At 37.6% G+C, this 115,343-nt stretch carries 111 protein-coding genes, 2 pseudogenes and 3 riboswitches (1 of these 116 cut by a window edge); of the genes and pseudogenes, 34 read left to right on the forward strand and 79 right to left on the reverse strand.

From position 1 onward, the window contains the following. A protein-coding gene (locus tag CZ490_RS12685; RefSeq protein WP_077619223.1) for a hypothetical protein crosses the window boundary here: on the reverse strand, positions 1-223 show its 5' portion. Its footprint begins 5 nt before the window's first position; 223 of the gene's 228 nt are visible here — the first part of the coding sequence; its start codon is at positions 221-223; its stop codon lies beyond the left edge, outside the window. A gap of 144 nt (positions 224-367) precedes the next feature. On the opposite strand from CZ490_RS12685, the gene CZ490_RS12690 reads away from it, so the two are divergent. Continuing rightward, on the forward strand, positions 368-979 hold the full coding sequence (locus tag CZ490_RS12690) for a biotin transporter BioY (RefSeq protein ID WP_077619224.1): 612 nt from the start codon (positions 368-370) through the stop codon (positions 977-979). Between the two features lie 73 nt (positions 980-1,052). Here CZ490_RS12690 and CZ490_RS12695 read toward each other — a convergent pair whose 3' ends face one another. The 4 genes from CZ490_RS12695 to CZ490_RS12710 form a co-directional block, all read right to left on the reverse strand. Continuing rightward, a complete protein-coding gene (locus CZ490_RS12695) occupies positions 1,053-2,783 on the reverse strand; it encodes a glycine betaine ABC transporter substrate-binding protein (protein WP_077619225.1) in 1,731 nt (576 codons plus the stop codon). Positions 2,784-2,788: 5 nt separating this feature from the next. Continuing rightward, on the reverse strand, positions 2,789-3,994 hold the full coding sequence (locus CZ490_RS12700; RefSeq protein WP_077619226.1) for a quaternary amine ABC transporter ATP-binding protein: 1,206 nt from the start codon (positions 3,992-3,994) through the stop codon (positions 2,789-2,791). Positions 3,995-4,217: 223 nt separating this feature from the next. Further along, a complete protein-coding gene (locus tag CZ490_RS12705; RefSeq protein ID WP_077619227.1) occupies positions 4,218-5,555 on the reverse strand; it encodes a Na+/H+ antiporter family protein in 1,338 nt (445 codons plus the stop codon). Between the two features lie 557 nt (positions 5,556-6,112). Continuing rightward, positions 6,113-7,621, reverse strand: coding sequence for a leucyl aminopeptidase (locus CZ490_RS12710; RefSeq protein ID WP_077619228.1), 1,509 nt, complete (start codon positions 7,619-7,621; stop codon positions 6,113-6,115). Positions 7,622-7,857: 236 nt separating this feature from the next. Here CZ490_RS12710 and CZ490_RS12715 point away from each other — a divergent pair, with 236 nt between their 5' ends. Then, a complete protein-coding gene (locus CZ490_RS12715; RefSeq protein WP_077619229.1) occupies positions 7,858-8,328 on the forward strand; it encodes a divergent PAP2 family protein in 471 nt (156 codons plus the stop codon). Between the two features lie 28 nt (positions 8,329-8,356). On the opposite strand, the gene CZ490_RS12720 is transcribed toward CZ490_RS12715, so the two are convergent. The 5 genes from CZ490_RS12720 to CZ490_RS12740 form a co-directional block, all read right to left on the reverse strand. Continuing rightward, a complete protein-coding gene (locus tag CZ490_RS12720) occupies positions 8,357-9,040 on the reverse strand; it encodes a 3D domain-containing protein (RefSeq protein ID WP_077619230.1) in 684 nt (227 codons plus the stop codon). 137 nt (positions 9,041-9,177) lie between these two features. Then, positions 9,178-9,504 carry a YuiB family protein gene (locus CZ490_RS12725; protein ID WP_077619231.1) on the reverse strand — a complete coding sequence of 109 codons (327 nt, stop codon included), beginning with the start codon at positions 9,502-9,504 and terminating at the stop codon, positions 9,178-9,180. A 297-nt stretch (positions 9,505-9,801) separates the two neighbouring features. Continuing rightward, positions 9,802-11,028, reverse strand: a complete 1,227-nt coding sequence (locus CZ490_RS12730) for an NAD(P)/FAD-dependent oxidoreductase (protein ID WP_077619232.1) — start codon at positions 11,026-11,028, stop codon at positions 9,802-9,804. A 310-nt stretch (positions 11,029-11,338) separates the two neighbouring features. Continuing rightward, positions 11,339-11,704, reverse strand: coding sequence for a HesB/IscA family protein (locus CZ490_RS12735; protein WP_077619233.1), 366 nt, complete (start codon positions 11,702-11,704; stop codon positions 11,339-11,341). Positions 11,705-11,953: 249 nt separating this feature from the next. After that, positions 11,954-12,190, reverse strand: coding sequence for a YuzB family protein (locus CZ490_RS12740; protein WP_077619234.1), 237 nt, complete (start codon positions 12,188-12,190; stop codon positions 11,954-11,956). A gap of 202 nt (positions 12,191-12,392) precedes the next feature. On the opposite strand from CZ490_RS12740, the gene CZ490_RS12745 reads away from it, so the two are divergent. After that, positions 12,393-13,460, forward strand: a complete 1,068-nt coding sequence (locus CZ490_RS12745; protein WP_077619235.1) for an NAD(P)/FAD-dependent oxidoreductase — start codon at positions 12,393-12,395, stop codon at positions 13,458-13,460. 39 nt (positions 13,461-13,499) lie between these two features. Here CZ490_RS12745 and CZ490_RS12750 read toward each other — a convergent pair whose 3' ends face one another. Then, entirely contained in the window at positions 13,500-13,823 is a 324-nt protein-coding gene (locus tag CZ490_RS12750; RefSeq protein ID WP_077621053.1) for a YuzD family protein, read from the reverse strand. A 160-nt stretch (positions 13,824-13,983) separates the two neighbouring features. Between CZ490_RS12750 and CZ490_RS12755 the strand changes: the two are divergent. After that, a pseudogene (locus CZ490_RS12755) lies at positions 13,984-14,242 on the forward strand (NifU family protein). Between the two features lie 153 nt (positions 14,243-14,395). On the opposite strand, the gene thrB reads toward CZ490_RS12755, so the two are convergent. The 5 genes from thrB to yutH all read right to left on the reverse strand — a co-directional run bounded on the left by thrB (position 14,396) and on the right by yutH (position 19,936). Further along, on the reverse strand, positions 14,396-15,313 hold the full coding sequence (thrB, locus tag CZ490_RS12760; protein ID WP_077619237.1) for a homoserine kinase: 918 nt from the start codon (positions 15,311-15,313) through the stop codon (positions 14,396-14,398). Further along, positions 15,303-16,370: a threonine synthase gene (gene thrC / locus CZ490_RS12765; RefSeq protein ID WP_077619238.1), complete on the reverse strand. Its 1,068-nt coding sequence runs from the start codon at positions 16,368-16,370 to the stop codon at positions 15,303-15,305. Before thrC ends, thrB begins: the two co-directional genes overlap by 11 nt. Further along, positions 16,367-17,665, reverse strand: coding sequence for a homoserine dehydrogenase (locus tag CZ490_RS12770; protein WP_200801578.1), 1,299 nt, complete (start codon positions 17,663-17,665; stop codon positions 16,367-16,369). The genes thrC and CZ490_RS12770 overlap by 4 nt, the downstream gene beginning before the upstream one ends. Before the next feature lie 217 nt (positions 17,666-17,882). Further along, complete coding sequence (locus CZ490_RS12775) at positions 17,883-18,872, reverse strand: 2-hydroxyacid dehydrogenase (protein WP_077619240.1); 990 nt, start codon at positions 18,870-18,872, stop codon at positions 17,883-17,885. Between the two features lie 59 nt (positions 18,873-18,931). Beyond that, the gene (yutH, locus tag CZ490_RS12780; protein ID WP_077619241.1) at positions 18,932-19,936 is read right to left on the reverse strand and encodes a spore coat putative kinase YutH; all 1,005 of its coding nucleotides are present in this window, start codon (positions 19,934-19,936) and stop codon (positions 18,932-18,934) included. A gap of 141 nt (positions 19,937-20,077) precedes the next feature. Here yutH and CZ490_RS12785 point away from each other — a divergent pair, with 141 nt between their 5' ends. Beyond that, on the forward strand, positions 20,078-20,578 hold the full coding sequence (locus CZ490_RS12785) for a phosphatidylglycerophosphatase A family protein (protein WP_200801579.1): 501 nt from the start codon (positions 20,078-20,080) through the stop codon (positions 20,576-20,578). Positions 20,579-20,716: 138 nt separating this feature from the next. Here CZ490_RS12785 and CZ490_RS12790 read toward each other — a convergent pair whose 3' ends face one another. Both CZ490_RS12790 and hepT read right to left on the reverse strand, forming a co-directional pair. After that, on the reverse strand, positions 20,717-21,487 hold the full coding sequence (locus CZ490_RS12790; RefSeq protein ID WP_077619242.1) for a TIGR01457 family HAD-type hydrolase: 771 nt from the start codon (positions 21,485-21,487) through the stop codon (positions 20,717-20,719). A gap of 18 nt (positions 21,488-21,505) precedes the next feature. Then, positions 21,506-21,943, reverse strand: a complete 438-nt coding sequence (hepT, locus tag CZ490_RS12795; protein WP_077619243.1) for a type VII toxin-antitoxin system HepT family RNase toxin — start codon at positions 21,941-21,943, stop codon at positions 21,506-21,508. Between the two features lie 176 nt (positions 21,944-22,119). Between hepT and CZ490_RS12800 the strand changes: the two genes are divergently transcribed. Beyond that, on the forward strand, positions 22,120-22,386 hold the full coding sequence (locus CZ490_RS12800) for a DUF3055 domain-containing protein (RefSeq protein WP_077619244.1): 267 nt from the start codon (positions 22,120-22,122) through the stop codon (positions 22,384-22,386). Positions 22,387-22,503: 117 nt separating this feature from the next. Continuing rightward, positions 22,504-22,734: a cytosolic protein gene (locus CZ490_RS12805; RefSeq protein ID WP_077621055.1), complete on the forward strand. Its 231-nt coding sequence runs from the start codon at positions 22,504-22,506 to the stop codon at positions 22,732-22,734. Between the two features lie 270 nt (positions 22,735-23,004). On the opposite strand, the gene CZ490_RS12810 is transcribed toward CZ490_RS12805, so the two are convergent. Then, complete coding sequence (locus CZ490_RS12810; protein WP_077619245.1) at positions 23,005-23,283, reverse strand: YutD family protein; 279 nt, start codon at positions 23,281-23,283, stop codon at positions 23,005-23,007. A 132-nt stretch (positions 23,284-23,415) separates the two neighbouring features. Between CZ490_RS12810 and CZ490_RS12815 the strand changes: the two are divergent. After that, positions 23,416-24,063: pseudogene (locus CZ490_RS12815) on the forward strand (YhcN/YlaJ family sporulation lipoprotein); the annotation flags it as partial. 205 nt (positions 24,064-24,268) lie between these two features. On the opposite strand, the gene lipA reads toward CZ490_RS12815, so the two are convergent. Further along, the gene (gene lipA / locus CZ490_RS12820) at positions 24,269-25,168 is read right to left on the reverse strand and encodes a lipoyl synthase (protein ID WP_077619247.1); all 900 of its coding nucleotides are present in this window, start codon (positions 25,166-25,168) and stop codon (positions 24,269-24,271) included. A gap of 246 nt (positions 25,169-25,414) precedes the next feature. On the opposite strand from lipA, the gene CZ490_RS12825 reads away from it, so the two are divergent. Next, positions 25,415-26,407, forward strand: coding sequence for a M23 family metallopeptidase (locus tag CZ490_RS12825; protein ID WP_234987231.1), 993 nt, complete (start codon positions 25,415-25,417; stop codon positions 26,405-26,407). Positions 26,408-26,491: 84 nt separating this feature from the next. Here CZ490_RS12825 and CZ490_RS12830 read toward each other — a convergent pair whose 3' ends face one another. The 26 genes from CZ490_RS12830 to CZ490_RS12950 form a co-directional block, all read right to left on the reverse strand. Then, positions 26,492-26,599, reverse strand: coding sequence for a methionine/alanine import family NSS transporter small subunit (locus CZ490_RS12830; RefSeq protein WP_077619248.1), 108 nt, complete (start codon positions 26,597-26,599; stop codon positions 26,492-26,494). After that, a complete protein-coding gene (locus CZ490_RS12835) occupies positions 26,599-28,122 on the reverse strand; it encodes a sodium-dependent transporter (protein WP_077619249.1) in 1,524 nt (507 codons plus the stop codon). Before CZ490_RS12835 ends, CZ490_RS12830 begins: the two co-directional genes overlap by 1 nt. 249 nt (positions 28,123-28,371) lie before the next feature. Beyond that, complete coding sequence (locus tag CZ490_RS12840) at positions 28,372-29,955, reverse strand: Na+/H+ antiporter NhaC family protein (RefSeq protein WP_077619250.1); 1,584 nt, start codon at positions 29,953-29,955, stop codon at positions 28,372-28,374. Positions 29,956-30,096: 141 nt separating this feature from the next. Next, a riboswitch (Lysine riboswitch) is annotated at positions 30,097-30,279 on the reverse strand. 92 nt (positions 30,280-30,371) lie between these two features. Beyond that, positions 30,372-31,085 (reverse strand): sporulation protein YunB, encoded by a 714-nt coding sequence (gene yunB, locus CZ490_RS12845; RefSeq protein ID WP_159439951.1) that lies wholly within the window; start codon positions 31,083-31,085, stop codon positions 30,372-30,374. A gap of 161 nt (positions 31,086-31,246) precedes the next feature. Further along, entirely contained in the window at positions 31,247-31,549 is a 303-nt protein-coding gene (locus CZ490_RS12850; protein ID WP_077619252.1) for a YunC family protein, read from the reverse strand. A gap of 108 nt (positions 31,550-31,657) precedes the next feature. Beyond that, a complete protein-coding gene (locus CZ490_RS12855; RefSeq protein WP_077619253.1) occupies positions 31,658-33,061 on the reverse strand; it encodes a bifunctional metallophosphatase/5'-nucleotidase in 1,404 nt (467 codons plus the stop codon). A gap of 37 nt (positions 33,062-33,098) precedes the next feature. Further along, positions 33,099-33,947, reverse strand: coding sequence for a DUF72 domain-containing protein (locus CZ490_RS12860; RefSeq protein WP_077619254.1), 849 nt, complete (start codon positions 33,945-33,947; stop codon positions 33,099-33,101). 308 nt (positions 33,948-34,255) lie between these two features. Next, positions 34,256-35,653, reverse strand: a complete 1,398-nt coding sequence (gene sufB / locus CZ490_RS12865; protein WP_077619255.1) for a Fe-S cluster assembly protein SufB — start codon at positions 35,651-35,653, stop codon at positions 34,256-34,258. Positions 35,654-35,711: 58 nt separating this feature from the next. Further along, complete coding sequence (gene sufU / locus CZ490_RS12870) at positions 35,712-36,158, reverse strand: Fe-S cluster assembly sulfur transfer protein SufU (RefSeq protein WP_077619256.1); 447 nt, start codon at positions 36,156-36,158, stop codon at positions 35,712-35,714. Then, positions 36,148-37,368 carry a cysteine desulfurase gene (locus CZ490_RS12875; protein ID WP_077619257.1) on the reverse strand — a complete coding sequence of 407 codons (1,221 nt, stop codon included), beginning with the start codon at positions 37,366-37,368 and terminating at the stop codon, positions 36,148-36,150. Before CZ490_RS12875 ends, sufU begins: the two co-directional genes overlap by 11 nt. Then, positions 37,368-38,675, reverse strand: coding sequence for a Fe-S cluster assembly protein SufD (sufD, locus tag CZ490_RS12880; RefSeq protein WP_077619258.1), 1,308 nt, complete (start codon positions 38,673-38,675; stop codon positions 37,368-37,370). Before sufD ends, CZ490_RS12875 begins: the two co-directional genes overlap by 1 nt. A gap of 17 nt (positions 38,676-38,692) precedes the next feature. Further along, entirely contained in the window at positions 38,693-39,478 is a 786-nt protein-coding gene (sufC, locus tag CZ490_RS12885; RefSeq protein WP_077619259.1) for a Fe-S cluster assembly ATPase SufC, read from the reverse strand. Between the two features lie 396 nt (positions 39,479-39,874). Continuing rightward, a complete protein-coding gene (locus tag CZ490_RS22510) occupies positions 39,875-40,045 on the reverse strand; it encodes a YuzK family famiily protein (RefSeq protein ID WP_200801581.1) in 171 nt (56 codons plus the stop codon). A 293-nt stretch (positions 40,046-40,338) separates the two neighbouring features. Beyond that, positions 40,339-41,181: a MetQ/NlpA family ABC transporter substrate-binding protein gene (locus CZ490_RS12890; RefSeq protein WP_077619260.1), complete on the reverse strand. Its 843-nt coding sequence runs from the start codon at positions 41,179-41,181 to the stop codon at positions 40,339-40,341. Positions 41,182-41,198: 17 nt separating this feature from the next. Continuing rightward, a complete protein-coding gene (locus CZ490_RS12895; RefSeq protein WP_407639788.1) occupies positions 41,199-41,903 on the reverse strand; it encodes a methionine ABC transporter permease in 705 nt (234 codons plus the stop codon). Next, entirely contained in the window at positions 41,896-42,921 is a 1,026-nt protein-coding gene (locus CZ490_RS12900) for a methionine ABC transporter ATP-binding protein (RefSeq protein WP_077619261.1), read from the reverse strand. Before CZ490_RS12900 ends, CZ490_RS12895 begins: the two co-directional genes overlap by 8 nt. 199 nt (positions 42,922-43,120) lie before the next feature. After that, positions 43,121-43,228: riboswitch (SAM riboswitch) on the reverse strand. 105 nt (positions 43,229-43,333) lie between these two features. Then, positions 43,334-44,656, reverse strand: a complete 1,323-nt coding sequence (locus CZ490_RS12905; RefSeq protein ID WP_077619262.1) for an O-acetylhomoserine aminocarboxypropyltransferase/cysteine synthase family protein — start codon at positions 44,654-44,656, stop codon at positions 43,334-43,336. Positions 44,657-44,729: 73 nt separating this feature from the next. Further along, positions 44,730-44,831, reverse strand: a riboswitch (SAM riboswitch). Between the two features lie 180 nt (positions 44,832-45,011). Continuing rightward, positions 45,012-46,286, reverse strand: a complete 1,275-nt coding sequence (locus CZ490_RS12910; RefSeq protein ID WP_077619263.1) for an MFS transporter — start codon at positions 46,284-46,286, stop codon at positions 45,012-45,014. Positions 46,287-46,407: 121 nt separating this feature from the next. Beyond that, a complete protein-coding gene (locus CZ490_RS12915; RefSeq protein ID WP_077619264.1) occupies positions 46,408-46,713 on the reverse strand; it encodes a thioredoxin family protein in 306 nt (101 codons plus the stop codon). Between the two features lie 81 nt (positions 46,714-46,794). Further along, positions 46,795-47,148: a toprim domain-containing protein gene (locus CZ490_RS12920; protein WP_077619265.1), complete on the reverse strand. Its 354-nt coding sequence runs from the start codon at positions 47,146-47,148 to the stop codon at positions 46,795-46,797. Between the two features lie 152 nt (positions 47,149-47,300). After that, the gene (locus tag CZ490_RS12925; RefSeq protein WP_077619266.1) at positions 47,301-47,603 is read right to left on the reverse strand and encodes a YusG family protein; all 303 of its coding nucleotides are present in this window, start codon (positions 47,601-47,603) and stop codon (positions 47,301-47,303) included. Positions 47,604-47,633: 30 nt separating this feature from the next. After that, positions 47,634-48,032, reverse strand: coding sequence for a glycine cleavage system protein GcvH (gene gcvH / locus CZ490_RS12930; RefSeq protein WP_077619267.1), 399 nt, complete (start codon positions 48,030-48,032; stop codon positions 47,634-47,636). A 101-nt stretch (positions 48,033-48,133) separates the two neighbouring features. Next, the gene (locus CZ490_RS12935; RefSeq protein WP_077619268.1) at positions 48,134-48,490 is read right to left on the reverse strand and encodes an arsenate reductase family protein; all 357 of its coding nucleotides are present in this window, start codon (positions 48,488-48,490) and stop codon (positions 48,134-48,136) included. Between the two features lie 187 nt (positions 48,491-48,677). Beyond that, positions 48,678-50,462 (reverse strand): acyl-CoA dehydrogenase family protein, encoded by a 1,785-nt coding sequence (locus CZ490_RS12940; protein ID WP_077619269.1) that lies wholly within the window; start codon positions 50,460-50,462, stop codon positions 48,678-48,680. 83 nt (positions 50,463-50,545) lie between these two features. After that, the gene (locus CZ490_RS12945; RefSeq protein ID WP_077619270.1) at positions 50,546-51,724 is read right to left on the reverse strand and encodes an acetyl-CoA C-acetyltransferase; all 1,179 of its coding nucleotides are present in this window, start codon (positions 51,722-51,724) and stop codon (positions 50,546-50,548) included. A 69-nt stretch (positions 51,725-51,793) separates the two neighbouring features. Beyond that, positions 51,794-54,175 carry a 3-hydroxyacyl-CoA dehydrogenase NAD-binding domain-containing protein gene (locus CZ490_RS12950; protein ID WP_407639809.1) on the reverse strand — a complete coding sequence of 794 codons (2,382 nt, stop codon included), beginning with the start codon at positions 54,173-54,175 and terminating at the stop codon, positions 51,794-51,796. A gap of 430 nt (positions 54,176-54,605) precedes the next feature. On the opposite strand from CZ490_RS12950, the gene CZ490_RS12955 reads away from it, so the two are divergent. Continuing rightward, on the forward strand, positions 54,606-54,755 hold the full coding sequence (locus CZ490_RS12955) for a YuzL family protein (RefSeq protein ID WP_077619272.1): 150 nt from the start codon (positions 54,606-54,608) through the stop codon (positions 54,753-54,755). Between the two features lie 1,197 nt (positions 54,756-55,952). Here CZ490_RS12955 and CZ490_RS12960 read toward each other — a convergent pair. After that, the gene (locus CZ490_RS12960; RefSeq protein ID WP_077619273.1) at positions 55,953-56,870 is read right to left on the reverse strand and encodes a proline dehydrogenase family protein; all 918 of its coding nucleotides are present in this window, start codon (positions 56,868-56,870) and stop codon (positions 55,953-55,955) included. A gap of 213 nt (positions 56,871-57,083) precedes the next feature. Between CZ490_RS12960 and CZ490_RS12965 the strand changes: the two genes are divergently transcribed. Continuing rightward, positions 57,084-57,404 (forward strand): hypothetical protein, encoded by a 321-nt coding sequence (locus CZ490_RS12965; protein WP_077619274.1) that lies wholly within the window; start codon positions 57,084-57,086, stop codon positions 57,402-57,404. A gap of 18 nt (positions 57,405-57,422) precedes the next feature. After that, on the forward strand, positions 57,423-57,776 hold the full coding sequence (locus tag CZ490_RS12970) for a spore coat protein (RefSeq protein WP_200801582.1): 354 nt from the start codon (positions 57,423-57,425) through the stop codon (positions 57,774-57,776). 36 nt (positions 57,777-57,812) lie between these two features. On the opposite strand, the gene CZ490_RS12975 is transcribed toward CZ490_RS12970, so the two are convergent. Genes CZ490_RS12975 through CZ490_RS12995 form a run of 5 tightly spaced genes read right to left on the reverse strand, consistent with a single transcriptional unit; the run spans position 57,813 to position 61,752 of the window. Next, positions 57,813-58,061, reverse strand: coding sequence for a YusU family protein (locus CZ490_RS12975; RefSeq protein ID WP_077619275.1), 249 nt, complete (start codon positions 58,059-58,061; stop codon positions 57,813-57,815). Next, positions 58,033-58,839 (reverse strand): IucA/IucC family C-terminal-domain containing protein, encoded by an 807-nt coding sequence (locus CZ490_RS12980; protein WP_077619276.1) that lies wholly within the window; start codon positions 58,837-58,839, stop codon positions 58,033-58,035. The genes CZ490_RS12975 and CZ490_RS12980 overlap by 29 nt, the downstream gene beginning before the upstream one ends. Positions 58,840-58,842: 3 nt before the next feature. Continuing rightward, positions 58,843-59,652 carry an ABC transporter ATP-binding protein gene (locus CZ490_RS12985; protein WP_077619277.1) on the reverse strand — a complete coding sequence of 270 codons (810 nt, stop codon included), beginning with the start codon at positions 59,650-59,652 and terminating at the stop codon, positions 58,843-58,845. Positions 59,653-59,692: 40 nt separating this feature from the next. After that, entirely contained in the window at positions 59,693-60,751 is a 1,059-nt protein-coding gene (locus CZ490_RS12990) for a FecCD family ABC transporter permease (RefSeq protein ID WP_077619278.1), read from the reverse strand. Continuing rightward, complete coding sequence (locus CZ490_RS12995) at positions 60,748-61,752, reverse strand: FecCD family ABC transporter permease (protein WP_077619279.1); 1,005 nt, start codon at positions 61,750-61,752, stop codon at positions 60,748-60,750. The genes CZ490_RS12990 and CZ490_RS12995 overlap by 4 nt, the downstream gene beginning before the upstream one ends. Before the next feature lie 388 nt (positions 61,753-62,140). On the opposite strand from CZ490_RS12995, the gene CZ490_RS13000 reads away from it, so the two are divergent. Continuing rightward, positions 62,141-63,121, forward strand: a complete 981-nt coding sequence (locus CZ490_RS13000) for an ABC transporter substrate-binding protein (RefSeq protein ID WP_077619280.1) — start codon at positions 62,141-62,143, stop codon at positions 63,119-63,121. A 260-nt stretch (positions 63,122-63,381) separates the two neighbouring features. Here the strand turns inward: CZ490_RS13000 and CZ490_RS13005 are convergent, their stop codons facing one another. From CZ490_RS13005 to CZ490_RS13025, 5 genes are all read right to left on the reverse strand, one after another. Beyond that, on the reverse strand, positions 63,382-64,326 hold the full coding sequence (locus CZ490_RS13005; RefSeq protein WP_077619281.1) for a Gfo/Idh/MocA family protein: 945 nt from the start codon (positions 64,324-64,326) through the stop codon (positions 63,382-63,384). A gap of 106 nt (positions 64,327-64,432) precedes the next feature. Then, positions 64,433-65,188: a (S)-benzoin forming benzil reductase gene (locus CZ490_RS13010; protein WP_077619282.1), complete on the reverse strand. Its 756-nt coding sequence runs from the start codon at positions 65,186-65,188 to the stop codon at positions 64,433-64,435. 94 nt (positions 65,189-65,282) lie between these two features. After that, positions 65,283-66,368, reverse strand: a complete 1,086-nt coding sequence (locus CZ490_RS13015; RefSeq protein WP_077619283.1) for a Ger(x)C family spore germination protein — start codon at positions 66,366-66,368, stop codon at positions 65,283-65,285. Then, positions 66,365-67,453: a spore germination protein gene (locus CZ490_RS13020; protein ID WP_077619284.1), complete on the reverse strand. Its 1,089-nt coding sequence runs from the start codon at positions 67,451-67,453 to the stop codon at positions 66,365-66,367. Before CZ490_RS13020 ends, CZ490_RS13015 begins: the two co-directional genes overlap by 4 nt. Before the next feature lie 41 nt (positions 67,454-67,494). After that, a complete protein-coding gene (locus CZ490_RS13025) occupies positions 67,495-68,979 on the reverse strand; it encodes a spore germination protein (RefSeq protein ID WP_077619285.1) in 1,485 nt (494 codons plus the stop codon). Between the two features lie 203 nt (positions 68,980-69,182). Between CZ490_RS13025 and CZ490_RS13030 the strand changes: the two genes are divergently transcribed. The 7 genes from CZ490_RS13030 (at position 69,183) to CZ490_RS13060 (ending at position 76,753) form a co-directional block, all read left to right on the forward strand. Further along, complete coding sequence (locus CZ490_RS13030) at positions 69,183-70,547, forward strand: S8 family peptidase (RefSeq protein ID WP_077619286.1); 1,365 nt, start codon at positions 69,183-69,185, stop codon at positions 70,545-70,547. Between the two features lie 110 nt (positions 70,548-70,657). Beyond that, positions 70,658-72,352 (forward strand): DUF6044 family protein, encoded by a 1,695-nt coding sequence (locus tag CZ490_RS13035; protein WP_077619287.1) that lies wholly within the window; start codon positions 70,658-70,660, stop codon positions 72,350-72,352. An 82-nt stretch (positions 72,353-72,434) separates the two neighbouring features. Further along, complete coding sequence (locus CZ490_RS13040) at positions 72,435-73,463, forward strand: glycosyltransferase family 2 protein (RefSeq protein WP_077619288.1); 1,029 nt, start codon at positions 72,435-72,437, stop codon at positions 73,461-73,463. 19 nt (positions 73,464-73,482) lie between these two features. Continuing rightward, on the forward strand, positions 73,483-73,833 hold the full coding sequence (locus tag CZ490_RS13045; RefSeq protein ID WP_234987308.1) for a GtrA family protein: 351 nt from the start codon (positions 73,483-73,485) through the stop codon (positions 73,831-73,833). Positions 73,834-74,133: 300 nt separating this feature from the next. Further along, positions 74,134-75,390: a hypothetical protein gene (locus CZ490_RS13050; RefSeq protein WP_077619290.1), complete on the forward strand. Its 1,257-nt coding sequence runs from the start codon at positions 74,134-74,136 to the stop codon at positions 75,388-75,390. A gap of 2 nt (positions 75,391-75,392) precedes the next feature. Next, positions 75,393-76,166: a hypothetical protein gene (locus tag CZ490_RS13055; RefSeq protein ID WP_077619291.1), complete on the forward strand. Its 774-nt coding sequence runs from the start codon at positions 75,393-75,395 to the stop codon at positions 76,164-76,166. A 53-nt stretch (positions 76,167-76,219) separates the two neighbouring features. Continuing rightward, entirely contained in the window at positions 76,220-76,753 is a 534-nt protein-coding gene (locus CZ490_RS13060; RefSeq protein WP_077619292.1) for a DUF5381 family protein, read from the forward strand. Positions 76,754-76,791: 38 nt separating this feature from the next. On the opposite strand, the gene CZ490_RS13065 is transcribed toward CZ490_RS13060, so the two are convergent. Next, positions 76,792-77,967 (reverse strand): D-alanyl-D-alanine carboxypeptidase family protein, encoded by a 1,176-nt coding sequence (locus CZ490_RS13065; protein WP_077619293.1) that lies wholly within the window; start codon positions 77,965-77,967, stop codon positions 76,792-76,794. Between the two features lie 162 nt (positions 77,968-78,129). Next, complete coding sequence (locus CZ490_RS13070) at positions 78,130-78,843, reverse strand: ASCH domain-containing protein (protein WP_077619294.1); 714 nt, start codon at positions 78,841-78,843, stop codon at positions 78,130-78,132. A 276-nt stretch (positions 78,844-79,119) separates the two neighbouring features. On the opposite strand from CZ490_RS13070, the gene CZ490_RS22680 reads away from it, so the two are divergent. The 3 genes from CZ490_RS22680 to CZ490_RS13080 all read left to right on the forward strand — a co-directional run bounded on the left by CZ490_RS22680 (position 79,120) and on the right by CZ490_RS13080 (position 81,157). Further along, positions 79,120-79,464 carry a hypothetical protein gene (locus tag CZ490_RS22680; RefSeq protein ID WP_077619295.1) on the forward strand — a complete coding sequence of 115 codons (345 nt, stop codon included), beginning with the start codon at positions 79,120-79,122 and terminating at the stop codon, positions 79,462-79,464. A 466-nt stretch (positions 79,465-79,930) separates the two neighbouring features. After that, positions 79,931-80,080 (forward strand): hypothetical protein, encoded by a 150-nt coding sequence (locus CZ490_RS22515; protein ID WP_165439141.1) that lies wholly within the window; start codon positions 79,931-79,933, stop codon positions 80,078-80,080. 111 nt (positions 80,081-80,191) lie between these two features. Next, positions 80,192-81,157, forward strand: coding sequence for a ring-cleaving dioxygenase (locus CZ490_RS13080; protein ID WP_077619296.1), 966 nt, complete (start codon positions 80,192-80,194; stop codon positions 81,155-81,157). Between the two features lie 97 nt (positions 81,158-81,254). Here CZ490_RS13080 and CZ490_RS13085 read toward each other — a convergent pair whose 3' ends face one another. Beyond that, the gene (locus tag CZ490_RS13085) at positions 81,255-81,860 is read right to left on the reverse strand and encodes an alpha/beta hydrolase (RefSeq protein WP_077619297.1); all 606 of its coding nucleotides are present in this window, start codon (positions 81,858-81,860) and stop codon (positions 81,255-81,257) included. 178 nt (positions 81,861-82,038) lie between these two features. Between CZ490_RS13085 and CZ490_RS13090 the strand changes: the two genes are divergently transcribed. Together CZ490_RS13090 and CZ490_RS13095 are read left to right on the forward strand one after the other, a co-directional pair. Next, the gene (locus CZ490_RS13090) at positions 82,039-82,530 is read left to right on the forward strand and encodes a hypothetical protein (RefSeq protein WP_077619298.1); all 492 of its coding nucleotides are present in this window, start codon (positions 82,039-82,041) and stop codon (positions 82,528-82,530) included. A 74-nt stretch (positions 82,531-82,604) separates the two neighbouring features. Continuing rightward, entirely contained in the window at positions 82,605-83,609 is a 1,005-nt protein-coding gene (locus CZ490_RS13095) for a DUF3231 family protein (RefSeq protein ID WP_077619299.1), read from the forward strand. Positions 83,610-83,676: 67 nt separating this feature from the next. On the opposite strand, the gene CZ490_RS13100 is transcribed toward CZ490_RS13095, so the two are convergent. Together CZ490_RS13100 and CZ490_RS13105 are read right to left on the reverse strand one after the other, a co-directional pair. Then, positions 83,677-85,683 carry a TRAP transporter permease gene (locus CZ490_RS13100; RefSeq protein WP_077619300.1) on the reverse strand — a complete coding sequence of 669 codons (2,007 nt, stop codon included), beginning with the start codon at positions 85,681-85,683 and terminating at the stop codon, positions 83,677-83,679. Between the two features lie 104 nt (positions 85,684-85,787). Continuing rightward, a complete protein-coding gene (locus CZ490_RS13105; RefSeq protein ID WP_077619301.1) occupies positions 85,788-86,795 on the reverse strand; it encodes a TAXI family TRAP transporter solute-binding subunit in 1,008 nt (335 codons plus the stop codon). A gap of 478 nt (positions 86,796-87,273) precedes the next feature. Between CZ490_RS13105 and CZ490_RS13110 the strand changes: the two genes are divergently transcribed. Next, positions 87,274-87,702: a DUF4064 domain-containing protein gene (locus tag CZ490_RS13110; RefSeq protein ID WP_077619302.1), complete on the forward strand. Its 429-nt coding sequence runs from the start codon at positions 87,274-87,276 to the stop codon at positions 87,700-87,702. Positions 87,703-87,825: 123 nt separating this feature from the next. Next, positions 87,826-88,991 (forward strand): IS3 family transposase gene (locus CZ490_RS13120; RefSeq protein WP_142255379.1). Its coding sequence is split into 2 segments (ribosomal slippage): positions 87,826-88,141 and positions 88,141-88,991, totalling 1,167 coding nucleotides; the frame shifts between segments, so codons are not numbered across the junction. Between the two features lie 44 nt (positions 88,992-89,035). Here CZ490_RS13120 and CZ490_RS13125 read toward each other — a convergent pair. The 4 genes from CZ490_RS13125 to CZ490_RS13140 all read right to left on the reverse strand — a co-directional run bounded on the left by CZ490_RS13125 (position 89,036) and on the right by CZ490_RS13140 (position 93,240). After that, positions 89,036-90,547, reverse strand: a complete 1,512-nt coding sequence (locus CZ490_RS13125) for a BCCT family transporter (protein ID WP_077619305.1) — start codon at positions 90,545-90,547, stop codon at positions 89,036-89,038. 104 nt (positions 90,548-90,651) lie between these two features. Beyond that, positions 90,652-91,824: a MalY/PatB family protein gene (locus tag CZ490_RS13130; protein ID WP_077619306.1), complete on the reverse strand. Its 1,173-nt coding sequence runs from the start codon at positions 91,822-91,824 to the stop codon at positions 90,652-90,654. Between the two features lie 19 nt (positions 91,825-91,843). Beyond that, positions 91,844-92,425 (reverse strand): peptide deformylase, encoded by a 582-nt coding sequence (def, locus tag CZ490_RS13135; RefSeq protein WP_077619307.1) that lies wholly within the window; start codon positions 92,423-92,425, stop codon positions 91,844-91,846. 137 nt (positions 92,426-92,562) lie between these two features. After that, the gene (locus CZ490_RS13140) at positions 92,563-93,240 is read right to left on the reverse strand and encodes an SGNH/GDSL hydrolase family protein (protein WP_077619308.1); all 678 of its coding nucleotides are present in this window, start codon (positions 93,238-93,240) and stop codon (positions 92,563-92,565) included. 216 nt (positions 93,241-93,456) lie between these two features. Between CZ490_RS13140 and CZ490_RS13145 the strand changes: the two genes are divergently transcribed. Beyond that, a complete protein-coding gene (locus CZ490_RS13145) occupies positions 93,457-93,963 on the forward strand; it encodes a DUF1836 domain-containing protein (RefSeq protein ID WP_407639810.1) in 507 nt (168 codons plus the stop codon). Between the two features lie 224 nt (positions 93,964-94,187). Here the strand turns inward: CZ490_RS13145 and CZ490_RS22685 are convergent, their stop codons facing one another. Further along, complete coding sequence (locus CZ490_RS22685) at positions 94,188-95,246, reverse strand: peroxiredoxin family protein (RefSeq protein ID WP_234987232.1); 1,059 nt, start codon at positions 95,244-95,246, stop codon at positions 94,188-94,190. Positions 95,247-95,400: 154 nt separating this feature from the next. On the opposite strand from CZ490_RS22685, the gene CZ490_RS13155 reads away from it, so the two are divergent. Then, the gene (locus tag CZ490_RS13155; RefSeq protein WP_077619310.1) at positions 95,401-95,736 is read left to right on the forward strand and encodes a thioredoxin family protein; all 336 of its coding nucleotides are present in this window, start codon (positions 95,401-95,403) and stop codon (positions 95,734-95,736) included. A gap of 141 nt (positions 95,737-95,877) precedes the next feature. Here the strand turns inward: CZ490_RS13155 and CZ490_RS13160 are convergent, their stop codons facing one another. The 5 genes from CZ490_RS13160 to CZ490_RS13180 form a co-directional block, all read right to left on the reverse strand. Beyond that, positions 95,878-99,009 (reverse strand): efflux RND transporter permease subunit, encoded by a 3,132-nt coding sequence (locus CZ490_RS13160; protein ID WP_077619311.1) that lies wholly within the window; start codon positions 99,007-99,009, stop codon positions 95,878-95,880. Between the two features lie 2 nt (positions 99,010-99,011). Beyond that, a complete protein-coding gene (locus CZ490_RS13165) occupies positions 99,012-99,473 on the reverse strand; it encodes a MarR family winged helix-turn-helix transcriptional regulator (protein ID WP_077619312.1) in 462 nt (153 codons plus the stop codon). Positions 99,474-99,619: 146 nt separating this feature from the next. Further along, on the reverse strand, positions 99,620-100,360 hold the full coding sequence (locus CZ490_RS13170) for a YfjL-like protein (RefSeq protein ID WP_077619313.1): 741 nt from the start codon (positions 100,358-100,360) through the stop codon (positions 99,620-99,622). After that, positions 100,357-100,938 carry an SNARE domain-containing protein gene (locus CZ490_RS13175; protein WP_077619314.1) on the reverse strand — a complete coding sequence of 194 codons (582 nt, stop codon included), beginning with the start codon at positions 100,936-100,938 and terminating at the stop codon, positions 100,357-100,359. Before CZ490_RS13175 ends, CZ490_RS13170 begins: the two co-directional genes overlap by 4 nt. Further along, on the reverse strand, positions 100,922-101,422 hold the full coding sequence (locus CZ490_RS13180) for an RNA polymerase sigma factor (protein WP_077619315.1): 501 nt from the start codon (positions 101,420-101,422) through the stop codon (positions 100,922-100,924). Before CZ490_RS13180 ends, CZ490_RS13175 begins: the two co-directional genes overlap by 17 nt. 230 nt (positions 101,423-101,652) lie before the next feature. Here CZ490_RS13180 and CZ490_RS13185 point away from each other — a divergent pair, with 230 nt between their 5' ends. Beyond that, the gene (locus CZ490_RS13185; RefSeq protein ID WP_077619316.1) at positions 101,653-102,669 is read left to right on the forward strand and encodes a DUF1646 family protein; all 1,017 of its coding nucleotides are present in this window, start codon (positions 101,653-101,655) and stop codon (positions 102,667-102,669) included. 69 nt (positions 102,670-102,738) lie between these two features. Here the strand turns inward: CZ490_RS13185 and CZ490_RS13190 are convergent, their stop codons facing one another. Together CZ490_RS13190 and CZ490_RS13195 are read right to left on the reverse strand one after the other, a co-directional pair. Beyond that, positions 102,739-103,155 carry a DUF1284 domain-containing protein gene (locus CZ490_RS13190; RefSeq protein ID WP_077619317.1) on the reverse strand — a complete coding sequence of 139 codons (417 nt, stop codon included), beginning with the start codon at positions 103,153-103,155 and terminating at the stop codon, positions 102,739-102,741. A 283-nt stretch (positions 103,156-103,438) separates the two neighbouring features. After that, complete coding sequence (locus CZ490_RS13195) at positions 103,439-104,395, reverse strand: calcium/sodium antiporter (RefSeq protein ID WP_077619318.1); 957 nt, start codon at positions 104,393-104,395, stop codon at positions 103,439-103,441. Positions 104,396-104,611: 216 nt separating this feature from the next. On the opposite strand from CZ490_RS13195, the gene CZ490_RS13200 reads away from it, so the two are divergent. Next, entirely contained in the window at positions 104,612-105,634 is a 1,023-nt protein-coding gene (locus CZ490_RS13200; protein WP_077619319.1) for a serine hydrolase domain-containing protein, read from the forward strand. A gap of 45 nt (positions 105,635-105,679) precedes the next feature. Here the strand turns inward: CZ490_RS13200 and CZ490_RS13205 are convergent, their stop codons facing one another. The 4 genes from CZ490_RS13205 to CZ490_RS13220 all read right to left on the reverse strand — a co-directional run bounded on the left by CZ490_RS13205 (position 105,680) and on the right by CZ490_RS13220 (position 109,242). Beyond that, positions 105,680-106,210: a PepSY domain-containing protein gene (locus CZ490_RS13205; protein ID WP_077619320.1), complete on the reverse strand. Its 531-nt coding sequence runs from the start codon at positions 106,208-106,210 to the stop codon at positions 105,680-105,682. 170 nt (positions 106,211-106,380) lie between these two features. Continuing rightward, positions 106,381-107,127: a PepSY domain-containing protein gene (locus tag CZ490_RS13210; RefSeq protein ID WP_077619321.1), complete on the reverse strand. Its 747-nt coding sequence runs from the start codon at positions 107,125-107,127 to the stop codon at positions 106,381-106,383. 52 nt (positions 107,128-107,179) lie between these two features. Beyond that, positions 107,180-108,538: a sensor histidine kinase gene (locus tag CZ490_RS13215; RefSeq protein ID WP_077619322.1), complete on the reverse strand. Its 1,359-nt coding sequence runs from the start codon at positions 108,536-108,538 to the stop codon at positions 107,180-107,182. After that, positions 108,535-109,242 (reverse strand): response regulator transcription factor, encoded by a 708-nt coding sequence (locus CZ490_RS13220; protein ID WP_077619323.1) that lies wholly within the window; start codon positions 109,240-109,242, stop codon positions 108,535-108,537. Before CZ490_RS13220 ends, CZ490_RS13215 begins: the two co-directional genes overlap by 4 nt. Positions 109,243-109,645: 403 nt before the next feature. Here CZ490_RS13220 and CZ490_RS13225 point away from each other — a divergent pair, with 403 nt between their 5' ends. From CZ490_RS13225 to CZ490_RS13235, 3 genes are all read left to right on the forward strand, one after another. Next, positions 109,646-109,849, forward strand: a complete 204-nt coding sequence (locus CZ490_RS13225) for a hypothetical protein (protein ID WP_077619324.1) — start codon at positions 109,646-109,648, stop codon at positions 109,847-109,849. 326 nt (positions 109,850-110,175) lie between these two features. Continuing rightward, positions 110,176-110,643: a DUF2243 domain-containing protein gene (locus tag CZ490_RS13230; protein WP_077619325.1), complete on the forward strand. Its 468-nt coding sequence runs from the start codon at positions 110,176-110,178 to the stop codon at positions 110,641-110,643. A gap of 14 nt (positions 110,644-110,657) precedes the next feature. Continuing rightward, complete coding sequence (locus CZ490_RS13235) at positions 110,658-111,107, forward strand: hypothetical protein (RefSeq protein WP_077619326.1); 450 nt, start codon at positions 110,658-110,660, stop codon at positions 111,105-111,107. Positions 111,108-111,233: 126 nt separating this feature from the next. Here CZ490_RS13235 and CZ490_RS13240 read toward each other — a convergent pair whose 3' ends face one another. Then, a complete protein-coding gene (locus CZ490_RS13240) occupies positions 111,234-115,037 on the reverse strand; it encodes an FIVAR domain-containing protein (RefSeq protein ID WP_077619327.1) in 3,804 nt (1,267 codons plus the stop codon). Positions 115,038-115,343 lie beyond the last annotated feature (306 nt).

The following is a 115,343-nucleotide window of genomic DNA, read 5'->3' on the forward strand; positions in this document are numbered from 1 at the left end:
TCAGATTTTCAAATGCTTTCTTAAAGGTTCGGTATTGAAATAGGAAATCATCTACAAATATTTTATCAACATTTTCAAAATCGTATGACTCAAAAAATGCTTCAAGTACTTCGAATTCTTCATGGTCCATTGCACCAGTTATCCAAAGTGGATATTGTAAAGTTTCATATAGATGATGCAGCCCAAATACTTCAAAGGTTTCTTTTACTTGATACGGTGTCATATGCATCACCTCCTCGTAAAAGTATCGGTGATGGAATTCAATTTTAAACTTTAATTTATGTTAACTTTTTATTTTTTTTGTTGACATATAATCGTTCTTGTTTTACGATTTTGTTAACCATTAATTAACGGAGGTTAACATAAGATGACAACAATATCCAAACCACGCATTCGAGCAATTGAAATTACATATGTAGGAATGTTCGCAGCACTAATGGCGATTGGTGCAAACATTACCTCAATGGTCCCCTTCTTACAGGTAGCGGGAGTTCCATTAACCATGCAAACCTTTTTTGCAGTATTAGCAGGGCTATTACTTGGTAGTCGATTAGGAGCTATTTCTATGTCCATATATATGCTGATTGGAATTGCAGGAGCACCTGTCTTTTCTGGCTTTGAAGCTGGTATTGCTCCAATCATAGGGAGTACAGGTGGATTTATATTATCATTCATCCCGACAGCGTATTTTGCAGGAAAAATCGTAGAGTATGCCAAGGGGAATCCAACTCTATCAACGTTTATGCTTGCTGCATTTGTCGGCTTGTTTATGAACTATTTTATTGGCACAAATTATATGTACTTCGCATTAAACTTTTGGCTAGAAGTTAAAATGAGCTACGGTGCTGCATGGGCCGTTATGGCTTGGTTTATTGTAAAGGATCTTGCTTTTACTGTTTTCGCAGCATGTATTTCACCAAGAATATATCGCGCGGTAACAAAAGGTTCTGTGATTCATGTATCTACAAAGGCATCTTAAAAAACAAGGTATTTCAGTTTTTGAGTACAACGCAAAATAGAGAGAGTATCCAAAAGGATGCTCTCTCTAAGTTTTATTTCAAGTCTTCAATCGAATCAATTTCAACGTATTCTGGTACTACCAGTCCATTCTTCGTTCCATAAAGATTTTTCCCTAGGTCAACGAAATCGTTCTTATAGGTATTATAATATTCAACATGAGTAGTTGGTAGCCAAGCCCCTACCATTCCATCTGCACTTCCATTGGCCACTCCCGCAAACATTGGCCCAACTTCAACCTGACTCAATGTCACATCATAACCACTTTGCTCGAGAACCCTGCCAATTACATAGGTACTGGCTATTTCTGAATCCCAAGCAACAAACACAAGATTAACCCCTTCCCCGCGTCCTGTTTGGGCACCGTTTGTCCATTCAGAAACCTTATCTGGGTTTGCTGCAATCCACTTATTAGCAGCTTCAGTTGCATCCATGCCATTTGTAATATCAACCATGACAGCTTCCATATCACTAGGTTCCCACAAAAATTGATCAAGGATTTTATAAGCACCAGGTACATCCTGTTCCAGTCCTTTTCTTACAATGGTATGGATACTTTCAGCTCCTCCAAAGGATTCTTTCGGGTCATCTAGATATTTCAATTCGAATGATGAGAACATCCAATGTGGTGTCCATCCAGTGATTATAATAGGTCTTTGCTGAGCATATGCCTTCTGTAGTTCAGCAACCATTGCAGCAGACGAGCCCTCGAGTAACGTCCACTCATCTAGTTCGTATTCTTCTAAAGCAGTATGGGTCAATCCCATCAATCCTGCCCCAGGTTCTATTCCTACAATTTCGAAATCGGTTTGTGCACCAATTCCATTTGCATTCTTATTTGTAGTGTCCTTGTTGGCTGGTATTGAGACAACTATGGCTGTACCTACTATAAGTAAAGCTAAAATTGAAAATACAATCTTAGGCTTAACGACATTTCTATATGCCGGATTACGCAAATTTTGTGTTATTCGGTCAAGAATAATTGCAATGAAAACAATTGACAAGCCAGCTTCAAAGCCTTGCCCTACATCAATTTGACTCACTGCTCGGTAAACATCTGCTCCAAGTCCAGGTGCTCCAACTAATGAAGCAGTAACAACCATTGATAATGCTAGCATTATACTTTGGTTAACCCCAGCCATTATAGTCGGAGTAGCAAGAGGTAGTTGAACTTTGAACAATTTTTGACTAGTAGTTGTACCGAAGGCATTTGCTGCTTCAATTAAATCTGATGGCACCTTCTGAATACCTAGATTCGTCATTCGAATCGTAGGTGCAATTGCAAAAATAAATGAAGCTATAATTCCTGGGACCACTCCAATCCCAAAAAACAAAATGGCCGGAATTAAATACACAAATGCAGGCATCGTTTGCATAAAGTCTAAGATAGGAGTAACGATGTTTTGTACAGATTTTCTTTGCGCACACCAGATTCCAAGTGGAATCCCGATAACGATTGTTAGTAATCCTGATAGTAAAACAATCGCAATTGTTTGGATGCTTGAATCCCAGTATCCAAGGTTTTCAATCAATAGGAGACTTAATAATGTAAAGATACCTAATGGCCATCTACTTGTATAGGTCACCAAGAGAGTTAAAACAAGAATTAAGATGATAGATGGCCCTATGCTTAATATGTCTACAATCAATTCCAAGAGCCCATCGATTACATTTGTTATAAAGGCAAATAGCCCAGACATTGCGATGGTTAGCCATGCGACAAAGGAATCTACCCATTCACCTAGAGGAATTTTAGGAATACCCATGTTGATTAATCACTCTCCAATTCATTCAAAGAGTCTTTATTTCCACTTAATGCACCAATGACAGCACCGCGTATTACAATTCCTTTGAAGCGATTATCTTCATCTACTACTGATATCGGTAAACTAGATGTTGCAATTTCATCCATCAAATCTGTCAGTAGTGTATCTTCTAAAACCTTTGGTATCTTTGTTGTCATGGTTTCAGCAATGGTTTTATTTTGTTCGATTGCCTGACGTGCCTGTTCAGCAGTCAGTGCTCCCAATAACTTATTTTTACGGTCTACGATAAATATGCTCGAATATCCTTGATTGCGCATTATTTCTAATGCAACTCTTGGACCTCGATCTACACTGATTTTTTCTCCACGCTTCATTACGTGTGAAGCGGTCAGAACCTTTGATAAATCAACATCTTCAACAAACTTCTCCACAAATTCATTTGCTGGATTAATCATAATTTCTTCAGGTGTGCCTAGTTGAATTACACTACCATCCTTCATCAGTGCAATTCGATCACCTATTCGCAATGCTTCGTCTAAATCATGAGTAATAAAGATAATTGTTTTCTTATACTCTTCTTGAATGCCAATTAATTCATCCTGCATATCTTTGCGAATTAACGGATCTAGAGCACTGAATGCTTCGTCCATTAAGATAATATCTGTATCACTTGCTAGCGCTCTAGCAAGCCCTACCCTTTGTTGCATACCACCACTCAATTGGGATGGGAATTGATGTTCATATCCTTTTAATCCAACAGCCTCTAATGCCTGCATTGCCTTTTCACGACGCTTAGACAATGGAACCTTCTTAACTTCAAGGCCAAATTCGGCATTTTCTAATATCGTTTTATGTGGAAAAAGGGCAAAGTTTTGAAAGACCATACTAATTCTTTTTTGTCTTGTTTCCCGCAATCTTGCAGCATTCATCTTAACTATGTCTTCATTTTTTATAAGAATTTCTCCAATTGTAGGATCAATCAGCCTGTTAAACATTCGAATTAAAGTTGATTTTCCACTTCCTGATAGTCCCATGATGACAAATATTTCACTAGGATAAATTTTAAAACTTACATTATTAACACCAACTGTTAGTCCTGTTTCTTTTAAGATTTCCTTTTTGGATTTGCCTTGTTTCAATAAATCTATGGCAGCTTTAGGGGATTTACCAAAAATCTTTGAGACGTTCCTGACTTCTACGTATGGATCCATCAAATCACCTCATTTTTATTGATTGCCTAATCCAAATTAGTTTTCCCTATTTTAAAGCACAAATATAGGCCCTAAGAAGAAGGAAATAAATAGTATGTAAAGATTGATTATCACTTCGAAAGGCGTTAACAATTGTATTAGTTTTACTGTTTAATGTAAAAAAAAGGGATATGAAATCTTCTTTTGTAAGAAAGATTTCATATCCCTTTTATCCTTGGGTCTCCTATAAGATTACTGCTGCAATCCAGCCAAAGATAATAAGTGGTATATTATAGTGTAAAAATGTTGGTACACACGTATCCCAAATATGATTATGTTGACCATCCACATTAAGTCCAGCGGTCGGGCCTAGTGTACTATCAGATGCTGGTGAGCCTGCATCACCTAGAGCTGCTGCAGTACCTACAATGGCAATTGTAGCCATTGGACTAAAGCCCAACTCTATACATAAAGGAACAAAAATTGTTGCAATGATTGGAATCGTTGAGAAGGATGAACCAATACCTAACGTAATGAGAAGTCCGACAATCAACATCATTAACGCCGCAAGAACTTGATTTCCATTCATTAACGCAGCTGAACTTGTAACAAGTTCTTCAACATCTCCTGTTGCACTTATCACTGCTGCAAATCCTGAAGCTGTAATCATCACGAACCCGATAAAAGCCATCATTTTCATACCATTGGTGATAACTTCATCAGCTTGACTAACTTTCATTGACCCGCTGAAATAAAGAACCGCAATCCCAGCAAGTGCTCCGAATATCATACCATCAACATCAAATACTTGAGAGAGTGTCAACTGTACACTCAAGGTTACAATTACTGCTAGAAGTGCAAATGCAATACTCTTTTTTGTATAACTTGATTTAGTATTTGACTGGTTTGCAATTTCTATGTTTTTATACTGTCTTGGTTTACGATAGGTAAAAAAGATGGCAAAAAGTAGGCCAAAAACCATACCTGCAGTAGGAATCAACATGGCGATTGGAATTTCTCGCTTTGCTACATCTAACCCACTATCTAACATATACTGCTGAAGAAGACCGTGAAAGATTTCTCCGAACCCAACAGGAAGTGCTATATAGGGTGCTGTTAAACCAAATGTAATGACCGTAGCAATTAGTCGACGATCGATTTCAAGTTCATTAAAAACCTTTAATAAAGGTGGGATTAGGATTGGAATAAATGCAATATGAACTGGTACTAGGTTTTGTGATGAAATTGAAATTGCTAAAATAATAAAGATAATTAGAACTTTAGAATATGTTTTTCGTTTACTATCCCCTTGTTGACCAACCATTTTGATGGCAAGGTCTACCATCGCATCTGGTAGTCCTGTTTTGGAAATAGCTACCGCAAAACTACCTAATAGGGCGTAGCTTAATGCAACTGTGGCATTTCCACCTAGACCTTCAGTGAAGGTTGATACCGTGGTAGAAACGTCAAGACCACCAGTAAGTCCGCCGACAATTGCTCCAACTGCAAGAGCTACCACCACATTTATCCGACATAAACTTAATATGAGCATAACAAGAACTGCTATAACAACTGCATTCATGATGAAAACTCCTTCTCGTAATTGTTAGTTTTTTTATAAAACGCTTTAGTTTGGTAAATTGGTAGAGAACTAAATTACTAAATTACAATATCATAGGATAGGAGATGTCGTCAATGGTATATTTTTTTACAGCTGAGAGGTGTATGAAATTCTTTATTGAAAGGAAAAAAGCTTATCCATAAGGTTACAGTTCCGTTTTGAGTTTCTCATACAATTGATCTCTTATCTCACCAATGAGGTCAAAGCCAAAAAGCGCCTGAGAAATATAATCGGAAATCTACAGACAAGCGGATGTAAAATAGTTACGAGTGTGTCTGAAGTTTAGGTGTCTTCGGACAGCCGGAAGCCATTTTTACGGGCTGGTGTCTGAAGGTGAGGTGTCTTCATACTAGTGTAGACCATATCTGCTAGCTTATGTCTAAAGTCAGGTAATTCCTTTAATAATCCTCATTAATCGTTAATTTATCAAAAAAAAAAGCAAAGCGTGAATTCGTATGAATTCACGCTAAAATGCAATGTGTTTAACTGAGTTGCAGCTTAAGCCGGAACCCTTAATGTTACTCTTCGCTTTCTTCTCCAAATCTCTCTACAAGAGTTGCAAGGGTACGGACCATAGCTCCGGTTGCACCTGCAGGGCCAAGATTGTGAGCAGATGTTGTCGTTGCTGTTCCGGCGATGTCTAGGTGTACCCATGGCGTATTTTCTGCGAATTCCCCTAGAAAAGTCCCTGCAAATATTGCATGACCATCTCGCCCTGGTGAGTTATTTAAGTCTGCAACCTGGCTTTTGCGAACACGTTTCTTATGGTTCTCAGTAATTGGTAGGCGCCATATTGGCTCACCAGCTTCTAACGACGCTTCTAATACTTTTTCAAAAAAAGCCTCATTGTTTGTCATTGCACCGGTTATATCATTTCCTAGAGCCACAATTACGCCACCTGTTAATGTAGCAACATCGACTAGGTAGGACGCACCATGGAACTTTGCATATGTAATGCCGTCTGCTAGAGCCAGCCTTCCTTCTGCATCTGTATTTAAGATTTCAATTGTTTTACCATTCATGGAAGTGACAACATCGTCAGGCTTAAATGCATCCCCACTTATCATATTATCCGTTGAAGGTATGACTGCCACAACATTTTTTTCTGGTCTTAGTTCGCCTATGATCTCCATTGCCCCTAATACTGCAGCAGCACCACCCATATCTGACTTCATACCCACAATGCCATCCTTTGGCTTAATCGAGTAGCCTCCTGTATCGAAGGTAATACCTTTTCCAACCAAGCCAATAACATCTTCCCAGTTATCTTTCCCCTGGTATTTGAGTACAATCATTTTTGGAGGCTCTACAGATCCCTTATTCACTGCTAATAGAGCTCCCATTCCTAGCTTCTCCATTTCTTCTTTTTCAAGGATTTCTACTTCAAATCCATATTTAGTTCCAAGCTCGGCTGCGTAATTGGCTAAATCTGTTGCAGTAAGCATGTTTCCTGGTAGATTTACTAGAGTTCGTGCAGAATTGGTTCCTTGACCGTATGCATAACCTACAGTTAGACTAGCCTCAACTTCATTCTCATTTCCATCCGTGTAAACAATCACTTTTTCGATGTTCTTTTCTGGCTCATTTGACTTTTGCTTATAGTCAGCAAACTTATATGTAGACAATGCTAAGGCTTCTCCAAATGCATGGGCAACATCGTGTGCGTCTAATCCGGTTGTTACAAATGAATCTAGTCCAAGTGCAAAACTTCCCACCTTTGATTCCGATATCGTTTTAACAGCCTTTCCTAACGCTTCTCTTAATGATTCGAAGCTTAGGTTTTCTTCCTTACCAAGTCCAACAAAATAAACTCGTTTTATAGGAGCCCTTCCTAATGTATGTACCTTCGAAACTGTATTATGTTTTGTAGAAATGTCTCCTTCTTTTAACAATTCTGTTATTTGTCCGTCTAATAATGAGTCTAGTTCTTGTGTAAGACCAGTTATCTTCTGATTTCTAGCGAAAAGACCTATCAGTAATGCTTCACTAGATTCTTGTAATTGAACTTCATTTTTAACAGTAAACATTAAAACACCTCCAACTTTATTCACTCTTTTATTATATACTTTTTATATACTTCGAGACACTAAATTACTTCTAACAAACATTGGAGCAGATTCATTTTGCAAAGGAGCTATAGTTTCTTTTATAATACTAGTAAATGTAACTTGTATTTTTTTGTTTTGTTTTACATGGAAAAGTCTACAAGTACAGAAATAACTAGATGATACTAGTATGTTTTTTGCGAGAGGAAGAAGTCTACATGGAGCTATTTACGAATTTTCCCCTTTGGGCTGCACTTGCCGCAATTGGATTTGCCCAATTTGTGAAGGTCCCACTGCATTTTATTGTAACAAGAAAAGTGGATTGGTCATTGATTACGAGTACAGGCGGTATGCCCAGCTCACATTCTGCTGCTGTTACAGCATTAACTACAGCTATTGCCCTTGAACAAGGTGTTGGCTCTCCATTTTTTGCTATTTCTACAGTATTTGCTGTGATTGTTATGTTCGACGCTTCCGGTGTGCGCAGACATGCAGGTGAACAGGCAACTGTTTTAAATAGACTCGTTGCAGATTTCCAAAAGTTTGCAGAGGATGCAAAGCTATGGCCAAAACTTGACGAGGCTCAAAAGCGTAGTGAATTAAAGGAATTATTAGGTCATAAGCCTATTGAGGTATTCTTTGGTGGATTGACTGGTATTTTGTTAACCTTAGTACTTCAAATAATCTAATAGAAAAGGGCTAATCACATGATTAGCCCTAACTCTTTTCACCTAGTATTTGTTGACGGAATACCTGCATTGATTTATCCTCATTCATTGCAGCAATCTCTTCTTCTGATACTTTACCGTCACCCATTTTTATCACATACACATCGAGGGTTTTCTTCCCCCATTTTTCATAAACATCATCTACTGTTTCATAATAAAGATCGATTTTGTTTCCTTTGATAGCTCCACCTTTATCCGCAACTACTCCATACCCATAGTCGGGGATAAATAGAATGGTACCTATTGGAAATACATCTAAGTCTGCAGCAATTGTTGAATACAGGTCACGTTTTACTTTTACACCTGAATAGGTAATTCCATACGAAGGATGATTAGTATCCTTACCTGTCGATTCGACTCCTGCAGTATATCCAGTTGCAACAACTGTTTTTGTCGGAAACTTTGAAAAATCAATGGCCTCTTCAATTGGTAATGTACTTTCTATAGCAGAAGCCACTACCGTCTTATCTCCATTCACAACATATAATAATTGAGAAACCAGTCCTACACCTTTAATGGCCACTGTTTGAGTTTTCTCCATGATTTGATTATCTAGCCAATTTATCAAATCCTTCGTCTGCACTCCTGAAAAAGATTGGAATGTCGTTAATAGTGCAAGTGCAAGTAAAAAAGTCATTGCACCTCTTCTAATAATTGTGTTTAATTGCAACACATTTTTCCACTCCTCTCACGACTCTATTTCTTTCCAATTCAAATAGAAATTATTCGTTTAAGGGTGGAAAATAATACATATAAAAAAAACGTAAGATAATATCCTTACGTTTTTCTGCACAATATTTAGAGTTATTTCTAAAACATTCTGTATCCTTTTTTTCGTAGTAGTTTAATCACGACTCCTGATAAAATCGCACCAGCTAAGCCACTAAGCAAAATCGTAATATCTAGTGGTGCTAAGGTTGTAATACTTTCACCTAAGGAACGAAATGCACTACCGGGTGAAGTAAAATAGTCAATAAAGGAAACTTCCTGAATAATTGCTATCGCAATGATTGGGTAAATTATCGTCATGATCCATGACATCCGCAAGAGCATGTTCAGTATAAATCCAATTCCAAAAAATAAAACGAAAAACAGTAGCATCGATATTAATAAAATCGGTAAAAAACTGAGTGACATGACACTCACCTCCTATGAGAAAAGCATAAGGCATTCGTCTATCGGCAAAAAGCGTAAAGATGAGTGCTGACAAAAATGTCTTTTACCTTCAAAGTCAGGTTGCTTAAACCTTCGAGTTGACGGCGCCTTGAGCTAGACAACAAAATCACAAAAAATGTTAAAGTATAATCTTTTATGTACAAATCCCTTCCTAGTTTACTAAAGGGATACGACTTGAGTCAATTGATTTCGCTTGCAATTCATGGCAATAAAGTGAAAAAGGAATGCGCTATTTAGCTGCATTCCCTTTTTTCTATCTTAGAAGAACTTTAATTTACCTTTTTTAAGTACCAATGACGGTCCGCCCACAATCAGTAGTGCACGATTATCAATTACTTTCTTCATGAATGCAGCTTTTGAACCCCAAATCTTTCGGCCAAAAACAACTCCGATACCATCATGCTCACCTAGTGAACATACAGTTCCTTTATTATCAAAAGTGAATTCACCTAGTTCTCCTTGTCCACGAACTAGAACAGCAATGTTTTTCGCAACTATTGCTCCTTGCTGCATTGCAATTTGTGCAGTTGGAGGATATGGACGATTTATCTCTTCATTAATAACTAATGAGCTATCTCCAACAAAGAAGATTTCATCATGACCTGGTGCACGTAGGTGTTTGTCAACTTTCACACGACCACGCATAGCCTCGAAACCAGAAGCTTCGATTACACTATTTCCACGTATACCTGCTGCCCATACAACTGTAGCTGCTTTTATTTCTTCGGTTACATCATCTTTACCAACGATAATTCCTTCTGGTGTAGCCTCTTTAATTGCAGTACCAATTTTGAATTCTACACCTTTCCGCTCTAAATGGTTAACTGCATATTCAACTAACTCAGGATCAAAACCTGGTAATGCAGTAGGCGCAGCCTCAACACAAATGATTTTAACTTTATTTTGGTCAACGTCATATTCACGGCAAAGTTCTGGCACTCTGTTTACAAGTTCTCCTAAGAACTCGATTCCAGTAAATCCTGCTCCACCAACAACGATGGTTAGGCGAGTATCGTCTTTCTCTTCTTCTGTATTATATGTTGCAAATTGATACTCAATATGTTCTTTAATTTGACGCGCAGTGTTCACATTTGAAATGGAGAATGCATATTCTTTTAATCCTTTGATTCCAAATGTCTCTGACTCTCCGCCTAATGCAACAACTAAATAATCATATTCTAATTGTGTATCATCTTCAAGGATTACTCGTTTACCTTCGCGATTTACCTTTGCAACAGATCCTTTAATAAACTTAACCTTATGTCCACTAATAACATCTTCAATTTGATAACGTACTTTATCAGCATGTAAAGTCCCAGCAGATGCTTCGTGTAACCATGTTGTTTCGTAGTGGTAATCATTTTTATTAACAAGTGTAATATCAGCTTCATTAACACCTAAAGTTTTTTGTAAATTTACAACAGTGGTCAATCCGCCGTAACCTGCTCCTAAAACAACTATTTTTGGCTTTTTCAATGTAATCACGCCCACCTTTTCTTTTTACAGTTAAAATGATGTATTACTATTTTCAACTGTAACCTCTATTTTTATTGATAAAATAGTTTGTGATATCCTTCACGTAAGATAGCATAATTGGACAAAAAAAATTACGTAATTTGTCAAAGAATATTACTATTTATTATCTACAATTCATGATATGACTTTTATATTGATTTTTCAAGTGTTTGAGGATCTTTTTGAAACTTGAGAAAATTAAAAAAACAACACCTTTTAACGAAAGTTAGAAAAGTGTTGTTTTTTTAATTAAAGTTGCCACATTTTGCAAACATTTGGTTTAGCAATTTTCAGGTGTGCCAGCTGCTGTTGCTGTGCGGAAAGATGAACCACAACCACAAGAAGCGATTGCGTTTGGATTATCGATGGTAAATCCTCCACCCATTAGAGATTGTTTGAAGTCTATTTTTACACCAGATAAAATCGGAGCGTCTTCTTTATTAATAATTATCTTAATCCCATGTTGTTCATCATGAAGGTCATCAGCACTTTCTTCCTGTTCAAAGCCCATTCCGTAGGAAAGTCCACTACAACCGCCACCTTTAACAGCAACCCGAAGGAATGATCCTTCTTCCTCATTTTGTTTCATCATATCTTTAATCTGAAAAGCAGCTGCTTCAGATATGTTGACTACATGATTTGTCACGTTTGTAACCTCCTTTTTTTCACAGCTCTCATAAATATCTTATTACTATTAGTATAATGGTTAACTGATTTTGTTACAAATAATCCGTTTAAAACATTTTTTCTTAAAACTAGTATAAAATGGAAATTCTTTGAGCACAATGGGAATATCCCCCGTTTTTTTAGAAACTCTTCATTAACTATAATGGAGGGTTTTTTTGTTAAAAGAAAAAAAGCAGTCCACTGACTGCTTTTTTTAATGTATATATAGTTAGAACATTGGGTTCTCTTCTAAATAGGAATAGATGTTTTCAACAAGCTCTTCGGCTGTTTCACCAGTTACTACATCCCCATTTACAAGTGCATACAGTGACTCAAAACATTGCCCACAATAGCTCAGACATCCGTATTCAATCACATCAAGGTTTGGATCCTGTTCTAGGATTTCCTTCGCTTTTTCTGAGCCACTAGCCAAGTTACTAACACAGAATTCTATGATAGGATTCACTGGTTTATTCACCTCACTACAACTACTTATCGTACTCCCTTTTTATCTGCACGTCAAATTTCGGGAATTAAGTTGTTATTTTGCCATATTTTCGCTATACTTTTAGTGTCTTTGAAAAGGATTACAGTATAGATAAAATGTTGTTAGAACAACGAACTGAACGTTTCAACCAAAGAGAGGAACTTTAAAGGGGATAATCAACATGAAAAAACTAGTCATATTAGGTGGTGGGTATGGTGGAATGCGAATTTTACATCGTCTTTTGCCAAATCAATTACCGGAGGATATCCAAATCACCTTGATTGATCGAGTGCCTTATCATAGTTTAAAAACGGAATTTTACGCACTTGCCGCAGGAACTATTTCTGACTCCCATGTTCGTGTAACATTTCCAGAACATGATCGCTTACTCGTACATTATGGGGAAATTACGGGCATCGATATGAATTCAAAACTTGTCCATTTAAAGGACCAGGAATCTATTGAGTATGATGATTTAGTAATTGGTTTAGGATGTGAGGACAAATTCCACAATGTCCCTGGAGCGAAAGAATTCTCTTATAGCATTCAATCCATTGACAGTTCACGACAAACCTATCAGAAACTAAATAACCTTCCCGCTGGAGCTACAGTATCCATTGTTGGTGCAGGACTAAGTGGGGTTGAATTAGCTAGTGAATTACATGAAAGTAGACCAGACTTAAAAATCAAACTCTTCGACAGAGGAAAGCATATTCTATCCGCATTCCCAGAAAAACTGAGCATGTATGTCGAAAACTGGTTTGATAAAAATGATGTTGAAATCATTAATAACTCAAACATTACAAAAGTTGAAGAAAACGTACTTTATAACAATGATCAACCTGTTCAAAGTGATGTTGTTGTTTGGACAGCTGGTATCCAGCCAAATAAAATTGTCAGGGACTTAGATGTCGAAAAAGACAAAAGTGGTCGTGTGGTTCTAACTACGCAGCATAATTTACCGAACGATGAGCATGTCTATGTTGTCGGTGACTGCGCAAGCTTACCACATGCGCCAAGTGCCCAACTTGCAGAAGGTCAGGCCGAACAGATTGTACAGGTACTTTTAAAACGCTGGAAAGGTGAAGAACCACCAACCGAATTTCCTAAGATCAAATTAAAAGGTGTACTTGGATCCCTTGGAAAAAAAGAAGGCTTTGGTCTAGTAGCTGAACGTCCACTTACTGGTCGCGTGCCTAGGATGTTAAAATCTGGAGTGTTATGGATGTATAAGTATCATAATGGATGATTGAAAAACCGCGGTTGTTTGCCGCGGTTTTAGTTTGCTTTATTCAGCTGCCTTATATCCGAATTTCTCCATTTCTGCGTAAATAGTTTTTAGCTTCGGGCTTCCTTCACCGACAATAGCCCCTTCTAACACAACAACCGGGTAAAACATATCTTCCTCAATCACACGTTGAGCGAATGTCTTTTTCTCCTCTTCATTAGGTGGATCAAAAATATCAATATGTGTAATTTCAAAGGGTTGGTTTGGGAACTTTCTACTTAGTGCTGCTTCCAACCATTCATACGTTTCTTTTGAAGAAGGAAGATTCACACAGCTAGGACATAATATTTCTGCTCCATATACACAAATTTCAACCTTTTGCATTTCCAATTCGATTTCTCCCCCATCCAATCATTTCTTTTTTCATTGTACTAAAAATCTGATACAATAGACACCGAAAGATACTTATGTGCAGCTTAGATTCATCTACGAAATAAAGTTAATAGATTTTTTACAGGAAACAGATTATAATAATTATAAAGGTATGAGGAAAGGAGTCAATCGTTATGGCTGAATTAGATATTAGAGAACAAGTACAAGAAGTATTAGATAAACTTCGTCCATTCTTACTTCGCGACGGCGGAGACTGTGATCTAGTCGATGTTGAAGATGGTGTTGTAAAGCTTCGTTTATTAGGTGCTTGTGGTACCTGCCCGAGCTCCACAATCACATTAAAAGCTGGAATTGAACGTGCACTACTAGAAGAAGTTCCAGGTGTAGTCGAAGTTGAACAAGTATTCTAATTAATATAATTACAAGAGTGCCTCAAGTTCTGAGGCACTTTTTTTGACCTAAAAATCAGTAGTGGCAGTATTTCATAAAAACGGCAGATAAAGCACTTGAAAGTGACAGTAGCTGTATAAAAAATAGCGAAACCAGCACGGTTTCGCTTTTATTCATGTATAGAAAGTGTAGTTAGTTAACCTACTTCCGTTTGTTTCGATTGATAGTTCTTCGACCTGGTAACCCTCGAACACAAGAGATAGATCCGTTTTTAACTGATTTCCTCTTCCGCTTTCGGTAAAGCAAATTACTGTAGGGCCAGCTCCACTTATGGTAACTCCAAAAGCTCCAGCCCTCTTCGCTACACGACGAATGCTATCAAACTCAGGTATGAGTTTTGCTCGATACTGCTGATGAAATAGATCGAGTTCCATCATTTTCCCCATTAATTCAAGGTTTTTAGTTAAAAGTGCAGCCACCATGACATTGCTTATAGAACTAGCCTTCACTGCCTCTTGATAGGAAAGCTCTGTTGGTAGGACATTACGTGCATCCTTTGTTTTTAACTCGTAAGGAGGAATAACAACTACCATGTCAAAGGATAAATCCTTTACGTGAATAAGGTCCGTGTCTTCACTTCCACGATGACTCCCTATCACTAGACCACCGAATAACGATGCTCCAACATTATCTGGGTGCCCTTCAAATTCACATGCTAGATTTAGCTTCTGCTGATGTGTTAACTGTAAGCCACAAAGCTCATTTACAAGCTCTATTGCGGCGATAATAGCTGCTGCACTGCTCCCTAATCCTCTTGCTAATGGAATATCACTATGAACAAAAATTTTGCAGGGAGGTAACACACAAGAGTACTTATCAGCTATCCCTGCTGCAATTTGATAGATAAAATTTTCCTTACCACTTGGAGTATCAGCGATTTCCTCAGATTGTGGAATAAACTCCCACTCGTTACTCTTTTCGACCTGAAGGGTTAGAAATCGATTGACTGCCAACCCCAACGAATCAAAACCAGGTCCAAGATTAGCCGAGCTCGCTGGTACTTTTATTTGAAAAGCTTGATCAGACTTCATGTAAAACGGCTCCTCTAATGTGTTCATAGACAAGCTGTTCATCATTTGGTAGGACAACAGGTTTGATTGTTGTTGCCTCAATTGCAATATTTGGATCTTTTAATCCATTCCCAGTTAATACTGCAACCACTTTGCTGCCTTTTTTAATTTCTCCGCTACGTACTTGCTTAATGACTCCAGCAATGGATGCACAAGAACCTGGTTCAGCAAATACACCTTCTTTTTTCGCTAGTAATCGATAGGCCTCAAGAATTTCTTCATCTGTTACTTCATCAATCTTCCCCTTCGATTCATTAGCCGCTGCAACAGCGCTATCCCAGCTCGCTGGATTTCCGATACGAATGGCAGTTGCAACTGTTTCTGGATTTTCAATTACTTGATTCTTGGCAATAGCAGCTGCCCCTTCCGCTTCAAACCCACGCATCTCAGGTAGCCCCGTATTATGACGTTCATGGTATTCCTTGAAACCTTTCCAGTAGGCTGTGATATTCCCTGCGTTTCCTACTGGAATTGCTAATACGTCAGGAGCACCATCTAGCTGCACACAGACTTCAAACGCAGCCGTCTTTTGTCCTTCAATACGATATGGGTTTACGGAGTTTACGAGAGTAATAGGAGCTGTTTCGCTAATGTTACGCACCATTTTTAGTGCATGGTCGAAATTACCCTCAATTGAGATAATTTCAGCTCCATACATCACAGCTTGAGCTAATTTGCCCATTGCTATTTTCCCTTCAGGAATAACGACGATACAGCGTAATCCAGCACGTGCAGCATATGCCGCTGCTGCAGCTGAGGTATTTCCAGTAGATGCACAAATAATTGTATCACTACCTTCTTCAACTGCTTTAGCTACCGCCATTACCATCCCACGATCTTTAAAGGAGCCAGTAGGATTTGCACCTTCCACTTTTACATATAATTCAACACCAAGTTCCTCAGAAATAGTGTGTAGAGGAAGTAGAGGTGTATTTCCTTCATTTAAGGATAGCATTGGAGTACTTTCATTTACCGGTAAATATTCACGAAATTGTTGTATAAGTCCTTGCCATCTCATGCTAGGTTTCCTCCTTCAACTCGATACGAGCTTTTCACTTCTTGGATTATTTGTAGATCTCGTAGTTGAACTAAAATTTCTTCATAATCTTGTAGGGATGCTTGATGAGTAACTAGAACAATCTCTGCTACATCCTTATTTTTTAATGGTAGTTGAAGAATCTTTTCGAAGCTTACACCACGCTCAGAGAATAGTGACGTAATCTTTGCAAATGCCCCAACTTGGTCCTTTACGTGAATACGTAAAAAGTATTTTGAAAACTTCTCAGAGTCTTCTTTTAACTTTTTCTCATATTGAGGGGATACGCTACTTTTACCATTTACCCCAAGTCTCATATTTTTCATAACACCAACTAAATCTGAAACGATTGATGTTGCAGTTGGTAAACTACCTGCTCCTGGTCCATAGAACATTGTTTCCCCTACTGCTTCTCCATACACATATACCGCATTAAATTCGTCGTTTACCCCAGCAAGTGGATGCGTTTCTGGAAGTAGGGTTGGTTGAACACTTACCTCAACCTTTTCACCCTCACGATGTGCAGTACCGATTAACTTAATCACATAACCTAAACGTTTACTATATTCGATATCATCGCTAGTAACGGAAGAAATTCCTTGAACACGAACGTCTTTAAGGTCAATATTCATTGAGTACCCTAGTGTAGCTAGAATGGCCATCTTTCTTGCTGCATCTAGACCTTCTACATCTGCTGTAGGGTCACTTTCTGCGTAGCCGAGATCTTGCGCTTCTTTTAGAACCTCTTCATAAGCACTACCAAATTTACTCATTTTAGTTAAGATAAAATTTGTTGTGCCATTTACAATTCCCATCATTTTAATGATTCGATCTGATGCAAAGCCATCTGCTAAACCACGGAGAATCGGAATCCCGCCGGCCACACTTGCTTCATAAAATAAGTCACAACCATTTTCACTCGCAACTGCTAATAACTCCGTACCATATAAAGCCATTAAGTCTTTATTTGCTGTTACAACGTGTTTTTTGTTACGTAGAGATTGAAGAACAAGCTGCCTTGTATCCTCAACCCCACCCATTACTTCAATTACAACATCAATTTCCGGATCATCAATTACATCGTTTGCATTCGTTGTCAGGTATGCAGGATCTATATCCACTGATCGATGCTTATTTACGTCTTGAACTAATACCTTTTTAACCTCTATTGGGCACCCTACTTGATGCATTAATTTATCTTGATGGTTCTTTAATATCGTAACGACGCCACTACCAACCGTACCTAATCCTAATAATCCAACTGAAATACTTTTCATAATTCTGCCGCCTCCCTATGTATTCCTCAGAAATACATTTGTCTTTCTATAATGGACATTATAGTAGTAATATGGTGTTATTACAAGAGTTTTTTTAAATGTTCTTTTGTGAAAACGCTTAACACCTTGATTTAATCACTAATTTTTTATAAAAATTTTTATTATAAAAAAATTCTTTCTATAAAAGAACACCTTCTTTACGAAGGTGCCATCGAAGTTATTTAACTGATAGTCCCCAATCTTTGTTTACGAGTGTCTTAGGTTGTTGTCCACAAAGAACTAGCTCAATATTCTTGCAACAAAGTTCCATCATATTTTTTCTCGTTTCTTTGCTTGAGCTTCCAATGTGAGGTAATGCCACAACATTTGGTAATGTTAATAATGGATGTTTCTCATCCACAGGCTCTTGAACAAATACGTCTAATCCTGCTGCAGCGATTTCACCGTCAACAAGCGCATGATATAAAGCCTCTTCATCCACAACAGGTCCTCTTGATACATTAACGAAGACGGCAGATTTTTTCATTTTTTTAAAGCTTTCACGCGTGAACATTCCTAATGTTTCCGCTGTTAATGGAGTCAGGCATACAATAAAGTCTGATGTTTCAATCAATTCATCAAACGATGTATAGGAAGCACCTGTATGTTCCTCTGCTTCCATATTGCGAGATCGGTTATGGTAAAGAATATTCATTTCAAATCCTCTTGCACGTTTTGCCACCGCTTCCCCAATTTTGCCCATCCCGACGATTCCAATCGTTTTATGGTGAACATCGTATCCAGCTAGTAATAAGGGACTCCAGCTTTTCCACTGTCCCTTTTTTACAAATTCAGCTGCTTCAACAATTCTTCGAGCAGTTGCTAACAACAACGCAAAAGTTAAATCAGCGGTAGTGTCTGTAAGAACATCGGGTGTATTGCAAATAGCAATTCCTTTCTGATTTGCATATTTTACATCTATATTGTCAAAGCCAACCGCTAAATTGGCGATTACCTTCAACTTCGGTGCTGCATCTAGCAGTTCTTTATCAACTTTTTCAGACAGCATCGTTAAAAGAGCATCCGCTTTTTCCGCCTCTTTAAGAAGTACTTCTCTCGGGACAGCATTTTCCTCTTCATTCCACATATGTACATCCGCTACTTCCATCAGTGGTTGAATCGTTTCTTTGGAAAGTTTTCTGGTAATAAAAACATATGGCTTTGTCATGTTCCACCTCTAAGAAATAGTTGGTATTGTTTCGATGTTTTTATAGTACCATATTCTCTTTATTTTTGGAGCCAATCAATACTAGGAATATTGACTCTTTTCTTATCAACACCTACATTCGATAAAAAGGTGGCTAAAAAATGTTCATTCTCACTCGAATGTGTCAGGATAGATTCTAATCTGTGAAGCTGCTTTTCCCTCTGTATATCTGAATCGGTCATGTAATATCCTTCAATACATTCGAAGTAGTGTAGCGGAAATAAGAGGCGTGCATAGAGTAGCCTCCAGGAAAAAGGAGACAGAGGATTAACCCGTTCATATTCCCTTAAGAAATGTACAATTTGGGCGTTCTGCTTTGACTGTCCACTTACATATTGACCACGTATAAATTCTGCTAAATCCCTAGTATAATGATCAAACACCCAATCTGTTGGAAGCTTTGTAAATGAATCTTTATTCCAAGTGTTCTCCGTAAATCGGTGATGGCAAATAGTTGCAGAATCAATTGGAGTAGGTGGTTCATCTATCTCTGTATCCACAAGGTATTGGATGGCATTTTCCGCTAAACCGATATAATATGGAAAGGACTCAACAAATAATGTTTCAAAATGATTATCTGGATGTTGATTCACCTTTTCCTTCCAAAATAATTCCATTTGGTCTACTCTTTTTTCCCAGAGGTATTTCCATTGACCAATTCGATTGACCTTGCTTACCTGATATGGAAAGGTTCTGCCTCTTTTATGGAAACGGGCTAATTCATAACCCAATGAATTAGTAATTCTGTGATTTAATACAGGACATCTGATAACGACAACCTCTTCATTATTAAGAATAGTGCTTAACTCTCCATCTGTTGTGAGTAAGAGTGAGCCTACCCTGATATCTCCTTTTTGAATCATAAAATCACTAAGATATTTAATTTCATACAGTTCTTCCTGTTCCAAATTTCCTATTGGAACAATACAATATACTATACTTCGGTAGATGAAAGCTTCATAACCAAATGCATTCACCATTCGTTCCGCTTTTAAGTTGTATTTTTCTTTAAGTGTTTCTTTCATAAATTATCGCCCCTCGCACATACTATATAACTACGCCTTTATCTGTATATTCCATCTATATGAAACAAAACCCGATTACTTGTGGTAAACTAGAAAATAGTAGAAAAATTATTCTGAAATCAGAAGAAATTAGGTGACATGATGAGTGAAGAAAATAAAATGAATGATATTGAACGAACTGCTAGAAAATGGCTAGAAGAAAGAGGCGTTACCATTCAAGATATTGCGGAACTAGTACACTTTCTACAAAGCAAATATCACCCAGATTTAAAAATGGAGGATTGTATTCATAACGTAGATCGTGTTCTAACAAAGCGTGAAATTCAAAATGCAGTGTTAACCGGGATTCAATTAGATAAACTTGCTGAAAAAGGCTTACTCGAGGAACCACTTCTTTCAACAATAAAGGTAGATGAAGGCCTTTATGGAGTTGATGAGATTCTTGCATTTTCCATTGTAAATGTTTATGGGTCAATCGGCTTTACAAACTATGGCTATATCGATAAGAAAAAACCTGGTATCTTAGCTCGTTTAAACGATAAATCAACTGGGGAATGTCATACCTTTTTAGATGATATTGTTGGTGCAATTGCGGCAGCAGCTTCTAGCCGTTTAGCCCATAGAGCAGCAAATGTTGAATAAGAAAAAAGTGGACCAGATCCTATGATTTGGTCCATTTTTATTGGATATTAATGGTATGCTGGTATACAAATTATTTCACCAGAAGTGGAATTATTGGAGTACTTTTATCCATATAAAAAACGCTCAATTGAGCGTTTTTTATATTCGATCCATCCATTCTTTTAAACTGTTAATCGCATATGTTGGCTTTCGGTCATATCCTTTTAAAAGGGCTGGTGTTGTAACACCTGTATGAACGAGTAATGTATCAATACCGGCGTTCATACCTGCCATGATGTCAGTATCATAATAATCCCCTATCATCAATGTATCCTCTTTTGCAATGCCTAGTTTCTTTTGTGCCTGCTCCATGATTACCTTTTCAGGCTTTCCGATGAAAATGGGTTGCACTGTTGTTGAAACAGTAACAACTGAAGTTAAAGATCCATTCCCCGGCAAAAATCCTCTTTCAGTTGGAATTGAAATATCACCATTTGTTGAAATAAATGTCGCACCGTTGCGAACAGCTAGACAAGCAAGCGCGAACTTTTCATATGTAACTGAGCGATCAATTCCAACAACAACGAAATCAGGGTTCTCTTCTTTGATTGTGAAACCCTTATCTTCTAATGCTTTACGAATTCCTTCTTCACCAATTACGTAAACAGTGTCACCTTGTTTTAAATCGTACATATAATTTGCCGTAGCTTGGCTTGTTGTAAACACCTGGTCTTCTGTACAAGCAATATCAAAATCACGAAGCTTTGCTGCAACTTGTGCCGGTGTCCTAGAGGAATTATTTGTTACAAATAAATATGGGATTTTTTTCTCGTTTAAGGCATTAACGAAATCACATGCTTCATTAATGCGCTCTGTTCCGAGATACATCGTTCCGTCTAAATCAATTAAGTATCCTTTATATCTTTTCACTACTTCAATCACCTTTTATTAGTTTTTAAATGCTGAGACTGGTCCTAGTTCGTTTTCTAAGTAGGTTCGAACTGCTTGTGGAAATGTCACAAGGCTATCTTTATTTTTTTGTAAGCTTGAAATTAATTCGTTATGATTAATTTCAAGGTAATCTTGAACAATCACTTTTCGGAATCGAATGATCTCTTTTAGATCATTAGCTGCTTTCGTAGTAACCACCTTTTCATCCTCTAGTATATCAATTATATCTTCGTAGCTTCCAGGGTCACGCATAATAAAGCCGTCAATCATCGAATTACCGATATCTAAAATCGCTTCAATTACAAGATGGGAAACCCGCTCCAATGCTTTTTTTTCGAGAGGACTTGTCCAATTTTTTTCCGCTTCTAACAATTCTAAGTTCTCTTTGTAAAAAAGAAGGGTTCTTTCAATTTTTTCTCGGTCAACAAAATACATGGTATCACCTTCTATTTATAGTTCACATATTTACTTATGATTACCACTCTATTCTATCATAAAGTTAATCTTCATTCATGGTATCCCATTTTGTTTAGATGAATTCGTTTTCTATTTTGGAAACGTTTGATATGATTATTGTAAATAACTGATTTTAAAAAGGGGACTCTTACGTTATGACTGAGCGTTTTTTCTTATATGATGATACGATTGATACACAAACACGCTTTGTAAGTTTTATGGGAGAACACCAGCGGTACGATTTGGCCATTATTAGATCTGATCGCTATTATGGTAAGCAAATTGTATTAAATATTCTAAGCAACAGATTTGCGATTATTGGAAGAGACGACCTTGACGAGCCAGGTTATATTGAACATGCCTACCAACTAACAGAGGAAGAAGCTGAGGAACTGCGCTCATTCCTGTATGAAATTGTCTAACATATTTTGATAAACGCGTGAAGACACTATAACCAAGAAGTGAGGTGTTTTCAGGTGGCAGATAAGAACAGAGACAAAGAAGAAGTTACGTATACGGATTTTTCAAATGTGGAAACCATGAGAAATTTCCTAACGTTTGAGGAATATCCAGAGGGGCCATATGGCACACCACGAGGAAAAGACACACCGGTAGAGAACAAGAGCACGCCATGGGAAGAAGGGCAACGAACCTATAGCAACTTTAATTATGAATTCAAATCACTTCATCAAGACCTCCCTAGACAATTCCCTGGTGCGCATCCTACGCATGATGACAAGGATGAAAATGCCGAACCACCTTATGATTGATATAAAAACGCAAGGCGCCCCCGTTCATAAGGAACATCGACTAACGACCGCCACGTCCTGTGGCGAACGTTGATGTCAGCACTTCCTCGAAAATGCTTTGCATTTTCTTCGTGCGATGATTATGCTGTCGAAGCGTTCCTTGTCCTGTGCAAGTCAAGCTTAAGACGAGCACAACCATCCGAAGCGATTGGCTTAAGAACTCAAGCCGGTGGCGCCTAGAGCTGGACGTAATTCTGCATAAGAAAAGTACAGGCCCTCATTAGCCTGTACTTATTTATTTTTTACCTTTTTTAGAACAAAATAAGCACAACCAAAATTACAGTATTCGTATAAATACTCAGAAAGCGTACTAATTTTGGTATCAAAAGATGCTTTTTGATTCTTATCGTCAAAAAAGCCCTTTAACCTGAGTTGTTCATATCCCCAATCACCGACAATATAATCATATTTCGAAAGGATATCACTATATCTTGCACGAAAGGCCTCTTCATTAAATCCATCTTTTAGCTCATCAACAAGCTCATATGTACTATTATTTATGCTAATCACTAATTTCACCTCTTACCCCTTTTAGAGGATGTTCAACACATTACTATATTTCCATTATAGCCAATCAACCCATCAATTACTATGCGAAATTTTTGATAAAATGGCCACCCTACAAATGAGGGGGTGTCAAGATTGAAAAAATACACAATCATTTCAGGTTTAGTAGCCTTGACCGCTTTATCAGGATGTGGGGCTACAGATGACAACAATGCTGGAGTCTACCATGAGAGTGGAAACTCAATATATCGCGTAGACCAAAACGAGCTATACAATGAAAATGGAGTCAAAAACAAGGGTAAAGAAATGACGAACTTTGGCTATGTTCGTCACCAAAAAAGCCCTGTACCAGGCGATGCGAATGTATATAATAAGTTGCCTTCAATGGATCGGGAAGCAGTTGCAGATTTAATTAGTAAAATCTGTACGACTATACCAAATGTTAATGATGTAGGTACTCTGGTCACTGATGAAGAAGTCTTAGTTGCATATGATACCGATTCCAAAGATCGTGTCGTAATTGCAGACCAAGTAAAACGCGCCGCACTCTCTGTGGTCCCAAGATTTTATCATGTGTATGTTTCTGATGACCCAAGCATGATGGAGCAAATAGAACGTTTCGGCAGACTTGATTCAGACAGTCGTAATGTTGACCAAATCATTACTTCCACAATCAAACAAATGATAAAGTCTCCACAAGGCTATAAATTAAGTGATGGAGAAAATGAAAATGGGGAAATCAATGGTGGACTGAACCCTGAATATGAGCGTAGAGCAAGGGAAGACCAAGAATTCCTCAAGAACCCAAGTATTGGTACTGAGGGTGGAGATGAACACGATACTGGAATAGGTGGAACAGTTGGGAATAGAGAGCAAAACGAGGATGAAAAAAGAGGTGTTGGGAAAGAACTGCTGCAAAAGGGAAATCAATAGCAGTATGAGTAGAACACTTCTCAATTAGAAAAAGGGGGATTATTATCCCCCTTTTTTATGCTTGCTTAAGTTGTTTATTTGATTTAGCCGCATTCACTTGCTCGTCGGCATGATAAGAAGATCGTACAAGTGGTCCTGCTTCACAATGACTGAAGCCCTTACTTAATGCAATCTCTTTTAATTCTGCAAACTCATCTGGATGGTAGTATTTTTCTACCTTCAGGTGTTTTTTCGTCGGTTGTAAGTACTGACCGATTGTCATAATATCAACATTGTTTGCACGAAGGTCGTCCATTGTTTCAATAATATCTTCCTTGGTTTCACCAAGACCAATCATAATACTTGATTTTGTTGGAATATCGGGATTCATTTCTTTCGCACGTCTTAAAAACTCAAGTGAACGATCATATTTTGCTCGGGCACGTACACGATCTGATAAACGGCGAACCGTTTCGATATTATGATTCATGATATCAGGCTTAGCGTCCATTAATGTTTTGAGGTTTTCGTAGACTCCACCCATATCAGACGGTAACACTTCAATTGATGTAAATGGGTTCTTTTTACGAATTGCACGAACTGTTTCTGCAAATACTGCAGCTCCCCCATCCTTTAAATCATCGCGAGCAACAGCGGTAACAACAACATGCTTTAATCCCATCATTGCGACAGAATCTGCTACACGCTCAGGTTCCTTCCAATCTAACTCATTAGGAAGTCCGGTTTTAACTGCACAGAAGCGACAGGCACGAGTACATGTATCACCAAGAATCATGAAAGTTGCTGTCTTACGAACAGCCCAGCATTCATGAATATTAGGACATTTTGCTTCTTCACAAACGGTATGTAATTGTTTTTCTCGCATCATTTTCTTTAAGCCAGTATAATTTTCATTCGTATTCAGTTTTATTTTGAGCCATTCAGGCTTTCGAAGATATTCTTGTTTTTTTGACATACTTCATCACTCCATTGCAAAGGCTAACCCTATTATACTCCTAACGAACTAAAGAATCCAAGTATTCGCATTTATTGTTTTTATTTGCCTTCCAACAATTAGCGATTATGAAAATCTGATGGATAAAACAAACTATCAAGGAAGAGCCAATTATATCAGATATATTTTCCAGTAAAAATAGGAGTTTTCGACTCAGATAAATGTCCTTTTAAGAACTTATTAGCAATGGAAAGGAGATTTTCGTGCGTGAATAAAAAACTTGGTATCGTAGTTGTAATTTGTTTGCTACTAACTGGAATACCTATTAACGCTAGCGCAAATGAAGAACAACAGAAAATCTTACAGGAAAGAATGAATCTCTATACGAAGATGGAAACTGTTACTCAAATTCCTTGGTACTATTATGCTGCTATTGATCAATATGAAAGGAGTATTCGTCGTGCGCGTAAAGATATTCCAAAGGAAACTGGATTAATTGGGATCTACATTAAACCTGAGATTTGGGCTGGAGCTTTAAATCCAAATCCGAATGACTCTAATCCATATAGCATTCATCTATTCGGAGGTATTGGACTCGACGGTAACGGTGATGGTGTCGCCGATCAAACAAATGATGAAGATATTTTACTTACGATTTCAGATCAAATTCTGTCGTATGGAACAGATCCCGATAATTTAAAAATTGGCTTATGGGACTATTACAAACGAGATAAGTCCGTTTCACTCATTATGGGGATTGCTAAGATTTATTCAACATACGGCACCTTAGACCTAGATAAACACGCCTTTCCTGTGCCTCTTGGTTATAATCATAGTTATAAAAATACATGGGGGGATGCTCGTGGTTGGGGTGGCCGAAGAATGCATGAGGGCACTGACATTTTTGCAAGTTATGGAACTCCCGTAAGAGCAACATCCTATGGAGTTATTGAAATGAAGGGATGGAATCGTTACGGTGGATGGCGTATTGGAGTTCGTGATGTGAATAATACATATCACTATTATGCTCATTTAAACGGCTTTGCAAAGGATATTGCAATCGGTCAGGTTGTTGAGCCAGGTACAGTCATTGGCTCTGTTGGTAGCTCTGGTTACGGTCCACCAGGTACAGCAGGGAAATTCCCTCCTCATTTACACTATGGTATGTACAAAGATAATGGGTATACAGAATGGTCCTTTGATCCGTACCCACACCTACGAGCATGGGAAAGAGAAGAACGTAAATCGAGAAAACGATAATTTATTAAAGGCTGTGGTAGGATTACCACAGCCTTTTTACCGTTCAAATTTTTGACCCTCTTTTTATAATCTATTTTGTTAACCTTATTTAGCTTGTTTTGATTTTTTAACAGCATGCGTTATACTTGCTGCCAGACCTCCCCAAATGATTATAATACCGATAATCATCATCACAATTGCACTAGTACCCATTAATGTGATACCTCCTTGCTAGATTTCACCTCAACCTTGGCAGTGTTCCACTTTTTAATTGCGAACAATGCACCAATGAGAATTGCACCGATTGCGACGGTCCAGCCCCAATTGAATATAAATTCCCTCGGATATCCTTCATATTCGGAAGTAAGGTTTTGGCGTAGATTATCAAACATCATATAACCTAGAACGACAGGTGTAATGACACCTAAGCTTAATCTCCACCACATACCTAGCTTAATGTCTGAAATGCCATCAGCATGGCTTTGAAGATTCTTAAGTTCTTTTGCGAACCAAGCAATTGCAACAACTTCAATTAATCCCGCTAAAGCAACACCGAAGTTATTGATAAAGTAATCCGCAGTATCTAGGAAGAATAGTCCACCTTGCGTTGCGAAAACTAAAGAGATTAAAGCTGCTAAACCACCGCCTAATGCAACTGATTTTGTACGAGAGATATTAAATTTCTCCTGAACACCAGCAACAAAAGTTTCAACAATGGAAATCAATGATGTTAATCCAGCTAAAACTAGCGATCCAAAGAATAAGAATCCAAAGAATCCATTAAATGCCGGCAGTTCGTTAATAATCTGCGGGAATACAACGAAAGCCAATCCGACACCTGCCGAAACAACCTCATCTACACCCATTCCTTGTGAGACGGCCATGAATCCTAAAATACTAAATACGCCGATACCTGCTAACAATTCAAAGCTTGAATTTGCAAATCCAGTAATAAATGCATTATTTGTTACATCCGATTTCTTAGGTAAATAACTTGAATAAGTAATCATAATGGCAAAGGCAATTGATAAACTAAAGAAAATTTGTCCATACGCTGCTACCCAAACCTTACCATCAGTAATTTTTGACCAGTCCGGAGTAAAGAATGCATTTAAGCCTTCAGCAGCACCGTCTAATGTAATTGCACGTACAACAATAATTAAAAATAAGACCAATAATGTAGGAATCATAATTCGATTCGCCATTTCGATTCCTCTTTTAACTCCCGCAAATAAAACACCTAATGCAACAACCCAAACAATTACTAATGGAATGAATACTCCGGGTACAATGCTACCAAACTGGCCAATTTCTCCACCAGCTAAATCAATACGGTTTAGGTACTCACCCATTAAGAAACCACCGGTGTCATCTCCCCATTTTTGGCCAAAAGAAAACACTGAATAAGACATAGCCCAAGCAACAATGACGGCATAGTAAGTCGCAATTACGAATGAGATTGCTACTTGCCACCAACCAATCCATTCTTTTCCTTTGCTTACTCTCGATAACGATAGTGGTGCTGATCCGCGATATTTGTGACCAATTGTAAATTCCATTATTAACAATGGAATACCTGCAGTAAGTAAGGCAAATAGATATGGAAGGAAGAAAGCGCCGCCACCATTTTCATACGCAACCGCTGGGAATCGCCAAATGTTACCCAATCCGACTGCTGACCCTACTGCAGCTAATATGAAGCCTAATCGCGTCCCCCATTGTGGACGATTATCCATAAATAAACCTCCCCTTTTCCACTTTAGCCCGTTACCGTATTAGTCGTTTAGTACTAGGCTTATGTTGGAAATTTTAATATTTTCAGATTATTTTCTATAATCTATTTATTAGTATAGCCAGTCTTTCTCTCTATGTCAAAAGTTATTTTAAAATTCAAATTACATTTCACAAAAAGAAGACAAGGGTTCTTTTCCCCTTGTCTTTAGCATACTATTTAGGATTCTCTCTTAAATTTTGAATAATAATTTTTACGCTTTTTGTTTGTTTTTCATGGTGAAAACAAAAACAACAACTAATACTAAAGCAGTAAGCAATCCTAATAAACTACTGTCAGTTAGTCCTAGTACTATATATCCTATTCCTGCAATCACTGCAGAAGTAATCGCATAAGGAAGTTGGGTCATCACGTGATCTATATGATGACTTCCCGCTCCTGTAGAGGATAGGATTGTTGTATCTGAAATCGGTGAGCAATGGTCTCCAAAGACAGCGCCTGCTAAAACAGCAGCTAAAGCTGGAAGCATTAAGTTAATATCTGAAGATGCTGCAATATCCCCTGCAATTGGAAGCATCATACCAAAAGTACCCCAAGACGTTCCAGTAGCAAAAGCCATAAAGCCTGCTACGATAAAAAGAATGACCGGTAAAAATGCAAGATTCAAATTAGACTGTTCAACTAGACCAGCTAGATATTTTCCAGTTTCAAGTTGACCAATTAAGTCTACAATAACCCATGCAAAAACGAGAATGTAAACGGCTGGTAACATTGATTTTACGCCTTCAAGTGCTCCCTTAGGAAGAAGTCCGACACCTAAAGCCTTCTTTCCATAAACCTGAACAAAGAACAAGATAAGTGTCACAATGATACCTAGAATTCCACCATTTAATAGTGACCCTGTTACATCTGTATTTTCGAAAATCGTAAAAATCGTAATAGCTCCTTCAGAAGCCTTATAGCCTGTCCAAAGTAAAGATCCAACTGTCCCGACTACTAAAGCAATAATCGGCCATACTAAATCACCAACAGAACCTTTCTCACTTTGAGGTAATTCTTGTTTTAACTCCCCCAAAACTGGCTTATCTGGATCTGTAACCTCACCAGTTGTTATCGCTCGATCTTCGTGTGTTTTCATACTACCAATATTTATATTAAAAACTGCTACTGCTATTACCATTAGTATTGAAACTACTACATATAGATTCAATGGAATCATATGAATAAATGCAGATAAAGGTGAATACTCAGCTACACCGTGTGTTGCTAGAATCGGGGCTAAGATAGCGATTATATAAGCCCCCCAACTTGAGATTGGAGATACGACACAAATAGGTGCAGATGTTGAATCAATGATATAAGCAAGTTTTGCACGTGATACACGATTACGGTCTGTAATCGGTCTGCTCACTTGTCCAACTGCCAAGGCATTGAAATAATCGTCAATAAAAATAAGAATGCCTAGAACTGCAGCCAATAATTGTGAACCAGTTCTTGACTTTACTTTTGTTTGTGCCCATTCTCCAAAGGCACGGCTACCACCAGAAATTGAAATAAAAGCTGTTATAATACCTAATAGAAAAAGGAATAAAATAATATAGACATTCCAAGTGTTAAGTGCGCCATCCGATACAAAAACTGCTTTTATACTGTTCCAGATGGTCAGCACAATTTCTTTGAGCCAAGCACCGACACCGTCATTTTTCAGAATATTTCCATGTAGGACAAATGCAGCCGATACAATTCCGACTCCAAGTGACAGTAAAACTCTTCGGGTTAAGATAACCATAAGAAGGGCAATAATAGGTGGGATAATTGAATAAATCGTTCCAGACATGATGAGTTCCTCCAAGTATAATAGTTAATGGAGGGCGTAAGTGGTGAAAGAAGATACTCTATTTTTTTGCAAATAAAAAAAGAGTAAATGATAGAAAATAACTATCATTACTCTTACGGTAATGTTATGTTATCCTCCATCACGATCAGTAGCCCTCCATTATAGAAAGTTTCTATAATGACAGTGTTACCCTTTTTCAAGGCAACCCCAACAAAAATAACATTGACGAGTCTATTTTTGCTTCGGCGAAAAATCCTTTCCACTATGATCACAGTTGTCATCCTCACATAGTATACTCATATTTCCCGCACCTCTACCCCATCGATCCGATAAGGTGGTTTATTAAATTTTAGATTCATCTAGTAGTATAATGTATTTCAACCTACTATTCAACTATTCTAGTATAGTATTTTTTACTAATTTCCCGGGAACTCTATAGAAGGTGAAGATTCACCGCCATTATTATAAAATTCCGGAACTTCATGCAATATGTTTTGGTTAATAACTGGGATTACTGTTTCAATTTCAACCTCACCCGTCGTAAATGGTAAAATAACCTGCATGGTCACTGTTGCCAAAACATTATATTGGAACCAGCCATTATTAATACCCCATTCGTCGATTCTTCCTTGTGGCGTTGTCTCACCAAACCCAATCATATGAAAGCGAATCGGAATTTCTGGACCTAGATTACCCAATATAGCATTGTTTGTCGCTTCTCCGAGAGGGACTTTAAAAACAAAACCCGTTTGCCCGGTCACTTCATTTGTTTCAATTTCTAAATCAGGGTGATCTAGTTTACTCATATCCCCCTCATTTACGTATTTCAAATACCTCTCTATATTTCCGAGGGTATTTGTCGCCATTTTATTAACAACTTGTGTATTGTAGCTAATCACCTTTCCATTCTCATCCGTCTGTACAATACTTAAATCCTCTTGGACTAGTTCTTGCTCATTTAATTGTTGGTTAATTGCATTCTTAATGACACTTGCTGCCATTTTTTTTGTTTCGTTTTCCGCATAAGCGATTAGTGCAGGTTCAATCGCTTTGTTAACTATATATACTCCTATTACAGTGGAGGCAATAAAAAAGACAATCGTTAATAAAAAGACGTATCGAAAAGGCAAGGGCCCTTTCCTTCTAAGATGCAGGTGACCTCTGTATTTAGCCAAAACGAATATCCCCCCTTACAAGCTATATGTATGCAAGTAAGGGGGGATGTACGATAACTTTTTTATGCAAATGTTACAGATGAGTCTATATGGAATACCCTCTCAGGTGTTGTCGTTTAAATCATTTTTAATAAGGCATCTTTGCCTTTCATACCAACTGTAATACCTCGGTTTTCGGCTTCTATGGTAATTGATTCAAGAGGGGCATCAAGTAATTGCTCGATTGTACGAACACCAACAGCCCTACCAGCAATTATGCCTCGTTCTTTAAGTTTTTCATTCAACAGTGCAACATCAAGAGCTCCACACATGATATAGCCATTTTCGTTTGTGACTGCCATAAAATTCGTCTTAGGAAGTTTAACGGTAATGGCTGTAAATTGATGATTATCAATTATGATTGGTGTCATTGAGACCATTCCTAGCACACTCCTTTCCATATTAATTTATGTATAAGGAACAGAATTGTGTTAGAAATGGGTGCTTGTCATAGTCTTATCTTTTGCTACTTCTTTTGGCTGTTTGCATTAGACCATTTGACCGATTTCTTTTATTTTTTCAGCTAAAAGATCCCGTAGGAGTTCTGGCATGAAATATTTTTTATCTTTTGCATCTCGTATACCTGGAAAAAGTAAGCCAAACGTAAACATGTCCACAGTAGCGATTGAATATGTTCTGTCCGGTTCAAGCTCATGACCGTTAATTTTTATATCGGTAATATGGTTTAAACCATCCGAGAGCTTTGTTGTTTCAATTTCCACTCCATCATACACCATTTTCCCCATCACCTCGCCACGAAAGCCTAGACCCTTTATTTTAAGGTTTACCATTTCCTCAGTATTTGCCTGTAAAATGATTTCCTTCAATTCATCGCCTTTTAGCCAAACCTTACAAGGGTTGATAGGATGTGGACAGATTCGATGCAGATCCTCTCTTGTGACATACCCAATTGGAAGTGAATCAAGTAACAACCCGGCGTTCACCATTGATATGTCTCCTTCGCACCACTCACGGAGCACCTGAGCTAAAAGCCTCGAAAATGAAGTCTCCGAGAACCAGTCACTTTTTAATGGTTGTTTTATTTTCGCTATAACGTCATTTTGTAGAACTTGTGTACTTTCTTCTAAATACTGTGAAAGGATTTCATTCGTTTCGGTACTTTCTGGAAGTGATTTTGTTGAGATAACAGCAGCAGTACTCTCGAAAAGCTTTTTTTGCTCCGTATCAATTTTAAGGGTGACATGTCCTATGTAGTTCCCGTACTTTTGAGCACAGCATAGCAGTGTGTTATTGATTCGTTTGCCTTCTTCAAAGAGGTGATGCGTATGAGCTCCGAGAAGAACGTCCACCTCAGGGAATTCTCTTGCGATTTGTTCATCATCATTGATCCCTAAATGTGACATCAATAGTATCATGTCTGTTTTATCTTTGAGCTCGTCAAGCGTTTCTTGTAATACGACTAAAGGATTTTTGATGTTCCAGCCTAGTAACTTATATAATGCTATGTAATGTACTGTTAAACCGATTATTCCGATTCTAAAGCCACTTGGTAAGACATGAATATCATAAGGCTTTGCCCAGTTTGGTAGATTTCCATTCCTATCAAATAGGTTTGCGAGTAACACCTTAAATTCAGCATTATCATATAGGGTATCGAGATGTTCATAAGACATCGTAATCCCCTCATTGTTTCCGATTGTTGCGTAATCGTATTGTAGCTGGTTTAATAACTCTACATTTATTTTCCCATGAGAAGCTTCTGATATTGGATGAAAGCGGTCAATATGATCCCCAATATCCAGCAAAAGCATTTCTTCATGATTTTGTTTGTGGAGCTGACGCATTTCTGTTATATACTTTGTTATTTTAGGCCAGCGATCAAAATGACTATGAAGATCGTTGGTGTGATAGATATGTAGTGTTTCAATCAATCCTTTCACCTCCTCCTTGTTACTAGCATGTAGAGTATCAACTAAAAAAGTCTAGTTGTCGTGGAGCTAGATCGAGATATTCAATGCCAAGCATATCGATAAACTGCTTTGCATTATCTGCTGCATCTCCGCCTGAGTTATTATTAAATAACACATACATCGCTTCAGTTGATTTGGATAAGTTTTGAATGTGTTCAGTCCATTGCTCTAGTTCTTCTTTATTATATCTGTATAGATAACGTACTTCACGCCAATTGCCTTCTTTCGGCTTTGTCCAACCGTGGATATTACGACCGTGAAATCGCACGAGTGTTTTCTGTTGATTTGTTGGATGGAGAACAGTTGGAATTGAACCAGACCCTGCCTGTGGTTCATCGCAAATGCTATGAATCCACCCTTCTTGTTGCATAAATTTTAAAGTTTGATCATAAAGTTGCGGCGAAAACCATGATTGATGACGAAATTCAAGAGCCACTGGAATGTCTCCCATTTCCTGTTTACACCATCTGAGGTAATCAACATTTTCACGTTTACAATCATACCATGGTGGAAATTGAAATAAAACCATGGCGAGTTTATTTACTCTCTGATAAGGTTCAAGTGACAAACGAAAGGCATCAAACATATCTTTTTTTGATTCAAATGGAATTTCTCCACGCTGATGACCAGTCATCCCTTGATAGGCTTTTACTATGAATTGAAAGGATCCCGGAGTGTCTTTCACCCACTTCTCCACATTGCGTTTTGGTTGAATCGCATAGAAAGATGCATCCACCTCCACAATCGGAAAATGACCTGCATATTCCTTTAGTTTGTCACCTGGTGGGGTTCCAGCAGCATACAGACTGTCATGATCACCCCAGCCGGTTACACCGATATAAATCATCGTCTCACCTCCGTTTAAATTTTAGTTTCTGCCTGCTTTGAATAACGTTTGGTTTGTAGGTTGATGGAGTGGGCAGGTGTGCATGCAATTTGCACTTGCGTTACCCTCTTATTTGCGAAAGCTTGTAAAAGGCAAGCATTAGGGGTCTTACCTTGCGAAATCTTGTAAAAGGCACGCATCAGAGACTTAAGTATTGCTATCACCTTACATTTTAACCTATGGCAATCCTACTACATACAATGAAATCAATTTATGTACAAAAATAACTCGCTTGAGAGCTTTCCAAGCGAGTTATTACATGTATCTTATTAACCAATAGAACCTTCCATTTCGAACTTGATTAAGCGGTTCATTTCAACCGCGTATTCCATTGGAAGCTCTTTTGTAAATGGTTCAATGAAGCCCATTACAATCATTTCTGTTGCTTCTTGCTCAGAAACACCACGGCTCATTAGATAGAATAATTGTTCTTCAGATACCTTTGAAACCTTAGCTTCGTGCTCTAATGAAATATTATCATTTAAGATTTCGTTATAAGGGATTGTATCAGAAGTTGATTGATTATCCATAATTAACGTATCACATTCGATATTTGAACGAGCACCATCAGCTTTGCGACCAAAGTGTACAATTCCACGGTACGTTACTTTACCACCATGTTTTGAAATAGATTTCGAAACAATGGATGAAGTCGTATTTGGCGCGAGGTGCATCATTTTCGCACCAGCATCTTGGTGTTGACCTTTACCAGCGATAGCGATAGAAAGTGTCATACCACGAGCTCCTTCACCACGAAGGATAACCGCAGGGTATTTCATTGTTAATTTCGAACCAATGTTACCATCGACCCATTCCATTGTTGCGTTAGCATCACAAACTGCACGCTTTGTAACTAGGTTAAACACGTTGTTTGCCCAGTTTTGGATAGTCGTATAACGGCAATAAGCGTCTTTTTTAATAATGATTTCAACAACTGCACTGTGTAGTGAGTTTGTTGTATAAACAGGTGCTGTACATCCCTCAACATAATGTACACTCGCGCCTTCATCAACAATAATTAGGGTACGCTCGAATTGCCCCATGTTTTCAGAGTTGATACGGAAATATGCTTGAAGCGGTGTATCAACTTTTATACCTGGTGGTACGTAGATGAATGATCCACCAGACCAAACAGCTGAGTTCAATGCTGCGAATTTATTGTCAGTTGGAGGAATAACCTTAGCCCAGTGCTCACGGAAAATATCTTCATTTTCTTTAAGAGCTGAATCTGTATCCTTAAATACAATTCCTAGATCTTCAAGGTCTTCTTTCATATTATGGTAAACAACCTCTGATTCGTACTGAGCAGATACACCAGCAAGGTATTTTTGTTCAGCTTCTGGAATCCCTAGTTTATCAAATGTTGCTTTGATTTCTTCAGGAACTTCATCCCAAGACTTTTCGGATTTCTCAGAAGGCTTTACATAATACGTAATCTCATCAAAGTTTAAACTATTTAGGTCTCCACCCCATTGTGGCATAGGCATGTTGTAAAAATGCTCTAAGGATTTAAGTCTGAAATCTAACATCCATTGAGGTTCTTCCTTCATGCGAGAGATTTCTTCAACAATTTCCTTAGTTAAACCACGTTCTGAACGGAAGATGGAAACGTCTTTATCTGCAAAGCCATATTTATAATCGCCAATTTCAGGCATTTTCTTTGCCATTCTACTTCACTCCATTCTATGTGAGGCTTCCTCTTAACAAGATATTAAGAAAGATTGCTCACGATTCATTTCTTTCGCTCTTAAATCCCTTTTCCATCGCTTTCCATGCTAATGTCGCACATTTGATGCGTGCTGGGAATTTCGAAACGCCCTGAAGTGCTTCAATGTCGCCTAAATCAATGTTATCATCATATTCGTTTCCTAACATCATGTCCGAGAAGATTTGTGACATTTTAAGTGCATCTTCAATTTTTTTACCTTTAATCGCCTGGGTCATCATTGAAGCTGACGACATTGAGATTGAACATCCCTCACCATCGTATTTTGCATCTTGAACAATGCCATCATCTACTTTTAACGTAAGATGAATGCGGTCGCCACAGGTAGGATTATTCATATCAATTGTTAACGCGCCATCTTGAATAACTCCACGATTTCTAGGCTTTTTATAATGATCCATTATCACCTGTCGGTACAAGGTATCAAGATTTATTTTAGAATCCATTGCTGAAATACTCCTTCGTTTTTATGAGTCCTTCAACTAGTTTATCAATTTCTTCTTCTGTATTATAGAGGTAAAAACTTGCACGAGCGGTAGCAGATACCTTTAACCATTTCATTAATGGTTGAGCACAGTGATGACCCGCTCTAACAGCAATACCATCAGCATCCAATACTGTTGCAACATCATGTGGATGAACATCTTCAATATTGAAGGTCACTAGTCCTGCACGATGTTTGGGTCCGTAGATTGTTAATCCCTCAATCTGAGACAGTCTTTCAACTGCATAATCTGCTAATTTGTGCTCATACTCGAGAATATTATCAAGACCAATATCCTCTAGAAAGTCAATTGCAGCCCCTAATCCAATGGCTCCAGCGATAATTGGTGTTCCTGCTTCGAATTTCCACGGAAGCTCTTTCCATGTAGACTCGTAAAGGTCAACGAAATCAATCATTTCTCCGCCAGTTTCAACTGGCACCATTTTTTCAAGTAATGCTTTCTTACCATATAACACACCGATGCCAGTTGGTCCACACATTTTATGACCTGAAAAAGCAAGGAAGTCGCAATTTAGGTCTTTAACGTCGATTTTCAAATGTGGAGCAGCTTGAGCACCATCGACAACCATGATTGCCCCGTTACGGTGTGCAATTTCGGTAATTTCTTTAATCGGATTGATTGTTCCAAGAACGTTAGAAACCATCATTACTGAAACAATCTTTGTTTGATTTGTTACAGTTGCTTCAACATCCTTAATGTCAATTGATCCATCCTCTTGTAGAGGAATATATTTCAATTTCGCACCAGTGCGTTTCGCAATTTGTTGCCAAGGAATAATGTTGGCATGGTGCTCCATATACGTAATAACTATTTCATCGCCTTCTTGAAGATTATCTCGCCCATAGCTCTCTGCAATTGTATTAATTGCAGTAGTTGTTCCCCGGGTGAAAATAATCTCTTGCATTGAAGATGCGTTGATAAATTTACGAACCTTTTCACGGGAATTTTCATATGCATCAGTTGCCTTAGTACCAAGAGTATGAACTCCGCGATGTACATTAGAGTTATATTCTCGATAGTAGCGATCAAGTGCTTCAATTACCGTAACAGGTTTTTGAGATGTAGCAGCACTGTCTAGATAGACAAGTGGGTTACCATTGACCTCTTGATCTAAGATTGGGAACATTGAACGAATATCTTGGATATTCATTATTTTACTTTCCTTTCAATTATCTCAACAAGTTGCTTCTTAACTCCTTCAATCGGAAGTTGGTTTACAACTGGAGCAAGGAATCCATGGATAACTAAGCGCTCTGCTTCCTCCTGAGGAATACCGCGGCTCATTAAATAATATAATTGAAGTGGGTCAACCCTACCTACAGATGCAGCGTGACCTGCTGTTACATCATCTTCATCGATAAGTAGAATTGGGTTCGCATCTCCACGAGCTTTTTCACTAAGCATTAATACTCTTGATTCTTGTTCAGCATTTGACTTAGATGCACCGTGTTCAATATGTCCAATACCATTGAAGATAGAGCTTGCACTATCTTTCATAACACCATGTTTTAGAATATAGCCTTCAGAATTCTTACCTTGGTGAGTAATTCTTGTAGTAAAGTTTTGCTTTTGTTCGCCTCGCCCTACAACAACTGTCTTTGTATCAGCGTATGAGCCATCTCCAACTAATAGGGTAATATTTTCAGAAATGGTATCACCATCATTCATAAGTCCAAGCGCCCATTCCACTTTACTATCACGACCAATTACACCGCGACGAGTTACATAGGTAGTGTTTCCAGTTGCTAAGGAATCAACAGCACCATATGTAACTTTGGCATTGTTTCCTGTAATAACTTCTGAAACAATGTTTACAACTGTGTTTACAGAATCAGTTGTAGAAATATAGTTTTCAACGTAAGTAACTGAGCTATTATCTTCCGCCACAACAATTACGTGATTAAATAGTGCAGCTTCATTATTCTCTTGAATAAATACCGCATGCAAAGGTACTGTTACTTCTACGTTTTTAGGAACATAAACGAAAGCCCCGCCATTTACTAACGCTGCATGTAAGGCAGTTAGACGATTTTCATCAACTTTAACTGCTTCTGTCATGAAGTACTTTTGTAGAAGATCGCTATGTTCACGTGCAGCTGTATGGATATCCGTAAAAATAACACCACTCTTTTTTACTTCCTCTGTAAGAGAAATGAAGGCTGGAGTGTTATTTCGTTGGATATATATGTTTTTTTCTTCTTCAACATGAATTAATGATTTGATTTCTTCAGGTAGTTCGTCAATTGAGTTGTAAGGAGCACTTTCCACAACATGATTAGCAAATTGCGTAAAGTTCCATTTATCAATTTTTGTTTTATCTGGTCTTGGCATTGGTAGGTCTTCTGCTTTTTCAAGAGCTTGTAAGCGAAGTTCCTGTAGCCAACTTGGTTCACCAAGAGTAGACGAAAAACCTCTGACATAGTCCTTATCAAATGGTAATTTCGTATCGATTGTCATAATAATCCTCCTAACGCTTACGCTTCTTGACCTACAGTTTCATCTTCAATTCCTAGTTCTTGCTTAATCCAGTCGTATCCTTCTGCTTCTAGACGTTGTGCCAGTTCTGGACCACCAGATTTAACAACACGACCTTGCATCATAACATGCACTTTATCTGGTGTAATATAGTTAAGTAAGCGTTGGTAGTGAGTGATGATTAAGCAACCAAACTCTTCTCCGCGCATATCATTAATTCCTTTAGAAACGACTTTCAATGCATCAATGTCAAGTCCTGAGTCAATTTCATCAAGGATTGCAATCTTAGGCTCGAGCATAGTTAATTGTAAGATTTCATTACGTTTCTTTTCTCCACCTGAGAAGCCTTCGTTTAGGTAACGTTGAGCCATATCAGGATCCATTTCAAGCTTTTCCATGTTTTTGTCCATCGTACGGATGAATTTCATTAATGAAATTTCATCACCTTCTTCACGACGTGCATTAATTGCAGAACGAAGGAAGTCAGCGTTTGTAACGCCACTAATTTCACTTGGATATTGCATAGCTAAAAATAGACCAGCACGAGCACGCTCATCTACTTCCATTTCTAATACATCTTCACCATCTAGTGTAATGCTTCCTTTAGTAACCTCATATTTAGGGTGACCCATGATTGCAGATGATAATGTGGATTTACCTGTACCATTTGGTCCCATAATAGCGTGAATTTCTCCACCGTTTATTTCAAGGTTAACTCCTTTTAATATCTCCTTGCCTTCAATCTCGACATGAAGATCCTTAATAACTAAAGTTGATCCTGCCATAACTACTACCTCCATTAGACAAAAAATATTTTGTATAGTATTGACAAATTAAGTCAAAACTTCATTCTCATTTTATTCTCATTACAATCTTATAACAAATTCAAAGTGATATCAACCTTTACACATTAGCAACATTTATACAGATTTGATACCGAGCTTTTTGTTGTCGTAGTTCATTTTTTGAGAACTTAAATAAGGCCAAAATGAAATTTTTTCACCTAAAATCTTGTCCAACACTAAGATAACATAAATTATAAAGATATGTAAGGAAGGAAGGTACCCTATTAGAATTTTCAGACTGACTTACACGATTATATTTTTCACAGATATAAATAATTCATTCTATATTATAAAAACCCAGTGGACAATACACTGGGTTCCTTAGCTACCTTCTATTTAGATATTTACTCTATGATCTATTCTGGCAACAATCATTAGGCCTTGTTTATACTCCTGTTCACGACTCTTCTCTACGCGCATTCGTTCTTTGAACTTTCGACAATAATCTTTATAGCCAATCCCATGTGCCTGATGCATTGCCTTTTCCATTTCGCCCGTATAATTCAAACGGATTTGATTGATATTGAACCAATCCCTTCATTTTTTTGTGCCCTAACCAATACGTCTAAGGTTTTTGGTAGAGCAAATTGAACATAGTCTTATGGTAGCACCTTCAAATATCTTCCTCAATGCCGAGATACCCCAAGAATCGAGGATCCCTTTTCTTATTGAGTGTTAATTGATACCCTAGGAGCACTGAATATAGAATTAGTGCCTTATACTTCGTTTTCCTTTGTAATATTCAAAATACGAAAAGAAGCTACCGATTAAGATAGCTTCTTCTCTTCTTCTCATAATTATTATTGTACGGAAATTACCGCACCTGCATATTCTTCTTCGATAAACTTCTGAATTTCTTCAGATTTTAACACTTCAACCAATGCTTTAATTTCTTCGCGGTCTTCATCACCTTTGTTAACAACAATAAGATTTGCTGGTACTACGTCATCGCCTTCAAAAGCGATTCCATCCTCGGCAATATTTACGCCACCTTCAAGTGCGTAGTTAGTGTTGATAACAACCGCATCACCTTCTCCGTTTTCAAAAGAAGTAGCAAGTAGTTTTGCTTCAATTAGTGTTGAGAAATCTAAATTCTTTGGATTGTCTACAATATCTTCTACTCTTGCTTGATCACCAACACCTTCTTTAAGAGTGATGATTCCTTCTCTTTCAAATATCGGTAGTATACGTCCATGATCACTGAATGAATTGCTCATGATGATTTTTGCGCCATCAGGAAGTTCATTAAGATTGCGGTACTCTTTAGAATAAATACCAATTGGCTCTTTGTGAATTTCAGCTACACTTACAAAATCAAAATTAGGGTTATCCTTTAATTGTAAGTCCAAATATCCTGGTGTTTGGAAGTAGTTAGCATCAATTTCTTTTTCATGCAAAGCAACATTCGGTAAAATATAGTCTGTAAACTCTTTTATTTCAAGGTCAATTCCTTTTTCCTTTAATAAAGGTTTCGCTTGTTCGAGTACTTCAGCATGCGGAACTAATGTTGCACCCACAACAAGCTTCTTGTTTCCTTCAGCCTCTTTTGAATCTCCGTCATTACCTGCATCATCATTTCCCCCACAGGCAACAAGTGCGATTGATAATAATCCAATAAATAGTGTGAAAAGTAGTTTTTTCATTGTTGCAATTCCTCCTGTTATCTCTTGTCTGTTTGTTTTGTAAAATAATCACCCACAAATTGGATGATAAATACCAATATTAATATCGCAACAGTTGCAATAAATGTAATTACAGGTTTGTTGCTTTGGAACCCATATAAATAGGCAAAGTGTCCTAATCCACCAGCACCGATAACACCCGCCATGGCTGTAAAGCTTACTAATGAAATTGCGGTTACAGTAATCCCGGAAACTAATGCTGGCAAGGATTCAGGAATTAATACTTTAAAGATAATCGTCGAGTTTGTTGCCCCCATTGAATGAGAGGCCTCAATAACTCCTTTATCTATTTCACGCAATGCGATTTCAACCATTCTTGCATAAAATGGGGCTGAACCAATAATTAGAGATGGTAATGCGGCATTTGGCCCCAACATCGAACCCATTACTATTTTTGTAAATGGTATTAGTAATACAATAAGGATAATAAATGGTATCGATCGGAAAATATTTACTAGTGCTGAAACAATCCGATTTACCAGTGGATTCTCCCACGCATTTCCTCGATCTGTTAAAAAGAGAACTAAACCTAAAAATAAACCGATTATAAAAGTAGCTAGCACTGAGATTCCTGTCATATATAAGGTCTCTTCAGTTGCATCCCAAAGGTTACCCCAATTAAGGGCCTGATAATCATTGACCATCTTTTCCCAATTTAGGAGTTGTTGGAATTGCTCAAGCATTTTCAATCACCTCAGCTTCTATCTGTTGTTCACGGATAAACTCGATGGCTGAAGTGACTTCATGTGCATCACCATCTAAATGAATGAACAATGTCCCATAAGAACCATTTTGGGTTTGTGAGATCTTTCCTTGAAGAATATTTATTTCAACCTTAAAGTCCCTAATTAATCGTGTGATTAACGGCTTCTCAGTATCCTCTCCAACGAAGGTAAGCTGAACCACTTTACCATCCGGATATCGATCAAGTAAGTTTTCGATTGTTTCTTTTGTTTCCTCAGGCTCTGTTACTTGCTGAACGAAGCGTTTTGTTATATTGGCTTGAGGCTTTTTGAATACATCAAGTACCTGTCCTTGCTCAACAAATTTACCATTTTCCATCACAGCAACACGGTGACAGATTTTTCGTATTACATGCATTTCGTGTGTAATCAATACAATTGTTAAGCCTAAACGTTCATTTATATCAACAAGCAAGTCCAATATCGAATCAGTCGTTTGCGGATCCAGCGCAGATGTTGCTTCATCACAGAGTAGGACCTTCGGATTGTTAGCAAGTGCTCTTGCGATTCCAACTCTTTGCTTTTGACCACCACTCAACTGTGATGGATAGGCATCTTCTCTTCCTTCAAGACCTACAAGCTTAATTAACTCCGCAACACGCTTATCACGTTGAGCTTTTGCAACTTTTGCAATTTCAAGCGGAAATGCTATGTTTTCCTTAACAGTTCGTGACCATAGTAAATTAAAATGTTGAAATATCATGCTTATTTCTTTACGAGCGTCTCGCAGAGCTTTTCCTTTAATCGCTGTAATGTCATGGCCCGCAACAGTAACGGTTCCATCTGTTGGTTTTTCAAGCCCATTTAATAGACGAATGAGTGAGCTTTTACCTGCGCCACTGTACCCGATGATACCGAATATTTCACCTTCATTAATATTCAAGTCAATATCGTTAACAGCAGTAACAGGATTTGTTTTGGATTGATAAATCTTTTTAACTTTTTTTAGTGTTATCACGTTGTCACACCTTCTATTCAGAGAGACTATGCTTAGTTTATACGATTAAGTAAAAATTTATATTGTTAAGCATTGGGATATAAATATCAACAATATCAACATCGGAAACCCTATATTCTATAAGTCGGATATTTCCAACAGATATAATAAAAGCCTTTCTGCAAAAAGGAGCAGAAAGGCACAATTTAGTGATTCCTTCCTCTCATCTTCCAAAGCATCATACTTTGTGTGAATTGGCACCTTTTCAACAAATGTTGACGGTTGCTGGGTTTCATCGGGCACATCCCTCCACCTCTCTTAATAAGAGTCATCATATATATTAAATTTTTATTATCGTACTTTAACAACACGAAAGTTATATTATCATCTACTAGGTAAGGTGTCAATGAAAAAGATGTGACTTAAGTACTTATTAAACTGTCTGTATAGATGATACAGAACTTGTTCCATTTGCTGCTTTAATCGCTTGTTCCAAATCCTCTAAAATATCATCTATATTCTCAATCCCTACAGATAAACGAACTAGATCTTCTGTCACACCAGACGCCTTCAAATCTTCAGGACCTAATTGTTGGTGTGTAGTACTTGCTGGGTGAATTATTAAACTCTTAGCATCACCAACGTTTGCAACATGTGACCACAATTCAACGTTGTTGATTAGCGCTTCACCAGCTTCTCTGCCACCTTTAATACCAAAGACAATAACTGACCCAGCACCTTTTGGTAAATATTTATCAGCTAATTTCTTGTTAGGGTGATCCTCATCACCAGGATAAAGTACCCATTCTACACCCGGATGGTCTTTAAGATAAGAAACAACTTTTTTCGTGTTAGCAATATGTTCTTTCATTCGCACATGTAAGGTTTCAAGCCCAAGGTTAAATTGAAATGCATTATATGGGCTAATCGCTGGTCCTAAATCGCGAAGAAGTTGAACTCTTGCTTTAATAATGAATGCAACAGGTCCAAGTGCCTCAGCAAATACTAAATCATGGTAGCTTGGGTCTGGTGTTGTAAAGCCAGGGAATTTTGGAGAATTCCAATCAAATTTACCGCCATCAACAATGATTCCACCCATTGTTGTTCCATTACCTAATAACCATTTTGTTGCAGAGTGGATTACAATGTCTGCACCATACTCAATTGGTTTACAAAGATATGGTGTAGCAAATGTATTATCAATTATTAGTGGTATTCCCGCTTCGTGTGCAATATTTGCAATAGCTTCAATATCAAGGATATCTAAGCTTGGATTACCAATTGTTTCTGCAAAGATTGCCTTTGTATTTGGTGTAATAGCATGGCGGAAATCTTCTGGATTTGTCGGCTTTACAAAATGCGTCTTAATTCCATATTTAGGAAGAGTATTAGCGAATAGATTATACGTTCCACCATAGAGCGTAGAAGCAGAAACAATTTCATCTCCAGCACCAGCAATATTTAGAATTGCAGTCGTAATTGCCGCCATTCCACTAGAAACAGCTAACGCTCCCACGCCACCTTCTAATTGTGCAACTCTTTCTTCAAAAACGGTTGTTGTCGGGTTATGGATACGGGTATAGATATACCCATTTTCTTTTAAACCAAATAAATTGGCTGCATGCTCAGTTGTATTAAATTTAAATGCATTTGATTGATAGATAGGAACCGCTCTTGCTCCCGTGACAGGATCCGCCTCAAGTCCACCATGTACCGCAATTGTCTCTGGTCTATAGTTCTTTTGTTTTTCACTCATTTGAATCTCTCCCTTTGTTTTTTAATATAAAAAAACCTCTTCGATAAGAAGAGGTCGTATGTATAAGTTACTCTTCTTATCTTTCAGACATATAATGTCTGTTGGATTTAGCACCGTGTAAATTACCGGTTGCCGGGCTTCATAGGGCCATTCCCTCCGCCTCTCTTGATAAGATCAAATATGAAGTTTTATACTTTAATGGATTAATATGATGGTAACCTTTTTTCTTTTACAAGTCAACATGAATATTTAGAAAAAATAAGGAATTCTAAATTTCGTGTTTTTTTCATTTAATTCGACACCCAAAAGTATCTTTCGCAAATTTTACTCCTTTTTTCCCGGGAAATATGACATATTATGATATCTTCGCAAGAGGCTTTTCCGCTTGTTGAAACGATTTTCTACTAAACACGATTAAGAAGTAAAGTGAACCTATTAAATAGAGTACAGAGGTAATTGTAAAGACATATGCATATCCCCAATAAGCACCGTGTAGCATTACGATTGTTGTAGACACTGGTCCCATCAACGCCCAACCTAGTGAGAATACCATTTGGTTAACCGAGTTGGCGAGTCCCTTCATTGAATCATTTACTCGCCCCATAACAAGTGAGGCTTGTATAGGATTTCCTGCGTTCATTAGTGCCTGCCTAAATAAGAATGCAATTGCAGCAATATAGATATTTTCAGTAAATCCAGTGAGTAACAGGAATGGTAATGAAGATAGTTGAAGATAGACAACCGCACGAACTTCCCCAACTTTATTAACAATAGCAGGGCCTATAATCATCGCTACCGCTGTCGCCGCTTGTCCTAATGATAATATGAGTCCAATGACGGTATTTGAAGCTAAAAATCGATCAGCAAAATATAAATTTAAGTAGGGAATAACTAAACCAGATCCAAATCCAATAATCATTTGTGCAAAAGCGAACAATGCGATGAGTTTGATTTGCGATTTATTTGCTCTTAGTTTTTGTCCGATTGATTCTACCTTTTGTATTTCTGGTTTTTTCCTTTGTTGTTCGTTCATCTTTAGTATTGGTAGTATTCCAACAAGATAGATAACTGTTGCTATTAATAGAGTTATGCGCACACTCGCTAGCCCACTGAGCTGAAACACATATTGAAACGCATCTGAAAATACACCACCGGCAATGTTACCAACAACCTGCGCAACCATCATGATGGCAGAATGAAAACTAAAGAGATGAACCCTCTGGGAAGGTGTTGAGTTTTCTGCCAACCAAGGGACTCCCGATACTTGAATAAATGCCGTTGATAATCCTGTTAAGAATGCTGTTCCTACAAGTAATTGTTGAACGTCTAAGATACTTCTAGCAAAAAACGCGAGAGTGGAAATTGCAACTCCAACAACCATTACTTTTTTTCTGCCAAATTTATCACTCATCAGACCTGCCGGGACAAGAATAATTGCAGAGGCTAATGCCGTCATTGCAATGATAGTTCCATTTGTTTGCTCGGAATACCCAAGCTCTCGGACATAAAAATTATACATGATGGTAAACATACCCATGCCCAGTTGTGTAAATATAGTCGCGAAAATAAATAGTTTGATATTTTGATTGTATGATTTGTATTGCGTTTTCCAGCTGTTAATTATGCCCATAAGTGCTCCTAGTTGATCAGTTTTCAATAAACAACTTTTAATAGTTAATTACTTCGATTCCCTAAATATCATACAACTTTTTTAAAAAATTGCAATAAAAAAACGCCATTTATGGCGTTTCCTAGTCATTGGTAAGTAAATTTAATAAATAAGGAACTGAATGAAAGGCGTAGTATTTTTTCACTACATGCCCTTTCTTTACATGCATCAAACAAGGCACACTTTCAATTTGCCAATCAATTGCCTTTTGAGGTAAATAATTAAGATCACTTTTCCCAATTGTGACATCAGGAAGAAGTTCATCTACCACTGTAATCATTTTTGAGGCAACCTGACAAGTTCCGCACATTGGTGTATATAAATATAACCAAAACTCATCTAGACTGATGAGTTGACTATCGATTTCTTTTTCATTCCATTCTTTCATCTCAACTACAACCTTTATAGTGTTTATGCTGCCTATTGTAACATGATTATTAAATAAGAGGGCATTTTATGCCCTATCAAATTACAACAAAAACTCGGCGTGAACATCAATATTTGCTGATAAAAGAACAGTTGCGATATGATGTTCAGGGGCTGTTGCTACTTCTCGATATGTTTTATCGATAAACAAATGCTGCGCTTCCGGAAATTCGCGTTTAAATTGCTTTCGAAGCTTTTCTCCTGCACGATCCGCATCTACTAAAATATAGACATCTTTATTAAATAAGTGTTCGATTAATTCGTCTAGCCTGGATATACTAATCGTTCCATTTGTACAAATAATTTCTACTGGTTCATTCACAACTGTTTCAACCTTCTTTTTATCGGTTCTCCCCTCAACAATGATTACTTTCTCAAAGTCGTCAAAAGCCACCATTTCATCACCTGTTTCAAGTGTACATTTATTCAGTCTATTTCATTCTATTCGATGTTTATTACTGCTTTTCCTTCATTTTATAGCAAAGTTTCTCATTTGGTGAATGGTTGGGGAACTATTATGGAAAAAAAAGACAGTGGAACTCCACTGTCTTAACACCATCCATTTTCATCATCACAATCGACATATTTCATATCTGGGGTAGAAGGTATATCTGCATAAGTATATATTTTACTCGATTCTTGCTCATACCCTTGTTTTAACTCATATTGAGCCCCATCATTAGTAAAACGTATTTTACCAATTGGTTCCTTTTCAACATATAGGTTCATTTCGTTATTTCCAAGTTTTCCAACCACTCGGTCAGTCACTTCAATACGTGTATGCTTCAATACCATCATGAACACCCTTCCATCGGTATTTAATGTTAGATTGTCCATTCCGGTCATCTTCATTCCAACTCCCTATACGCTAAGATTTGGATATTAAAAAAAGAGCTGATTTTCTTCTTTTACCATTTCTTCGTATTGCTCAGCTGTCATAAGGTTCTCTATATCTCCAGCATTTGCAGGTTCAATCACGATCATCCATGCTTTTTCATACGGAGATTCGTTTACAAATTCTGGGCTATCATCTAGGTCCTCGTTAATCTCAACAACTGTACCGCTAAGTGGTGCATATAGTTCAGAAACCGTCTTAACGGATTCAACACTTCCAAATGGCTCATCTGCTTTAATTTCGTCACCAACTTCTGGTAACTCAACAAATACAATATCTCCTAATTCAGATTGTGCGAAATCAGTAATACCGATGCGTACTTTATCCCCTTCTACCTTTACCCATTCATGTTCTTCAGAATAACGTAAGTCTTTAGGCGCGTTCATTTTGTACCCTCCATTAATTCGATTTTAAGAAATAGTTTAATTGTTGAGAGGTTCCTCAACAAAATATATGTAAAAGTCCTATTTAAGGTCTTTCATCCGATTTAAGCCCACGTTTCTTCAAATTGAGTTTCTTTAAATCCAACCGTTACCTTCTTACCATCGGTAGTGAGTGGACGCTTAATTAGCATTCCATCAGAGGCCAGGAGTTCAAGCAACTCTTCCTCAGAAGCAGAACTTATTTTATCCTTTAACCCAAGTTCACGATATTTTTGACCACTTGTATTAAAGAACTTTTTAAGCTCTAATCCACTATTCTGATACATCTCTTTTAACTGCTCTTTTGATGGTGGATTCTCTACAATATGAATTTCCTCAAATGAAACCTGATGTTCTTCAAGCCATTTTTTCGCTTTACGACAGGTCCCACATTTTGGATACCAGTAAAATGTTAAAGCCATATTTCTCACCACCTTATCTTATCTACCAAGAATTATTTTATCATATAAAATTTTGAATTTAAAATAATTTGGGATAGGGTCACTGTTTAATTTCGACTTCTTTGCCGGTTATCCTGCATTAAAAGGAATAATCTTTTCAAACCTAAAGAAAAAGCCCCTTATTAGGAGCTTCCTCTACTAGTTTAGATTAAACTGTATATTTTTCTGCTTCAATGAGGGTTGCTGCAATTTCACGTTTTTTCGCAATTACGTTAACTGGAGTAAAGCGAGTTAGTTTGCGTAATGCCGAAGTCATCATACGTAATACATCGCCTTCTTCTGTTGCAACAAGCGTTTCTTTAGCATGTGCTTCAATTTCATTGAAAGCTTCTTGAACAAATACTTGTGTATAAAGGATTTTTTGCTTATTCTTTTCTTCTCCAGATTTAGCAATAGCTTTTTCAGTACGAAGAAGTACAGATTCCATCGCATAAATATTTGCTGCAATATCTGCAATATTTGCAAGAATTTCTTGTTCTCTTTCAAGCTTAGGTCCAAATTTTTGTGCTGCAAGCCCCGCAATCATAAGTCCCACTTTTTTCGCATTACGAACAAGGTATTTCTCTTGTTCTAGGACACCCTCGCCGATTTCTTCAGGCATAAGCATCATAAGCTCCTCTTGAAGCTGTGTTGCTTTTTCAAGTAAAGGCAATTCACCCTTTAATGCTTTACGAAGGAACGTACCAGGAACTAACAGGCGATTGATTTCATTTGTTCCTTCAAAAATACGGTTAATACGGGAATCACGGTATGCTCTTTCAATTTCATATTCCTGCATAAAGCCATAACCACCATGGATTTGAACACCTTCATCAACAACATAGTCTAACACTTCTGTGTTGAAAAACTTATTAATTGAACACTCAATTGCATATTCTGCAATTGTTTTTGCCACTTCTTTTCCATTATTAACTTCTTCGGCAGATAGCTGCCCCATACGATCCTCGAAATATCCAACGGTACGATAAACACTTGATTCTGCCGCATAAATCTTAGCAGCCATGTTCGCTAACTTTTCTTGGATTAAGCCAAATTTTGAAATCGGTGTTTTGAATTGCTGACGTTGGTTTGCATATGTTACTGCAAGTTCAAATGCACTCTTTGCACCACCAACAGCTCCTACACCAAGCTTATAGCGGCCAATATTTAAGATGTTAAATGCAATAACATGACCTCTACCTACTTCACCTAAAAGGTTTTCGACTGGCACTTCTGCATCTTCAAGAATTAATGTACGCGTAGAAGAGCTCTTAATTCCCATTTTCTTTTCTTCTGCCCCTGTTGATACACCTGGGTAATCACGCTCAACAATAAATGCAGAGAACTTATCTCCATCAATTTTCGCGTATACTACAAATACATCAGCAAAGCCTGCGTTTGTAATCCACTGCTTTTCACCATTTAAAATATAGTGAGTTCCTTCTGCATTTAATTTCGCAGTTGTTTTCGCACCTAGAGCATCTGAACCAGAACCTGGCTCTGTTAGAGCATACGCTGCAAGTAGTTCACCACTAGCCAACTTAGGAAGGTACTTCTGCTTTTGTTCTTCGTTTCCAAAAAGAACAATTGGAAGAGAACCTATTCCTACGTGTGCACCGTGAGAAATCGAGAAGCCACCAGCTCTAGCCATTTTTTCAGCGATTAGTGCGGAGCTCACTTTGTCCAGTCCAAGACCACCATACTCTTCAGGCACATCTACACCTAAGAGTCCTAGTTCACCAGCACTTTTTAAAAGCTTTACAGAACGTTCGAACTCATGATTTTCAAGATGTTCAACCTGTGGAAGAACTTCATTCTCAATATAATCTTCCGTAGTTTTAGCAATCATTTTATGTTCATCCGTATAATCTTCCGGTGTAAATACACGGTCTGCTTCTAAATCCTCAATTAAGAAGCCTCCACCTAAAACGACTTTATCAGTTGCATTTGACATTTTGTTTCCCCCTAAAAGTTTTATAGGAGGCTAACTCTATAGTTAGCCTAATTTTACAATTTCGGTTATTTCGGGCTTTTCGTTTAAGCAAGTAATTCAAATACTCCGGCAGCTCCCATTCCACCACCGATACACATTGTCACAACACCAAATTGTACATTTCTACGCTTCATTTCATGCATTAATGTCAGGGTTAATTTAGTTCCGGAACATCCTAGTGGATGGCCAAGTGCAATAGCACCACCATTTACATTCACTTTTTCTTCGTCAAGTCCTAGTTCTCGGATAACTTGAAGTGATTGTGATGCAAAGGCTTCGTTTAATTCAAATAACCCAATATCAGAAAGCTCAAGGCCAGCCATTTTAAGTGCTTTTGGAATTGCAGCCACAGGGCCAATTCCCATTACTTCTGGTGGAACACCAGCGACTGCAAACGATCTAAATTTCACGAGTGGTGTTAAACCTAGATTTGTTGCTTTTTCACGGTCCATTACCATAACCGCTGCTGCACCATCACTTGTTTGCGAAGCATTTCCTGCTGTAACTGAACCAGTAACAGAGAATGCGGGTCTTAATTTTGCTAATACCTCAACATTTGTTTCTTCACGGACTCCTTCATCTTGTGAAAATTGAACGTGCTTTTCAATTAATTTATTTTTTCCGTCGATATGACGAAGAGTTACGTCTACTGGTACGATTTCATCTACAAACTTACCCGCTTTAATGGCTGCTGCAGCCCTTTGGTGACTTCTTACTGCAAAAGCATCCTGATCTTCTCGGCTTATGCCATATTTTACTGCTACTTGTTCAGCTGTATGGCCCATTCCCATGTAGTATTCAGGTGCTGATTCAGCAAGCTTTGCATTTGGTCGAACAACATGCCCCATCATTGGCACTAGACTCATAGATTCTGCTCCACCAGCGATGGCCGTATCTGAATGACCCAGCATGATTTTCTCTGCTGCATAGGCAATCGATTGAAGTCCTGATGAACAATAACGATTAATTGTAATTGCTGGAACTGTGTGTGAAAGACCTGCTAATGCCCCAATATTACGTGCCATATTTAAACCTTGTTCTGCTTCTGGCATCGCACACCCAATAATTAAATCATCTATGTTTCCATCGTAATTTCCTGCACGCTTTAATGTTTCTTTAACAACTAGTGCCCCTAAATCATCTGGTCGAACATTTGCTAATGTGCCTTTTTTCGCTTTTCCAACCGGGGTTCTCGCTCCGGCTACGATGACTGCTTCTCTCAATCTATTCCCTCCTAACTTTTTAACCGCACCAGGAGATTGAAGGAATTCAATCTCCTTTAAAACTGTAGTTTAGTTACGTAATGGTTTTCCTTTTACTAACATGTGTTGCATTCTTTGTTGAGTTTTTGCTTCACCCACTAGGCTTAAGAATGCTTCACGTTCTAAGTCTAATAAGTATTGTTCATCAACTTCCGTACCATACGGAACATTACCACCTGCAAGTACCCAGGCAAGTTTTTTCGCAATTTTAAGATCATGGTCTGAAATGTAGCCTGAATATTTCATTGCTTGAGCACCTAGAAGTAAAGTAGCATAGCCTGATTCACCTACAACTGGCACCTTTTTACGTACTGGTGCTTTATAGCCTTGTGCTGAAAGTGCTAGCACTGATTGTTTTGCATCATGGATGAGGTGATCGCCATTAAAGCTTACGCCATCTTCTTTCGTTAAGAAGTTATTTTGGCGCGCCTCATCTGCCGAAGTTGAAACCTTCGCCATTGCAATTGTTTCAAATACTTTATTTGCCACATTTTGAAGATTTACTTCTACTCCAGCCGGCATTCCTTGAAGATGATTAATGTAAAGTTCTTTATTACCACCTCCACCAGGGATAACTCCAACACCTACTTCAACTAGACCCATATACGTTTCACTAGATGCTTGAACCTTAGCAGCCGGTAAACAAATTTCTGCTCCACCACCAAGTGTCATGCCAAATGGTGCCACAACTACAGGTTTTTCACTATATTTGATATTCATCATTGCTTGTTGGAAATGACGTACAACTAGTTCGATATCATAGTAATTGTCGTCCTGTGCTTCCATTAAAATCATTGCGAGGTTGGCCCCAACACAGAAGTTTTTCGCCTGATTTCCGATTACAAGACCTTTGTAATTTTTCGTCACTTCTTCGATTGAGTAATTTATCATCTGGATAATATCGAAACCGATTGCATTATTTGGTGACGTGAATTCCAATAACGCTACATCATCGCCAAGGTCTATTAGACTAGCACCGCTGTTCTTTTTAATAACGCCGTTCGTCTCTTTTAACGTTTTAATATTGATGTTTTTTGGATTCACCTTAACTGTCTTGTATTCACCTTTATCGTAGTAATAAACATTACCATTATCTTTTTTATAGAAAGATGTCTTCCCGCTTTCCAGCATTTCTTTCACCCATGTTGGTACTACCAATCCTTCAGCTTCCATCTTTTTCACTGAACTCTCAAGACCGATTGCATCCCACATCTCAAATGGACCTAATTTCCAACCAAAGCCCCACTTCATTGCCTCATCAATTGCGACAATATCATCCGCTATTTCACCAAGCAGAGTAGCAGAGTAGATAAGAGCTGGGCTTGTAATATTCCATAAAAGCTTCCCAGCACGATCTTCAGCATATAAAAGGGTCTTGAGCTTATTCGCTGTTCCTTTTACTTGTTTGATTGATGCCGTTAATGGTGTTTGGAGTTTTTTACGCTCTTGATATTCCAGTGTTTCCGGGTTTAATTCAAGTATTTCTTTTCCTTTTTTCAAGAAGAAGCCCTGGCCAGTTTTACTTCCTAGCCACCCTTTTTCCTGCATTGTCTTCATAAAGCCTGGAATCGCAAAGACTTCTTTTTCTTCGCCATCTACTTGTTCATAGACATTGTTCGCAACGTGAATAAATGTATCAAGCCCAACGACATCTAGAGTACGGAAAGTTGCACTCTTTGGACGTCCAATCATTGGACCAGTCACAGAATCAACTTCACCAATACTATATCCACCCTTAAGCATTTCACGAACAGTTACGAGCAAACCGTACGTTCCAATTCGGTTTGCTATGAAGTTTGGTGTATCCTTTGCTTCGACCACACCTTTTCCTAGAACATCTTCACCGAATGTTTTCATAAAAGTAAGTACTTCTGGGCTTGTGTGCTTTGTTGGTATTACTTCAAGCAACTTCAGGTAACGTGGTGGGTTGAAGAAGTGTGTTCCTAAAAAATGCTTTTGAAAATCATCTGAACGTCCTTCAACCATCGCCTCAACCGAAATACCTGAAGTATTCGAGCTTACAATGCTCCCAGATTTTCTCACTTTATCGACTTGACTAAACACCTTTTTCTTAATATCAAGGTTTTCAACAACTACCTCAATTATCCAGTCCACTTCTGCAAGCTTAGCCATATCATCTTCAAAATTCCCGGTTGTAATAAGTGCGATATTTTCCTTTGAAGTAAGCGGAGCCGGCTTTTGTTTTAATAACTTTTGGACTGCTGTATTACTTAGTCGATTTCGAACTTGTTTATCCTCTAATGTAAACCCTTTCTTTTTTTCGTCTTCTAAAAGTTCACGAGGAACCATATCTAATAATAGAGTAGGTATTCCGATGTTTGCTAAGTGTGCAGCAATACCTGATCCCATAACTCCCGAACCTAGGACTGCAGCTCTTTTAATGCTTTGGATCATTCACAGTTTCCCCCTTTTACGCATTTTGAATGAATACTCATTCATTTTACTCCCAAAAAAAATATCCATACAATTTTTCCTCAGGATTTTAAGCATCCAATAAGAATGAGTTTCTTTATATTTAAATATAAAGCAATATTTAAATTTTCGCAATATATTCAAGAAACAAATTTTGTTTTTATTTAATCAAATACGCTTTCACTTATTTGCGCCCGATTTTTTTCGTGCTTGCTCGAAAAGCTTCCTTATGATAAAACGTGGCATCCGCAGGAGCTTTAACTTTATTCAAACCCGGTTCAGCCTACTAGATTGGGTATTTCTTATTGCATTCATCTCCAAATACAGAAGTTGGGAATACCTTTGAATAATATTATCTGGATTGAAATAGGTGTTTCCGGTGATTCTATGAAATGGAGGTGACAATCAAATGGCTAAAGTTGATAAAAACCCATCAAAACGTGCTGTTAGCGCAGCGAGTGTCAAAGGTAATGCAGGTCCAGATACACGTGCAAGAAGCGGAAAAACACAATCCACTAATCAACAATACGGTGCGCATAATACGGGTGGAGAAGAGTAGATCACCTATTGTAAAAAATTTAACGGGATTTTTATAGGATGAGGTCGTTCTAGCAGTCCCTCATAATAACGACGGCGATTTCTTTGGGGACATGCATGCTTCATCTCGCTTATGAAGGGGATTTGTGTGAGGTCGCTGCCTCCTTTTCCTCTTCATCTTGCTTGTAACTTCCTTGTTTTCCTCTTCATCTCGCTTATGAAGGGGACTTGGATGAGGTTGCTGCCTTGTTTTCCTCTTCATCTTGCTTATGAAGGGGATTTGTGTGAGGTAACTTCCTTGTTTTCCTCTTCATCTTGCTTATGAAGGGGATTTGTGTGAGGGAACTTCCTTGTTTTCCTCTTCATCTCGCTATGAAGGGGATTTCGATGAGGTTGCTGCCTTCTTTTCTTCTTCATCTTGCTTATGAAGAGGAGTTGTGTGAGGTAACTTCCTTGTTTTTCTCTTCATCTCGCTTTTGAAGGGGGCTTGGACTTGTTTTATAAATTTCTACAACCAAGATGACCTTTTCCGGAAGTTATTCCACTCATTCGGGTTTTCATAACAACTATGATGGCCTTTTCCATGAGGATATCTTACTCGTTCAGGTCTTCATAACACCTATGAGAACCTCTTTCGAATAATCTCCCAACCACTCAGGTCTTCATAACACTTATGAGAACCTCTTTCGAATAATATCCCAGCCGTTCAGGTCTTCATAACACCTATGAGAACCTCTTTCGAATAATATCCCAAACACTCAGGTCTTCATAACACTTATGAGAACCTCTTTCGAATAATATCCCAGCCGTTCAGGTCTTCATAACACCTATGAGAACCTCTTTCGAATAATCTCCCAACCACTCAGGTCTTCATAACACTTATGAGAACCTCTTTCGAATAATATCCCAACCACTCAGGTCCTCATAACACTTATGAGTTACACTTTCGAATAATATCCCACTCCTTCAGGTCTTCATAACACCTATGAGAACCTCTTTCAAAGTAATCTCCCAACCACTCAGGTCTTCATAACAATGTTGATGAGATCTTCCCCAAAAATTTCTCACTATACCTAGTCTTCATGCCCTAGATGTATAACCTCTTTCCCAAACCATCGGCTCTTCACCTCTTCCATTGACGACTGCTCTCCTTTAACTATCTTTTTTACCATAAAAAACAGCGCGAGGAAATCACTCCCTCGCACTGCTGAATAATATCCTATTTTCCAAAGACACCTTTCAATACAAAGGCAACGTTAGCTGGACGCTCGGCTAGGCGTCTCATGAAATAACCGTACCAATCTGTTCCGTATGGGACATATACGCGCATGGTATAGCCTTCTTTAACTAGCTCTTCATGACGTTCTGTACGAATTCCGTATAGCATTTGAAATTCAAATTGATCTCTACTTATATTATGTTCCTTCACTAAGTCCATTGTATATTGAATCATTGCTTCATCATGGGTTGCTATAGCTGTGTAATTGCCATTTAACAGATGCATTTTAATGATTTTTTTGAAGTTCTCATCAACATCTTTTTTCTCGGGGAATGCGACCTCAGGCGATTCCTTGTAGGCACCCTTTACAAGGCGAAGATTAGGATTATACTCATTTAGGTCTTCAATATCCTGAACAGTGCGATATAGATACGCCTGAATAACAGTCCCTACATTATCATAGTCTTTTCGAAGCTCTTTGAAGATTTCGATTGTCTTCTCACATCTTGAATAATCTTCCATATCAATTGTTACAAATACGTTATTTTCTTTAGCAGCATCAAGGATTCTTCTCATATTCCGCATTACAACTTGATCAGAAATGTCCAAACCCATTGAGGTCATTTTTAATGAGAGCTGTGCATTTAAGTTTTCTCGACCGATCGCTTTAATAGCCTCGATCGAACCATCAGCCATTAGATTGGCTTCTTCGATACTATCAACGAACTCACCTAAGTAATCTATGGTAACTGCGAGTCCTTTTGAATTTAGTTCTTTGATCTTTTTAACGGCTAAATCTATGGTTTCTCCAGCGACAAATCTTGCTGCACCAAACCGTAAACCATACTTTCTCGCTAGTTTTGTAAACGCTTTATTTTTTGACAAGAATAAAAAAAGGTTTCGTAAGATTTGTTCCATGGAAGTCTCCTCCTCGTCATGCACACTAGTTGTAATTCTCGTAATCTAGCGATTTCATTTTATCATGTTTACATCGCCTTGAATATACACCTTAAGAAATTTTGTTGGACGCTTACATTTAGGAAACTTACTATGTTTTTATCCTATGCATTTGCATACAAAAACGTTTTGATGGCAACCTAATAATGAAAAATTGAGTGAGGAGGTTTTTATATGCAACAACAGCAATCACAGCAACAACAGCAACCTTTCTATACACCAAAGGGGCCACAAATGTCGGAAACTCCTGCGGTTATTACTTCAAAGGACCTTTTATATTTGACTGACATGATGTCCTGGAATTTGTTAGCTTTAAAAAAGGCACATTTCTTTGCTAGCCAATGTCAGATGCCAGAGATTTCACAGGCACTGGAAAAAGCATGCCAAATGCACCAACGCCACTATCGCCAAATTCTAGATCATATGGAAAAGCATACGGGTCAACAACCACAGCAGCCGAGTCAAAACCAAATGCAAGGCCAACAAATGCAATAGAAAGAAAGGGGCTACATAATGAACCAACAAATGAATCAGAATCAAAATCAAGTAAAAAACCCAAAAACATCTGTTCCTAAAACACCAGAAATGAATGACCGTGATTTTATCAATGACATGCTAGCAACAGAAAAATACATGACAGCTGCATACAGCACAGCCCTTAATGAAATGAGTCATGATGGGCTTTATGAGGATATCCGTTCCATTTTTAACGAAACACAGGATTGTCAGAGAGAGCTTTATAATCTCATGTTTAAAAACGGCTGGTACAAGCTTGAGGAAGAGGATACCCAAAAGGTTCAACAGAAATTGCAGCAGTTTTACAACTATACGACAACGCAATTTCCAAACCATAATAATGTACAATAGAAAAAAAGAGATGAGGCCTTTATAGGGCATCATCTCTTACTTATTTTTTGAACGGTGTTCTTCATTTAATTGTTTGATTTCTGTTATGATTTCCTTTATTCCTTCCTTCGCATCCGGATATGTTTCATTCCAATGTTTGGCGAGGGGTGGCATTGATTTAGAAATATGCATATAAAGAGACCAGAGTTTTACTTTTTCCTTTAATTCAGGTGAGCTTTCACCTAGTAATAGCTCTGTGTACTTTTCTAATAATCCGTCAACTTGATCTGCTATTTTTGGGTCCATGTTTTCTAACTCCTAACTCACAATTTAGTGGACACGTTTTACAGCGCTCTTCGGTGCTCGTTGTTTTATAATAGAGACAACACGTTTTTCTAGTCCGTATGTTTTGTTCATATTCTGGATGAAATTCCTTTGGGCCATAATAACGTAACAATGGATTAAAGCCTAGCTCTCCAAATAGTTCCCCATTGGCTTTCTTCAGTATATAGACAAAGTCACCTAGGATCGTTTCTCGTTTTTTATCATACTTCGGATTTGCCAAGACTGACTCATAGAGCCAATACACATAAATTGCAATGTTTTCCCAAAGTACCTTTTTTGACAATCCAGAGTGTTTGGATACTGACATTAACACCTCTCGAATATTCAACTGAAAAATGGCCCGAATGGTTTCGTCCCGCCATTCATCACGTGATGTAAGAGGAGCATCCACGGTCTGAATATCATAAAAATAGAATTTTGGATTCCAGTACCAGATTTCCTCTTCATCACTAGTTTCAAGCGAGACATTTTGTAATGACACATTTAATCGTTTATCTAAAATCGTCATTGCATATAAATTGAGGACAGCGAAAAATCCGTATCGCTTCATGAACATCGATGCAGCAACCTGTATATCAGGGGCAGAAATTTTCTGCTTGATTTTATGAAGATATTCATTCATCTTTCCTGCCTCAAAGAGCTCAATTACTGGACTTGATAAGCTTGATTCAAGCTGCCTGTCACTAAACCTAAATTCCTTTAAGTGTCCAATTTCCTCACCCGTAAGAAGGTTCGCCATTAGCTATACCCCTACCTTGTTTAAGATACGTCTACCCTTGCCATGTGGGATACATAGAGGCGTCCCAAACAATGGATCAATGGTTACCTCACAATTCAAACCAAACACATCTTTTACTAGACTCGCATTTACAATCAGTTCAGGCTTACCTTGCCCGTATATTTGTTTATCTTTTATTGAAACAATATGATGTGCATAGCGGCAAGCTAAGTTAAGGTCGTGTAATACCATGACAATGGTCCGTTTCTCGTTTTCGTTAAGTTCAAACAATAGATCTAATATTTCAATTTGATGGGTCATATCTAAATACGTTGTTGGTTCATCGAGTAAGATGATATCCGTTTTTTGTGCAAGAGTCATTGCAATCCAGGCACGTTGACGTTGCCCACCTGAGAGGGAATCAACAGTTCGTTCTGCGAATTCCAGTATATTTGTGGCTGTAAGTGCATGGTTGACCATTTTCTCGTCTTCTTCGGTCCATTGTTTAAGCCAGTTTTGATAGGGGTAACGTCCTTGTTTCACTAACTGGAGGACGGTTAAGCCTTCTGGAGCGCTTGGTCCCTGTGGAAGAATGGCGAGCTTTCTCGCAACTTCTTTGGTTGGAAGTTTGGCTATTTTCTCTCCTTCTAAAAGAACGGCTCCATGCGTTGGCTTTAGTAGTCTCGCTAATGAACGAAGCAGGGTTGACTTTCCACATCCATTTCCCCCGATGAAGACGGTTATTTCCCCTTTTGGTATTTCAAGCTGCAAATTTTCAATAATGATTGAGTCACCGTACGATAAAGTTAAGTCTTCTGTTTCTAATGCAAACATGAGGTACCCCCTCTCATTCAATGTTATGGTTCTATTGTCTCTAGCTATTCCTACTTTTATAAAGCAAATAGATAAAATAGGGGGCTCCAATTGCGGCAGTAAATACACCTGCCGGGACTTCCATTGGTGAAAATAAGGTCCTCCCTATTAAATCGGCTAGCATCACAAGAATTCCTCCGATAAGGGCGGCTGTGGGTAGCAATGCTCCAAAGGCTGAACCAACTAATCTCCTCGCCATATGTGGTGCCATTAGTCCCACAAATCCGATTCCACCGGCAAACGCAACCGCACTACCAGTCAATGCTGTGCTAACGAGCAATAAGACAAAACGTTGTTTTTGTACGGCACTACCTACTCCTGTTGCTAGTTCTTCACCCAGTTCCTGAATGTTTAAGGTTCTTGCGAGTATAAAGCAGAAAATCAATAAAATAATAACTACAGGACTTAGTATTTGTACATTTGCCCAGGTTGACCCATTAACAGAACCAGTAATCCAGATGTTTGCCTGACTTGCTTGATAAATCGGCCCCATTACCATGAATGTTGTCGTCAAAGCTTGGGTGAGCGCGGAAATCCCAATTCCAATTAACACAAGGCGTAGGGGAGAAACTCCATTTTTCCAAGCTAATAGATATACTAGAAACGCAACAACAGATGCCCCGATAAAAGCAGCAACAGGCATCCATTTTATACTGACGGTTAGTGCATTACTTGAGTTGGAAAAGATAGTTAAGAAGGCAACTACCGCCACAGATGCACCACCTGTAATTCCTAAAATATCTGGAGACGCAAGTGGGTTACGAATCATTCCTTGTAAGATACTACCTGCAGCAGCTAATGCCATACCGACTAAAAAGGCAATAATAATCCTTGGTAAACGAAACGATGTGACAACCAATTGCTCCATTCGTGAACCATATCCAAACAATGTCTTCACAACTGTAATGGGATCAATCTTCATTTCTCCTAGACCTGTGCTTAGCAAAAATATGACAATCGATATGATCACAAGAATTAAAAATGTTACAAGTGCTTTTGTATCTAGTAAAAATGAGATTAAATCTCTTTTTCCAAGTCGGAAAGGTTTATATTTAATCATGTTCTACGAAACCCCTTTCTTGCCACATAAATAAAGAAAGGGGTTCCTATTAATGCTGTCATAACTCCTACAGGAACCTCTTCTGGCATAACGATATATCTAGCAGAAATATCGGCTAGCAAAAGTAAAATACCCCCTAGAACACCGCAAAACGGGAGAATCCAACGATGATCTACTCCAACTAATGCCCTTGCAAGATGGGGGATGATGATTCCAATGAATCCAATAGGCCCTGCAACAGCAACCGCTCCGCCTGCTAGTAGAATGATTGTAAGAGCCGTTAAGAGCTTTACTGTTCCTGTCCGTTGACCTAACCCCTTCGCCACTTCCTCACCCATCGTTAAAATATTGATTTTATTGGCTAGGAGAAGGGAAGTAATCCAGGCCACGGCTAAATACGGAAGAACGCTTGTAAGCATTTCAAGCTTTCTTCCCTGTATAGAACCTGCAAGCCAAAATAAAACTTGGTCTAATGCCATCTCATCGATGACCAGTAGTCCCTGAGTAAATGAAGAAAACATAGCAGCCATTGCGGCCCCTGCTAATGTTAATTTCATCGGTGTGAGACCTTCACGTCCAAGCGAACCGATAAAATATACGATAAAAGCTGCAACTGCAGCACCAAAAAATGCAATCCATGTGAAGGCTTGTAAAGAATTAATTGAAAAAATGGATACTGCGGCTACGATAAAAAAACCCGCTCCCGCATTTACACCAAAAATACCTGGTGATGCTAGCGGATTCTTTGTTAGTGCCTGCATTAAGGCCCCGGCAATGCCCAAACTCGCCCCAACAGCTGCGGCAATTAGAGCACGTGGTAGACGAATTGTTTCAATAATAATATGTTCATTGGAGCCGTTAAAAGCAGTAAACGTTTGATATGCCATTTGCCATGAGGTATCCGTATATCCGTAAACAATACTTGCACCCATCGAAATAAGTAATAACAGTATTCCAATTATAAGTCCTACACATTTTGTTTGATTCGTTTTCAAAATCATTATCGTTATAACTCCTTGATTGTTAAAAGTGCAGGGTGACACCGCCTTAGCTGACATCTATAAGTTAAATCCCCATCTCTTAAAAGCATTTAACTCGTGAACTCTAACGCCGTGTCAGAACTACATTTTTAGAAAGACATGTATGACATTTATTAAACATGTTTATGTTAATAATATGTTTATATCTAGGCTTTACTTTACCCATGCCATCTTATACATAGCTTAAACAGCAATGATCGAAATCCTATTCCTCTTTTAGTCTATTGGAAGTAAAAATTGTTGTCAAACTAAATGAAAATTATTCTCATTTATATATTGACTACATAACCAAATCACTCTATCATTATAAGTAATTGAAAATCATTATCAATTAACAGGAGGATACAAGATGAACTTTAGAAAAATGGCATTTCATGGATTTCTAACATTGGCTTTCTTATCACTTCTTTTAGCTGCTTGTGGTGAAGCAGATAATACCGATAAAGGAAATCATGCAGCAAATCCAGAGGGTGAAAATACATACACAGTTGAACATGCAATGGGTACTACACCTATTAGCAAACAACCTGAACGAGTTGTTATTTTAACAAATGAGGGAACTGAGGCCCTGTTAGCAATGGGCGTTAAACCTGTTGGCGCTGTTCGTTCTTGGATTGGCGACCCTTGGTATGACCATATTGAGGAACAAATGGAAGGTGTCGAGGTCGTAGGAGAAGAAAGCAATGTAAATATTGAAGCTATTGCTGCACTTGAGCCAGATTTAATTATCGGCAATAAGATGCGTCAAGAAAATATTTATGAGCAACTAAAGGCTATCGCTCCAACTGTTTTTGCTGAAGATTTACGTGGGGATTGGCAAAAGAATTTTACTCTTTATTCAAAAGCAATCAATAAAGAAGAAAAAGGTAAAGAAATTCTTGCTGAATTCGAAGATCATTTGAATGAAGTGAAGGAGAAGATTAACACAGATACTGAAGTATCAGTCGTTCGATTTATGGAAGGCAGAACGCGAATTTACTATACGGATTCTTTTTCAGGTGTCATATTTGAGCAGTTAGGCTTGAAACGACCTCAACAACAGGTTGATTTATTTGCAGAAAATCCTGATGATCAATTTGTACGAGAAGTTGACCAAGAGAAAATCCCTTTAATGGACGGGGACGTTATTTTCTATTTCACCTATGAGACAGGTAGTGGTGAAGCTACTAAGGTTGAAGAAGAATGGACAAACAATCCCCTTTGGAAAGGGTTAAATGCTGTTAAAGAAGAAAATGACCACAAAGTTAGTGACCCGATTTGGAATACGGCTGGTGGCGTTTTAGCAGCTAACCTAATGCTCGATGATATTGAGAAATATTTGGCAGAGTAACCATTAAGCTCCCACTTTTGTGGGAGCTTAATGGTGTAGACAAAGTCAATCTTGACTTTGTCTACACTCATTTTTCAAACAATACTAGTAAGAATTGCTTTCCCAGACTGACTTGAAAGTGCTTGTCATACAAGGCGCGCAGCCGATCGAAGACGCGAATAGAAGTTGTCTTCATGAGCTCAACGAGAGAGGCAAGCAACGAAGTATGCGAGCGTTTGTCAACAGTCTGAAGCTCCCACTTTTGTGGGAGCTTATTGTTATTATATTGCTCTTAGCTTCTCTAAAATAACCTGAGCATCATATCCGTCCTTAAATGTATACAATCGATTTTCTTTTCCTTCAATGGCTGCAACAAGATGATCGAGAAGCGTAGATTGAATTTCAGTAGTATGAATTGGCTGAATCCCCTCACCTAGTTTACCACCCTCGAGCTTCCCCCAATCTACTAGAGAGAGGGTCCCTTCTGTCCCATATGCGGTGTATGCAATTCTTTCGGATCCAGCGATTTGACTAATCCCATTAATTAAAAATGGTGTTCCGTTTACTTCTAATGATCCGATAACACCCGTTTCACATTTGGATTCATCTTCAGGAAGCTCTAACACACTATTTAAATGGGTAATCTCACCGAAGATTCGTTGAGTAAGCTGAATAAAATGCACTCCTACCTCAAGTACAAATCCACCTTGTTCTCTTCCAGCAACCCAATCATTTTGTTGCCATAAACGCGGCCAATTAGGGAAATTCATTGATAATTCTAGCTTTCTAAGGTTTCCTATGTATCCTTGCTTGATTAATTTTTCAAATGTATTTGCAGGACTGCTATAATTAAGTGGAAAATTCATTGCGTGAATGATTCCACCTTGTTTTGCTCTTTCATACATTTCTTTAGCCTCTTCAAGTGAATTTGCAAGTGGTTTCTCACATAATAAATGAATTCCTTTCTCTATTACATCGATTGCAACAGCATGATGAAATTTAGGTGGAACTGCAATATAGACGAGATCTAACTCCTCATTCGCTAGCAGCTCCTTGTGGTTAGCATACCAATGGACTCCTCCAAGTTTCTTTGCCATAGACATTGCCCGCTCTTTATTTGTATCAACTACTGCTGTAACTTCTGTGTTTTTGTGTGCAGTAAAAGCTTGGATTAGTCTTTCTCCAATTGCCCCTAGTCCAATTACTCCGATTTTTAAAAGGGTCATTTTACCTCTCTCCTCTCTCTTTTTCCATTATAAAGACACTCTTTCTAATCGTCTATTTTGGCACAAAAATAGCCCCCTTCCAAACAGAGCTTGAAGGGGGCTAAGATTATACAAATGATTTTATATCATATACATGACCATTGATAAGCTCTTGATTAAAGATAAGGTCTAAGATAACACCTGCAACGAATTCAGGTGATCGTAGCATACCTTTTTCATTAAACTCAATAAATTGCTCAACCTCTGTAAAATCCTCTTGCTTTGTTTTTCGAATAACTGATTGCATTTCCGTATCCATAACACCTGGTGAAAATGAGAGAATTGTTACAGGATGCTCGGCTGATTCCTGCTCCAACCCTACAGATTTTGTAAACATATCAATTCCTGCTTTGGACGTTGAGTAAGCCGTCCAGCCATGTCTTGCACGGTTTGCAGCACCTGATGAGATATTCACAATCACCTTTTTTGTTGCAAAAGAGGCCGTGTGACGGATAAAGTATGTACTTAAGAGCATTGGTGCTAACAAATTAACATGAATGTTCTCTGTTAATTCTTTAGGACTTGCCTTTCCTACTGGTTTAATTGGGTCAATCATACCTGCGTTATTCACCAAGTAAATCCCTTCAGCGTTTGAAAAATCAATTGATGAAAAAATTCGTTCCATTATTTTTTCTATCTCTTCAGTCCTTTGAAGGTCACAAGAAAAATAATAGAGATTAACTCCTTTTTCGGATGCTAATTCTTTTAGTTCATTGTTTTGCTTTCTAGAAATACAAAATAAGGTGTGTTTCTTGTCCATGATTTGGTTAACAATGGATTCTCCTAGTCCCCTTGAGGTTCCGGTAATAATAAAATATTTCAAATAAGACACTCCTATTAACTTTTATCTATTCTATATACGAAAAGTATATCATACCCCGAAAATAAAATACCTAAAATTAAGCAACTACCCTTTTTTACTCAATAATACCGGTCTCTGTCAAGATGACTTTAGAATGAACCTCAACTTTTATAGAAGGATAATCCACCTCCCATTGTTCATTATCAAAATCACGTAGTGAATGTCTGGCCATATAGCCAAGACCAACTGGATCAATATTCATTTTTTGAAAACTCCCTAGCATCTCTTCGCATTTCTCTTTAATGGTGGTTTCGAGTTCATTTATAATCTGGCTAATGATCTTTGGATTTGTTCTCTGTCCTGAATACTCGCTCAGGACTCCTCTGAATTTAATCGATATGTTCACTTTAGGTACACCGTCTACTTCTTCTACAAGTACCTTCCTTTTTGTAGAAATACGCTTGATAGACGCGAAATCATCGCTTCCCTTTAAACTTAAGGTATAAGATCCTTCACCATAGTTTTGTACCATCGACTTAAAGAAAAACAATTCAGGTTCGGGAATTTGTGAAACCAATCTTCCATCTTGGAACAACCCGATTCCCACGATTTCTACCTTGTCGTCATCAAGTAATTTAATAATGGGTAGATATGGGTCCATCCCCTTTGCATAATGTCGAAACATAAAGATATGAAGATCCGAATTAGGAACATCTCGTTTATTCATATTATTTTCAATGATTGTAGAAAGATATTCCCCTGTCCCCCGGTTTCCTAAATTCTTCTCTAACACCTCACTCGTTTTTCCCTCTACAATCGCTAATAACAATTTTGAACCTATACTAGCATCGCGTTGGAGGGCATCAACGTACCGTAAGATTCCTTTTTTGGCAAGCTCATCCTCATACAAAGCAACGCGAATTCCCCCTGTTACTAAAGGATCGGCTGCTTTTTTTTGTAGAACATTCATGATTTCCTTTGCTAAAACAGATTCATCTGTGAAGCTCGTATTTTCTATGCTCTTATCGGCTTTAAATACAGGTATCACAGCTGTTCCCCTAACCTTTTGACCCTCTGCCCTATCAATCCCAACGGCCGCAACAATATTCACTTCATCAATAATTTCCTGTCTTACTCTGCCATATATTATTGTTACAACCGCAATTACAACTATCGTAATTCCAATTAGAATCTTCTTCATTTTTTCTCCCTCAGTTTCCGAATAGCTAGTGTGATAACAAAGAGAACCGGAATATAACCAAAGACATAATAGAGACCAAACATGGCCATATATTCATTAAGCATTTCGATATGCTGACGTGTTTTAAAAAAACTGGTTGCTACTAAAACCAATGGTAAGATGAAAAATAATACCTTTCGTTGTTTAACCGATAGTATTCGTTTAACCCCTCTACTGGCACCCCAGATTGCTAGGCAAATATTCGGCAGGATTACAAGAAACCATGTTGCGATTCCCACATACTCAAATCTTTCTACAAAAGGCATGACAATTACTTTAAACATGGACAGCGTTGCCCATATCTTTTTATCAAGTTGACCAGCACTATAAAATAAAACAGCTACTAGGGCTGCAAACATATAAACTAAAGTCGTTGCTAAAACTCCCAAATGAGCCCACTTTTGCGACTTTGCTGGATTTTTGATAAATGGATAGTAAATCAACAGTAGTTCGAACCCTAGAATACTTAGAGTCATATCCTTTGCCGCCTTTACCATTTCGAGGAAGGAATGATTCAAGATGGGAAATAAATTTCGCACTTGAGCATCTTCTAATGGGAAGACGACAAATAGGTAGATATATGCTGGAAATACGACACTAAAAAAACAAATACCCGCTACGGTTCTAAATCCGCCAGTAATAATGTAGTAAACAAGAACCATCGTAAAAAAACCAAAAACCCATCCTTTAAATTCTGGAAATATCCAGACCTGTACAACCTCTATATAAGTCCGTAAAACAGTCACCGCCATCGTGAAGAGGTAGATACAAAATAAGAGGCTAAAAAAACCTCCTAGCCATTTTCCAAAAACCTCTCTATGTACATCGATAATATCCCCGTTTGAATGATTAAGGATTTTATAAATCATCCAAACAATGATATGTACCGCAATTCCTGCAAAGATGACAGCAATCCAACTATCATAACCTGCTGATTTAGCAATGATTCGTTGGAAACCAAGCATCCCCACCCCTACTTGCATGGAGTGAATTAAGAAAAATACCAAGTAAGGCGAAACTAAAAATTTTTCTTTAATCTTAACCATAGCTGCAACTCCTTGTATCAAATGCGTCTAATAGGTAAGGTCTATTCATCAATGTCTTTTTTCTGGTTCACCTTATCTTGGTTAACACGGTTTTTGTCCTGTGGACGAACGTATACTGGACGCTTTGAGAGCTGAGAAAATGGGAAACGAACAAATGCATCTTTTAAATCCCTGAGACGCAAAGGATAAATTGGTTCTAAGTATGGTCGACCAATCGATGTTAATCGAATTAAATGTGTCAATAAAAAACAGAAACATACAACAATTCCTAATAAGCCCCATAACTCGGCAAATAGTAGAAAGGGAAACCGAATAATTCGGATTGTGTTGCCCATTGTATAAACTGGTGTTGTAAAAGAAGCCAGTGCAGCAAGTGCTATCATAATTAAAAGAACATTACTCGTTAATCCAGCTTCAACAGATGCTGTTCCAATAACAATACCGCCTACGATACCGATTGTTTGACCAACTTTTGCAGGAAGTCTTGCCCCAGCCTCACGAAGTAGTTCAATCGTAAGTTCTAGAAAAATGGCCTCCAAGATGGGTGGTAAAGGTACCTCACGTCTTGAGATAACTAAGGTCGCCAATAAATCTCTAGGAATTAACTCATGATGATAGGTAAGAACAGCAACATATAAAGGCGTTATTAAGATTGAGAAGATAACCGCAAACAGTCGTAATATCCTAACAAAAGAAGCAATATACCAATTCATGAAATAATCTTCAAATGATGAAAAGAACTCAACAAGCGTCGTTGGTGTAATGACCGCTTGTGGAGAACCTTCAGTGATCATCACCACTTTCCCCTCAACTAAAACAGAGGCAGCTCTGTCAGGACGCTCCGTTTCTAGTAGTTGCGGAAAAGGGGAGTTCGAGTTGTCCACAATCATTTGAGAGATAAAAGAGCTATCACTTATCTGGTCATACTCAATATCCTTAATCCGTTGTAAAACGGTTTGAACATTCTCCTTATCCACAATGTCTTCTATATAAAGAACTGCTACTTTAGTTCGCGATACTTTTCCAACAGTCAATTCCTTTACTCGTAATTCAGGCACTGGCAAGCGTCTTCGTATGAGATTTATATTTGTATCAAGTGACTCTACGAAGGCCTCTTTTGGACCATTCACACTAAATTCTACTTCAGGAACACTAACTGATCTTTTTTCAAACTTCACAGCATTAATCAGGGCACATTCATTATCATTTTTATGAAATTGAATCATGATAAAGCCTTGAAGCAACTTATCCTCAATTTCATCTTCCTTCTTTGTAATGATAATCTCCTTATTCGGAATAATCCCTTTTAGCTCTTTAATTGAATAGACCTTTGCATATAGTAAATATGGAAGGATTCCTTCTTGTAGCATTTTTGTATCGATTATATTGCGCTGGTAACAAATCCAAAAAGGACGAATGGCTTGGCTATTAAATGCGCAAATAAAGTCTTGTGATTTGCGAAATGTTTGATAAATTCCCTCTGTTAAACGAGGTTTTTTATGTTCTTTTTTAAACCAATTTGCCATAGTTACCTCCCTTTTGCATTAACATCTATCTAAGCACTCTTTTTTCTAGTTCCACAACTTTCCCTTCTGTTAGTTATTCCTTGAAATGTATGGAATTTATGCATGGAATTTCTATCTGCCATGAAATTATTGGAATGAAATCGAAGCATGAAACAGAGTAACCAGCAGGATAATAAAGAAAAGAGTGTTTGAGGTGAGATAAAATGTGGAATAGAAAAAGAATTGCTACTGTTGCATTGTTAATTGCAATTGGATTATCGCTCTTTGTTTCCTTTACTTTTTTCGATAAGGACGAAGACAAATCAAACCGAAGAACGTCTACTACTAATAACACCATTCAATTAGGAAATGAAGAAATAAATGTACCTCCTCAAATTATGAATGTTGATTCGATTCAACTTTATAACCAGGTACAAAAACAATTAGACAATCATGAAGAAATTGATGTCATTGACCACAATGGTAAAGACAAAAGCCATTACCACCACCATCAAGTTGTAGTTGACTTTAAGCAGCATTTAACTCCTGATGAAATTAAGAAGATAGAAAAAGAAATTGATGGAAAGCTATTACGAAAACTTGATTCATCATATATCTTCGAATCAACTACTAAAAAGACAAATGAGTTGATATCGTATTTTGAAAGCAACAAAAATGTGGAATTTGCTGAACCGAATTTTATTTTAATGCAAAATCAACAGCTTCCAAACGACTTCTTATATAGTGATTTCCAATGGAATTTAAAGATGATTGATTCTGAAAAAGGCTGGGACATCACTCAAGGGTCTGAAAATGTCAAGATTGCAATTATCGATACAGGTGTCGACCTTGACCATCCAGATTTGATTAATCGAATCGCAGGTGGTTATAACATGTTAGAGGACAATAATGTACCTGATGACGACAATGGACATGGAACTCATGTAGCTGGGATTATCGCTTCACAAACGAATAATTATGAAGGGACTGCGGGGATTACATGGTTTAATCCAATCATGCCAATTAAGGTTATGGGGTCTGATGGATATGGTTCAACCTTTGATATAGCCCGCGGTATCATTTGGGCGACGGACCATGGTGCCGACGTCATAAACCTTTCTCTCGGAAATTACCAAGGTTCAAAACTGTTAAAACAGGCAGTCGATTACGCATACCGTCATGACGTAGTCATGGTTGCGGCTTCTGGAAATGATAATTCGAGCCAGCCAAGCTATCCAGCAGCTTATCCAAAAGTGTTAAGTGTAGCTGCAGTAGATTTGAACGGTGATAGAGCCAACTTTTCAAATTATGGCGATTATATTGATGTGTCTGCACCAGGAGTAACTATTCCAAGTACGTATATTGATGAACAGTATGCTGCTTTATCAGGGACTTCTATGGCAGCACCACATGTTGCCGCACTTGCAGCTCTAATGCGCTCTATAAATCCTAACCTTTCCAATAAGGAAATCATGGATATTATCAAAGGAACAAGCTTGGATTTAGGACAGGTAGGGAAAGACAGGTACTATGGAGAAGGACTAATCGATATTGTTCAAGCTCTTGAGCAAGCTGAACAAGGAAATTAACTGTAAAAGTGGGGTTTCCCCACTTTTTTTCTATTCTCATTCATATTCCAATCGTCTTTCGGAGACGCTAAAAACGGAAGTGGCAAAAATGGAAGTTGGAGGAAATACCATTGTCTCATACTGGAACTCTGAAACGTCGTGAGTATCGTCTCATCATAATTGCACTTTTACTCATTGTCATTTTTGTTTCTCCCTATTTCATCCTTGGAGAGAATGCACATTTACGGGTTCATGACAATTTGGATTCAAATTTAGCTTGGTATCGGATTCTAGCAGAGAGCGGTCAAATGCTTGGTTCAGTAGATGCGACCATCCCCCAAATCATAAACGGTCATCTCCAAAGAGGTGCATTTGGTACAGAATTTAGCGGTATTGTTTGGCTACATGCACTTTTCCCGCCAATGATTGCCTATGGTTTAAGCCAATTCATCACACGGGTATTTGCATTTCTTGGCATGTATTTATTATTAAAAAAGCACTTTATTACGAATCAGGAATGGGCTTGGATACGAATTGGGGTTTCATTAGCTTTTGCTCTGACACCTTTTTGGCCATCAGGGATGCTAAGTACACTTGGAATGCCACTTGCACTTTGGGCACTTCTTAATATTCGTGCAGGTGAGAGGTCGTGGGTAAACTGGTTGACACTTACGTTACTGTCTCTTTACGCTAGCATCGTTCTAGGTTTTTTCTTTTTTATCAGTGCTATGGGTATACTTTGGGTCGTTGATGTGATCCGTGGTAAGGGATGGAACCTTCGTTTTTTATCAGCTCTCATTTATTTCACATTTATTTTTATGGTTGTAGAGTACAGACTCGTGTATTCGTTTCTTTTCATGGATGAGCCGAATAGCCGTGATGAATATTTTCATGCGCGGTTATCATTCCTTCGGGCTGTACGGTTATCTCTGAAAAATTATGTACTGGGACATAACCATGTCATGAGTGTCCATGGGTTGATCATTTTACCAGTTACGCTTTTATCCTTAAATATTGTAGTATTGAAAAAACGCTGGGAACAAGAAAAGGTCTTTATTTTCCTACATATTCTTAATGCTGTTTTGTCCATATGGTATGCTTTTTGGTTCTATAAAGGATGGATTCCGTTAACGGAGCGATTTCATTTTCTAAATACCTTTAATTTTGCAAGATACCATTTCTTACGTCCAATGGTAATTTACGTGTTATTTGCTATTTCATTAAAAATACTTTGGGAATATCGAGCTGGATGGAAACACGCATGTCTGTTTTTTTTAGCTGCACAATTACTGTTCGTAGCCTCTTTTAATGAAGAAATTGTGTACAGAAAGAAGCCTTCTTTTCAACAGTTCTTTGCGGAAAAACAATTTGGAGATATTAAAGCATATATTGGTTTGCCACAGGAGAATTATCGTGTAGCAAGCATTGGTCTGCATCCCGCTATTGCACAGTTTAACGGTTTTTACACGTTGGATACCTACAATAACTTTTATCCACTATCCTACAAATATCAATTTCGCGAAATAATAGAGAAGGAATTAGAGAAGGATCATAAACTACGAGAATATTTCGATGAATGGGGCGGACGGTGCTACATTTTCCTAGATGAGCTCGGTAAACATTATATGTTCAAGAAAAACTCTAAAAAAGAAATAAAGAGAATGGAACTGAATATGCAGGCGTTTCACGACATGGGCGGACGCTTTATTATCTCGTCATTGCCAATAAAAAATGCCGCTGAAAACCAGCTGATCCATGAAAAAACCTTCGATTCTTCTGAATCAGCATGGAAGATTTATTTATATCGCGTATCAATATCTCAATAAAAACAGATTTTAAAAAGGTGGATGAAAATAGTCGAAGTTCCTATATCGATGTGTCATTTTCATCGGACTGGAGGGAAACAACATGAATGCACCATTACTCACAATAGTTATCCCTTGCTACAATGAAGAAGAGGTTCTCCCGGAAACAATAAAACAACTAACGGTTCTTCTGGACGAACTGATTAATGACCAACTCATATCTGAAAAAAGCAGACTATTATTTGTCGATGACGGAAGCAAGGATAAAACATGGTCAATCATATACAAACATGGACTAAAAGACAACAAAATAAAAGGACTTAAGCTCGCACGAAATGCTGGTCATCAAAACGCTTTATTGGCAGGACTATTTGCAGCCAAGAACCAATCTGATTGCCTTGTATCGATTGATGCCGATTTACAAGATGACATTGCTGTGATACGGGAGTTTTTGATGCGTTTTTCTGAAGGGTTTGAGGTTGTCTATGGTGTGAGGAGAGAACGAAAGACAGATACATTTTTCAAGAAACATTCAGCCCAAGGGTTTTATAAATTGATGACATTCATGGGTGTGAACCTCGTTTATAACCATGCAGATTTCCGCCTAATGAGCAAAAGGGCTGTCGAAGCACTTGAACAATTTAACGAGAGCAATCTATTTTTACGCGGTGTTGTGCCACTAGTAGGTTTCCAATCCACCTCTGTCTATTACGACCGTAAAGAAAGGATGGCAGGGGAAACCAAATATCCATTACGCAAAATGCTCTCATTTGCCCTTGATGGGATTACATCATTTAGCGTTACACCTATACGTCTAATATCCTTAATGGGGTTTGTATCATTCTTAGTAAGTTTTCTATTTGGGGTTTACTTTTTTTACTTAAAATTTAGTGGACAAACACAGACAGGCTGGACATCACTAATTACCTCAATCTGGTTAATCGGTGGGCTTCAACTGATTGCCTTAGGATTTATTGGGGAATACATTGGCAAGATTTATAAGGAGACAAAAAGACGTCCTAAATTTGTGGTCGATATTGATACATTTAACCTAGGTGTCCCTGAAGATGTTGAATCCCCGAAAGAGGGTGAACATCTGGTTGATTACAACTCATTATCTAAGAGCAACTAATTCGTTTGTCCGTTTTTTGATGGTTGGGTTCTTGAATACGTTTGTTGGTCTAACAAGTATTTTCTTTTTTCTAGAAATAGTAGGTTTATCCTATTGGCAATCAACATTTATAGGTAATTTGATTGGTGCGACTGTTAGCTACGTAATGAATAGGCGCTTTACCTTTAGTAGCAGAGCTTCATTTAAAAGGAGTATCCCATTGTTTCTTACAGTTATTATATGCTGCTATTTTCTTTCATTTTATTTGAGTAAGACAGTCGCGGATTTCCTTTCTGAACAATTCACAAACCAAATAGCCATAATACTAGGTACAGGATTTTACACGATAACAAACTATATAGGCCAGAAATATATTGTCTTTTCAGAGTGAAAAAGCACTTGACTTTTTGGGTTCAAATCCTCAAAGAAGAAGTGCTTTTTTCATTGGTTCACCATTAGAATTCCGCAACATTTCCTCTTTTCGAAACCAACCTAACAACCAACCTCATTTCGACAATTCATGCAGGAAAAATATTGGAAAAATGGACCTTTAGCCCCTTTACTAATAACTGCTACTTTTTTACCATTATTTAGAGTGATTAATTTACCCATGGAATGCTTTTAAAATAGGCTCAATACTAAGAAAGTTTAGTACGAATTATCTTGATAATCTATAAAGGAGTGAAGCTTTTTGTCACAAATATATATTAATACTACTGCGTTGAATGGAAATGTTCCGGGCTTAAGCCAATCTATTTCAAAGCTGTCAAGTATTAAATCAAATGTACATTCTCTCAAGTATAGTATCGACCCTAAAATCTCAAGCCGTACTAATATCCAAAGCAGTTTGACGCATGCTGCTAGTAGTATGCAGAATATTGAACGTGATTTAATTCAATTAAAATCATTTATTACAGACACAATCCAAAAGTATCAATCAGCTGAAAGTAAGGTATCTCAGAAAGGTAAACAAATTGAAGATATGATTCAAGCGTATCGCAAAAACCTACTTCCAAGTAATTTATATGAATTCTATAACAATACTTGGGGAGTTGTGGATGGACTAATTACAGCAGGAGCATATTCAGCAAGTGCTCTACTATACCAAGCACTAGGTTTTCAATTTGAGAAAATGGATAATGGTTTGTACCGATACGTTACGGCTGACAAGACTTTCAAGAAGTTTAATATACCGACCGGTCGTGTGGTAGACTTCATTGAACGGAACAAATATCTAAATACTGTCGCACGTTTTTTAGCAAAACCATCTTCCCTATTTTTCCATAAAAATAAGTCATTATCTGACTTAATCTACAATAAATTCACGAAACAATACCCGAAAACAGTAGTAAACTACGCCAATAATGTGAAGGCCATGATGATTGGGGCATCAGATGATGGTGCTAGAGGTGTAATGAATGTTGTTAAAAATAATGCGGGGGCTATGGCAAAAAATTCTCTTCGTTTCTTAAAGGGTAATGCTGTTCTTGCCGGCGGAATTACTCTTGTAACAGAAGGTATTGGAGCAACGATCAAAATTACAGAAAACTATGCCTTATATGGTAATGATATTGAAAAGTTAAAAACAGAAAACGCAAAAGTTGTTGGTGATGCAGCCTATAAAACAGTCGTCAATACAGCAGCATCAACAGCTGGTGCCGTCATCCTTGGTGGAGCATTTAGCGTACTCGGCCCTGTAGGTACTGTTGTCGGCGCTAGTGTTGGAGGATTCCTCGGTAGCCTTGTTGGTGATGCCATTACAAAAAATACACCAAAATGGGTAACAGACACCGCTGTTAAATTTAAAGACACCATTCATAAAGGAACAGAGTTTATTGGAAAAAGTGTAGATAAAGTAAAAGAAGGATTTAATGCTGTAAAAGAAAATGCTGCTAACTTGGTTGAGGGTGCTGGTAAGTTTTTTAGTAAATTTGGATTTGGAGGATAATAATGATTATGCAGAAATTTTCACTTTCCATAGAGGAGGTAATCTTCAGTTTTTACAGTGAAGGTTATTTTGAACAAGGGAATGCATTAAGACAAGTGTATTTTGGAGAAGTAAGTGACGAAAAATTAGAACTCATGTTGGAAACCGCCAATCGTTCGTTATTATCAAAAGACCTATTAATTTATAAAAATCGTAAATTTACATTGGTTGACGATTTGAAAGAAATCGTTATTTTCATTAACTCTGCGGAACAAACTGTTCGTGCATCTAAACATGGTGATCAAAACGATGAAGATGCAGCCTCTTACCACATAGGGGATAGCATGGTGATTAAACAATATACGAAATACGATGACCAAGTACATGTATTTGAAAAAATCACACATCAAAATGTAATCGATGACCTTGTAGAGTTCTTTCATGTAGAGAAGGAAAAGCCATTGTCCAATTCGGTTCTCAATCTTACACAGGAAGAATTCGAAGGTTTACTAGAAATATTCAATAGTAATGATAAACAATTTGACCTTCCACAGTTTGAAGGAGAAATGGACCAGTTTTTTAAAGTGTTATGGCAGTCAAAAGGCAAACTGAACACCCTAATGTTCATTGAATTTAGTGAAAAGAACGAACCAATCGTCGATACAGTAATCCTATTTACAGATAATAAAGAGAAAAACTATGAAATTGAAAAAGTTGGAGATAATTTCAACATTAAATTAAGTTCACGAACTTCTATGAATGAGCTTTTAAACAAATACACGAAAGTACCGCAGTAAAACGGATAGAAACTTTTCGATACGTTCCACTATGAAAGGATCGATGTTACTTTATGAATAATTATCTGATACCAAAAAAAGAAGGTGTTGACCTCGTATATAAGAGTGGCGGGCTTGGCTGCTTATATATAGGGGTGGGAGTCGGACTTATTGCCTCTATAATCGTCCTAATCATTGGTGCTACTCTTGGTACATTCAAAGGATATATTGGAATCATCATTGGCTTAATTGGTGTCCTATTTACAGGCGGTGCTATCCTGAGACTAGCCTCTGTTCTTTCGAAAAGTAAGGTATTACTTAAAGTGGAAGATGGATATTTAATAAACAGTAAAAATCGTGTACCTTTAACTGAAATCACGGATGTATATTACGGATGGCATGCTGAAAAATTAAGCGGTGGCGTCTTCCAAAACCTTGTTGTAACCACTACAAATCAAAAAAAACACTACTATTCTTACTATAATTTAATTCCTGATCATATCATGAAACAACTAGTCGAGGAGTATATTCTACCTCACGCAAATCCTACTTGTAAGATGAATTGGGAGAAAAAACGAAAAAATTCTAGTGAGACTATTAAATTATAGAGGCTGTTTTAATTGTGGAGACAAAAAAAGCACTGTGATTAAGTGCTTTTTTTCATGTTCTTAATTGTTTTTTGAAGGTAAACAATACCTATACTTAAAAACACGACCATTAGGATGGCGGGTATTGGGTTCGTTTCATTTTGCTCTGCCGGAGTGATTTCAGCTCGTGTACTCATCGCTTCGTTTGGAATGTCCATTTTAAGTTGTTTCATTGAAAGCAATCTCCCGTCCTCACCCAATATTTGGAGTACCCCTTGATCATTTAGAACCAATTCTATTTCTTCGTTTTTCTTTTTGGTGTAAGCAAGAGGCTTGTCCAAACGATAACTTGCATTCTTCTCATCGATAAACGGTTGCTCTTTTGTTACTTCTGCAACCTCGAAATTTTCGAAGCCATAATCAAAAAGCTCCACCGTATCCTCATATGCAATCTCTTTTCGATCTGCTTGTAACACAATAGCAATTAAAGACAATTCTCCCTGTTCAGCAGAAGTTGAAAGGGTATGACGTGATTCATTGACAAACCCCGTTTTCCCACCTGTCACACTTTCAAATGGGATTTCGCCCCTTAGCATTAAATGGTGGCTGTGAAGAGTTGTATCCCAGCTCTCACCATCCCATTTTAATTCCTTCGTTCCAAAAATCTCACGAAAAACGGGATTTTTCATTGCATATTTCGTGATTAAAGCAAGGTCATAAGCTGTTGTATAGTGTTCTTCATCAAATAAACCATGTGGATTTGTAAAATGAGTTTGCTCAACTCCGACTTTTTCTTTTAAATAAGCGTTTATGGAATCTGCGAAGTCATCGACACTGCCATTAAGATGCTCCGCGATAGCAGTCCCAGCATCATTACCGGAATTAATTAACAAACCTTGAATGAGATTTTTTAACGTTACCTTCTCCCCTTCTTCCAGATAAACACGTGTGCCACCTGTATTGTAAGCATTGGCACTTACCGTAACAAGGTCTTCAAGATTCCCTGTTTCAATCGCATAAATAGCAGTTGCCATTTTCGTTAAACTTGCAGGATACATTTTCGTTTTGCTATTCTTCTCGTATAATATAGAGCCTGTATGTGTATCTACTAACACAGCCGCTCCACTCTTTATATCAGGGACGTCTATTTGTTGACCAGTTTCAGCATAGACCTGAAAAGGCAAAAGACTAGACACCAAAACCACAAAAATCAAAATTAACTTTAGCTGTTTCATTTTAAGTCACTACTCCCTTTGGGATAGATACTGCATATCCCATCAGTTTCTCTACATAAACATAGGGACAGTTTCCTGTCCCCGTCCAACGATTTTACAATTATAACTATTCGAATGTCAATTTGATTTTCTGACCTCGAATAAAACGTATTATTAGGACATTTATTTATGATAGGTGTAGATAGAACTCCATTCATGTATAAGATCTGTCGCTAATAAAGTTTCTTTTGCATATTTTTCGATCTTTAGCACGAGTTCTTTTTCATCTATTTGTCCTTCAAATTCGGGATTTACTTTATAGTACATATAGGTGCCAGTTTCATTTTGGCGAAACCGAACAAATGTGACAAAATCCTTTTCTCTATAAACAGAATAAAAGTAATCTTTGGCCTCTCCAAACAATTCGAAGTCAGTCCAAGTGTTTACCTTGTATCCCTCAGCTTCAGACATCGGTACAAGATGGAAATCTACTTTTACTTCAGTAAAAATATCAGCTATCTTAAAGTGTTCCACAACAATAATGGTATCTTCATTTAGTTCATATCCATCATTTTGTAGAGGTTTCTCCCAACTAAATATATGATCTTCAATAAATTCATCTAGGGTCGAATTTTCACCTTTTGCAATTCGATTACCAATTTCTCCTTGAATTTCGCCAAATCGAATTTCATAAAAATCAGTGATTTCGATATTTGCTTTATGTTCATTACGCTTAGTAATAACCTGTATGATATCGCCCTTTTCACTTTTTTCCTGTTCTGGCAATTGATCATACCAAACCTTAGGAGTACAGGTGACCGTCTTCACACCTCGTAATACTTCTTCTAGAAGTCTTTCATCATATTCATCTCGACCCCAAAAATCGATTCGTTTCATTCAAATCACCTCTTCCTACAAATTAAATTATATAATGGAAATCAATTTAATTAAACAAAAAGTACAAAAAGCACGAGCGCATAAAAGTAGGGTAATCACTAATTCCACTGTATCTTTTTGTAAATGGTGATGTCACAAATCTTCTATTCAGTAAATATGTCTCACATTTTGCATTATTTTCAAGACATAAAATATAGCTGTTTCACACAAATTAAGAGAGGATTTACGAAGAAGCCATTCGTTTAATCCAAAAAAATTCGTCTGGGAGGGTTCCGTATGAACAACAATAATCAGCAAATTCCAGCACAGGCACAAGCTGCTTTAAATCAGATTAAACAAACTGCCAAGCAGTTAGCTCAAACGGAGCAAATGAATGCTCAACAATTTCAACAGAGCTCTTCACAGGTACAACAGGCTGCCCCTGGATTTGCAGGACGTGAATTGAATGCTGCTCAGCAGTTAAATCAGATAGAGCAGTCCGCACAACAGCTCCAACAATCTGTTGGGCAACAACAATTCACTTCTAACGGTTCCTCTTTCAGTACTGAATTTGCTAGCGAAACCAATGCTGCAGAGGTTCGTAAACAGAACCAACAATCTCAAGCTAACCAAAATCGCTAGTCACCTTCTATAAAATACCCCCACAACTACAATTGGGGGTATTTTTTTTGAATTAACTAGTGAACTAACTCAGTGGTTCATGATTTGATCGTTTGCGTTACCTTTCCTGAATCCGGTTCAGATATCCGGGCAAGTTTCGACCGCTTTCGTTACCTTCCTCGGCTCTTGCTCTGGCTTTCGGGAACGATTCCTTCGCTTTTGTTTCCTTCCACTACTCTTGCTCTGGCTTTCGGGAACGATTCCTTCACTTGCGTTACCATTCCAAACTACGGCTCACTCAATCGGGTACGAACCGCTCGCTTACCTAACACTACGTCCTTATTCAAGTTGCGATTTGGAGATTTCCACACAAACAAACATCCCCTTTTAGTAATAAAATGGGCTAATTTCCCTCCCCTGATCCTTACATACAACGAAAGTAAACTACTCATACTACGATTGAAACGTTAAGAATGGAGTTGAGCATATGGGTAGAACAAAGCGTGGGAATGCAAATGCACAACGAAATAATAATGTAAAAAAAGGCAATCGTATTAGCGAAGAACTTGTTGAATTTGCTTCCTATACAGAGGTTGAGGCTGAAAAGCAAAACGTCCAAAAGAAGAAAAAGAAATAAAAATGTGGTCAGGGTCTCCCCTGACCTTTTCTTTATGGATTTATTCATGTTATAATTATCTTGAATTCAAGATAATTGAAGATAGAGTTTTTACGAAGGGGGAATATTCAAATGGAATTATTAGGCTTACATCATGTTTCGTTATTAACAGGCAAAGCAGAACGAAACTTTGAATTTTATACTAAAATTTTAGGATTGCGCCTCATAAAAAAAACAGTTAATCAAGATAATATAGAATCTTATCACCTTTTTTATGGAGATGCAAAAGGTAGCCCTGGAACTGAAATTACCTTCTTTGATATTCCAGGACTTGGTCGTACACATCCAGGTGTATCTAGTATTTCCTCTACCTCATTACGTGTAAAATCATCAGATTCCTTACATTTTTGGAAGAATCGCTTAGCACAATATGGGCTATCATCTGAGGAAGTAACAGTAAGAGCTGGACGCGAAACATTAGCGTTTCAGGACTTTGAAGGAACAAAGCTCATTCTCGTTGCAGATAATGAAGATACAGGGGTTGCAGCAGGCGAACCATGGAAAGTTGAAGGCATTCCATTAGAGCACGCAATACTTGGACTCGGTCCTGTTACTTTAACGGTTGCTAATGCAGAGCCTACCATTCGTACATTAACCGATGTTTTGAGATTTAGAAAAGTTGGAAGCTATCCGTCTCTTGCTGGTGATTTTCCAGAGGTTTTAGTCTATGCGACTGGTGAAGGGGGTTCTGGGGCAGAAGTTCATATTGAAACCCGACCTGATTTACCAAGAGAACGCTTAGGCCGCGGTGGTGTACACCATGTAGCTTTCAGAATCCCTAATGAGGAGGAATATGAGCATTGGTTTACAAAAATAAGACAGACTCGACTTCCGAACTCTGGTAAGGTAGACCGCTATTATTTCAAAGCATTATATTTCAGAGAGCCAAACGGTATACTATTCGAACTATCCACTGATACTCCGGGATTTGATGTAGATGAACCGTTGGAGACATTGGGCGAAAAACTTGCCCTACCGGCATTCCTTGAGCCAAAGCGAAGTGAGATTGAAGCAAATTTACGGCCTTTGGATATATAACACAAGAAACCCCTTGAATGTGCTATTCAAGGGGGTGTTTTCGTTCTTATATTCAATACTTGGAAAACCTACCGAATCCCGTAGGTTATGACCTATTTCAGAATTGGTTCTTATACCATTCTGCTGCCGCTGCAACTTCTGTACCAGTCAACATATGGCCATTATTTTCCCAATGAACCTTCACAATTGCATTTGCCTTCAACAGTAAGTCTTGTAGGTCAATTGTTTCTTGTGCAGGACAAATAGGATCATTCTTACCTGCAGTGATGAAAACTGGGGTACCGGTTAAATCAGGCAACTCAACATCACGTCTCGGTACCATTGGATGGTGAAGGATCGCTCCTTTTAGTGAATCTTTGTAGTGAAACAATAAGCTTCCTGCAATATTGGCTCCATTTGAGTACCCAATTGCCACGATATTATTTCGATCGAATGAATAAGTAGTTGCTGCCTCATCAAGGAATTCATGTAACTCTTTCGTCCGGAATATAAGATCTTCTATATCAAATACCCCTTCAGCTAATCGACGAAAAAAGCGTGGCATGCCATTTTCTGACACATTCCCTCTTACACTTAACACGGATGCTTCTTCATCAATATGTGTCGCTAATGGCAACAAGTCTGATTCAGTACCTCCAGTACCATGTAATAACAGAAGTGTTGGTTTTGTTTTATCTTTACCCTCACGGAAGATGTGCTTCATAATGATCCCTCCAAAAAATAAATGCTTTTTCTAGTATCCCCTAACAAGGAATAAAAGATGGTTTAATTTAAAATATCTTTAATTCAAGATAATATAATACACAACGTTTGTCAATCAGTAGTGCATAAAACTAGGACAAGTCTCATATCTTTTTATAAATTGTTTTTGGAGGGCCAATATGCGACGAAAAATTAGGATTTTACCTTTGATATTAATTGGATTTTTAATTGGTTGTGCCTCAGCTTCTAAGACCGCATCAGAGTTATATAGCGCCCTTGATCAAAACCTCTCACCACAAGATCAGCTTTTATTAGAAAATCTTCAAGGTCATGTGCAAAAGTTTAGTCAACTCAATAAAGAACTAAATATGTTATTGGACGAAATGAAAAAAGAGGATGAACTAGAGGCTGCGATTGAAACCATGCAAATCGCGAATGAGGAAGCAATGTATATCTATAATCTAATTGAGCTCGATGATAAACCAAGTAATAAAAGTTTATCCACGTTAAGGAATTACGTACAAGCCTCAATAGAAACATATATGGAAGCGATGAACACACATCTGAAGGGAATTACGACAGGAGATTCAAAACAAACGGATGAAGGCTATGAGGCCATTAAAAAAATTAACGAAGAAATTGATCAACTGCTATCTACCATGGAAGGTTGAAATAGCAGCCTTCTAGCATAAAAAAAGAATATTTATCCATACTACCTTTATATGAGTTTTGAGGAGGGTGCCTCATGGACAAACATAATGTTCGTTTATCAAGTGCTGAAATCGGTGGATTATGGACGACGTTTATTCAAGGTAGTATGACTATTACTTTAATCAAATATTTTCTACACCATTTAAAAGATGAAGAAATTAAACCGCTGATGAAGGAGTCCTTTCAAATATACAGTGGACAAATGAAAGAGATTAGGCGGATATTTTCAGAAGAGAAGATACCATTACCGGATGAATTTACAGACAAGGATCTAAATCTATCGGCACCACCCTTGTTTTATGATCCTTTTTCTTTAACTTTTATTTATGCTATGAGTCGGATGAACATGGTCAATTTTAGTTTTTTGACTTCAAATACGGCAAGAGCAGATGTGCGGAAACTTTTTTCAAATTGCCTTTCTGATGCTTTAAAACAATATAATGAAGCAACTGAATTGATGCTCGAAAAAGGCATTTATGATCGGCCACCAACTATTGTCTATCCGACTGATAATGAGTATATAGAAAAGAAATCTTACTTAACAAAATTGATTGGTGACAAAAGACCATTAAACGTCATCGAAATCACCGATATGTTTTTTAATATCGAACGTAATTACTTTGCAATTGTCCTATGTATGGGGTTTATGCAGGTTGTAAAAGACAAAGAGGTTTTCGAGTTTATTAGAGAAGGAAAGAAAATATCTGAAAAACAAATAACCTTTATTAATGACTTATTAAAAAAGGAAAATCTTATGGGTAATATCTCCACCCCACTAGAGGTAACAGGCTCAACGGTTGCACCTTTTTCAGATAAGCTCGTTGTTACACTTTTCCACGCGCTCAATGGAATCGATATTACATTAATAAGCCATGCACAAGCACTATCGATGAGACCAGACCTTATAGCATTTTACACTAAAACAATCGCTGAGATTTTCCTTTATGCAAAAAAAGGATTCAATATCCTTGTTGAACGTGGTTGGATCCAGGAACCACCAAGTACAATTGACCGAATCAAATTGCAAAATAATAAATAGATAAAAACGACGTGTTCAATTGAACACGTCGTTTTGTGTGTGAATATACATCCCATTCCGTATTCACTTAGCTCATAGACATCGTTGGTGCTTGAATGTCTTCTTTCGGACGTCGAGATTGGATAAATAAAATGGCCAGTAAGGCGACTACACCAGCTACTCCAAAATAAATACTCGGCGAAATCAGACTTAGACCTGCAACTAACAGGATGATGCGTTCCCATACAAACGCTCTTCTAATAAAGAACCCTACCATTGCTGTACTAATTCCTATCATCCCAATGATCGCTGTTGCGATAGAAATAATCAAGAAAGGAATCTCATAATCAATTAAAAGCATTTGTGGGTTGATAACAAAGATAAACGGAATAATATAGGCAGCTGCCGCTAGCTTTGTTGCAGTAACACCTGTCATAAATGGATTTGCCCTTGCTAAACCAGCTCCAGCATAAGCAGCTAGACATACTGGAGGTGTGATATCTGCTACGATTCCAAAATAGAAAACAAACATATGAGCAGCTAATACAGGTACATCTAATCCGAGGATTAGCGCCGGAGCAGCCATCGTCGCTGTGACAACATAGTTTGCTGTAGTTGGTAAGCCCATTCCAAGAATTAAACAAGCAATCATTGTGAAGAACAAGGTAAGAATTAAGCTTCCGCCACCTAAAGCAATAATGCCGTCGGCAATGCGGCCACCGAGACCCGTTTGAACAACAACCCCAACTATGATCCCTGCAGACGCACAGGCTGCAATAACAGGCAACGCAACCCTTGCACCTTCTTCAAGTGTTCCAATTATACTCTTTAAAGACATTCTTGTATCTTTACGAACAAGACTCACTAAGAATGAAACAAGAATCGCAACCAATGCAGCACGCATCGGTGTCCTTCCCGTCAATAACGTATAAAAAATGACAATAAGAGGTAATAATAGATACCCTCGTTCTAGCATTAACTTCTTAGCTCTTGGTAATGTTTCCTTTGGAGAGCCAACAATTCCAACCTTTTTAGATTCATAATGAACCGCTAAAAATACACCTAGAAAATAAAGTGTGGCTGGGATAATGGCTACTAACATAATTTGGCTATAAGGGATATTTGTATAAGAAGCCATTATAAATGCTGCTGCTCCCATAATAGGTGGCATAATTTGCCCACCTGTTGACGCTGAAGCCTCTGCTGCTGCTGCAAACTCGGGTTTATAGCCGGCTTTTTTCATCATTGGAATCGTAAACGAACCCGACCCAACTGTGTTTGCAACTGAACTACCTGAAACCATACCTTGCATTGCACTGGCGACAACCGCTGCCTTCGCTTGACCACCTGTAAAACGACCAGTGAGAGCAAACGCAATGTCATTAAAGAATTGCCCAACACCCGTTCGAATTAACATCACACCAAATAATAAGAATAAAAAGATAAAGGTCGACGAAACCTGAATTGGCGTACTATAGATTCCCTTCGTAGTTAAATACAAATCCGTTACCAACGTATTCCAAGAAAAGCCCCGGTGAGCAAATAGCTTTGTAGGAATTAGATTTCCATACAATGCATAAAGGATAGCTAAACTCGAAACGATAACAATCGGTAGACCAACACATCTTCTTGCTGCTTCAAGGACAAGTAAAACCCCTAATGTTGCCACAATAAAATCTGGGGTCGTATAGCCAAAAACAATTCGCTCTGTTACAAGTTCTTCATAAAATATTACGTTATAATAACCGACACCTAATGAGATTATCGCGAGTAGTACATCATACCAAGGTATACTTTTTTGTTTCCGATGAAGTCCCTTCTTTATCGGGTAAAGAAGGAAAATCAAAGCCAAAGCTGTACCAAGATGGATTGGCCCTTGAATCCGTGCCTCAAAGGCACCACGATACCCTGTATAAAGATGGAATAATGTGAGACCAACCGCCATTATTAATACGACCCATTTCCACCGACCTAAATCCCTTCGGTACGTACTCTCTCGGTCATACTTCTCAAGAATTTCCTCAGCTGATACATTTTCATTCTTTTGAGTAGGCTCGTTCGAATCTTTCATCTCCTTTTTCTTCCACCATTTCATTCTCTCCACCACCTGTTAAATCGTATTAAATGAAAAAAGACATCTTTGTGAAAAAAAGGGCTAGAACACAAAGTGTCAAGCCCTTCTTCGATCTATTGAAGCTATCAATCTAAAATTCCAGCTTCTTTGTAATATTTTTCTGCACCAGGATGGATTGGTAAATCCCCTAAGCCACTAAGTGCATTTTCTTTTGTCATATGGGCTGCCTGTGCATGTGTATTTTCACTAGCTTTTTCAATCATTACTTTTGCAAGTTGGTAAGCAAGATCATCATCCACTGTGTCAGTATTTGCAACTAGAACTGCATATGCAGATACAACATTTGCATCTTCCTCTAACCACTCATAAGAGCCTGCTTTAATTGTATAGCCTGTGTAACCGCTAGATTCTTCAACTTTACCTAATTCAGATCCTGTTACTTCCAAGAACTTTACATCACTAACGGAAGCTTGAAGTTCATCAATACCGGCATCTGGTAGTCCGAGTAGTCCAAATGAAGCATCAATAGTACCATCCTGAAGTTTCGATTTAGCATCACCGAAACCTTCTTGATATGCTTCATAGTCTCCGTCATTAATTCCATATGCCGCTAATACTGCTTTTGTCGCAGCTTGTGTTCCACTTCCTGGAGGTCCAATTGCTACTCTTTTTCCTTTTAGATCAGCAATCGTTTCAACACCCGTGCTTTCACGAGTAATAATTTGAAGTACTTCAGGGTAAATATGTCCAATAAATGCGAAGTTCTCTACCTTCTTACCGTCAAAATCTCCGGTTCCATTAAGTGCATCATAAGCTGGTAGATTAACTGTCATCCCAAGGTCGAACTCACCATTTGAAATTTTCGCAAGGTTTTCAACAGATGCACCTGATTCTGTTGAAGTTACGTTAACAGTTTCAATGTTCTTGTTCCATACATTCGCCATTTCTTGGCCAAGTGGAAAATACGTACCACCTTGGCTACCCGTACCCATAAGAAGGTCTGTTGTTTCTGACTTGCCATTCCCTTCTCCACCATCATCCTTGTCGTCACCATTCGTGTTATCACTGCTACAAGCAGCAATGACTAAAACCAATGCTAGCAGCAAAGCAAGAAATGAGTACTTCTTAAGCATTTGCATTCCCCCTACTTATATATTTTTTTATGTAGACCCTCAAAGTTGAGGTTTACTACTAAACTACCATTTTTAACTTAAATTGGTATATTTACCAATTTAGAACCTATATTCCTAGGTTAACATATATTGTTTGTGGTTTGCAAAATTTTTATAATATTTACTTAATATCATTGTAATAATCCATGTTTAAAATATGCTCGATATTTATGATGAAAAAATTTTTTTAAACCATTTGAAACCTTTTGTAAATCTCTTCGTAAATATAATCAAATGCAATTTGGAGAGTGTATGCTCGATACTTTTATGAGTTTACGAGAATAATACCGAGTATATGCCGGAGCCTTCTACTATTTATTCAAACTTGTTGAATAAAGGTAATTCCATTTTTGGAGAAGATTAGGAAGAAAAACGGATTGCATACTATATTTTATGTAGTACAATCAAAAAGGAATATTTTTTAAGGGGGAGCAATCATATGAAACGTACAGGTGAATTTGTATTAACAATTATTGGAGCTTGTTTTTTTGTATTTTTAACTTTATTTGGCTTCATGTTCGTAGGTTTAGGAGACAATAATGAATTTGCACAGGAAATGGAGAGCATTGCTGCGGAAGATCCGACTCTTGAAGGTGTCGATATGGGGGCCCTTACGGAGATGGTAACAGCTGGTGGCTGGTATTTCATTGTCGTTAGTATTTTGGCAATCATTCTTGGTATCGTATCCCTATTTCTTCTTAAAGGAAACAAGCGACCAAAAGCTGCAGGTATCATATTAATTGTTGTCGCAGTACTTAGTACGCTTGCAACATTCCTAGTCTCAATTATTGCTAGTATTCTGTACCTCATTGCGGGTATCCTATGTCTCGTGCGTAAGCAAAAGGAAACATTTAATACTGAATACTAATGAAAAAAGCTTGAAGGTTTTTAATCTCCTTGGACTAATCTAAAATAGTGAGACAATATAAAACACCTCCAAAATGGCAATACTTGAGATAAGTATTGTGACATTATTCGGAGGTGTTTTTGCGTGGGCAAAAAAACTGTATATACAAAAGAGATTAAATGGGCGGTAGTAAGAGATAAGCTTGAAGGAAAATTAACAACACGGGAAATTATGAACAAATACAAAATCAAAAATAAAACTCAAATTGAAACTTGGATGAGATGGTACAAGAATGGAGAATTGTATCGGTTTGATCAGCCAATTGGTAAACAATATACATTTGGGCATGGACCCGATTCTTTAAGTAAGGACGAGCGAATAAGTAATCAACTAACTCACCTAAAAATGGAGAATGAAATTCTAAAAAAGTATATTGCGATGAGAAAGGAGTCGATAAAGGGCTAGTAGTACAATTGGTTGAACAATTTCGTGAAAAATATACCGTTACTTCCATTTTAAAAGTTTTAGGGATTCCACGTGCTAGCTATTATCGTTGGACTAAAGGGTTTGGTGAATATCGGAATGAACATGAAGATTTAATTATTGAAATCTGTAAGGCTACTAAATATAGAAATGGTCATAGGAAAATTAGAGCTATTCTAAAGCGAGTACATCATATTCATCTTAATAGGAACACAGTTCAAAACATTATGCAGAAGCATCATTTGCAGTGTAAGGTGAAACCAAAACGCAAGTGGAAATCGCAGGGAGAAAGTGAAGTCATTGTACCTAATATTCTTAATCGTGATTTTAGTGCAAGTAAACCAAATGAGAAGTGGGTAACGGACATTACGTATATCCAGTATGGCAGCGAAACATTATATCTGTCTACGATTATGGATTTGTATAATAATGAAATCGTAGCTTATAAGATTTATAATCATCAACAAACCCCATTAGTGATTGATACGTTAGAAGAAGCTTTGAACAAAAGGAATAATCCCAAAGGGATTATCATTCACACCGATCAAGGAAGTGTGTATACATCATTTACATACCAGAATTACCTTAAGGAACATCATTTGGTAAGTAGTATGTCCAGACGTGGAAACTGTTGGGATAATGCGGTGATAGAATCATTTCACTCTAATTTAAAGACAGAGGAATTTCAGTATTCTAAGTTTAATTCATTGACAAATTTTATCGTAGCATCGAAAATTGACAACTATTTGTACCACTATAACGAGAATAGAATACAAGAAAAATTAGGCTACCTCACTCCAAAAGAATTCGGAATGAAAGCAGCCTAAAATGGTGTTTTATATGTGTCTCATTTAGCTAGGTAAGTTCACCTTCAAGCTTTTTTCTTTTGTTTTTTCGGTGGTCTAGGTTCTTTTTGAATCATTTTGACGAAAGAAAAAATGATAATAAACAAAATTATAGTCATAGGTAGCGCAGATATTAGTGAAGCAGTCTGTAATGCATTCAATCCTCCTGCTATCAATAGTACTGCAGCAATCGCTGCCATTAGGGTTCCCATTATGATTTTTACAGGAAGTCCCGGAGACAAGCTACCCCGTGATGTCATGCTCGATAGTATATAAGTTGCCGAGTCTGCAGATGTCACTAAAAATGTAAAAATCAACAAAATCGATAATAATGATAATACGTTTGAAAATGGTAAATGGGAATATGTTTCAAAAAGAGCGATCGTAACATCTTCATTAACCGCTTCAGCTATGGATGTTCCATTCATTAAATCACTATGAAGGGCTGTACCTCCAAATGTAGCAATCCACAAACACGCGATAAGAGGAGGAACAATTAATACTCCAATAATAAACTCCCGAATCGTTCGTCCCTTTGACACACGTGCAATAAATGCCCCAACAAATGGTGACCAAGCGATTGCCCAAGCCCAGTAGAAAATGGTCCAATCACGTACCCAAGTCCCACCTCGATATGGAGTGAGCCGAAGACTATATTCTATGAATTTATTCAAGTAATCACCTAGTGCTAACGTAAATGCATTTAAAATAAACACTGATGGTCCCGCAAAGAAAACGAACAAAAGTAACACTAGACATAACCCTAAATTTAAGTTGCTCAACCATCGTATTCCTTTATTTAATCCTGTACTTGAGGAAAGTAAATAGAGAACTAAAATGACAAGTGTTAGTCCTAATTGCAACCAGATGGAGTTTGGAATTTGGAAGACTGATTTGAGTCCTCCCGCCATTTGCAAGATTCCTAATCCTAAAGAGGTTGCAATTCCCATAACTGTAGCAATTACAGCAAAGGAATCAATTGTATTTTTCACTATGGGATTGGAACCAAAAGCTGGCTCTACAGCAGTTGATACAAGCCCGTCTTTTCCGCGCCTGAACTGCAAAAATGCAATCATTAGGCCTACAATAGCAAACACTGACCACTGACTAACCCCCCAGTGAAAAAAGGAATAACCCATAGCAACTCGAGCTGTTGCCTCTGTTTGGGGATCTAAGTTCACGAATGGCGGAGTAAAAAAGTGACTCATCGGTTCAGCAACTCCCCAGAAAACAAGTCCTGCACCAAATCCAGCGGAAAATAGCATCCCAATCCATGTGAAGAATGGAAACTCCGGCTTTGAGTCTTGTGAACCGAGTCTAATCTTCCCAAATTTACTAATGGCAAGCGCAATTAAAAAGACGACAAAAATAAAAACAGAAAGTAGATAAAACCAGCCAAAATTTGTGGTTGTAAATAAAAATAGAGCTTCAGCAACTTCTCCAAATCTATTCGGAGCAACCGCTCCTAGAATAACAAGGATAAATATAATAATGGCTGAAATCAAAAAGACTGGATTGCGAAATGTTTCGTTTTTCATTGTATTTCCTTTCCTCTTTTTTAGTCGTCTTAGTTTTTCACATGGGTGGAAGAAAATACATTGCTACTAAAAAAGACTTGCCAACAATGACAAGTCTAAATCTATTATCTATTTTTTATTGCTTGAGCAAATCGTTTTAAACCTTCTTCTAATAATGTTCTTGGGCAGGCGATGTTGATTCTTGTGAAGCCCTCCCCTTCTTTTCCGAAAATGTACCCTTCGTCAAATGCTACTTTTCCTTGTTTTTGGATGACATTCTCCAGTTCCTTCGAGTCCAGTCCAAACTCTCGACAGTCCAACCACACGAGATAGGTTGCTTCAGGTTCAATCACCTTTACCTCAGGAATATTTGACTTGATATACTCTTTAAGAAAATCTAGATTTCCTTTTAAATAGTCAAGAAGTTGGTCAAGCCATTCGTCGCCTTCCTCGTAAGCTGCAATTAGTCCAGTAACACCAAAAGTATTCGTGATACTTAGAAAGGCCTCCTCCACCGCTTGATTAAAGCGTTCCCGATATTCTTTTTTAGGTATGATGATATTTGATGTTTGTAATCCTGCAAGATTAAATGTCTTACTAGGTGCTGTACAAGTAATGGAAGACTGGGCAAATTGATCCGAAATCGCAGCAAATGGTGTATGTACATTCCCCTTATAAACCAAGTCAAAGTGGATTTCATCAGAGACTATCAAGATGTTGTGATTCAAACAAATTTCACCAAGCTTTGTTAATTCATCCTTTGTCCATACACGTCCGACAGGATTATGTGGATTAGAAAGAATGATCATTTTTACATCCGTATCGATTTTCTTCTCAAGGTCGTCAAAATCCATGGAGTAGCGACCATTTTCATATCGTAAAGGATTATTCACAATCTCTCGACCATTTTTTTCAATAACACTCATGAAGGGATAATAAACAGGCTGTTGAATCAGGATCTTATCACCAGGGCTGGTAAAGGTTTGAACAATAATATGTAATGCTGGTACGACTCCTGGACTAAAACAAATCCAATCCTTGTCTATATTCCAATTATGCCGACGCTTCATCCAACCGACTGTTGCTTCATAATAAGCTGCTGGTCTTGTTGTGTATCCAAAGATTCCGTGCTCTGCTCGCTTTTGAATAGCATCGATGACAGGTTGTGGGGATTTAAAATCCATGTCAGCAACCCACATGGGAAGTATCTCTTTATCACCAAATACGTTCTCAACCTCATCCCACTTAACAGAATTCGTTTGCATCCGATTTATCGATTCATCAAAGTTATACTTCACGCCAATCCCTCCAATATAATTAGTACAAGCTTTTTATTTCGACATTTTCAGGAAGCTTAAATGGATTTTCTTTGTTGATATGATCGTAAAACATAATTCCATTAAGATGGTCAATTTCATGTTGGAATACAATAGAAGCATATCCTTTTAAACGGAGTGAAATCTCTTTTCCATTGAGATCAAAAGCTTTCACTTTAATTTTTTCATATCTAGGCACATAGCCTTCTACTGGGCGATCAACTGAAAGACACCCTTCTCCTTCAGGTAAATAAGTCATCGAAACGGAATGACTAATAATCTTCGGATTCACTACATGGTATTCATGTAATTTGTCATCAAAGTCCGTAAAATATGTTACAAACATGCGCTTATCCAAGCCGACTTGGTTTGCTGATAAGCCAACTCCAGGACGTAAACCATGTTTTTTCGCAAGCTCTGGATCCTGGCTATTTTTCACATAATTCATCATACTGATTAACGTTTCTTTGTCTTTCTCTACAATTGGGATTGGTACCTCTGTCGTTTTCTTTGCCAAAAGTGGATGTCCCTCTCTTACAATATCCTTCATCGTAAGTATGTAATCTGATTTATAGTAATACATTTCTTTTCATCTGCCTTTTCACTTTATCATGTCTTAATCTTATATTTTCCTTTTGCTAATGTCTATTGATAAACAGTTTTCCACAATACAGGAGATGTATTATACCAAAAGAAAAAAGCCACCAAAACTTGTGGCCTTCAATTTGTATTATATTGTTTAAAAGTAGAAAAAATCTCGCTACTCATTGTTTTGTAGCCTTTACCTGTCAAATGAATTCCATCATCACTAATGAAATCCGTTACGTCTCCTAACTGCATCATTGCGGCTCGAACATCAATTTTTGGAACATGTAATTGTTCTGCAAGTAAATTCAAACTCCGGTTATATAATCCATGCCAATGCTCTATCCCACCCTGTAGACTAATCCAATGACTAATTGAGCTACCATAGTTTTGGGCTAGTAACCGATAATATCTGACGGGATCAAGAGGCGGCAATGTCATCAAAACAGGCGTGATATTCGCTTCTTTTATTCTATGAATCAGTTGTTTTAGGTTTTCCATATAACGCTCAATTGGAACAATTGGCTGATGCTCATCTTCTGGTTTTTCAGCCACTTCATTCCACTTAAAGTTGCAATCATTACCACCGATATTTATAATCACGAAATCAGGTTGTTCAGCAATAACGTCTTTCTCCACTCGTGACAATAATAAATCGGAATTATCATTAAAAACGCCTTTATTTAAAACAGTAACCTGCTCGGGCGCTATTTGCTGTAAAAAGGCTGGGTAATTTTCTTTTAAAATTCGCATGCGACCTTTTACAAATGATACCCCTCTAGTTAAACTATCACCAAAACATACAACTTTCATATATATCACCACTTAATCATTTATTAAGAACACTATATAACGTAGTTATCAATACTACATATAATCATATACCCATTCCAACACGTAGTCAATATTTACTTTATGTTTATTGTTAGGTAAACTAAAGAGGAATTTATTAAAAAAGAGGTTATTACTTTGAACATAGACGTGAATAAAAATATTTATTTAGAAGATATCCCACAAATTGATTTATATATGGATCAGGTTATTCAACTTTTTGAAAACACCTTTCACTCAACGAAAAGAAATGAAGATGAGAAAATCCTCACCAAAACAATGATCAATAACTACGCAAAAGGGAAGCTACTCATACCAATTAAAAACAAAAAGTATTCTAAGGATCATTTAATCTTGTTAAGTCTGATTTATCAACTTAAAAGCGGTCTGTCAATCAATGACATTAAGGCAACGTTGGATGGAATCAATCAACGACTAACAAATGAAGAAGACTTTGACCTCGAGGCTTTTTATAAGAGCTATCTAGCTCTCCATAATAAAAATGCGGCTGAATTCAAAGAGAATATTGATATTAAAGTAAACGATGTTGTGGATGTATTGGGGTCCAATGATGATGAACATCTTAAGAAAGTGCTCTTGATATTATCCTTTATTACAGCTAGTCAATTTTATCGCCGGGCTGCTGAATCATTGGTTGATGAACTGACAATAAATGAGCTGGATGAAAAAAAGAAAAGTGAATAGTACGTTTTTGGATAAAATATAGCATACTCATCTTACGAATGCTTTTACCGCTTTTTATACGTAGAAATCATGCGCAAGTGGATAAATTTTACATTTATTGCTGTTTACCGAACTGAATTTTCCTATTTATTGGTTTTGCGCATGGTTTGCTAGAGGCATCCTATATTAGACCATGCGCATTCCCTATTTTCTCCGAAACCTGGATAAATTTCCACATTCCCTCTTTACTCTACACTTTGAATTAGCTCATTCATCATTTCCTTATCCATCGGGCCCACGATTTTTTTCCGAACAATCCCTTTAGAGTCAATTAGATAGCTAGTCGGAATCGCATGGGCTTGATAGATTTGTCCAATGTCTCCTTGCTCATCTAGCATGACTGGAAAGCTCAGCCCATACTCCTCTACAAATTTTTCAACATCTGAACTCTTTTTTTCTGCTGTTGTTAAATTTACGGATAATAGGATGACATCGGAATCTTTATGTTCTACATAGAAATCTTCCATATGCGGCATCTCAGCCTTACAAGGTGGGCACCAACTTGCCCAGAAGTTTAATATAACTCTCTTTCCTCGATATGCCGAAAGTTTGGCTTCTTCCCCGCTGATTGTTTTTAAGATAAAATCAGGAGCAAGTTGTCCTTCTGCAATCCCTACTTCAAGGTCTTCAGTTTCTACATGTCCTACTGGATTCGCGGATGAAATATGGCTGCTGATTGGCCACGCGACCAGCCCTGTTAATGCCACGATTAGTGCTGACTTTTTGAACACCTGAAACACGTCCTTTTTTTGTTGTCCTATCCTATATAATGTCAACAATAAAAGAAAGAATGCGCTCATTGCTTTTATAAAATGGAGGGGCATCTGTTCCTGCAACCAAAATAAAGTTAGCAAATCATAGAACATTAAAGCTGATAGACTCATGATAAGCATCGATAGAATGAGTAGTGATGGCTGAATCGTCTTCTTTTTTAAGTGATACAAAAAGTATAAGAGTGTAATAATAACTGCAATAATCAATCCTTTTGTACCACCAGTAAAATACAACAACGACAACGGGCTTTTTGTCACAAGTTTCGGATCTAGAAGCAACAAGCTCCCTTTCCAGACAAGAAATCCAATAAAAATACCATTCGTAAGGAGATTGAGAATACTTTTGATGTGATCCTTTGATGTCTTATTTGTTAACCATATTCGTACAACAATTATCCCTAGAATTAGACCAATCGCTAGTATAACCCACTTTGTCATGATGGCTAATGAGCCAATTTGTATTAAATGCATCCTAAACCTCCTCTATTTCATTGTATATATTATACCGCACAGGGTATAATGTTGGCGAATAATAACCATTTTGTTAAATGTAGCATAGTGACGTATGTATCTAAATCTACTAACAGCTTTTAGTTAAAGATTCATTAATTATTGGAGGGCAATCATGAGAGAATTTTTAGAATTAACATCCGTGGATACAGTTAAACATTTTATTGAAGAACATCCGCTATCTTTTTTATTCATATCAAGAACAAACTGTAGTGTTTGCCATGCATTACTGCCGCAGGTTAAGGATGTAATGGAGGATTTCCCTACGATTCAACTTGGTTATATAAATGCCGATCATGTTGAAGAGATTGCAGGTTATTTTTCTATTTTTACCGTGCCAGTGCTACTTTTATTTGTGGAGGGTAAGGAATTTCTAAGAGAAGCACGGTTTGTACCGATGGAACCCTTTAAAGAAAAGATTGAAAAAATTTATAGTAATTACACAGATTAATATAAGAGATAAATACCTTGTCGAAGATTTTACCTTAGCCTCAGTATAAATAAATTAGTGGCAGTATTTTAATCATAGTGGCAGTAAGTTGTAAAATCCATAAAAAACGAGGCCCATCACAAGGATGTGCCTCGTTTTTCTTTAATTTGTTGGTCGTTTAAATGGCCACCAGTTGGCAATTCCGAAGTTTTTAACCATGACCGGTATAAATAACGGCAGAATAACAAATGCGTACAGCATCAGACCTACGAGTGTAATGGATGCAATTTGGAGCAAAGATAGCATTCCGGATGGCATCATCGCTGCAAATGTTCCACCAAGTATGATGGCTGCTGATATAATTACCGTCCCCATCTTCCTCATGGATAACAGCATCGCTTCTGCTACTGGCATGTTACGGTACTCGTTAAAGCGATCCATTAAGAAAATACTGTAATCGACACCGAGTGCAACAAGAATAACAAATGCAAAGAATGGTACTGCCCAACTAATTCCACTATAACCAAGAATATTAACAAAGATAACTTCATTAATTGCCATTGATGTGTAATAGGTTAATATCAATGAACCGATAATATAGATTGGCATGATTAAAGAACGGAACAAGAAAATCAGAATCAGCGCAATACCGATAAACATCAATACAATTGTGCGTGAGTAATCCTGTTCAGACATTTTACTTAAATCAGTATTGGTGCTGGTGATACCACCTAGGGCTACATCAGCATTTTCTAGTTTTGTATCTTTCGTTGCTCGAGCAACTGCTTCTTCGATGTCATCGATTCGGGCCATTGCTTCGTTTGAGTATGGGTTTGCTTCAAAAATCACATCGAAGGTCATTACCTTTCGATCCTTAGACATATATACATCTAAGACTTGTGCAAAATCTTCACTCTCAAGAACTTCTTCTGGCATATAAAATGCATTCAATTCTTCAGAGTTTGATAGATTTGACAAATACTCTTGAGCAGAACCTAACCCATCGGACACTTGTTCAAGACCGTCCGCACTTTGAGTGAGGCCTTCTGTTAATTGTGTTAATTGACCACCTAGTCCTCCGAAACCATCAAGTAACTGTTTTTGACCGTCGCTAATTCCAGCTAAGCCATTCGTGAGTTGAGGCATTCCTTGAACAATTTGTCCTTGGCCATCAGCTGCTTGCACAAGTCCACTCTTAAGCTCTTCCAAACCTGCAATAAGTTGGCCTAGTCCTTCAGGTAGCGCAGCTTGTTCCTTCAGCAATTGTTCAAATCCAGCATTGGCCTGGCTTAATCCAGTATTCGTTTTAGATAGATGCCCATTCAATTCCTTAACCCCAGCAGATAGAGCAGGAATTCCTTGTTGTAGTCGTTCTATGCCATCTCTTAATCCAACATAAAATAGATCTGCAGCAACTCCTACATGTCTACTTTCGAAGTCATCAAATCCTTGTGGTGTAAGCTGATTCAACTGAGTAGACATTTCATCCAAGTTAGAAGCAACTCCTGAATATTGTTCAAGTAGGGTAGCAATCCCAGCTTGTGAGGCTTTATATCCGACGAGAAGCTCATTATTATAATAGTTTAATAGCTCTTCTGCACCGGATTTCGCTTCATCTACTTTAGCAATCATTGTATCAATTCCAGTTGTACCGCTGCGGATACCTGACTCGATTTTTGATAAATTTGTTTGTATTTCAGTCAGACCAGATTGCATTTGATTTGTACCAGTGATTAACTCACCAATACCTTCAGTAGCTGTATTAAGCTCGGGCTCTGATTTTGCAAGTTCGCTACCTGCTTCTTCGAGTCCTTCCTTGATTTGAGTCAACCCGTCTTTTCCTTCGCCAAGACCTTCCTCAAGTGTTTTTGCCTGATTTGCAACAAATAAATCCTCAATTGGTTCACCTGTTGGTCTTGTGACAGAGCGTACGGAGTCAACAAGGTCTACTTTTTCCACTTCACGACTAATTTTTTCGGCTAATTCGATATACTCGGTAGAGTCCATTTCTTCATCATTTTTCAAAACGATTTGAGTGGGCATGGATTCACCAGGTCTAAAGCTGTCAGAGATTGCATTGAAAGCTTTAATCGAGTCCACATCTCCACTTAATTCTTCTAATGAGTTATATGACAATTCTCCATCATATACGATTAAGAACGGAGTGACAATCGCCGCAACAAGTAGTAACGACAACAGTGGACGCCCCAATGAAAAGCGACCTGCAATCGCCCAAATTCTACTGTCTCCATGATCTAGATTCTTTTTAGATGGCCAGAATAGCTTCTTCCCTAATACAGCCATGAAGAAAGGAACGATTGTAAATAATGCACCTAATAATAGGGCAACACCTACTGCAACAGCTACTGCTGACTGGTATAAAATAAATTGGGAAAAACCAATAGCAGCGAACCCAATCATTACAGCAATACCACTGAATAAAACGGTGCGACCGGCATTCTTATATGTTTCAATTATCGCTTCTGGTAAACTCTCTCGATTAGAAAGTTCCTCCTTAAAACGACTCAATAGTAAAATACAGTAATCCGTTCCAATTCCAAACAGTACAGCAACTAAGAATATTTGCGTGTACGTTGAGATTGGAAAGTCAAACTTATCAACTAACATCGATACAATCGACTGTGACGCAAGATATGCAAATCCAACGGTCACGAGTGGGATAATTGGTGCAACTACCGATTTAAAAACAAGTAAAAGAACAATTAGGATAAAGACAACAGTAATGCCTTCCGTCTTTTTCAAGCCTTCTTGTGAGCTTGTTACAAGATCCTCACTAATGAGCCATTCACTCGTGTAAAAGTGGTCGACTTTTACGTCTTCGATCGTTTCGTATAGTAGTTCACTAACCTCTTTTGGCTCACGTTCGTTCCAACTTACTGTTACAGATGCTAGAATTGCTTTTCCATCCTCAGAAACAAGCTGTTCTGTTAATGTCTCTTCGTTAAAATGTGTCAGAATTTCAGTGATTCCAATCTCCTCTTTATTTTCCTCTAGAAGGCGAATCGCTCTTTCTGCTTCTTTTATTTCATCGTCAGTTAGTTTCTTCTCATCATGGAACACAAGTGCAACCTGCGTTTCATCGTCTCCGCCCTCTTCGGCTTTGGCATCATTTAAAATTTGTCCTGCAATGGAGGATGAATATTCCTCTGGAACCGTTATTTGTCCTTTTTCGCGCACAAGATCGCCCATATTCGGAGCTGCCAAGAATAACCCAGCGACAACTGCAATCCATGCAATTAGGACAAACCATTTCCGTTTTATGATAAAATTCATGGTTACTCGACCACCTTGTTGTTTTTATTGTTAAGTAAAATATCATTCAGCTTTCCATACGTTTTTAGAAATTGAACAATTTCTGCTTCTGAAAATTCACCAATGATTGTCTCTACAAGCTTATGAACCCGCTCCTCAGTCTTTGAAAACAACTCATTTCCTTTGTCTGATAACGTTAAATAGACTAGTCGTCGGTCATTTTCATCGCGCGTTCTCTCAATTAATCCCTTTTCGTAAAGGCGGTTTATAATGGCCGTGATTGCACTTTTTTTCACTTCAAAAACATCTGCAAGCTCAGTCGATGTACACGAACCCACTTTATTTATGTAGCGAAGTGTATAATGCTGGTCATTTGTGAGGTCACTCCCAATTTGCTCTTTTATGAGTGAATCAGCAATGGTATTCACCGAAAATGAAACTTGAAGATACAAATCAACCAATTCTTTAATATTTGTTTTACTCATTAACACTTTCACCTCTTTTCATATAAGTTCACGTACTTAATAGTTAAACTGTTTAACTATTAACATGGATAACTATAATCATCACCCATTTAAAAGTCAACAAAAAAAACATCCCTCTACATGTAGAGAGATGTGGTTGAATTCATTTATTGGTCAATCACTTCAACATCCTTCATTTGTAACTCTGTATCACTCGCAAATGATATGTGATATTTCACATAACCATTATCATCTTTTACATATTTTGCATTCGGATCATCGATGATGTTCCCATTAATAGTGACTGATTCGTAGTTATAGTTATTTTCATTTAGCACCTTTTGAATAGCCTTAGCATCTGTAAAAACATCTTCCTTTGTAGACTTAGTCGAATCTAACACAATATGCATATAAATTGGCTTTTCAAGTTTCATACCCTTATTCCAGGTCGTATTTATATCATACGTACCTTGTTGAACTTCTAGCGAAACGCTGATTCCTTTTACAACTGGAACGGTTTGCTGTAATAATCCAGTTATTTCTGCTTGTGCTTCTGTACTTAATTTTTCCATAAGAGGTTCATCTAAATTCTCTGTGTATATCGAATCTATAGTCACATACGGCTTGACGAATCCCCTCACCGCAAACTCATATTCATTTGGTCCTTTTTTTTCGGAAGTACCACCAATTTCAATCACATTGAAATCATAGGTCGAAAACTTAAAATTATAGAAACCTTCTTCGATTCTGAATTCACGGTTCGGATATGTTTCTTCTAAATAATTTTCTAGTACCTTGTTTGCGTAGAATTTACTAATTGGATTACCGTTAAAGGAATGATAAAAATACAAAACAATTAACACCAATACGCTAATAATGACACTGTAAATAACCTTTCGTTTTTTCACTTATCCTCACCGTTCCTTATTTTAAGATATAAAAATCCAATTATGTTGCCAATAAAGGCAAATAGATAATGAATTAACGTAACTATGATGGAGCCCATTACGGATTGAAACAAAAATTGCCCAAATGAAACTGTACCGTCTATATGTCCGTTCAAGTAGTGTCCGATATCATCGCCAATTGACCATATAAAAATAGGGATAAATGAAATATATAAGACGATTTTCATATCTTTGTAAAACAGATACGTGAGGAAGCCTAGTACTGTATACCATAAAATAAAGCCGAAGCTATCATTGAGTAAGGATGTTTGAATTGCTAGATAAAATGACAGTCCAACAAAAATCAGTTGATAAAGTGCGAGCCTTCGTTTTATTTTTGTGATCATTTTATCATGATGAACAGTCGATTGGATTTCTTCCTTTTCTAGTGGTGTAGTCGTTTGCCTTACTAGTTTTTGGAGTTCATCACTGTCCTGAATTTGCTCCTCGAGCCAATTAGCCGTGTCTTCACTTAAAAGACCCTCATTATATAGTGGAAGCAGGTCTTCTATAATTGCTTGTTCACGATGATCCTTCATAATATCCCTCCATTTCCTTATGAAGCTTGAGCTTAGCTCGGTGAAATGTAACTCTTGCAAAGTTTTCGCTTTTTCCAAGTAAGCTCCCAATCTCTTTAAATGATAATTCCCCATAGATTCTTAGGGTCACAATTTCCTTCGAAACATCATCTAATCGATTTATATACACCAGTAGATTCTGCTTTACTTCTTTGTTAAGTACTTCCTCCTCAGGTGTGGTCGATTGTCCAGTTTCTTTTTTGAGCATCTCAGTTAACTCATTTTTATATTTCTTTGAGCGGTAATGTTTTAACAACCGATTCCTTGCAATTGCAAATAGCCATGTCTGGATTGTGGATTGCCCTGAATAGGTGTGTATGCTCTTAATCGCTTCATAAAATACCTCCTGGGTCAGGTCCTCGGCCAATTCTTTGCTAGAGGTCTTTATAAAGAAAAAAGCATATATTCGTGGTTGTATTTCTTTATATAAGTCCTCAAGCTCCAATTCCCTTCCCCCTTTTACGTTTTTCTTATTCACTAAATTAGTACCCTGGAATTTCATTTCGTTACAAACAATTTTAAATTATATTGCTAGTTTGAGAACATCATTTTAATAAATAAACACATTATCGTTTTTTTGATATAGAGAAAATTGGTTAGCAAGATTGTCCAATGTTGTGCATATGAATGTAGTACTGCTTCTGGTTGACTATAAAAAAAGTTGAGGTAATGTAAATGATTATTGGATTATTAGTGATTCTTATCTTTGTTCTACTTTTACCGTTTTCCATCAAATCTGTTGAGAAGAATTTAGAAATGTTCCTCTTTTTTATGGGGCTTCTCGCTGCGGTTGTAGGTGGGGTATTTAGCAGTAAACTATTCGTTGGGGCTGCAATAGACCCTATTAAGATTACCTTAGCTGTATTAGTTGCTGGTTTACTGTTCAAATGGTTTCAATCACCATTACAAAGATCCATTATTGGCTTGAGTCGAAGAATCCCGTTTCGCTTGTTTATCGGGGGAGTTGTTGTCTTTTTAGGACTCATTTCAAGTGTAATAACCGCCATCATTGCAGCACTGGTGTTAGTACTAATAGCCTCTTCACTAAAGTTAGAGCGTTCATCTATGATTCGTTTTGTAATCATTGCCTGCTTTTCAATTGGTATGGGGGCTGCATTAACACCAATTGGTGAACCTTTATCAACGATTGCCATTAGTAAACTTAATGAAGAGTTTTTCTTTTTAATAAAATTGATAGGTCCACAAATTTTTGTTTCACTCTTTATTTTTGGCTTATTGGCATTCTTTGTAGTAGATCCACCAAAACGAATGAAGGCAAAACCTGAAAAAGAGTCGGATTCGGAGACGTATGAGGATATTTTCGTACGAGCCTTAAAGATTTATTTCTTCGTCATGGGGCTAACCTTGTTGGGTGCAGGATTTGAGCCAATGATCAATCAGTACTTTATTGGACTCGACCCGATGTTGCTTTACTGGGTAAATATCATATCTTCAACACTTGATAACGCTACACTCGCCGCTGCAGAAATCAGTCCTGAAATGGACCATTTTACCATTCAATCCATTTTACTAGGATTATTAATTAGTGGTGGGATGCTTATCCCAGGGAATATCCCAAACATTATTGCAGCAGGAAAGCTAAAAATCACAAGTAAGGAGTGGGCAAAGTTTGGTTTCCCATTGGGACTATGTGTCATGATAGCTTATTTCCTTATCATTTATTTACTATGAAAAAAGCCTAATTTTGTACTGTGCCAAAGTCTACATGACTTTTGTGACGCAGTACAAAATTAGGCATTTTCAATTTACTTCTCTTAATCCCTTGCCGTCGATAACATCCTGTACTCCTTCCTCGCAAACACCATAAGTTCGCCATGAACACGATTCGCAGACTGATTGAATATCCGTTGGGATTACGTTTTTCTGGATGAGTGATTCAATATCCTCCCACCTCATTATCTGTCCAATTCGGAGGCCCACTTTTTTCAGTATATTAGCATCCCTTTCATAGATGGAGGCATTTTGGCAATGGTATTCACCGGTATTCGGATATTTTTCACATAAATGATCTGGCCCGTTTACAATTTTAACAAGTGTCTTTGGGTTATTTCGTAGTGTTTGATGTATAATAGTCATATTTTCAACATACTCTCGAGAATATCCCATTCCCCTGTAGCCTAAAAGACAAAACAAATGATGCCCACGTAGTTTGTACATTCTCATCCCCCTACACTTATTGTTAACTTAAATAGTTTTATGGTTAACATATATTTTACCTTAAATTCCAAAGTAGAGAAAGAACAAATACGCAAGCGCCTTGATCAGTCCCGACAAGCATAAGACGGGACGAGAAGGTTGTTCTTTGACCTTCTTGATGGATTGGCTTACGACCTCGAAAGGCTAGGCACTGGAGCTGGATGCAGAAAATCATGTGCAAGTAATCCATACGTTTAATTTTACACTTACCTAAACCACAAAAAACACCGCATTAAACGGTGCTTTATCCTCGCATAATAATAAATACCATATAGACTATGTACGCAACAGCAAGAATAATCCCTTCAGATTTAGCAATTTGAAATTTTGTTCTCGAAAAAACAAACAACAAAATAGTTAAGAGAAGCATTAAAATAACATCCAAAAACATCTTTCCGTCAACAGGTAAAGGTGAAATAACTGACGCTGCTCCTAACACAAAGAGAATGTTAAAGATATTACTGCCTACTATATTTCCTAAGGCAATTTCACTTTGTTTTTTGATTGCTGCTGTAATCGATGTCACCAACTCTGGTAGGGATGTACCAACTGCGACAATGGTTAATCCCACAAGAGTTTCACTCATTCCAAACGAATATGCAATTTTTATACTATTATTCACTACTAAATCCCCACCAAAGATAATCGCTGCTAATCCACCTACAGTGAGAAGAATATATTTGCCCCATTTTTTCTCAATAATCACTTCTTCTTCTTGAACAGTTGAATTTCGATTATTTCTGGCAGCCTCCAAAATGTAATACATGAACACAGAAAAAAACAATAAGAGAATAATCCCCTCTGTACGGGTAATCGCATTAAATTCCGCGTTTTGTAATACCATATCCCCCATTAATACGAATAACGCAACACTTGCTAAGAACGTAAATGGTATCTCCTTTTGTAGTGTTGTATTTTCGACTTTTAATGGATTTAACAATGCGGTTATCCCTACTACGAATGTAATATTGAAGATATTACTTCCTATAACATTACCAACTGCCACATCTGCATTTCCTTCCATTGCTGCAATAATACTTACTGTAGCTTCGGGTGAACTCGTTCCAAAGGCGACAATGGTAAGCCCAACAAGTATTGGAGGAACCTTGAGTAGCGCTGCAATTTTCGAGGAACCTTCAACAAAATAGTCAGCACCTTTTATTAATAATGCAAAGCCAATTAATAGCAATAGATAAGTCATGTATCCTCCCCCTCATTTTGTTAAACCTGCTCTTACTATATTTCCCAATGAGTTACATTTATACTTCAACTTATGAGTGAGTTTTTTATACTTTTAGAATAATCACTCCCTTCTAAACAACTAACTAGAAAAATATGGTACCATATATTGGAGTCCCTGAAAATATCGTTGTTGTCACAAATGCCAATTGAAATTCGCCAAGAGGAGTTTACCGTTATGCATTTAGGAAAAATGAATATAAATACGTTTATCGATGACTTTAGTAAGCAGAGCCAATTTTCAGGAGTTATTCTTGCAAAACAAGAAATTGAAATATTAGTTCAAGCAGCATATGGATATTCAAATAGAGCTGAAGAAATGAAAAACATAGTGAACACAAAGTTTGGAATTGCATCTGGATGTAAGCTATTTACAGCGATCGCAATTTGCCAATTGATTGAAAAAGGGTTACTTACCCCACAAACGAGATTAAAAGATTGCTTAGCTATCAAGTTTCCACACTTTGATGTGAACATTAACGTCCATCATTTGTTAACTCATACCTCTGGTGTCCCTGACTACTTCGACGAAGATGTAATGGACGATTTTGAGGAACTTTGGAAACAAAATCCGATGTACCTTATTCGTGAATTAAAGGATTTCCTCCCCTTATTCCAGCATAACAGCATGATGTTTGAACCTGGTGAAAGATTTCACTATAACAATGCCGGCTATATCTTATTAGGATTAATCATTGAGCAAATAGCAGGAAAGTCCTTTACAGATTATGTAATCGAGAACATTTTTAAACCATGTGGAATGGAGGACTCAGGATATTTTTCTCTCGACAATCTTCCGAAAAATACCGCGATTGGTTATATCGATAATGAAGAAGGATCATGGCGTACAAATATGTACTCCATTCCAATTAAAGGTGGATCTGATGGGGGTGCTTTCGTTACAGCACCTGACATGATGAGATTGTGGGATGCTCTTTTACACCATAAGCTTGTAAGTAAGGAAACGACTAACCTGCTTTTAACACCTCATGTACATGCCGAGGAAGATGAATATTATGGGTATGGGGTTTGGATTAGTAAAAGGGATTCCGATATTTATAAATATCATGTGATGGGCTATGACCCAGGTGTGAGCTTTGCTTCGTCACACTATCCAGCTTCAGGTCTAACACTAGTTATTCCTTCAAATCAATCATACGGGCCACATGATGTAACCGATGTTATTGAGGAACATATATAATAAAAAATGAGGTCAGGATTCTCCTGGCCTCATTTGTTTTAGTTATTAGTCACGATCATTATCGTCATCGTTATCATCATCTGAATCAATTTCCTTCTCTAAAATCGTTCCATCTAGAGCTGAAATTTCAAATTCGACTTCTTTTCCTTCATACTTCATTTCAATTTCGTAGTGGAAATCATCGTCTAATTCTACTTCAGTGATTTTACCTGGTGTGTCATTTTTTGCAATTGAGATAGCTTGTTCTTTTGAGATTTTAACTGACTTTACAGCTTTTTCTGAACGGTTTCGGTCATCATCACGATCATCATCAACTCTTACAACTTCACCAGTTGTAGCATTGATTTCTACCTCAGCATCATCATGTGTACCTTCTAGTTCTACTTCATAAATAACCTCGCCATTCTCTCGATCTAGCTCAATTTCCTCAACATGTGCTCCTTTTATCTCTTGAATTGCAATTTCTTCTGCTTTAGAAAATGGAACATTCACTTCTTTAGCAAAAGCGCCAACTCCTGCTGCTCCGCCTAATACTACTGCTCCAACAATTCCTAGTACTACAAGTTTTTTCTTCATCTTTGTTTCCTCCTTTATTTAATCTATCTTCATAATAGACAATGAAAATGAGGAAACTAGGATTATAAAATGAGAATTTGATGAGAAACATATGAGTTGTTCTCAAAATCAACTACGTCTTGCATATCCATGCAAATCTTTGCCTAGATCATACGAATGACAGAATAAAGTTAATCATCATCATCATCATCAGATAGAATTGATTTTACTTCACCTGAAATCGAATGTACTTGTACCGTATAGTCTTCACCTTGTGCATCTTCAATTTCAATAAAATAGTAGAGATGTCCTGCTTCTTCTTCAAGGTCAACATCGTCCACCTCTCCTTTTACATGTTGAAGCGCAATCTCAATTGCCTGTTGTTCTGAAATTCGCTGTGTAGTCTTGGCTGGTGGTTCAGGTGTAGTAGGCTGAGTCTCAGGTGGGTTCTGGGGTTGGGTTTTATTCTCTACTACATCCACAATCTTTCCAGTTGCTGTCTCTAACTTATATGTTGCTTCTGTATCACCTTTTATAACAGTCGCATAATAATACGTTTGTTCTTGTTCATCTTTCTTTTCAATTGTTTTAATTTTTCCAGCCTGCTCTTTTTCTAAAATATCCCGAATCTCAGACTCCGTTTTTTCGCGTGGCTCCTGTGAAAGCTGCGTGAGATTTGTAACGTCACCTGTTTTTTGGTGAACCTCAATTTCATACATACCTGTTTTATCGATTTCAAATTTTATTTTATAAACGTCGCCATCTCGGCTTACTTCCGTATTTTGCCCATTATACATTTTTTCAACAAGGTCGACGGCATCATTCTCAGTTAAAGGCTCTGCAGATGTAAAGGTCTTTGTTAACTGCCAAATGATAAAGGTCGCGACCAGAATGCCCACTATGGCAAGAATACCAGTACGTAGTGTTGGTTTCTTCATTGAATTCACTCCACCATTTTTTAATTCAATTTTACCTGCTTTTTATGAGAATTTAATGAGAATTCTCATCGGGAAGAAGAATATTGGCTGTAGTTCCTTCACCTTCTACACTTTCAAGAAAGAGGCTCACTCCGATAGCATCTGCTAATTCTCTTGCTAATGAAAGCCCTAAACCATAGCCCCCTGTTTTTCTTGCTCTAGCTTTATCAACCCGGTAAAAACGGTCAAACACTTTCCCAACATCTTGCTGTGGAATCCCAATTCCTTGGTCAATTATTTTAATGCTTGGTCTATTACGTTCCTGACCAATCACCACGATAATGCGTTCCTCACTGTACTTTAAGGCATTTTCCATTAAGATATAGAATACCTGTTTAAGCTTTTGCTTATCCGTCTTGACTACTGACTCTTCTTCCACAATCACTGAGATTTCACGTTTGTAGCCTTCACGGAATGACGTCACTGATTCATTTACAAGCTGAAGTAAAGGTAAGCTTTCAATATTTAGTTTCCATTGCTCTTCATGTTTCGCTAGTAGTAAGAGCTGCTGAGTTAATTCCCTCATATGCACCGCTTCAGACTGAATTGCATCAACCGCTTCTTGAAAAAGATTTGGATCAGTCTGTCCCCTACGTTTTAAAAGACTTGCATACGAATCAATAACGGTTAATGGTGTTTTCAATTCATGAGATGCATTCGAGACAAAATTCTCTTGTTTTTCAAAGTTCACCTCAAGCAAATCCATCATTTCATTAAAAGTTTGACCCATTTCATGTAACTCGTCGTTTGATTCCTTTGATATTTCTATTCGTTTATATTGACCACTTTTTCGTATTTCCCTCATCGTTTGTATCATGGTCGAAATAGGCTGTGTAATTATATTACTCAGCACTCTTGTTGACACTAGGACAGGTATCATTGCAATCAAGGTAACAGCTAGTAAGACTAGACTCAATGTTTTTAAGTTTTCATCTGTTTGTGAAAGGTCTTCTACCAATTGAAGTTCAGCCACTTCGCCATTTTGCCAAATGATTGGCAATGAGATAAATGCATATGGTCTTCCATCGAATTCAACGATTTGTTTGCTCTGCGCCTTTTGATAGGTAATTGGAAAGTCATTTAACACACTCTGCTCAGGAACATATGCCTGCGGTCCCCTTTTTCCATCTATGTACACTACCCGTAGCATTCCGTTAAGAGGTATATAGGTACGAAGAAGTGTTTCTGCAGAGACGGTATTAATAGATGCCGTTATCCCATTTAATGCTCGTACGCTTTGCGCATGTGTACGCTCCAGTTCATTTTGAAACATCATATGCCTAAACGTAAAATAAGACGCAACATTAATAAGTATTAACAAAATAATAAACAATACGGCTGTGAACAAGTTGATTCGTTTTCGTAATTTCATTTCGATTCCTTCATGACATAGCCTACACCACGTACGGTATGGATTAATGGGATTTCATATGGTTTATCCATTTTATTTCGTAAGTAGCGAATATACACATCGACTATGTTTGTATCCCCATAATAATCGTAGCCCCATACAGCATTTAATAATTGTTCCCTATTTAACACCTGGCGGGGGTGCTTCATTAAATAAGCAAGCAACTCAAATTCGCGAGGTGTTAGTTCAATTGCGTCGTCACTTCGTATTACTTCGTGTGTCGTTTCATTTAGTTTTAAATCTCCAATGATGAGCCAGTCTTCAACTCGGTCATGCGCTGGTGTATCCTGACTCTGGTTACTTCTTAACGCCACCCGTATTCTCGCCAACAGTTCTTCAATCTGAAATGGCTTCGTCACATAGTCATTAGCCCCTAAATCAAGTCCTGACACCTTATCCTCAACCGAGTCTTTTGCAGTTAACAGGATGACGGGTGTTTGTTCGTTTCCAGCACGAATTCGTCTTAATACCTCAATTCCACTCAAGCCAGGCAGCATGACATCAAGGAGGACTAGGTCCCACGATTCCTCTTGAAACTTCTGCAAGCCCATACCCCCATCAAAGGCTTTGCCTGTTTCATATCCTTCATATGTTAATTCGAGTTCCAAGACTCGTGCAATTTTCTCCTCATCTTCCACAATTAAAATACGTTGTTTCTGCGTCAAATCTTTCCCTCATTTCCTATGTATCTATTTATTGCTCCTACTCACATTTTACCCTAAAACTGATAACTACTACACTAAATGGAAAGTACCTGTTTACCATAAGACTTAATACCCACGGTAACAGGTACGTTTATAAAATCTACTCTTCCTCAATTTCTTCTTCTTCAGATCGTGGTCTTCTTCCCCAAAAGAACTCCCATGCATCTACACGTTGAGACTCCTGCTCATCACGAGTTTCGTTTTCTTTATTATCGGCCAAACCAAACACCTCCTCGCTATATCCTATTCATTTAGGCGGCTTCTGTTTGGGAATCTGCCCATATGTAATAAAATTTCTATGTAGATAATCGCTGTAAAAAATTGTATACTAAACATGTAAATATTACGAAGAGGTGATGAGAAGATGGCAAAATCAAATGCTCGTAAAAAACGTGAGAAACTAGTTCGCGAAGGAAAGCGAAATCCAGAAAACAGTAGAAGCCCATTTGCATTAATCGACTTACAATCTAGAATGACAAAAACAAAGAAGGATCATTTATACCGCACCAAACATAAGAACCAATCATTTACCGATGGAAATGATGGTTCTTTTTATTTTTGTGGCTAATAATGGTTTGTGTATCTGATTTGGATGCTGTGTCAGAATATTGGGTACGATTCTATCTCTTGCGTTACTCTTAACTCCGCTTTCTCTCTCGAACGGGAACGATTCTGCCTCTTGCGTTACTCTTAGCACCGCTGCCTCTTGCGATTGGGCACGAAACCCTTCTTGAATTACTGTCTACTTCATTACCTCCTTTTCTCCGTTTAATCAGGCACAAACCCTTCTCTTCTTACTAGAATATTGTAGTTTTCTATTATAGTCTGTTTATAAATCTAGTAATTTGGAAAGAAATAGAATAATGTAAATTTTTTCTATAAGGAGAAATATGTGTGACAACAAATACTAGAAGAAAACTAATTAATTCTGGGAGTTTTATTTTTGGATTTGGTTTCTTAGGAGCACTCGATGGAATCATCTTTCATCAGTTGCTACAGTGGCATAGTGTTTATATGGCGACAGATCGCCCTGGGCAAATTATGAGTGATGGACTCTTTCATTTCGCCGTTACTATTACTCTTATAGTGGGCGGGGTTCTACTATGGTTAGCAGGTAATCCAGGTAATCTATCAAAGGGCATTCGTTTGCTAGTAGGATGGTTCTTAATTGGGGGCGGCGTGTTTAATCTGGTTGAAGGAATTATCAATCACCATCTTCTTCAGATTCATCGAGTCAAACCCGGGGACCCTAACGCGTTAGCGTATGACTTAGCATTTCTTGGACTTGGATTGTTATTGATCATAATCGGCTATGTAATTAAGCAGAAGAAAGATGTACAAGGATCAGCCGTTAGTACGTGACTTAGGAGGAAGTAATGTATAGAATTGTTAGTTTCATTGTTATTTTTACAATCGTTTCAATGATGCTTCATCTTCATAACCAAAACAGTCACTACAGTGCAGCAAACCACGAAATGATGCACCAAGAAAATCAAATCATCATTCCTTCTAAACACCTGGCTCCCACTATAATTGGTATGGTAAAGCAAGACCCAGGTGGAACATGGTATTTAGAAGTTCATACTGAGAATTTCACCTTCAAACCAGAAAAGGCTGGTTCTGAAGAAATTACCTTTAATGAAGGACATGCCCATATTTATCTAAACGGAAAAAAAGTAAATCGTTTATATGGAAAGTTCTTTCATTTAGACAAATTACCCTCTGGAACACATAATATAAAAGTTACACTTAATGGAAACAATCATGGGGTTTTCGTGGTCAATGGTGAGGAAATTGCGCATACAGAAACCATTAAAATACCATAAAAAATGCTGACACGTTAATGTCAGCATTTTTTTCTAAACTCTCTAAACTAAATATTTCGTTTTTATGGGACAGTATGGTCTAGCTTTCCAAAGGCTTTACTTTTCATAAAAAAACAGAACAAACTATTATTCATCTGTTTTATTTGTTTCTAATCCCTGTACCGCCGTTTGTAAATTTAATTTTGCAATTACAACTTGTTCCAATGTACTTTGTGGATTCTTAAGGACAGCTTTTGCATGTTGCAAAGCTTTATGGAATGTTTTCCAACTATCTTTCGTATAGTCTTTATGACTTTTCCCTTTATGCTCTTCGTAAAGTGACTCCAACGCTTCCTTATTTACTTCCACTTTATTTCGTCCTTCAATTACATCAATACCATCTATTATAAAGGTACCACCCTTTACAACTACTTTTGTCGTATGCTTGCTATCTAAAAGTCCACGAATATTATATGATGTTTGTCTATCTCCTTTTGAATTAATTCTGTAATCTGAGTCAATTAAAATATCATCTACATAAACGTCAATTAGAGCGTCTGATGTAGATCCAAATAAATTGAAACCTGAACCTTCAAAAGAGAAAATCATGCTACTGCTAGGGCCTTCATATTTAGGTGAACTGTAAATATTTACTCCACGATAATCCATGAAGGTATCTAATCTCTCATTATCCTTAAGGGAGACCTTCAAAGTATGTGGCTTCTCCTCAAGCCCCCTAATAGAAAACCTTATGCCAGTATTGGAATCTACTGCATGATTGCCTAAGTCTTCACCATCAAGTTCAAAATTATATTTCGATTTTTCTCCAGTTCCCGCCAAATAATCAATTCCCGAACCTGTGAAATTAATTAAAATATAAGGATCATCATCAAAGTTTGCCCAGGCATTTGTATTGTTTGAACCCCACACATTGTTCTTCCTAAAAGCATATACGGTATTGTCTTTATCACCGATTAAACTTTCATCATCTTGAATTTTAACAATCTCATTTGCACCCAATTTTTTAACAGCCAGTATAGGATCTGTGGTTTCGATCTCAACTTTTGTTAAACTAGTCCAACTTTCCTTAGCTACAACTTTTAGAGTATGTTCTTTATCTTCAAGATTGTCTACTGACCATACCATTTTTTCCATACTGCTGTTATTGATGTAGCTTGCTTCTCCAACCAATTCGTCATCTAAAAAGATATCAGCTCTACCGTTATTAGGATTTGCTTCTCCAAATAACCTGATTTCAGTTCCCTTAAATTTTAGTTCAAAGTAAGCTCCATCTGACCCCCAAGCATTCCCACTATTGGATGACCAATTACCGGAGTAAAAAATTTTATTTAATGTTCCTTGGACAGTTGTAGAATCTCTATGTCCAACAGTTATGCCATTCCAAACCGGGATATTAGTCCTAGCTGTCATTTGAGTACGATTATAATGGGCATAACCCGCTTGATTATATTCCCAATCCCCTACATACCCAATTGGATACCATTTATCTGAGTTGTTAAGAGCTTCTTCTTCCGTTTCATATTTTTTCCCTTGTGCACTATCATATTTACTTGATTCATAGGTGTATCCCTTAATAGGCTCAATTAAAAGATTATCAAAAAGTGTTTCATAATAACCAGAACCTATGACCACTCGCCCTGCCATTACCGTCGAATCCTCGTCAGTGTATGTGGCTAACTCCTTTTCGTCCAAATAAAGCGTAAAATTATTTTCTCTTGCTTCAAAGCCTAGTTTATGCCAAACTTTGTTATCAAATTTTTCTACTACTCCACTTTTTACAACATTTCCTAGTTTAAGAATTTCGTATTTACCGTTTGAGTAAATACGTGCATTATATGGTGCATATGAGTCAGTTCCTCCAGCCTTCACTTGCCTAACACCAATTAATGCGTAATTACTTCTTCCTTCTACTTCAGGTGTATGTGTATCCAGCAAGAAATCATAGGAGACTTTATAATTGACCCAACGATGATCTCCTATTGTTGTATTCGGATTACTATTTGACGCTGATCCGTCTCTTCCTCCCCAAACTGCCCAGTCAGCACCTATAATGTCATGGGAAATTTTCTGTTGAAGCATACTACCGTGTTTTTTTGCTTCAGGTATTTTAATTTCAGTTCGTACTGCACTGCCACTTTTAACAGGCTTAGTTGCATTTTTAACAACTTCAAAGGCCCCTAATTGGTCGGTTGTATATCGCGGTGTACCTCCACGTCGTTCAATATAATCTCTACCCTTTTCATCCGTTGAATATTTATCATATTCAAAGTCATCTTTATATGGTAATGGCATAATTGTATCTTTTGCTAAATCAACAGGTTGTGATTGATACTCAAAATCTTCAACTTCTGATTCCTTGTCCAATGTTGTGATAGTCATAATTGAATACGGCTTTACCTCTATTTCATATTCACCGTTTTCGGGATGAATCGTATTAATATTTTTGAACCAGTTTGCATCATAACTCTCTCCTGCATCAGGTCCTCTTGTTTCCCACACATAGATTGGTGCATTTTCTTTTCCATTCAGATTTTTTGCTTGTATTTTATATTTACGTGTTTGTTTTGTGTTATTTGCAAATACGGTTGTATAGTCATCCGTATTAGGATCTTTTAATGTTAGGTAGTTATGTGTACTTGTGTCAACATCTACCCCTCCATCAAAAAAGGCCCCGTCACTAAATGTAGCATCTTTAATATACATCCAGCGCTCGTTTTCTGGGGTGGAACGATCGTCATATCCTACAAAATTCATCACATGCCTTACACCTTGTAACCCTCCGTCTACTTCATAAAAACCAGACCATGGGTCAAATGCGCTAATTAAATGTTTAGGATTATATGCTGCTCCTTCATAAAAGGATGCAACTGACGGTTGAAAATCAAATGAAACAGCATTTAATGGATGTTGCCCCGCTCCTGTCCATGTATAGACTGAGATGATTCGTGATGTTACATCGATGATTCCTGCCTTTCCACCAAGACCATTATAATGAGGCTCCATCTTTTCACGATAACGTGCATTAATCATTGGTGCTATCCCCTCAGACACCCATATTTCTTTTGGTTGATCGCCTTCAGAGATTAATTTATTTTGTAATTGTGTTAGTTCATTGGATCCTGTGATACCATAATGTGAACTAATCACGTCTATTTCATCTATCAGGTCAGGATTCTCAAGTAACGTACGGCTTATAGTTGACGTATCACGGTATCCATCTGCGGCAACTAATTTTATATCTTTATAATCCTTATCATAATTGGGCTCTTGTTTAATTTTCGTAGTGAAATACTTCAGCCATTCTATCTCGTTTCTACCATTATTATTTTGTGCCCTCTCATTTTGTGAGATGCCTATATAATCTAATTTAAATCCAAACTCTTCGTATACTGCGTCAATTGTCTGTTTATACCATTGATAACGATTTTCATACTCCTTGTTCTCGGCACCTTCCCAAGTAAAACGAGGTTCTCCCCATCGAAGAATTTCAGTTGTTATATCTGGATTTATTGATTTCGCATCTGCTGCAAATTGAAAACCAGCACCTCTAAGTACATTTGCAGGTTCATCTGCATATCGCATTGTTGCTGGCTCAGTTCCTGAAGATGAATTAACATCAGCTCCTAATTCCACTTTAACATGCGTCAAACCAGCTCCTGTGTCTCTGTTAAATAGTTGATTCATAATCTCCCAATATTTCTCTGGGTGTTCTTCCTTATAATCTAGTAGTAATCTTGATGTATTATTTGCCGTTACCGTTCCAAAGCCTTTAAAACGATTATATTCATCCATATTATTTCCATCAATCGTGATTGTCTTTGTTATGACATCAGCTTTGGCTTCTGTAGAATCGATGATTGCAATTGATCCAATAAGCATGGTTGTTATACACAAAGAACCAATGAGTTTTTTTAACTTATTTTTTGCCATGCAAAGATTTCTCCTTTCCCTATTCTTATTAATTTTGTTAAAACTATTTACTAAGAATTTTTTCTTCCCCTCCTCTATTAAACGTGATTATGTTAGCTGGGGAGATATCTCCTACCAGTTCTAACCATCGTTCTTATTTGACCATCCTAAAAGGCCCATTCGCTATTTAGCGTTTTATAGGACTTTTGTATTATCTGATTTTTCAGATAATACATGGATACGCTTTCATTATTTCACATTCCTTATCATCTTCTATACTAATTTATTGACTACATTTACTACTTTTTTTACATGTTCTATTATTTA

It is taken from the genome of Litchfieldia sinesaloumensis (genome assembly GCF_900156865.1).
In the GTDB taxonomy this organism is placed as follows: domain Bacteria; phylum Bacillota; class Bacilli; order Bacillales; family Bacillaceae_L; genus Ferdinandcohnia; species Ferdinandcohnia sinesaloumensis.

Coding starts and splice junctions, on each gene's coding strand:
- sufD (WP_077619258.1), bottom strand. CDS start 38,675: ATGACAATCGATACGAAATTACCATTTGATAAGGACTATGTCAGAGGT.
- CZ490_RS12690 (WP_077619224.1), top strand. CDS start 368: ATGACAACAATATCCAAACCACGCATTCGAGCAATTGAAATTACATAT.
- CZ490_RS13200 (WP_077619319.1), top strand. CDS start 104,612: ATGCATTTAGGAAAAATGAATATAAATACGTTTATCGATGACTTTAGT.
- hepT (WP_077619243.1), bottom strand. CDS start 21,943: ATGTATTTTGTTGACCGAGAAAAAATTGAAAGAACCCTTCTTTTTTAC.
- thrC (WP_077619238.1), bottom strand. CDS start 16,370: ATGAGATGGCAAGGACTTATACAACAATTTCGTGAATATTTACCGGTA.
- CZ490_RS13215 (WP_077619322.1), bottom strand. CDS start 108,538: ATGAAATTACGAAAACGAATCAACTTGTTCACAGCCGTATTGTTTATT.
- CZ490_RS12970 (WP_200801582.1), top strand. CDS start 57,423: ATGAACCAACAAATGAATCAGAATCAAAATCAAGTAAAAAACCCAAAA.
- CZ490_RS13225 (WP_077619324.1), top strand. CDS start 109,646: ATGGCAAAATCAAATGCTCGTAAAAAACGTGAGAAACTAGTTCGCGAA.
- CZ490_RS12800 (WP_077619244.1), top strand. CDS start 22,120: ATGACTGAGCGTTTTTTCTTATATGATGATACGATTGATACACAAACA.
- CZ490_RS12935 (WP_077619268.1), bottom strand. CDS start 48,490: ATGGCTTTAACATTTTACTGGTATCCAAAATGTGGGACCTGTCGTAAA.
- sufC (WP_077619259.1), bottom strand. CDS start 39,478: ATGGCAGGATCAACTTTAGTTATTAAGGATCTTCATGTCGAGATTGAA.
- CZ490_RS13190 (WP_077619317.1), bottom strand. CDS start 103,155: ATGTACAAACTACGTGGGCATCATTTGTTTTGTCTTTTAGGCTACAGG.
- CZ490_RS12960 (WP_077619273.1), bottom strand. CDS start 56,870: ATGGAACAAATCTTACGAAACCTTTTTTTATTCTTGTCAAAAAATAAA.
- CZ490_RS12695 (WP_077619225.1), bottom strand. CDS start 2,783: ATGGGTATTCCTAAAATTCCTCTAGGTGAATGGGTAGATTCCTTTGTC.
- CZ490_RS12890 (WP_077619260.1), bottom strand. CDS start 41,181: ATGAAAAAACTACTTTTCACACTATTTATTGGATTATTATCAATCGCA.
- CZ490_RS12835 (WP_077619249.1), bottom strand. CDS start 28,122: ATGGATAATCGTCCACAATGGGGGACGCGATTAGGCTTCATATTAGCT.
- CZ490_RS12805 (WP_077621055.1), top strand. CDS start 22,504: ATGAGAAATTTCCTAACGTTTGAGGAATATCCAGAGGGGCCATATGGC.
- CZ490_RS12750 (WP_077621053.1), bottom strand. CDS start 13,823: ATGCAAAAGGTTGAAATTTGTGTATATGGAGCAGAAATATTATGTCCT.
- CZ490_RS13235 (WP_077619326.1), top strand. CDS start 110,658: ATGTATAGAATTGTTAGTTTCATTGTTATTTTTACAATCGTTTCAATG.
- CZ490_RS12920 (WP_077619265.1), bottom strand. CDS start 47,148: ATGGTGGCTTTTGACGACTTTGAGAAAGTAATCATTGTTGAGGGGAGA.
- CZ490_RS13005 (WP_077619281.1), bottom strand. CDS start 64,326: ATGACCCTTTTAAAAATCGGAGTAATTGGACTAGGGGCAATTGGAGAA.
- CZ490_RS12745 (WP_077619235.1), top strand. CDS start 12,393: ATGAAAAAACTAGTCATATTAGGTGGTGGGTATGGTGGAATGCGAATT.
- CZ490_RS12770 (WP_200801578.1), bottom strand. CDS start 17,665: ATGAAAAGTATTTCAGTTGGATTATTAGGATTAGGTACGGTTGGTAGT.
- CZ490_RS12705 (WP_077619227.1), bottom strand. CDS start 5,555: ATGAATGCAGTTGTTATAGCAGTTCTTGTTATGCTCATATTAAGTTTA.
- CZ490_RS13015 (WP_077619283.1), bottom strand. CDS start 66,368: ATGAAGAAGATTCTAATTGGAATTACGATAGTTGTAATTGCGGTTGTA.
- CZ490_RS13165 (WP_077619312.1), bottom strand. CDS start 99,473: ATGAGTAAAACAAATATTAAAGAATTGGTTGATTTGTATCTTCAAGTT.
- sufU (WP_077619256.1), bottom strand. CDS start 36,158: ATGGATTCTAAAATAAATCTTGATACCTTGTACCGACAGGTGATAATG.
- CZ490_RS12940 (WP_077619269.1), bottom strand. CDS start 50,462: ATGTCAAATGCAACTGATAAAGTCGTTTTAGGTGGAGGCTTCTTAATT.
- lipA (WP_077619247.1), bottom strand. CDS start 25,168: ATGTCAAAAAAACAAGAATATCTTCGAAAGCCTGAATGGCTCAAAATA.
- CZ490_RS12905 (WP_077619262.1), bottom strand. CDS start 44,656: ATGAGTGAAAAACAAAAGAACTATAGACCAGAGACAATTGCGGTACAT.
- CZ490_RS22685 (WP_234987232.1), bottom strand. CDS start 95,246: ATGCATTTAATACAAATTGGCTCATTAGCCATCATGACAAAGTGGGTT.
- gcvH (WP_077619267.1), bottom strand. CDS start 48,032: ATGAACGCGCCTAAAGACTTACGTTATTCTGAAGAACATGAATGGGTA.
- CZ490_RS12910 (WP_077619263.1), bottom strand. CDS start 46,286: ATGGGCATAATTAACAGCTGGAAAACGCAATACAAATCATACAATCAA.
- CZ490_RS12915 (WP_077619264.1), bottom strand. CDS start 46,713: ATGAAAGAATGGAATGAAAAAGAAATCGATAGTCAACTCATCAGTCTA.
- CZ490_RS13145 (WP_407639810.1), top strand. CDS start 93,457: ATGGATCAGGTTATTCAACTTTTTGAAAACACCTTTCACTCAACGAAA.
- CZ490_RS12700 (WP_077619226.1), bottom strand. CDS start 3,994: ATGGATCCATACGTAGAAGTCAGGAACGTCTCAAAGATTTTTGGTAAA.
- CZ490_RS13140 (WP_077619308.1), bottom strand. CDS start 93,240: ATGAAAGTTGTATGTTTTGGTGATAGTTTAACTAGAGGGGTATCATTT.
- CZ490_RS13085 (WP_077619297.1), bottom strand. CDS start 81,860: ATGAAGCACATCTTCCGTGAGGGTAAAGATAAAACAAAACCAACACTT.
- CZ490_RS12925 (WP_077619266.1), bottom strand. CDS start 47,603: ATGAAGATGACCGGAATGGACAATCTAACATTAAATACCGATGGAAGG.
- CZ490_RS13185 (WP_077619316.1), top strand. CDS start 101,653: ATGATTATTGGATTATTAGTGATTCTTATCTTTGTTCTACTTTTACCG.
- CZ490_RS13105 (WP_077619301.1), bottom strand. CDS start 86,795: ATGCTTAAGAAGTACTCATTTCTTGCTTTGCTGCTAGCATTGGTTTTA.
- CZ490_RS13240 (WP_077619327.1), bottom strand. CDS start 115,037: ATGGCAAAAAATAAGTTAAAAAAACTCATTGGTTCTTTGTGTATAACA.
- CZ490_RS12985 (WP_077619277.1), bottom strand. CDS start 59,652: ATGTTTGCATTAGAAACAGAAGACTTAACTTTATCGTACGGTGACTCA.
- CZ490_RS12965 (WP_077619274.1), top strand. CDS start 57,084: ATGCAACAACAGCAATCACAGCAACAACAGCAACCTTTCTATACACCA.
- sufB (WP_077619255.1), bottom strand. CDS start 35,653: ATGGCAAAGAAAATGCCTGAAATTGGCGATTATAAATATGGCTTTGCA.
- CZ490_RS13205 (WP_077619320.1), bottom strand. CDS start 106,210: ATGAAGAAAAAACTTGTAGTACTAGGAATTGTTGGAGCAGTAGTATTA.
- CZ490_RS13100 (WP_077619300.1), bottom strand. CDS start 85,683: ATGAAATGGTGGAAGAAAAAGGAGATGAAAGATTCGAACGAGCCTACT.
- CZ490_RS12785 (WP_200801579.1), top strand. CDS start 20,078: ATGAGTGAAGAAAATAAAATGAATGATATTGAACGAACTGCTAGAAAA.
- CZ490_RS12840 (WP_077619250.1), bottom strand. CDS start 29,955: ATGTCTGGAACGATTTATTCAATTATCCCACCTATTATTGCCCTTCTT.
- CZ490_RS13155 (WP_077619310.1), top strand. CDS start 95,401: ATGAGAGAATTTTTAGAATTAACATCCGTGGATACAGTTAAACATTTT.
- CZ490_RS13040 (WP_077619288.1), top strand. CDS start 72,435: ATGAATGCACCATTACTCACAATAGTTATCCCTTGCTACAATGAAGAA.
- CZ490_RS12715 (WP_077619229.1), top strand. CDS start 7,858: ATGGAGCTATTTACGAATTTTCCCCTTTGGGCTGCACTTGCCGCAATT.
- CZ490_RS13080 (WP_077619296.1), top strand. CDS start 80,192: ATGGAATTATTAGGCTTACATCATGTTTCGTTATTAACAGGCAAAGCA.
- CZ490_RS13195 (WP_077619318.1), bottom strand. CDS start 104,395: ATGACTTATCTATTGCTATTAATTGGCTTTGCATTATTAATAAAAGGT.
- CZ490_RS13095 (WP_077619299.1), top strand. CDS start 82,605: ATGGACAAACATAATGTTCGTTTATCAAGTGCTGAAATCGGTGGATTA.
- CZ490_RS22680 (WP_077619295.1), top strand. CDS start 79,120: ATGAACAACAATAATCAGCAAATTCCAGCACAGGCACAAGCTGCTTTA.
- CZ490_RS12860 (WP_077619254.1), bottom strand. CDS start 33,947: ATGATTTATATCGGTGTAACCGGCTGGGGTGATCATGACAGTCTGTAT.
- CZ490_RS13070 (WP_077619294.1), bottom strand. CDS start 78,843: ATGAAACGAATCGATTTTTGGGGTCGAGATGAATATGATGAAAGACTT.
- CZ490_RS12975 (WP_077619275.1), bottom strand. CDS start 58,061: ATGGACCCAAAAATAGCAGATCAAGTTGACGGATTATTAGAAAAGTAC.
- CZ490_RS12990 (WP_077619278.1), bottom strand. CDS start 60,751: ATGATTAAATATAAACCTTTCCGACTTGGAAAAAGAGATTTAATCTCA.
- CZ490_RS12980 (WP_077619276.1), bottom strand. CDS start 58,839: ATGGCGAACCTTCTTACGGGTGAGGAAATTGGACACTTAAAGGAATTT.
- CZ490_RS12725 (WP_077619231.1), bottom strand. CDS start 9,504: ATGTCACTCAGTTTTTTACCGATTTTATTAATATCGATGCTACTGTTT.
- CZ490_RS12710 (WP_077619228.1), bottom strand. CDS start 7,621: ATGTTTACTGTTAAAAATGAAGTTCAATTACAAGAATCTAGTGAAGCA.
- CZ490_RS13110 (WP_077619302.1), top strand. CDS start 87,274: ATGAAACGTACAGGTGAATTTGTATTAACAATTATTGGAGCTTGTTTT.
- CZ490_RS13055 (WP_077619291.1), top strand. CDS start 75,393: ATGATTATGCAGAAATTTTCACTTTCCATAGAGGAGGTAATCTTCAGT.
- CZ490_RS13175 (WP_077619314.1), bottom strand. CDS start 100,938: ATGAAGGATCATCGTGAACAAGCAATTATAGAAGACCTGCTTCCACTA.
- CZ490_RS13025 (WP_077619285.1), bottom strand. CDS start 68,979: ATGGCAAATTGGTTTAAAAAAGAACATAAAAAACCTCGTTTAACAGAG.
- def (WP_077619307.1), bottom strand. CDS start 92,425: ATGTATTACTATAAATCAGATTACATACTTACGATGAAGGATATTGTA.
- CZ490_RS12830 (WP_077619248.1), bottom strand. CDS start 26,599: ATGGGTACTAGTGCAATTGTGATGATGATTATCGGTATTATAATCATT.
- CZ490_RS13030 (WP_077619286.1), top strand. CDS start 69,183: ATGTGGAATAGAAAAAGAATTGCTACTGTTGCATTGTTAATTGCAATT.
- CZ490_RS13160 (WP_077619311.1), bottom strand. CDS start 99,009: ATGAATTTTATCATAAAACGGAAATGGTTTGTCCTAATTGCATGGATT.
- CZ490_RS22515 (WP_165439141.1), top strand. CDS start 79,931: ATGGGTAGAACAAAGCGTGGGAATGCAAATGCACAACGAAATAATAAT.
- CZ490_RS12875 (WP_077619257.1), bottom strand. CDS start 37,368: ATGAATATCCAAGATATTCGTTCAATGTTCCCAATCTTAGATCAAGAG.
- CZ490_RS12955 (WP_077619272.1), top strand. CDS start 54,606: ATGGCTAAAGTTGATAAAAACCCATCAAAACGTGCTGTTAGCGCAGCG.
- CZ490_RS13210 (WP_077619321.1), bottom strand. CDS start 107,127: ATGAAGAAACCAACACTACGTACTGGTATTCTTGCCATAGTGGGCATT.
- CZ490_RS13065 (WP_077619293.1), bottom strand. CDS start 77,967: ATGAAACAGCTAAAGTTAATTTTGATTTTTGTGGTTTTGGTGTCTAGT.
- CZ490_RS13020 (WP_077619284.1), bottom strand. CDS start 67,453: ATGGTTAAGATTAAAGAAAAATTTTTAGTTTCGCCTTACTTGGTATTT.
- CZ490_RS12850 (WP_077619252.1), bottom strand. CDS start 31,549: ATGGTCTCAATGACACCAATCATAATTGATAATCATCAATTTACAGCC.
- CZ490_RS13060 (WP_077619292.1), top strand. CDS start 76,220: ATGAATAATTATCTGATACCAAAAAAAGAAGGTGTTGACCTCGTATAT.
- thrB (WP_077619237.1), bottom strand. CDS start 15,313: ATGAAGTCTGATCAAGCTTTTCAAATAAAAGTACCAGCGAGCTCGGCT.
- CZ490_RS13090 (WP_077619298.1), top strand. CDS start 82,039: ATGCGACGAAAAATTAGGATTTTACCTTTGATATTAATTGGATTTTTA.
- CZ490_RS12995 (WP_077619279.1), bottom strand. CDS start 61,752: ATGATTTTGAAAACGAATCAAACAAAATGTGTAGGACTTATAATTGGA.
- CZ490_RS13000 (WP_077619280.1), top strand. CDS start 62,141: ATGAACTTTAGAAAAATGGCATTTCATGGATTTCTAACATTGGCTTTC.
- yutH (WP_077619241.1), bottom strand. CDS start 19,936: ATGAAAGAAACACTTAAAGAAAAATACAACTTAAAAGCGGAACGAATG.
- CZ490_RS12895 (WP_407639788.1), bottom strand. CDS start 41,903: ATGCTTGAGCAATTCCAACAACTCCTAAATTGGGAAAAGATGGTCAAT.
- CZ490_RS13125 (WP_077619305.1), bottom strand. CDS start 90,547: ATGAAAAACGAAACATTTCGCAATCCAGTCTTTTTGATTTCAGCCATT.
- CZ490_RS13045 (WP_234987308.1), top strand. CDS start 73,483: ATGGTTGGGTTCTTGAATACGTTTGTTGGTCTAACAAGTATTTTCTTT.
- CZ490_RS12775 (WP_077619240.1), bottom strand. CDS start 18,872: ATGACAAAGCCATATGTTTTTATTACCAGAAAACTTTCCAAAGAAACG.